Source organism: Lysinibacillus sp. CD3-6 (assembly GCF_006351725.2).
Taxonomy (GTDB): domain Bacteria; phylum Bacillota; class Bacilli; order Bacillales_A; family Planococcaceae; genus Lysinibacillus.
This window is the reverse complement of the sequence record NZ_CP085880.1, coordinates 4,209,526-4,324,868: the sequence shown is the minus strand read 5'-3', so window position 1 is coordinate 4,324,868 and position 115,343 is coordinate 4,209,526. Positions and strand designations below refer to the sequence as shown.

The window sequence follows — 115,343 nt, the reverse complement described above, 5'->3', positions numbered from 1 at the left end:
TAAACGAACTAAATCACCTGTTCGATACATTAATCTTCCAGGTTCATTTGATAATATATGTGGGACAAATGCTTCAGCAGTTTTTTCAGGTTGATTTAAATAGCCAGCAGCAAGACCAGCACCTGCTATGTAAAGTTCTCCTGCTTCATTGACAGGACAAAGCTGACCATCGTTATTGATAATATACATTTCGTAATTGGCAATAGGCTTACCAATTGGAATGCTTGATTGATTATCAATTACAGTATCTTTCACTTTATGGTAAGAGGACAGTACTGTACATTCTGTCGGTCCATATACATTAATAATTTCAGTCGTTGTGCCGAATTTTTCTTGCCACTTTTGTATAACGGCAGGCATAAGTGCTTCGCCACCAACAGATAAATATTTAAGAGTCGATAATTTATCTCGGTGATCACTTGAAAGGTGCGTAGCTAGCTGCGTAAAGAATGCATTTGGAATTGTGGCGGTTGTCACTTTTTCACGCTCAATCATCTCCGCAAATGCTTCTATTGAAACACGTTCAATACTTGTGAGCATATGTAATCGTGCGCCAGAGAAAAAAGCAGTAAATGTTTCAGTGACAGATGGATCAAAACTATAGGAGATAAATTGTGAAAAGACATCATATTTAGTTGCTTGGTAGATTCTTTGATTATCAGTAATTAAGTTGATTACAGATTCATGCTTAAGCATTACGCCTTTTGGCTTGCCTGTCGAGCCTGATGTATAAATAATATAGGCTAAATCAGCAGGGCTGAGCTCGGTATGGATATTGTCTTTTGAAAATGTGATTTCCATTTGATTAAGTGTAAACACTTTACGAGATTGGGAATCGTTATGTAGTAAATCATTGAGTAATTGAGTATGTTCTTCTTTTATTAATATGAATGGTGCACCTGTATCGTTTAATAGGTAATGACAACGTTCTTTTGGATAGCTAGGATCAATCGGTACATATATACCGCCTGCTTTTAGAACACCAAGTAAACTGATAACAGTTTCCGGACTACGTTCCATGACGATTGCTACTTTGGCACCTTTTTGTAAACCATTGTTTTGCAACATATGAGCGATTTGATTAGATCGTTCATTAAGCTGACGATAGTTCATGGAACCACCATTAAATGATAATGCAATTCTATCAGCAAACTGTTCTACAGCTTGATAAAATACGTTAGGTATTGTTTGATCTTTCGCATAGAAGGCTTTTGTTTGATTTAAAGCTTGATATACTGCTTTATCTTCTGCTGTTAACAATTGCGTACAATGGGCTGGTAGCGGTTGTTGCTCATTATAGTTCGTTTGATAATCTGCTGTAAGTAAATTAAGTTCTCTATTCAATCATCACAACTCCTATTTTTGAAAGTAGAGGGACTGTGCCCAATTAGTGCAACTAGAAGTAAATATTATCGTGAGGAAACAATATGAATAAATACATCGCCGATGCCGTAGCATCGACGATAGGTAACGCTATAAGATTTTTCGTACATTATTTCACAATAAAGGTATTTACAACAGTTAATAATTCATCTGATAAATCTGTTAATACTTGTGCCTCTTCTGAAACTCTTTGTACTGTGTTGAGCTGTGTAGCAGATGTTTCGGCTACTGTACTTGTATTGTTTCGAGAATTTACAGAGAATTGTTCCATATCTTGAACAGCGGATGTAACTTCTTCCATCCCAGCTGCCATCTCTTCAATAGTTGCTGATAATTCTTGAATCTGACCCGTAACATGATGGATTGAAGTTAAAATTTGGCCAAATGATTTTTCGGAATCATTAATCATAATTAAGCCATTATCCACTTCTTCTACCGCATGTATCATGACATTTACTGATTCATTTGTATCATGTTGAATACGCGAGATTAACGTAGAAATTTCTCTTGCGGATGCCTCTGATTGTTCTGCTAGCTTGCGCACTTCGTCAGCGACTACAGCAAATCCACTACCAGCTTCACCTGCACGAGCAGCTTCTATTGCGGCATTTAATGCTAGTAGATTTGTTTGAGACGCAATACCTGTAATAATACCAACGATTTCTTGGATTTTATTTGAGTGTTCACCTAGCATTTTGACAGATGATGCCGATTGATTTACAGCTTTACTAATGGCATTCATTTGAGCGACAGATTTGTTTGTAGAATCATTACCCTTTTCAGCTTCCTCAGAAGCAAGAATAGAAGATTCAGATATTTGATTTGATGTCATGGCAATACGTTGAATGCCAATACTCATTTCCTCAATCGTAACTGAACTTTCTTTCGCCTTTTGCACTTGTAAATCTGCAACACTTGCTATTTCTTGCATTGATGAAGCTACACTATTGTAAGAATCCGTTGCTTCCTGCATATTGCTTGATAAAATTTGTGCAGTATTGGAAACACGTGAAGAAACATTCGTTGCGCTTTGAATAACTGTTCGTAAACTACCAATCATTACATTGAAATTATTTGTAAGCACGCCAATTTCATCATTTGATTGAACAGGTAAAGCTTCTAGCTCCAAATTACCTTCAGCAACTTTTTTAGATTGCAAAGATAGCTGTTGAATAGGAGTTAGTTTCTTTTTTAATAGAGAGTAAACGACGATAGAAGACCCGATAAGGAATAATACAGTAATTAACAACACCCACATTGCTTCTGAAAGTGCTTTAGCCGTTACCATGGATACATCATAGTCGATGGCATAGGCAGCTAACATTGAACCGTCATCATCTAATATTGGCGTAAGCCCTGTTTTATAGCTTCCAAACTCATCTTTATAGATTTCTGTAGCTGTTGCCTCTTTTGTTTCAAAAACTTCCTTTATGCGTGCAAGAAAATCTGGTGAAAGACCCATGGCAATCATATCTTGGTTATATTCTGCACCAACTTCAAGAACACTTGAAGATAAAACAGGCGCATTAATATTTTCACCATCTACTGTAATAAGAAAGAGATTTGTAATAATATCTGATTTATCATTGATGGCATCCATTTCTTCAGTTAAACGAAGGACATCGTTATTATTAGCATTTGGTTGTTTCAATGCCGATTTCAATGCTTCTTGATCTATTGTTTTTGATAAAATCATGCCTTTATCATAGAGGGATTCATCCATATCTTTTAAGTTACTGTTTTTCACTATATAATAAGAAAATCCCATAGTAACTAGTCCAAATAGCAATAAAATACTAACCATGGTGAAAGTTAATTTTTTGCTTATGGACATTTGCTGCTTCTTACTTTTCTTCATACTCTTCCTCCTAAAATTGTAAAAAACATATTTCAAGTGAAAAAGGGACGGCCGATAATGTGAAAGCCAAATGTAATAGGAATAGTACAATGTTACAATTGACCGTCATGATAAAGTCATATATAGAAGTTCATTCCTATACTATTTATCATTATTTCATTGTTAGTAAAATAATCCATTCATCCCCTAACCATAAACAACTATACTGCCAAAAAATATGATTCACAACCCAAAAATCCTACTATTTCAACTGTGAAATTTAGGAGTGAGAATTAAAAATATAGTGTTTTTATATCACTAAAAAACGGAGTACAGGCATATTATTAATAGAAAAAACACTAATAATAGTACAATTTGTTTCTGGAGACCAACTTTTAAAATTCTTAATTGTTATTTTAGACAAATATTATGACAAATGTTTGCAAAAAGTTGTGTACACTTTATGTAAAATAATAAAAAGGCTTTCCAGCAGTTCAGTTATGAACAAGTGGAAAGCCTTTTTTTATTATCTCGGATTACCAAAGATGCCAGGTAAAATATTGGGCATACCTGGTAATAATGGAGGGAGTCCAGGGAGTCCAGGTAATTGACCGCCTGGATATTGTCCACCAGGGTATGGCATAGGCGGGTACGGTTGCGGGTATGGACGTGGTGGATATGGCTGTGGTGGATACGGTTGTGGCGGATAAGGTTGCGGATATGGTGGTGGATAAGGGGGCGGATATGAGCCACCGCCAGGAGGGAAACCTGTCCCTGCTGCTGTAATTTGGTTCACATCAACCGTTATTACTTGACCAGAATCTAACTGAATTTCGGCAGTTCTTCCGTCTTTACCAAATGTTCGAATCAATGTACCTGAATATGTGCCTGTAGGGAGAGTAACCCATATTTTCATTCCAGGACGGAACTGTTGATTAAAATCTTCTGGCGCTAATCTAGGATTAACCAATGAAACACACCTTTCTTCATTTTTCTTCTCTAACATATGTCCCGTATTATATTAATCATAGGCAAATGGCTCAGTATATAAATAAGGAAGCAATAATATTAAATTTCAAATTGTTATAAAAAATATCAATTTTAATTATAATAAAAAGAAAAGACTTAAAAGGGTGTTTTGATGGCTATTATAAAAATAAAAAAAATAAAGGTACAAAACTTAAGGAATGTAAAAAATGGCGAGCTAACATTAGCAGTGGATTTCACTTCGCTTATGAAGGCGAATGTTGTTGGCGTGTACGGTCAAAACGGGTCTGGGAAAACGACTATCGTTGACGCATTTAGTTTATTAAAGACAATTATTTCTGGTTGGTTAGCTGAAGTGAAATTACCGTCACAAGACAAGCGTTTAATCATGGCAGGGGAAGATACAGCTAAGATAGATTTTGAATTTTTAGTGGAAAATCAATTCGGTACATTTTTTGTGAACTATCATGCTACTTTATGTGAAGATGAAAAACGGTTATTTATTATTGCGGAGCGACTAACTTATAGAGAAAATGAAAAAGGAAAGCGATCAAAAGTTTTAGTAAATGTTACAGATGAGGACGTTCAAATACGAAAAAGCTCCTTACGTGATCTGAGTGAAAAAATGCGTATAAAAACGCTCGTCATTCAACAACTAGCACGAAAACAATATCTATCATTTATTTTCCATAAAGATTTAAAGCCATTACTACAAGAAAAGCTTACAGAATTAGAAATACAGCTACTGCATAATTTAGCAATTGATTTTAATCGTGATTTGCATGTAATCAGTAATCAAAATATCGCGCCTTTATTTGAAGAACGTATTATGCCCTTTAGTATCCATCTGGAAAAAAAGCGGGGTTCAATTCCTTATGATTTGAAAGGACCAGCATTACTGCCAAAAAATGCTTTCAATGTATTATGTGAAGTGATCGAGCAAAGTAATCAAGTGTTATCGACTATTATACCTGGGCTAACTATTAAAATTCATGTCATTACAGAACAATTATTAGATAATGGTGAAAAGGGTATACGATTTGAATTTTTATCACAACGGGGTGATCGAGAACTACCGTTGCGAACGGAATCGGAAGGGATTTTGAAAATCATTTCTGTGCTTAGTGTACTGATCGCTGTTTATAACAATCCAACTGCGTGTGTTGTGATTGATGAATTAGATTCGGGTGTTTTTGAATATTTGTTAGGCGAGTTGTTAACAGTGATTGATGAGGGCGGAAAAGGACAGCTTATTTTTACGTCTCACAATTTACGTGTGTTAGAGGTGCTTGCGATTAAAAACTTATGGTTTACTACAACGAATGAGAATTACCGATATATGCAGCTAAAAGGTATTAAAGAGGTTAATAATGCACGAGACGTTTATTTGCGTGCCATCCAACTAGGTGGACAGGATGAAGAGGTTTATAAAGAAACGAAAACATTCAAAATTAAACGTGCTTTTAGAAAAGCTGGTGTACAACATGACTAAAAAAGTACTTTTAGTAATTGTAGAAGGACAAACAGAGCAAATAATTTTAGAGGATTTTTTAGATGAGCATTTTGCTGATTCGACTATCCGTTTTGATGTGCAACGTGAGGACATTTTAACGAAATGGGATGCGAAAAAGCGAATCCCCAATATTAAAAATAGTGTCAGTCGAGTCATTCATAACTATCTACAAAAGTATAAGTTTTTAGCGAAAGATTTATCAGCAGTTATTCATATTACAGATGCTGATGGTTGTTTTATTGCTCCAGAGTTTGTCAAAATCGATGCAGATATGGAACAAAATCTATATTATACGGAGGAAGCCATTTTTGTAAAAACAGAGAGGCGAAAAGAGCAAATCGAACAACGAAATGAAATGAAGGCTAATAATGTGAAGATTTTGCTAGCAAATGACCATTTTAGTATTGAGCGATTAAAAGTTCCTTACCAGTTGTTTTATTTTGCTACGAATTTAGAGCATGTATTATGGAATGAGCGCAATGAAGTTGCCACAGAAAAAGTGCTAAAAGCAGATGAATTTATGGAAAATTTATCGGGCTCTATTAAAGAGTACCTTTTGGAATTTTTACATGTAGATACAGCACAATCTTACCGAGAAAAAATGAAAGAAAGCTGGGCTTATTTAACAAAGGGATGTAATTCTTTGCAACGCGGAACGAATGTGCCATTATTATTTGAAATGATTACATCCAATACGCAGAAATAAACAATACACAAACCTCTCATGTAAATGGAGAGGTTTTTTCACCTTTTTTCATCTAACTGCTGTAGATTTCCGCTACGGGCGGACGCTTTCTGCGGGCAAAAGTAAGCCACAACCCTCGCTAACGCGCGGTTTATTGCGTCTTACGTGATGTGCTGTTCCCTCAGGAGTCTACGTGGATTTTTTCTTTGGCAAGTCATATCTTAGAAATTGTTTGAGTGCCTGACACTTATCATCTCCTAAATCGTAAAAATCCTCTACGCTTTCCGCGGGCACGAAGTAAGCCGCAACCCTCGCTAACGCGTGGTTTATTGCGTCTTATGTTGCGTGCGTCTGAGCAGGAGTTTAAGTGAATTTTTACTTTGTTAATTATAAAATACAATACCTTACATATTAAATTGTTTGAGTGCCTGACACTTTTATTGGCACTTTTATTGTGATTGCTACTAGGTGACATGTTTTCTTATTTTATATCATAAGCTTTATGGCTATGGTTTCATTACGTAAAAAGGAGGCAAATCGCATTCAAATACATGTTGTACGAGCAGGAGAGTCCTTATATGGAATTGCAAATGCGTATGGCACGACGGTTCAAAGTATTGTAGATGCCAATCAAATTCCAGAGCCTAATCGATTAGTAGTTGGTCAAGCTCTCGTCATTCCAATCGTCGGCAGTTTTTATTATGTACAGCCTGGGGATAGCTTATGGTCGATAGGGCAACGCTTTGGTATTAATTATTTAACACTTGCACAGGTCAATGGCATTCAGCCAAACCAGACTTTATCAGTTGGTTTGCGACTTTATATCCCACCACCACCGAAAACAAGAGCAGAAACAATGGCTTATTTAGAGCCAAGAGGGACAGCGGTTAGTGAAGCATTATTAAATCAAGCGCGAGAAGCATCACCTTACTTAACTTATCTTGCATTATTTAGCTATGAAGTACGGAGAGATGGGACGTTGAAGCAACCTCCTAGAAATGGTGTGTCTGAAATAGCGGAAGACTCAGGAGCAGCTGTTGCAATGGTAGTATCGAATTTGGAGAACTTTCAATTTAGTGGCGATTTAGCAAGGGATATTTTCCAAAGTACAGCAGTGCAAGATTTACTTTTTGACAATATTCTTATAGAAGCAAAGCGTTTAAAAAGCATTAAAGATATCCATTTTGATTTTGAAAATTTACCTGGCGATCAGCGAGAAGCGTACAACAATTTTTTAAGAAGAGCTGTGGAGCGGTTCCATGCAGAAGGGTATACGGTTTCAACAGCCCTTGCTCCAAAAACAAGTGCCAATCAGAGAGGTCCATGGATTGAAGCACATGATTATAAAGCGCATGGAGAGATTGTGGACTTTGTATTGCTGATGACCTATGAATGGGGTTATTCCGCTGGGCCCCCTATGGCTGTTTCACCAATTCGGGAAGTTGAGGCAGTTGTTAAATATGCCGTGACCGAAATACCAGCAAATAAGATTTTACTCGGGCAAAACTTATATGGCTATGATTGGACATTGCCTTTTGTACAAGGAGGTCCATATGCAGAGGCGGTAAGCCCGCAAAGAGCTATTGAGATTGCGAAAAAATATAATGCGGCTATCCAATACGATTGGAATGCACAAGCACCTTTCTTTGAATATTATGACGAGCAAGGAAGAGCGCATATAGTTTGGTTTGAAGATGCACGTTCGATTCAAGCGAAGTTCAATTTAATTAAGCAGTACAAGCTCAGAGGTATAGGTTATTGGAAGCTTGGGCTACCGTTCCCGCAAAATTGGCTATTGATCGGCTCAAACTTTAATGTGGTGAAGAAATGACTTTGATAGGGATAATGATATACCCAATCTATTTTCTTCTTATTGGAAATAATCTGTAAATACTATTTCCTATTTTGGGAATATAATATATAATTAGGTAAATTGTATTTTAGGAGGGATATTTTGGGTAAATTTAAAAAATTGGGGATTATTCTAACGTCTACTGCATTTTCTGTAGGAGTACTTTCTCCAATGGCGCAAGCTTCTGCTAATGTAAAGGATTCTTCAGAGAGAATAGAGATTCAAGTAGCCTCAACAGAAACAAAGGTAACAAAAAGTACACTTATAAAAAAATTACGTGAGCTTTTCCCAGAGAAGTTCAATTTTTTAACAGATAATGATTTCTATACGGGGCGTGGACATTACTATAACGACGATAAAACAATCCGTTATGATTTGAGTTTCCAAAAAACAGTAAATGGTAAAGATGTGTATGGTAGTATTACCTTTATGGGTGATGATTTAGAGCTTGAAAGCTTCTATTACCAGCCAGCTAATGTGGCAGATGCGCTATATCCTGCTAAATATTCAAAGGATGATGCACAAAAAATTGCACAGGATTTCTTAAAGAAATTCCCAAATACAGCAAACTATAAATTACAAGAAAATGATTTTGATTATGGATTTAATTACACACGACCATTATCAGAGCCAATTACTTATTCATTCTCATATGCACCGACACATAACGGTGTAACGCTTAGCAACCACACAATTTCTATTGGTGTGCTTGCTAATGGAGAAGTTGTACAAGTATATCGCAATTCAAATGTATCTAAAAAGGCAACGTTCGATGGCGTAGAACAGAAAAAGAGCGAGGCAGATGTTCTAGCACAAGTTCGTGATAACTTTGCTGTAGAGTTACGTTATTATTTAGACTATAACTATCCATCTGATAAGCGTGAAGTGAAGCTAGTGTATATGCCAACATCAAGCTTCTATGGTGTACATGCATTAACAGGACAATGGCAAACAGCAAATGGCTTCGTGGCACAAGCACCAAATGTAAAAGGTGTTGAAAAGCTATCTTCAGAACAACTTGATCCGAGAAAGCCTGGTATGACGGTTGAAGAGGTAGAGGAATTTGCTAAAACCTTCTTAAAGGTAGATCCTGACAAGGCAAAGCTACAAATTGATATGGTTGATGAAAGAGAAAATGAAAATGGTGAAACACTTTACTCTGTAAGTTACATGTATATGTATGAGAATGGTGGTTCAGGTGCTTCATTTGAAATTAATAAAGCAACTGGTGAAATTACGCAATATTACGATGTAAGTAGAGATTTCGTGCAGTCAGATAGTAAAGCAGAAAAGATTACGAAAGATGCTGCGTTGGCGAAGGCTATTGACTACTTAAAAGAGTGGGCACCGTCTTATATCCATAACTATGCAAAACCGTTAGAAGATTATGGATATGATAATTATGGCAACCAATATGGCTTCTCATTCCCGCGTGTTGTAAACGGAATTCCTGTTGTTGGTGATGAAATTTATGTGAGCGTCGGTACTGACGGTTCATTACGTGGATTAAACATTAATCAACAAAAAATTGATAACTGGCCATCTGTAAGTAAGGCAGTCTCAGCTGATAAGGCAAAGGAAACATTTAGCGATGCGTTAAAGCTGAAGTTACAATACACTAAACAGGATAAAGAAGATAGCAATCATTATGATTTAGTGTATGCACCGTCATATGAGGGCAGCATATATAATCAAATTGATGCACTAACAGGCAAATGGGTAAGTAGTGCCGATGATTCAAATAATAAACCGCAAATTTCTCACCCAACAGCTGCAGAGGAATTAAACTACTTGTTAGCACAAAATGTGTTGGAAGTGAAAGATCCAGCAAGCTTTAATGCTGATACTGCTATAACGAAGGGTGAAGCGTTAAAAATTATTCTTAAATCATTGACATATGGCTACTATGGATATGGAAATGAAGAAGAAACATATCAATCGTTTAATAATATTGATCCTAAACATCCGTTATATGGAATAGTTGAACAAGCAGTAAGAATGGGCGTTTTACAACCAGCAGATGAATTTGCTGTTGATGCGACATTGACTCGTCAAGAGCTTGCAGAATGGTTTATTCGTGTACTGCGTTTAGAAAGTGCTGCAAAGCATAACGACATTTACAAGTTGAACTTCGCTGATGCAGGTTCTATTGATCCGGCTTATGCAGGTTACGTAACATTAGCAAGTGCAATGGGCTTAATCGATGCACAACAAAATAACTTTAATGCAACTGAAAAAGTAAGTTATGCAGATTTAGCTGTTTCAACACTTCGCTTGGCTCGTGCCATTCATGAAAATAATACTGGTCGCAATTACTTCTATTAATACGAATTGATTGACGGTCTTCCATCTAACTAGATGAGAAAAAGGGTATCTCCTAATTTAAGGAGATATCTTTTTTCGTTTATTTCATGTTTTTTTAGGGAAGAATACTAACAGAAAAGGAGTGGAACATGATGCGTAATTATAAAATGTTATTAGTATTCTCAGTAGCAGCTGGATTACTTTATGGCTGTAATAAGGATGAGGTAAAGGATGTACCTACGAATGCTCCAACAGAGCAAAACACAAATCAACAGGCTGGTGAAAATGTAACGGATCAAGTACCCTTTAACTTTATAGAATTTTCATTGGACGTCGACTATTCAGCAACAGAATCTTATGAGGTTGAATATGAGAATAAGAAGAACGGTATAGAGTCTAAAATAGAAGATGACCGCAATAATGAAAAAATTCAAGGTGATGAGGCTTATACAAAGTTAGAACCACTATTTAAGCAACTAACTTTTGATTCCACAACATCAAATGATGAAGTAATTGATCAAGTGATTAAAGTGTTCAATATTACAGATGACTACCAATCGATTGAGGTAGAGGTAGAGTTTGCAGATGGAACAGAAAAAGAATTTAAACGACTGAAATAATAGAAACTCCCTATACATTTAGTTGTATAGGGGTTTTTAGCTTTGAAAAAGGTTTTCTAATGAAATAAATTAGATAAAATGATTGATGTGAGGGAATATATATGATATTATTATCTTGAATTAAAGATATTTTATTTCGAGGTAAATAGAAAGAGGGCATCTTATGAAGGAAGAAAATCGTTATTTAAAAGCTTTTACGATTATGTTCCGTGCTTATCAATCGATTCAGGATGCGACCAAAAAAGATTTGCTTCAATATGATTTAAACCAGACTGAATTTGGGGTATTAGAATTTTTGTACCACCATGGCGAGCAGCCTATTCAAGTAATTGGTAAAAAAATTTTAATTGCAAGTAGTAGTATTACGTATGTTATTGATAAGCTGGAGCAAAAAAATATCGTATGTCGACGTGCTTGTCCTAAAGATCGACGTGTTACGTATGCGTTGTTAACAGATGAGGGACAGGTCTTAATGGATAGAATTTTTCCACTCCATGAACAAAAGATCAATGAAATTTTTGAAGTATTAGACCAACAGGAGTTGGAGACAATGAATGTAGCTTTAAAAAAGGTCGGTCTTAATGCCATTAATAAATAAAATTTTTTTAAACATATATCTCGAATTCGAGATAATAGGAGGAACTTAAAATGAATCATTTAAAAGGTATTCACCATGTAACAGCTATTACAAGTAGCGCAGAAGAAAATTATAAATTTTTTACGTATGTATTAGGTATGCGTTTAGTGAAAAAAACAGTAAATCAGGACGATATACAAACATATCACTTATTTTTTGCAGATGACAAGGGCAGTGCTGGGACAGATATGACATTCTTTGACTTCCCTAACATACCAAAAGGTGTACATGGAACAAATGAAATTTCGAAAACATCATTCCGCGTACCGACAGATGCAGCATTAGCTTACTGGGTAAAACGATTTGACCGTTTAAATATTAAACATACAGGCATAAAAGAACAATTCGGTAAGCAAACATTAGCTTTTGTTGATTTTGATGATCAGCAGTACCAACTAATTTCTGATGAACACAACGAAGGTGTTGCTTCTGGTACTCCTTGGCAAGATGGTCCGATTCCACACGAATATGCTATTACAGGATTAGGTCCTATATTTGTGCGTGTTGCAAATTTTGATTATTTCAAAGAAATGCTAGAAAAAGTAATGCTCTTTACAGAAATTGCAGCTGAAGGTGACTTCCATTTATTTGAGGTCGGAGAGGGAGGCAATGGTGCGCAAATTATTGTGGAATATAACACAATCTTACCAGCAGCTCGTCAAGGTTTTGGTACTGTGCATCACTCAGCATTTCGCGTAGCAGATCGTGCTGTTTTAAACGAATGGACAGAACGATTAGAAGGCTTTGGTTTCAATACATCTGGCTATGTGAACCGTCACTTCTTTGAATCACTGTACGCTCGAGTAGCACCACAAATCTTATTTGAATGGGCAACAGACGGCCCTGGTTTTATGGGTGATGAGCCATATGAAACATTAGGGGAAAAATTATCGTTACCGCCTTTCTTAGAGCCTAAACGTGCACAAATCGAGGGGCTTGTTCGTCCAATTGATACAGTAAGAAGTACGGTTTCATTTGAAAAAGAATATGAGTAAGGTGATATGTAGTATTGCGCAACACAATTTTACTAAAGCATAATGGATGATTGGAGTACGTCAACATGGAATTTACAAAGTTAATTGATAAACGTCGATCGGCAAATAATTTTATAGACGGTGTTGTAATGACAGAGGAGGATATCCGACCGATTTTAGAGGACGTCAAGCTTGCACCTTCAGCATTCAACTTGCAACATACAGAATACATTGTTGTGTTAGATAATGAATTAAAAGAGAAAGTTCGCGAGGCTGCATATGGGCAATATAAAGTACATTCAGCTTCAGGAGTTATTTTAGTATTAGGTGATAAAGAGGCTTACAAGCAAACGGCTCACATTAGTCAAGGTATGGTCGATTTAGGCATTATTACAAGCTGTGAGCTTGATAGTCTCATCGATGATAATACGAAGTTTTACGAAGAACGTGGGGAGGCGTTTATGAAGGAAGATGCGATTCGCAATGCATCACTTTCAGCTATGCTCTTTATGTTAGCAGCAAAAAATCGAGGCTGGGATACATGTCCGATGATTGGCTTTGATCAGCAACAAATGCGCACATTATTCAATGTGCCAGCAACACATGAGATTGTCTTAATGATGACAATTGGCAAGGAAAAGGAAAGTAGTCAACGTTTACGTGGGTATCGTAAACCAGTTGAAGAATTTGCAACCTATTATTAGGGCGGTATAAAATAAAATAGCTTAACAAATATTAATGGCAGTAACCATTTAGGAGGAAACAACATGAAAGTAGTAGCAATCGTAGGTAGTATCCGTAAAGAATCTTATAATATGCAATTAGCAAAATTTATACAAAAGCGTTATGCAGAAAAGTTTGAACTAGAAGTATTAAGCTTACGTGATTTACCAATGTATGATCAAGATATTGAAAATGAAGCACCACAAACAGTTTTAGACTTTAAAGCAAAAGTAAAAGCAGCTGATGCGGTACTTTGGGTAACACCAGAATATAACGGAACTGTGCCAGGAGTTATGGTGAACGCTATTGACTGGCTATCTCGTGTAGATAAAGTAATGGTCGGTAAACCATCTTTCATGATGGGAGCATCAATGGGGAATTTAGGTACTGTGAAAGCACAATTACATTTACGTGATATTTTATTCTCACCTGGAATTAATTCTCCATTACTTAGTGGTAATGACGTCTATATCGGTGCCGTACACACAAAATTCGATGCTGAAGGCAATTTAACTGATGAAGGTACTGTGAAATTCCTTGATGTAGTTATTGACAACTTCTTAGACTGGGTTAAAAAATATATTTAATAATTATGAAAGCCAATAAGTATTTGACATACTTATTGGCTTTTTTTTATAAAAATCTAAGCATCAGTGGCTCCTTAATCGTAAAAATCCACTACGCTTTCCGCGGGCACGATATAAGCCACAACCGTCGCTGTCGCGCCGCCAGTTGTGTCTTACGATGCGTGCGTTCCCGCAGGAGTCTACGTGGATTTTTACTTAGTATAAACATCTTGCAGTTTTCAGAATTGTATGGGTGCCTGGCACGTCTCGAAGAATCCTAGCATAATACCCGCTCCTTAATCGTAAAAATCCACTACGCTTTCCGCGGGCACGATGTAAGCCACAACCGTCGCTATCGCGCCGCCAGTTGTGGCTTACGATGCGTGCGTTCCCGCAGGAGTCTACGTGGATTTTTACTTAGTATAAACATCTTGCAGTTTTCAGAATTGTATGGGTGCCTGACACCTCTCTCACCACACCTCTCTCCCCGTTCAGAATTGTGTGAGTGCCTGACACGTCTTCCCGACATGATGAAAAATTCATGAGCGAGAAGTTTTTATTTTATAATATTGATAAAAGTATCTTTCTTCTGCATAAAATCTTCACACTTGGACGTTATCATTTTGAAATATAGGTGGTTAAGGCATGAAAAAACTTTCATTAAAGCTTGGGATTATTTTTTTTATTACATTGTTTTGCATAGAAACATTTATGATGTTTTTTTTACATGTATCATTAACTAATTCGCGTGTGGAAGAGGAATTAACAAACTTACAGACAACTGGAAATTCACATCGAACGATATTAGAGCAAAATTTCGATGAAGAAACGCTATCACATATTTTAATAATGGAATCAAGAGAAAATACAGACGTTGTGATAACAGACAACGCTGGAACAATTTTAGCTGCTTCTTCTGCACACCCCGAAGTACAAGTTTATTTAAAGAAGCTCGAGGGTAGTGTGCCTTATAATGGGCGTGTATTGGAGAACAATTGGCAAGATGAAAAATATATTGCCACAATTAGTCCTATCCTAAAACAGCAAAAAACGATTGGTTATGTCTTTATGTTTCAAAATACAGATTCCATTCATGCGTTAATGGAACGATTAAACAAACATTTTCTAATTGTCGGCCTCGTTTCAGGATTGGTGACCATTGCCGTTATTATTGTGCTATCGCGAAAATTAGCCCAACCTTTGATGGCTATGAAGGAAGCGACATTGAAAATGAATAAAGGGGATTTTACTGTCGCCCTTTCAACTAATGGCAAAGATGAACTTAGTGATCTTGCCAATGCTATTCAACAGTTATCCGATGATTTAAATCATTTAAGAGAAGAAAGAAAGGAATTTTTAGCTAGTATTGCTCATGAGCTAAGAACACCCATTACCTTTATAAAGGGCTATACAGATATTCTTTACAAACGAGATTTAACGGAGCAGGATCGTCAAAAATATTTAGGCATTATTATTGAAGAAACGAATCGGCTCTCAAGGTTAATTAAAGACTTATTTGATTTAGCAAAAATGGATGAAAATGCGTTTGTCATTAACAAAGAATGTCTTCATTTGGATGACCTAGTGGCAAGTATAGAGGTGAAGCTACGGCCTGCATTTCAGGAAAAACGAATCCACTTTTTTGTTCAATGTGATGAGGGATTAACATTAATGGCGGATGCAGTAAGACTAGAACAAATTGTTTTGAATTTGTTAAATAATGCTTTAGCTTATTGCTCTTCAGGAGATTCAACGTTCTTTATAGTAAAAAGAGACAATAACTTATTAAAAATAATTGTGAAAGATACTGGAAAGGGGATACCGAAGAAGGAATTACCTTATATTTTTGAACGCTTTTATAGAGTTGAAAAATCTCGTGCGCGTGCATACGGCGGTTTGGGATTAGGTCTTGCTATTGTGAAAGAGCTTGTCCATGCACACGGAGGCGAAGTGACCGTTGTTAGTGAAGAAAACAAAGGGACTACTTTTGAATTATTATTTAAGGGGTAGGAACGAGTGAAAACATTATTATTAATTGACGATGAACCAAGAATGTTAGAGTTACTAACGCTTTATTTAGAACCTTCTTTTTATTGCATTGCCATGTCCACGGTGAAAGATGCTTTAGACTATTTAGAAGAGCATCATGTAGATTTAGTACTGTTAGATATTATGATGCCTGATATAGACGGTTGGCAAGCATGTCAGGAAATAAGGAAGTTTTGGGATGTGCCGATCATTATGCTAACAGCAAAAGCGGAACAGGTTGATATTATAAGAGGCTTAAATATGGGGGCAGACGACTACATGTTAAAGCCTTTCGATGAGGAGGAGTTATTAGCACGTATACATGCAGTTTTAAGAAGAACAAAAACAGAAGAAACAGTAGTTGTTTTTGAAGGGCTACGATTAAATAAAGAATCCGTTGAATTGTCTTTTCACCAAGAGGATATTCTTTTAACGCCAAAAGAATTTGCCATGATAGCGTTATTTCTTGAATATCAAAATAAAGTTTTTTCAAGAGAACATTTAATTAATACTGTCTGGGGATATAATGTAACAATTGAAGATCGAACAATTGATTCACATGTGCGTAATTTACGGGATAAACTACGGAAAAGTGGCTTTCCTGTAGATGATTATTTACTGACAGTATGGGGAATCGGCTATAAATGGCATAAGCTAGCTGACAAAAAATATTAGACAAATAATTAGCAACAACCTCTGAAGGAATAACCGTCAGAGGTTGATTTTTTATTTGGACGCTAGTTCGTCTTCTGTAACCCATTTATGATTTTTCATTTCTTCCCCTGTAGTTGTTGAAGGGTAATCAATCATATAAACGGTTGTTTGGACTGCTTCATCAATGTGAACAGTGGCATTTTCCATGCCTTTCATATGCGATGCAGTTGTTTTAACTTCTGTGCCTGGAGCCAACGGGGCATCACCAGGATCTATTAATTCCTCATGTATAACCCATTTATGATTTTCTATTTTCTTTCCTCCAGTAGTCGGTTCATAGGAAACAATATAGGCTGTTGTATCATATGCCCCAACAATCGTTGCCTCTGCTCCTTCCATCCCAGACATATGTCCTTCCGTAATAACAGCAGTAGTGCCTACTGGAAATTTAGGATTTTCAGCAGTTTTTAAAGTAGAAGGAACATCACCAGAGCTTGAATGATCCATCTCTTCGCCATGATCCATTACTTCACTATTAGCAGGTTGTGACTCGACTGTATCCTCAGAGCAAGCCGAAAGTATTAGTAAAGTGATTGCCGCCATGAAACCGAGAAATAAATTTCTTTTGAATATCATATGAATTTCCTCCTTACTATTTATTGTTTTTAATGTAACAAGTAAATGTGCAGAAATTATGGATAAGGTTTTCTACGAAAATTTATATGTATGAAGTTGAAAAGAGGAAAGATTGATTCCTAGATGAAAGAAGCTATAGACTAGCATAATTATGTATGATAGAATCGTCATAATTTTAAAATTTCAGATACTATTGGTGTGACACTTGTTAATGAGTGCCACTTAAAAGGGAAGTCGGTGTAAGTCCGACGCTGTCCCGCAACTGTAACGAGGAGTTCTATGATGTAGTAGCCACTGTGCTTTAAGGAATGGGAAGGCAATCATAGTTACGTAGAATCGAAGCCAGGAGACCTGCCAATTAGTTTTACCTGTAATGCCCACGAGGATGCAAGCAATTACGGACAATTGATGGATACTTCTCCAACTTTGTTTAACCTAGGGTATTTCTATGCATTATTGCGTAGAATACCCTTTTTTATTGCTTCGTATTTATCATGATTGATAAGGAGTTAATAAACAAATGAACAAAAAATTTATGTACTTTTCATTGATCCTTCTTTTAGTGCTGATAGCTTCTATGACAGCTGCTATTATGATTGGATCTGTGTCAATTACACCGCTACATGTCTGGAAGGTTATTTTCTCGAAAATTCCAATTTTCCCAAATACGATAGAGCCTGATTGGAGTCGCTCACAGGAGATTATTATATGGCAAATACGTGTCCCACGTGTCATACTTGCCGCCATTGTTGGAGCAGGCTTAGCTATTGCTGGCGCGGCTGTGCAAGCACTTGTCCGTAATTCAATTGCGGATCCTTATATTTTAGGTATTTCTTCAGGAGCGACAGTCGGAGCTACGGCTGTCATTATTTTAGGTGCTTTTTCATTTTTAGGTATCTACGCACTTTCAGTAGCAGCCTTTTTAGGTTCCTTTATAGCGATTGTGTTGGTATTTTTCTTATCACGTGTAGGGGGACGTATTTCTATTTTCCGTTTGCTGTTAGCGGGGATGGCGGTATCATTTATATTGTCTGCAACTTCCAATTTTATGTTAATGATGTCCAAGGAAGAGGGCGGTATAAAAGCCGTTATGTATTGGATGCTAGGAAGTCTTGCAGGCGCAAAATGGAGTAATGTATTCATTCCGGCCATTATATTTTTCATCGTCTTTAGTTTGCTCTGGCTACATTATCGAAATTTAAATTTATTATTACTTGGAGAAGAAGCGGCAGTCACGTTAGGTGTTAATCTTCAACAATTTCGAATTCAACTGATACTACTTGTATCATTACTAACAGGTGTGCTTGTTGCAGTAAGTGGTTCCATTGGGTTTGTTGGCTTAATCATTCCACATATTGTGCGCTTAATTGTAGGATCTAATTATAAATACGTGATCCCTATTAGTGCATTATTAGGAGGGATTTTCTTAGTGTGGGCGGATGCGATTGCGCGAGTATTAATCGCACCAGAGGAAATGCCTATTGGAATCATTACTGCCTTTTGTGGCGGACCGTTTTTCATTTGGCTACTACGCCGTAACAATTATTCATTTGGTGAAGGAGATTAAAGGCTATGACATTAGAGGCGAAGCATGTATCATTCTCCATTCATGATCAGCGCATATTAGATGAAGTAAGCATTCAAATAAAAGAAAAGCAATTTGTCGGTTTAATTGGTCCTAATGGTAGTGGAAAGTCCACACTATTAAAAAATATGTATCGTTTATTAAAGCCTGAAAGTGGAACAGTTTTATTAAATGAGGAAGATATTTTTAAGCAATCAAGTAGAGTGATTGCAAAAAGATTAGCCGTTGTGAGTCAAGAAACACCTGTGTTATTTGATTTTAAAGTGAGAGATTTGGTGAGCATGGGAAGAACGCCACATAAGAAGCTTTTTGAGATGGACGACAAGGAAGACTATAAAATTGTCAAAGAGGCATTGGCGCAAACAGGTATTACCCATTTAGAGACGCGCAGCTTTAGCTCCCTTTCTGGAGGGGAAAAAAAGAGAGTAATGGTCGCTCGTGCATTAGCACAACAGGCGCAAGTGCTTATATTAGACGAGCCAACAAATCACTTAGATATTCAGCATCAATTACAATTAATGGACTTAATTCAAACACTTCATTTAACTGTTGTCGCTGCTTTACATGATTTAAATATGGCAGCTATGTATTGTGATCAGATTTATGTTTTACAACAAGGAAGTATTGTTCATTACGGCACACCAGAGGAAGTATTAACGCCTAAACTATTGCGTGATGTTTTTGGCGTTTACGCCGATATTCAAACACACCCACTGACAGGCAAACCTTATTTAACTTATGTATCAGATCAATTCACGAAAACTACATAAGTGCCAGTCACCGAAACAATTCAGAGGATTTTTGCAATTTAATTTTTGTATAGTTGTGAGATATTCGGGGAACGTTACTTTTGAAAGGATGCGTGACGAATATGGATGAGATTAAATTTGCACAATTAGATGACACACAGCTAGAAAAAATTAATGAGCTAGAAAAGAAAATTGGCGTTACTTTAATTGCTTATGATGCAGCGACGACGCCAAACCAAGGTTCAGGTTCATACGAGACGGATAATGGCACACATCAAAACCATCCATCTTAAATCATGAAAATGCCTTGCAGCAATGTAAGGTTTTTTTTATTTTATAATGAAACAAAAAAGGAGCTGTATACATGTTTCACGACTATTATACGGATTTACATATTCACATTGGTCGAACGATGAGTGGGCGGGCAGTAAAGATTACAGGAAGTAAAACTTTAACATTATCGCGCATTTTAGAGATGGCAAGTGCAAAAAAAGGGCTCGATATAATTGGTATTATAGACTGTCATTCGCCAGAGGTGCTTGCTGAGATGACGATGATGATACAACGAGGTGAACTAGAAGAGCTAACAGAAGGGGGACTTCGTTTTCAAGAAACGACGCTTATTCCAGGCTCGGAAATTGAAATTTATGATAGTAACTGTCAGGGCCCGATTCATGTGTTAGCTTATTTTCCAACTATCGAAGTGATGGCGGATTTTTCGAATTGGATGAAAGGCTTCATGAAAAATATTCATTTAAGTTCACAACGTATTTATTGTGATGGACGCGTACTACAACAAAAAGTTCGGGAATTGGGAGGTCTCTTTATTCCTGCGCATGTTTTTACCCCATTTAAAAGTTTATTTGGAAGAGGCGTTCACAACAGTTTAACGGAAGTATTCGATCCACAGCTTATAGATGCAATAGAACTTGGTTTAAGCTCTGATACCAGCATGGTAAAAAACATTCGAGAAATTCAGCAGTATACATTTGTAACTAATTCTGATGCCCATTCACTTGTTAAAATTGCCCGTGAATATCAAAAATTACGACTAAAAGCAGCTAATTTTAACGAATTAAAGATGGCACTCCATGAACAAGAAGGGCGTGCCGTAGTAGCGAATTATGGGTTAAACCCTTTGCTTGGCAAATATTATCAAACAGTATGCGCTAAATGTGGTGAACAGTTAAACGATGAAGATACCATTTGTAAGTCATGTGGAAGTTCGCAAATTGTAAAAGGTGTTGCAAGTCGAATTATCGAACTATCTGATCCAGATAGTGCTAAACGTGAGAGACCACCGTATATTCATCAAGTACCGCTTGATTTTATACCAGGTTTAGGTCCGAAAATGATGGATAGATTAATTCGTGCATTCGGAACAGAAATGGCAATTCTACATCGTATTACTACCGAGCAGCTTGCAGAAATTGTACCGCTTAAAATTGCTAAAATGATTGATTTAGCAAGAACAGGACAATTAAATATTGCAGTTGGTGGAGGTGGCGTCTACGGAAAGGTTCAGCCTGAATAGGGTAGATCACTAGGAGTATAGAGGGCAATTTCAGGAATTTACTATTATTGTTCCCATTTTTATCCTCAATCTAGTAAACTAGAAATTATTAGATGTGCAGGAGGAGTGGGGATATGCAATTTACAAAGAAATTTCGTTTTTTAGCTGCTAGTGTACTAGCTTTACAGGTAATAGTCCCTGTAGGAGCAAATGCAGAAAATAAGCAAGATGACATTGCGCCAAGCTGGGTCGTACAAGCAGATTATGTAGCACTAGGTGATTCATTGGCACACGGTATGAATGAGGTTGGAGGCATTGGCCTTGGGTATACAGATTTTGTTGCACAAGCATTGCAACAAGAGGGTTTGTTAACTTCGTATAATAAAGGTTTTGCCTATTCAGGCTATACAACGAAAAATGTCTTGGCGGACTTACAAGGTGATGTAGAAAAACCTGTGAACGGGTTTGGTTATACAAATGATCATGCAAAGCTTAGAGCATCGATTCAAGAAGCCGAGCTAGTTACGTTAACGGCTGGTGCAAATGATTTATTACCAATTATAAAGGAAGCAGCTACAACTGGTATAAATACGGCAGCCATTTTAAAGGCATCACAAGAAGCTATACAAAATATAGCCGCCATTTTAGCGGAAATTAAAAAGCTGAATCCGCAAGTACAAATTTACGTGATGGGATACTATAATTCTTTCCCTTATTATAATGAAGAGTTACAGACACAATTTAAAATGCTATTAGGTGTTATGAATGCGTCTATTAAAACAACCGCAGAAAAAGCAGGTGCAATATTTGTGCCGACTTTAGACGTTGTAGCAAAAGATGTACCGACTTATTTGCCAAATCCAGAAAACATTCATTTAAGTGAAGCAGGCTATCTAGCTGTAGCAAATCAAGCATTTTTACCAATTATAAAAGCAAGTCCACTATGGGATGCCTCTTCCGCTATTCAAGTCAATGTTGAAAGTAGTACGGCGGCAAAGGTAAAATGGCAAGCAGCAACAGATAATGAAGGTGTTACGCAATACAATATTTATGTAAATAATAAGCTCTATTCTACAGTCGATGCTGAGCAATTGATGATTACGCTTGATCGTTTAACAGAAAATACGGCCTATTCAGTTGCTATAAAAGCGCTAGACGCGGCTGGTAACGAAAGTGTTCAAAGTCCAACTGCTACATTTACAACAGGTAGTAAAGTCCAATTTCTAGATATAAAAAATCATTGGGCAACGGAGTTTATACAAAAAGCAGCTGAAACAGGCATTTTAAAGGGCTATGCCGATGGAACATTTAGACCTGAACAAAATATAACACGTGCCCAAGCAGCAGCAATGCTCGTTAGAAGCTTAGGTTTAACAACGGAAGACAAAGCTCCATTCATAGATATTGCAAGCTACGATGCAGAAACACAAGCAGAAATTGCAGCAGCTTACGCACATGGGCTTGTGAAAGGGTCTGATGGCAAGTTTAATCCGAGTCAGCCAATTACACGTGCACAATTAGCACTAATGATTAACCGCGCATATGATAAGCAGTTCAATCAAACATATGTTGCGAAGGGGAATATACCATTTAACGATATAGATAGCTATAATGAGGAGACGAAAAAGGCAATAACAATGCTATATGAGCTTGGTATTGTCGTAGGCAATGAAGGGAGATTTTCTCCAGAAGCGCCAACAAAGCGTAGCCATGCGGCTAAAATCTTTGTTACCTTTAGTGAGCTACTAACGAACAAACAATAGAACGATAAGTATGACTTAAAAGAGTTTGTGAGGGCACTGTCATGCCGCTCATATCGTTGAGCATTGCGGCAATAAATTTTACAAAAAAAGCCGTTCAATAAATCGACTAAATGATTTATTGAACGGCTATTCTTTATGTTATAAATTATGATAATTTGGCAATAATGCCTTCTTCATCATCCAATAGTAGCTCAATACCTGTTGAGAAAGGGTCTCCGTGTAGCACATCTTTTATCCATACACGTAAAGCACCAATCATAGCAGCGGTATTTAAAACCTCTATTTGACCATTTGTTTCAACTTCTGCACCGAAGCCTGTTTCATCATCATAAGTTAACTCAACAAGTACATCTTCTGGGCGAAGATTTTTATGATATGCCTGTGATAGGCAGATTGCATTGATAATATCTTGTTCGTTAATTATTTGTGCCATTGTGTAGCTTCCTGTTCTTTACGTTTTTTATCTTTAAACATATTGATAATTTTAACGACAAGCATCACAATAACAACAATTGCAGCAACGTTGATTAATAAGCCTAAAATATTACCTAGCATACCTAGTCCACTAAATAGACTACCGAATAATAGACCAGCTAAACCACCTAGCATTAAGCCTTTCATTAGGCCACCAGAGAAAAAGCCACCTTTTTTCGCAGTAGTATCTGTTTTGTTTGTAGACGTTGTATTATTTTTATTTGTTGTTGCATTATTTTGATCTTTAGAATTATCCTGAGATTTTTGGATATTTGAACTATTGTTATTGTTTGAGAAGCCTTTTTTACCTGACTTATAAGATTTTGCTTCAGCAGTCGGTGTGTCCGATATTAATAATGTTGCACCAACTGACGCAAACATAAGTGTCGCTGCAAAAAGAGCAGCAATAATTTTTTTCATTACTTACATTCCTCCAATATAATTTTATATTTTGTCATAAACTAGTTCTTAATAGTAATTTTACATGAACTATAGTGAAAAATAAAATATTCACTACCTTTAATTTAGGAATTTTGCAATATATGAACAAGTAGTGTCAGCATATTGATGAATGGGGAATAGAAAGGAAGGAAAGGAGTAAATGCAATGCTTCCAACAATGACATTATTGATTTCAGTATTTTTAATGCTATATATTACGGAAAAAAGACGATTCTTTAATGCAGTAGTTTTAGGATTAATTGGTTTAGCTGTATTTGTAGGAATAACAACAAAGTATGAGCTATTTATTAACGAGCAAGGGTTTGTATCCAAGATGGGTATAATGACGTTGTTTGGTATTATCCCAAGTATAATGTTGTTGTTATCCATCGCGATGTTTTTCAATAGCAAAATCCTACTTGAAAAAGAAGGGCGAAGGATACGAAATTTATTATTAGCTGTTTTCGGATTGGCTTTTTTATTAATGATGATCGGATATGTCTTCGTGTTTTTTACCAATATCGAAAATGGATTTTGGCATATTCTTTTCTTCTATGCGTTTTTGATTTTTGCCTATACAGTATTTTTATATACAAGTGTGATGGTCTACGCTATTATTTATCATTTTACGCCAATAACGTATGAGCCTCGTTACATTATTGTGCTCGGATCAGGCCTTATCGGTGACAAAGTACCCCCTCTATTAGCAAGCCGTTTAGACGAAGCTGTTAAGCAATATAAAAAATATGGGGAACGTCCCTTTATTATCGTCTCGGGTGGGCGTGGAAATGATGAAAAAGTTTCAGAAGCATTAGCGATGGAAACATATATAATAGATAAATACCAAATACCGCATCGGAAAATATTAATAGAAGATCAGTCAACAAATACAGAACAGAATTTGGTTTATTCTAAAGCAGTCATGAATGCGCATGCGCAAGGAAGACACTATCGCTCCCTTTTTGTGACGAATAACTTCCATGTATTTCGCGCAAGTATTTATGCAAGAAAGGCAAAGTTAGATGCACAAGGTGTAGGTTCTAAAACAGCGTTATATTATATACCAAATGCTTTTACTCGTGAATTTATCGGGTTATTAGAAATGTACAAATGGGTACATGTAACGGTCTTTTTTGTTATTACTTTATTTATAGGCCTTATGTTAAGAGCATATGTGTAACCATTCTTGAACTGCCTTCCATATAATAGTAGCAAGGCAGTTTTTTTACATAGTGTGCAAGGGGGGAAAACAAATGTATGGGCAATTTTTAGCAAAGCAAAATAAGGAACGAACGGAGTCCTTACAACAGCTAACACAAATACAGAATACGTGGTTTGCACAAAATTTATCTTTACTCATTTTGGATGAAGTACAACTGACGACCTTGCAAAAAATGCTGTATCAAGTTATTCAAGGATTGTTAAGAAAAAAACAACAACGCCATTTGCAAATTGTACATCCAGAGCAAACACAAACAGTACAAGATAATGTTTTAACACTGTTGGCAGAATACGATGATTTATTGCGTGAAGCGATACCACTCCCAATTTATATTTTAATTTGGCAAATTACTTCGTTAGAGAAGTTAGCTTATACAACTGAAGTTGTGGATGATGTGCTTGATATATTGGAATGGTACGTAATCCATCAGGACGAAGAGGTCGAGTTATTAGATGAGGAAGATTTAGATCATGAAGAAATCATTGATTTATACAAAGCAGCAATTGAAGAACAAGATGCAGATGCCCAGTTTGAGCTAGGAGAATATTATAGTACAAACGATGATACACCTTTCCAACCCGAAAAATCGATAAAGTGGTTTGAAATAGCAGCAAAACAAGGTAATGCAAATGCTCAATATGCACTTGGTAACTATTATTTTGAAGGTATTGGTGTAGAGGAAAATTATGATCGAGCTTTCCAACTGTATGAAGCTGCTGCGAAACAGGGGCATGCCGATGCAGCCAATAACTTAGCTGATATGTATTTTAATGGTGAAAGTGTAGCAGAAAATATGGCGCTTGCTAAGAAATGGTTTGATGTCGCTGCATCACAAGGTGTCGCTGAGGCAATGTTTACACTAGGTATTATGCATGAGCAAGGACTAGGAATGGCTATAGATGAGCAGCAGGCATTTAACTTCTATAAAAAAGCGGCTGAGGCAGGCTATGTTGAAGCGGAATACAGACTTGGTGGAATCTATTTAGAAGGCCATTTAGGGCAAATACGCGATGTAAATCGTGGTTTATATTGGTTTGAAAGAGCTGCTGAGCAATACCATGTAGATGCATTTTATGATTTAGGCTTTATTTGGAGCAAAGGGTTAACAGGTATCCGTAATATTGAAAAAGGTATTCATTGGTTTAAGCAAGCGGCACTTCAAGGAGATCCAGAAGCAAAACTACAACTTGGCCATATTTATAATAAAGGCGAAGGCATACCGCGAAATGTTAAAGAGGCAAAGAAATGGTATGGACTTGCTGCAGAAGCAGGCATAGAAGAAGCTTCCAAATTACTTGAGGAGTTAGATGATTTGTAAATCCCATTTGCAGTTATACTAAAATTACCCGTAACGGTTAGCGATAAACTAACCGTTGCGGGATTTTTTTGTTGCAAAGAAAATAATGCTTGTACGATAAATACTGTGCGAAATGGACTGAAAATTAATAAAGAAGGTCAATGATTGTTGTAGGTATTTTAAACTAATGAAAAATAATTTCAATTATAGTTATTTAGAATTGTTTTTAGACTATTTGTTAGGTTAAATGACCTTTGTGAAATGAATAAATGAAAGATGGTGAAAATGCTGATACTTAATTATACTCGTCGTAAATCAAACAATATTCGTAATTTAGTAAAAAGACGATAGAAATAGCTAGCGAAAAATGTTGAAGTAGACTTTTTATCACATTATCATGATGGATAACTTTTTTGTATAGTATTAAATAATATAGTGTTAAATGGTAAAAATAGGTTATAATAAATTGACAATTTTATTTAAAATGTATAATGTAAATGAGTAATTTTAAAATGTAAAATTAATGAATTATTGATTATAATGATGTTATTTTGTTATATTATTTTCTTGTTAAATTATAAGCGGTCGTGGTATTTTTTCGTATATTTATAAATATATTTGGGTAAACGGAAATAGATTATGCTCAGCTCTTCAAAAGAACATGTAAATGAAAGAGGGAAAAGTGTGATTTTTCAAAAACAGAAAAAGGCAATGGCATTAGATTTACAACAATACTCAGTGACAATGGAAGTTCCGAACTCACGAACATTGGTAAAGCAGATTGAAATGTTAAATTTGACCAAAATAGATTTACAATATTTAAAAGCTTTTAAACCATTTGTGGAGGACAACATCAATCAAATCGTCGACCGATTTTATGGAATGATTGGAACTGAGCAAAGTTTAGTAGATATTATTAATAGACATAGTTCTGTAGATAAGTTGAAAGTCACCTTGCGTCGACACATTATTGAAATGTTTAACGGTACAATAGACGAAGAGTTTTATAAAAGACGAGTAAGTATCGCAAAAGTGCATGTACATATCGGGCTTAGAACACAATGGTATATTTGTGCATTCCAGGATTTAGCCATTTCATTTATAGACTTAGTAGAAAAACATGTAGAGCATCCGATGGATCAATTTAACACGATTCGCGCCATCTCTAAAATTTCTAATTTTGAGCAACAGCTTGTATTAGAAGCTTTTGAAAGTACAGTCGAACGTTTAAAGGAAAATGTCGAACGAGAAAAAGAGGCAGTTGAGAAAAAAATTGTGGAATCTTCAGAGGGGCTTGCTGCTATTTCTCAAGAAACAAATGCTTCATTCCATCAATTAAATAATCAATCGCATGAGATTAAGGAATTGGCGAAAAAGTCACTTCAGGTTAGTACGCTCGCCGAAAGTCAGGCGGTTGAAGGTCGAGAACGTTTACAACATCAATCCAAAAATATGTGTAATATTATTCAATCGGTAGATGATATTACCGATAATATTAAGCAATTGACAGATATGTCGAAAGAAATGGAATCGATTATGGATGTTGTAACAAACATTGCAAACCAAACAAATTTATTAGCTTTAAATGCAGCTATCGAAGCAGCTCGTGCTGGAGAGGCGGGGAAAGGCTTTAGTGTTGTAGCAGATGAGGTTCGTAAATTATCAAGTCAAACGAAGGAATCTGTTACATCTGTTGCTAAATTATTGGAAAAAACGACGGAGCGAACGGATAAGCTTGCCCTCACCCTTAGCCATATTCAGGAAGAAGTTGCGTCAGGTGAGGAAAACATGGCCCAAACCGAGGGGCAATTTAATAAAATTTTAGATGCCATGACACAAGCGAAGTGTCAAAATGATCGTATGGAAAAAGAAGTGCAAGCTGTGGCACTCATTCTGAATGAGCTTGGGCTTGCATTTAATGAAGTCACAAATTCTGCAGATAAATTAGCGAGTGTTGCCCAAAACTTAAACTAATTGAAATTATTATTAATGGGAGGACCTTATTAAAATACTTTCAATTAAAATTTAATTTAAAATCCGCTTTGCTTTCCACAGGTAGGATAAGAGCCTTATGAATATTGTGCTCTTGCTTACTTTTACAGAAAGTGAAGCGGATTTTTTTTTTTTTGAGGTGCCTGTCTGTGGAGTGCCAGGCACACAAACAATTCCCCGTATTTGAGGTGTCAGGCACGCAAACAATTCCCGTCTCTGAGGTGTTATCTGAGGTGTCAGGCACGCAAACAATTCGCCGTATCTGAGGTGTCAGGCACGCAAACAATTCCCCGTACTTTATTTTTGCTAAATTTGTAATGGGTTGAACGTAAATGTTTGCGAAAAAAGTTTATACTAATAGGAGATAAATAAAGAAATTAGGGGCGATTCTTCATGGAAACAATAGTTGTATTAGGTGGCGGAATTACTGGTTTATGTACGATGCATTATTTACAACGTCAAGTATTGGAGAAAAAAATAGATGTAAAACTAGTACTAGTTGAAAAAAATGCTTATTTAGGTGGAAAGCTTCACTCTGCGTATGACCAAGGTTTTATAATGGAAACGGGTGCTGATTCAATTGTTGCTCGGCATAAAGGGGTCATGGAGCTAGTGCAGGAGCTTAATTTTGAACAGGAGCTCGTGTACAACGAAACAGGGGTATCTTATATCTATACAAATGATGAATTACATGCAATACCAGCAGATTCAACATTCGGTATCCCTATGAGCTTATCTTCTCTTGAAGCGAGTACACTTGTATCAGACGCTGGTAAGCAAATTGCATTACAGGACTTAACGATGCCAAATAAAGGATTTACTAAAGAAAGCTCAATAGGTGAGTTTTTAACGTATTACTTAGGAGAAGAGCTTGTACAAAATCAAATAGCACCAGTATTAGCAGGCGTATATTCTGGAGACCTACATCAACTTTCAATTGCTTCTACACTGCCGTACTTAATTGATTATAAAAATGATTACGGAAGCATCATTAAGGGGTTTGATGCAAATCGCGAACAATTTATGAAAGCTTCCAATAAAAAATTTATTTCGTTTAAAGAAGGCTTATCATCACTGATTGATCGCCTTGAAGAAACATTAACGGAAGTAGAAATTATTAAAGGTGTAGCAACAACAAGTGTAAAGAAACATGAAGGGCAATATACAATTACTTTGGCTAATAATAGAAAGCTTGAGGCTAATCACGTTGTATTAGCGCTACCGAATGATGCGGTGCAAAGCTTATTACAGGACCCATCATTGGATCGTTACTTTAAAGAATTTACGACAGCTTCTGCCATAACAATTTACTTAGGCTTTGATGTACCAGATGCAGTGTTACCAGCAGATGGAACGGGCTTTATTGTATCGCATAATTCAAATGTGCAATGCAATGCGGCAACGTGGACAAGCCGAAAATGGAAGCATACATCTACTAATAGTAAATTACTTGTACGACTGTTTTATAAGAGCATTAATCCTGCGTACGAAAAATTACGAAAGATGACAGATGAAGAACTAGCAGCTGTCGCATTAGAAGATGTGAAGAAAAGTTTAGGTATTGATGAAAAGCCAACTGTTGTTAATGTTGCAAAGTGGATCGACCAAATGCCGAAATACGATTTAGCACATCATGAAGCATTGAAGGGCTTAACAGCTGAACTTGCAGAAAAGTATCCCAATTTATCGATAGCAGGTTGCTCTTATTTTGGAGTAGGTATTGGTGCTTGTATTCAAAATGGTAAAAAAATAGGCGAAGAGCTTGCAGAAAAACTAGTATAGTAGTGAAATAAATACGAAAATAGGTATTTTTCTGGAGAAATCTCCTTTGTTAAGTGAAATAGTCTTGACTCTATCGCCTGTAAACGATATGATTCTTTTAATTATTTGAAAAATTCATACTACATTCTTATCGAGAGAAGCCGAGGGACTGGCCCAATGAAGCTTCAGCAACCAACTCATGTCAGGTGCTAAATCCAGAAGACCTTATTGGTCGAAGATGAGAAGGAAAAACAATTACGATTCGTTAAAGCCTTCTTTTTTGTAAAAGAAGGCTTTTTATATTTTGGGAAAAAGGAAAGTGAGGCTTACGTTTATGGGATTGCTAGAAAAGTTAAAAACACATGTGTTAACTGCAGATGGTGCTATTGGTACTGTTTTATATGGCTACGGCTTGGAGTACTGCCATGAAGAAATGAATGTACAGAAACCAGAATTAATTGAAAAAATTCATAGAGAATATATTGCTGCTGGTGCAGATGTAATTCAAACAAATACTTATGGGGCTAATGCTATTAAATTAGCACGCTACGGCTTAGAATCGCGAGTGCAGCAGTTTAATGAAGCAGCGATCACGATTGCTAAACGTGCTGCAGCAGATGGTGGACAATTTGTGTTAGGCACAATTGGGGGCATCCGCGGTATTCGTAAAAGTGATGCTACGTTAGAGGAAATTTTAACGACAGTTGAAGAGCAAGCTAATGTGTTACTTGCAGGCAATCCAGACGGCCTTTTACTTGAAACGTATTATGATTTCGAAGAGTTAAGCGCAACGTTGAAAATGTTACGTGCCAAAACAAAGCTACCAATTATTGCGCAGGTGTCAATGCATGAACCTGGCGTGTTACAAAATGGAATGGCATTAAATTATGCATTGCACGAGCTTGAGATGCTTGGTGCAGATGTAGTTGGCGTAAATTGCCGTTTAGGTCCGCATCATACCATTCAAGCATTCGAAGGTGTTGAACTTCCTGAAAAAGCATTTATGTCTGCCTATCCAAATGCATCATTGCTAGATTTAGAGGATGGGCGTGTCGTATATGAATCAGAAGCAGATTATTTTGGTCGAGCAGCGGTTGCACTAGTTGACCAAGGTGTTCGTTTAATAGGTGGCTGCTGTGGCACAACACCAAAGCACATTGCGGCAGCGAAAAAATATTTAGAAGAGTTAACACCTATTGAAGAAAAGTTAGCTAAGCCAGAAAAAGTGGAGATTGTACGAGAAGCAGAGCCTGCAACATATGAGCCGTTACATGAAAAGGTGAAACGTGAGCGCTCAGTTATCGTGGAGTTAGATACACCAAGGCATTTAGAGATTGATGGCTTTATTCAAGGGGCGAAAAAATTATATGAAGCAGGCGCTGATGTAGTGATGATGGCAGATAACTCACTTGCATCGCCACGCATTAGTAATGTGGCAATGGGTGCGTTATTAAAGGAAACACATGGTGTTCGACCATTAACGCATATAACGTGTCGTGACCGTAATTTAATTGGATTACAGTCGCATTTGATGGGCTTAAATGCACTTGGTATTCATGATATTTTAGCTGTTACTGGAGATCCGACTAAGGTAGGCGACTTCCCTGGTGCAACAAGTGTTTATGATGTATCTTCTATGGAGCTAATCCAACTGATTAAACAGTTGAATGAAGGTATTTCATTTTCTGGAAAGCCACTTCGTAAAAAAGCAAACTTTTCTGTAGCGGCAGCATTTAATCCGAATGTCCGTGTGTTAGATCGAGCGGTAGCCCGTCTAGAGAAAAAAATTGAACATGGCGCCGATTACTTTATTTCTCAACCTGTTTATACGAAAGAGAAAATTATTGAAATTTATGAGGCGACAAAGCATTTGGATGCACCAATTTATATTGGGATTATGCCAGTAACAAGCTATAAGAGCGCTGAATTTTTACACCATGAAGTACCAGGTATTAAACTATCGGACGATGCACTGTCACGTATGAAGGCATGTGGTGAAGATAAAGAACGTTCAACATTAGAAGGGATTGCAATTGCTAAAGAGTTAGTGGAAGTAGCTGCAGAGTATTTCAATGGTATTTACTTAATTACACCGTTTTTACGCTATGATATGACGCTAGAGTTAATGAAATTTATAGAGCAATTGGATGAACAGAAAAAAGGGGTAAGTATAGATGGCTAAGCACTTGATTGAAGAGCAACTAGAGAAACGAATATTAATTCTTGATGGCGCAATGGGTACAATGCTTCAAAATGAAAACTTATCAGCAGAAGATTTTGGTGGCGAGGAGCTTGATGGATGTAACGAGAACCTTGTTTTAACGAGACCTGATGTGCTTGAAAAGGTTCACCGAAAATATTTAGAGGCTGGTGCGGATATTATTTGTACAAATACGTTTGGAGGTACGCCTCTTGTATTAAATGAATATAATCTTGGCTCTAAGGCGGAAGAAATTAATAAACGTGCGGTGGAAATTGCGCGCAAAGTAGTAGATGAGTTTTCTACTCCAGAATGGCCTCGCTTTGTAGCGGGGGCGATGGGGCCAACGACGAAAACATTATCAGTAACTGGCGGTATTACCTTTGATGAACTGGAAGAAAACTTTTATGTACAGGCAAAGGCGTTAATCGAAGCGGGCTCGGACGTACTGCTTCTTGAAACGAGTCAAGATATGCTCAATGTAAAAGCGGGGACGCTCGGGGTATCACGTGCATTTGAAGACACTGGGAAAGAACTACCTGTTATGATTTCTGGCACGATTGAGCCTATGGGCACAACGCTAGCGGGGCAAACGATTGATGCCTTTTACATATCAATTGAGCATATTAAGCCGTTATCTGTCGGCTTAAACTGTGCGACTGGTCCAGAATTTATGACAGATCATATTCGTTCGTTAGCAGAGCTTTCTACAGGCTATATTAGCTGTTATCCAAATGCTGGTTTGCCAGACGAGGAAGGATGCTATCATGAATCGCCAGAATCATTATCTCAAAAATTAAAAGGTTTTGCTGAAAAAGGCTGGCTAAATATTGTCGGCGGTTGTTGCGGAACAACGCCAGCGCATATTGCAGCCCTTCGAGAAGTGTTAAAGGATGAAAAGCCTCGTCAATTACCAGAAAGCACACATGGTCATGTGGTATCTGGTATTGAACCTTTAGTATATGATGATTCGATGCGACCACTATTTATTGGTGAGCGGACGAATGTAATTGGCTCTCGAAAATTTAAAAATTTAATCATTGACGAGAAATATGAGGAAGCTGCAGAAATCGCACGTGCACAAGTGAAAAACGGGGCACATGTTATTGATATTTGCTTAGCGAACCCAGACCGTGATGAATTAGCTGATATGCGTGGTTTTATGCAGGAAGTTGTAAAAAAAGTAAAAGTACCACTTGTAATTGACTCTACAGATGAGAAAGTAATTGAGGAAGCGCTGAAATTCTCACAAGGGAAAGCGATTATTAACTCTATTAATTTGGAGGATGGAGAAGAACGTTTTGACGCAGTTATGCCATTAGTGAAAAAATATGGTGGCTCTTTAGTTGTCGGTACAATTGATGAACAAGGGATGGCAGTAGATCGCCATCGTAAACTAGAAATTGCCGAGCGTTCTTATCAATTATTAACAGAGAAATGGGGCTTAGCACCAGAGGATATTATTTTTGATCCGCTTATGTTCCCAGTTGGTACAGGTGATGAACAATATATAGGTTCAGCACTCGAAACAATCGAGGGTATTCGTCTTATTAAAGAAAAAATGCCTCGCACGTTAACGGTTCTCGGTGTAAGTAATATTTCCTTCGGCTTACCACCAGTTGGGCGTGAAGTATTGAATGCCGTCTATTTATATCACTGTACACAGGCGGGCTTAGATTATGCGATTGTTAACACGGAGAAGTTAGAGCGTTATGCATCGATTCCTGAAGAGGAAATTAAGCTTGCAAATGACCTATTATTCAATACAAATGATGAAACATTAGCGGTATTCACTGATTTTTATCGTGATAAAAAGAAAGAGAAAACTGAAGCAGATATTCCGAAAACAGTGGAAGGACGCTTAGCTTATTATATTTTAGAAGGTACTAAAGAAGGACTTATTGAGGATCTTGATGCTGCCCGTGAAATTTTTGACGCACCGCTTGATATTATTAATGGACCATTGATGGAAGGGATGGCTGAGGTTGGCCGCTTATTCAATGATAATCAGCTTATCGTAGCGGAAGTATTACAATCTGCAGGGGTCATGAAGGCAGCTGTAGCGCATCTTGAGCAATTTATGGAGAAAAATGAGGACAGCTCAGGTAAAGGTAAAATGGTGCTTGCCACTGTAAAAGGTGATGTGCATGATATTGGTAAAAACCTCGTAGATATTATTTTAAGTAATAACGGATATAAAGTCGTTGATTTAGGCATTAAAGTAACGCCATCTCAGTTAATTGAGGCTATTCGTAAAGAAAAGCCTGACTTTATCGGTTTATCGGGTTTGCTTGTTAAATCTGCTCAGCAAATGGTTATCACTGCGCAAGACTTTAAAGCAGCAGGAATTAATGTGCCTATATTAGTAGGAGGCGCAGCATTATCTCGTCGCTTTACTGAAACGAAAATTGCAAACGAATATGAAGGACCTGTTATTTACTCAAAAGATGCGATGCAAGGTCTAGAGCAAGTGAATCTTTTAATGGGTACAGAGACTAGAGAGAACTTTTTAGCGGAAATCGCTGACTCGCGTCAAAAACGATTAGAGGCAGACGAGAAACGAGCAGCACGTCCAGCGAAAGAAATCACTGTGAAGCCTGTACGGACAGTAAAAGATGCGCCAGTCTTTCTGCCTGCAGATGTTCGTCGTCATGTTAAAAAGGATTATTCGGTGTCACATTTATATCCATACGTGAATATGCGAACATTGATTGGTCACCACCTAGGATTAAAAGGGCAGGTGCAGCAATTACTTGATGCGGGAGACGCACGTGCAACAGAACTAAAACAATTAGTTGACGAATATTTACAAAGTGATTTATTGAAACCTTCAGGCTTGTATCAGTTTTTCCCAGCGCAAGCAGATGGAGATGATGTAGTCGTATATGATCCAGCAGATAGTAAAACGGAAATTGAGCGTTTTACATTCCCTCGTCAGCAAGTGGAACCGTTTATGTGTTTAGCGGACTTCTTGAAAACAGTAGATAGCGGAGAGATGGATTATATTGCACTGATGGTTGTAACTGCTGGACAAGGTGTGATGGCGACAGCTCGTCAGTTAAAAGAGGAGGGGAAATTCCTTGAAAGTCATGCCCTTCAATCAACAGCTCTTGAGCTTGCCGAAGGCTTTGCGGAGCGTATGCATCAAGAAATTCGTGATCAATGGGGCTTCCCTGATAACACAGATTTCACAATGCGCGACAGATTTGCAGCCAAATACCAAGGGCAACGTTTCTCATTTGGCTATCCTGCCTGCCCGAACTTAGAAGATCAAGAGAAATTATTTGGCTTATTAAAACCTGAAGATATTGGTGTGCATTTAACAGAAGGCTTTATGATGGAACCAGAAGCGTCCGTATCTGCAATTGTTTTTGCACATCCAGATGCAAGATATTTTAATGTGTAATTTTAATTACATGTCAACGTCTACGAAGGGTTTGTCACGGCTTTTGAAATATGTAGTCAAAGTCGGATATACCCTAAGTGGCTTGGTGAAACGAATAGTTGCATTATGTATGAGCCCTGCCGTTGTCGGTAGGGTCTATTTCTTTAATAGAAGGACGTGAACAAGAATGATTCGATTTATGGAAGAAAAAGATTTATCGGAAGTTTTAGTTATTTACAACGACATTATATTAACGAGTAAAGCAGTATATAGATATGAAATACAATCATTAGAGGAAAAGAAACAATGGTTTGTAGAGCAAAAGGCAGCTGGAAATCCGTTGTTAGTTTTTGTGGAAAATGGCGTAATTGCAGGTTTTGCAAATTACAGTCAGTTCCGTCCTTATCCAGGTTATAAGTATACAATGGAACACTCAGTATATGTGCACAAGGATCATTATAAAAAGGGCATTGCAACGAAGTTAATGGATCGATTGATTGAGATTGCACAGGAGCAAGGGATTAAAACATTAGTTGCGGGTATTGATGGTGAAAATATTGGAAGTATTAAAGCACATGAAAAGCTAGGATTTGAATATGCAGGAACAATAAAAAATGCAGGCTATAAATTTGATGAGTGGCTTGATTTAGTATTCTACCAACTGCAATTACGTGGACCTGAAAAGTAATGTGAATTAGCTGAATGGAGTAAAGCGTATTACCTGATTGGAGTTAAAAAAATTACTCGGCTTTCGTTAATGCGTATGACAAATGTCATGCGCTTTTTATGATGTTTGCGTCTGTTGTTAGTTATACTCTTGTTTTATGATGAGGTCATAAGCAAAAGGAAACGAGGGAAAAGGGAATGGCAACAGATAAAGAAAAAACGAAGAAATTGCGCCAAGATGTAGCACCATTTGCGAAATCCGATACAGGTAAAAGTATTTTTCAAATGGTCAATACGATTGTTCCGTTAATTGTCCTATGGATTGCTGGTTATATGTTAGTGGATGTTTCACCATGGTTAACTGCAGGTTTAAGTATTATTTCTGCTGGATTTGTCGTTAGAACATTTATCATTTTCCATGATTGTACCCACGGTTCATTTTTCAAAAGTAAAAAAGCTAACGACTGGGTTGGCTTAGTAACTGGGGTAATTACATCTTTCCCGTATGAAAAATGGAAGCGTGAGCATACAATCCACCACGCAACAAGCTCGAACTTAGATAAGCGTGGTATTGGTGATATTGATATGATGACAGTGGAGGAATATTTACAATGTTCTAAAGGCCAACGTTTATGGTACCGTTTTTACCGTAATCCACTTGTAATGTTCGGCTTAGGACCGTTGTACATGGTGTTAATCTTGAATCGTTTTAACCGAAAAGATGCGAAACAAAAAGAACGCACGAACACTTACGTAACGAATATTATTATTTTAGGTATCTGTGCAGGTCTTATTTACGCTATGGGCTGGCAAGCATTTTTATTAGTTCAAGGTATTACTTTATTTGTCGCTGGTTCCCTTGGAATTTGGTTATTTTACATTCAACATACGTACGAGGATTCTTACTTCGAGCACGATACAGAGTGGGATTATGTAAAAGCTGCTGTTGAAGGTAGCTCGTACTATAAACTACCGAAGCTATTACAATGGGCAACAGGCAATATCGGCTTCCACCACGTGCACCATTTAGCACCGCGTGTACCGAATTATAATCTTGAAAAAGCACATAATGAAACGCCACCATTGCACTCAGCTACTACAATTACATTGCGTACAAGCTTAGAATCTTTACGCTATAAATTATACGATGAAGAACTTGGCAAATTTGTAACGTTTAAAGATGTAAATGAAATTATAAAACGAAAAACGAAAGGCAGTATTGCTGCTTAGTAGTAAACAGCCATCTCTATTTGGGATGGCTGTTTTATATAAAATAGCATATGTCTGTTTACAAACTACAAAAAGCAAGTGAAGGCGCAATTATTCTTTTCTTGTTATAATGTAGGGAAAAGTAGGAAAGAGCGTGAGATTATGATGAAGAAATGGCATAGTATCATTCCGAATAGTCCTATGCTCAGTATTTATTTATGGGTTATTTTTTGTTTTCTACCGTTTTTCTTTATTTTTAGAAAATCATCGTCCATTGAAATATCAATAGGAATTACTTTTTTAATGCTCTATTTTATTTTTTATCGATTTTCTGTGAACTCTAAAAACGGACTAGTGTATATGTGGATTAGCTTTGAGATGGTCATTAATATTATTTTAACTATATTGTATGGTTATGTGTATTTATCCATTTTTACAGCCTTTTTTATAGGTAATATCCGAAGACCTGTTGGCTTTTACATAATGTATGGGCTCCATATCGGTTTTACAGTGATCTCTACAGGAGCTGGTTTCTTTGTCGAGCTACATTTGTTTTTATCACAGCTACCTTTTGTCGTATTAACAATATTGGCTGTAGTGCTTTTACCTTTAACGATTTATTCGAAAAATAAGCGTGAAAATTTAGAAGGTCAATTAGAAACCGCAAATGAACGAATTGCTGAATTAATTGTCTTTGAGGAACGACAACGTATTGCGCGTGATTTACATGATACGCTTGGTCAAAAGTTGTCAATGATAGGTTTAAAAAGCGACTTAGCTTCAAGACTTATTGCACGAGATCCAGAGCAAGCTTTAATTGAAATTAAGGATATCCGCCAAACAGCTAGTATTGCTTTGAAAGAAGTTCGAGAATTAGTGTCCGATATGCGGACAACGAAATTTGAAGACGAGCTTATGCGCATTTCTCAAATTTTGAAAGCGGCAGAAATGGAATTTGTTTTTGAGGGGGATAAGGACGCCTTGCATGTTCCACCTCTCGTAGAGAATGTTTTATCGATGTGTTTAAAGGAAGCGGTCACGAATATTGTAAAGCATAGCGGAGCAACTAAATGTGAAATTGCCTTCCATCAAAATTTTAAAGAATTACACCTAGTTGTTCGAGATAATGGACAGGGTATTGCAAAAAAACAAGCATTAAAGTCAGGTAATGGCTTAAAAGGGATGCATGAACGCTTAGAGTTTATAAATGGTTCATTTAAAATAGAAAGTGAAAACGGCACAACTTTAACGGTATCTATACCGGTGACAATTACACATCAAAAAGTTAAAGAAAATTTGAAGCACTTATAGAAAGAGGGGTATAGCATGATACGAATTGTAATTGCTGAAGATCAGGGGATGCTGTTAGGCGCACTTCGTTCCTTACTAAGTATGGAAGAAGATATGGAGGTCGTCGGTTTGGCAAAAAATGGTGAGGAAGCATTGGCGCTTGTAGAAGAGCATCAGCCTGATATTTGTATTATGGATATTGAAATGCCAGTGAAAACTGGACTTGATGCGGCAGAAGAATTGCAGAACTCAGACTGTAAAGTAATTATATTAACAACATTTGCTAGACCTGGTTACTTCGAACGTGCAAGAAAAGCAGGGGTAAGAGGTTACTTATTAAAGGATAGCCCTATCGAGGAATTGGTGAGTGCTATTCGGACAATCGTCGATGGTAAACGAATTTATGCACCAGAACTTGTAGATTTTGTTTATGAGGATGATAGTGAAAATCCACTAACTGATCGTGAGAGCCAAGTGTTAACACTTGTGGCGGAGGGGAAAACGACAAAAGAAATTGCGGCAGAGTTATTTTTATCGGCAGGGACAGTGCGAAATTATATTTCAACAATATTAGAGAAGCTTCATGTCGGGAACCGTATTGAGGCGATTGCACGCTTTAAGGAAAAAGGATGGAATAAGTAAGTCTTCTGAATGTACTTTTGATGGGTGAATAGGTATGCTAAAAAACATAGATTTTATCTATCACTATTCATAAGGGAGTAAGATATATGCAAACTATTTCTGGTAAAACGGCTTTAATTACGGGAGCAGGTCGCGGTATTGGCCGTGCAACAGCTATCGCCTTTGCAAAAGAGGGCATTAACGTTGGGCTAGTAGGACGTACATTAGAAAATTTACAACAAGTTGCAAATCAACTAAAGGCATATGATGTGAAAGTCGCGATAGCTACAGCAGATGTAGCAAATTTGCAATCCATCACAACGGCAGTAGAAAGTGTTCGAGCGGAGTTAGGTCCAATCGATATTTTAGTAAATAATGCGGGCATTTCAAAATTCGGTAAGTTTTTAGAACTTTCACCTGAAGATTGGACGAATATTGTAGATGTAAATGTTAAAGGTGTCTATTACACAACACGTGCTGTCCTACCAGAAATGATTGAACGTGAGTCTGGGGATATTATTAATATTTCATCTACAGCAGGTCAAAAAGGTGCGCCAATTACGAGTGCTTATAGTGCTTCGAAAGCGGCAGTGATTGGCATGAGTGAATCATTAATGTTAGAAGTTCGAAAACATAATATCCGTGTTGCGACGTTAACACCAAGTACGGTTGCGACAGATATGGCAGTTGAATTACAACTAACTGATGGCAATCCAGAGAAAGTCATGCAGGCTGAAGATTTAGCAGACTTAATGGTTGCCCAATTAAAATTACATCCGCGTGTTGTTTTAAAACATGCAGGTCTATGGTCAACGAATCCTTAAAAAGTAGTTGTCCAACAGAAAATGAGAAAAAGTGTTAGATTGATGGCAGTCAATCTAACACTTTTTTGCTATGCCATTGATGTTCGCTACGGCGGATGCGTTCCGCGGGCATACATGTAAGCCACAATCCTCGCTAGCGCGCGGTTTGTTGTGTCTTACGTTGCGTGCGTTCCCACAGGAGTCACCGCCTTCGCTAACATCAACTCCAATAATTTAAGAACTTCTTTGTGATATTTCTGAAATTTTAATAGTTATGTTCCAACTTCTTTTTATTACTTTTTACGCTTTGTTAAGCGGCCAAGAACGAATGCCCCAGCTGCTACAGCAAGAACAGTATTCGTTTTCTTTGTGAATACTTGTTTTGTTACAAGGTTAAGATTTTGAGGACGCTCTGCTAAGCGACGCATAAAGTAACCGTACCAATCTTCGCCAAATGGAACGTAGACGCAGAAGTTATAACCTTCCTTCGCAAGTTCCTTTTGCATATCTGTACGGAAGCCGTATAACATTTGGAATTCAAATTTATCGAATGGAATATTGTTATCAGCAACAAAGCGTTTTACGTGTGCAATGACGTTATGGTCATGTGTAGCAATCGATGTAAATTTGCCGTGTAATAAATGATATTCAATCAGTTCGATAAAGTTTAAATCAATATCAAGCTTATCTTGGAAAGCTACTTCCACAGGCTCTTTGTATGCACCTTTTACGATACGTAAACGGTAGTTTTTAAATTTCTCAAGATCGTCTTTTGCACGATAAAAGTACGATTGAATAACAGTGCCGACATTATTAAATGTTTTTGAAAGCTCTTCTACCATATCAAATGATGTTTGTAGACGGCCGTAATTTTCCATATCAAAGTTTACAAAAATATCATAGGCTGCTGCTTTTTCTACAATCTCATATAAATTGTCGTAACAAAAATCAACATCAATGTCTAAGCCTAATTGAGAAGGCTTTAACGAAATATGTGCATCCACACTGTTTTCATGAATCGCTTCAATGACAGCGAGGATTTGATCCTTAGCTTTAGTAGCTTCTTCTTCATTCGCAACAAATTCCCCTAGATTATCCACTGTGCAAGAGATATTATGTGCGTTTAGTTCTTTGATGCTTGCAATCGTTTCTTCTATATTTGTACCAGCTACCACACTTTGGGCACCTAATTTTAAGCCGTATTTTTTAGCAGCACTATTTAATAGTTGGTTTTCAGATAATTGGATGAAAAAATCGCGTAATAACATATGGGTCATTCTCCTCACTGCATTTTTCTTACTAGTATAACATATTTATAGAGAATGTCATGATATCACGAAAACAATTATTTCATTTCTAGCATCTGTAACCTATCATTAAAAAGCACTGGATAGCTTAAAAAGCCTATCATTATGCTCGATAATGTCGCAGTTGTTAATAGAGCGAAAATTATTAAAAGTTGAAATTGAACTGCCTGTATCGGGTCTGCACCACCGATAATTTGACCGCTCATCATCCCAGGTAATTGTACAAGTCCGATAGTTTTTTGGCTTTCAATGGTAGGAATCATACTTGCTTTAATGGCATTGATTAGCTGGCGATGAATTGCCTGTTTAGGTGTGCCTCCGAGAGATAAAATGAGTTCGATTTCATTATGGTGACTTGTTATTTCTGCAGTGAAACGATTTAAAAATAATATAGATAATACCATTGTGTTGCCAATTAACATACCACTAATAGGGATAATATACTGGGCAGTACTAGGGACAATACCGCAACCAAGTAAAACACCTTGTGTGACAACCTCCACTGCAATAAGTGTCACTATTATTTTCCAAGTAATTCCCTTAATTCCTTTCCCTTTTTTACGGGCATTGAACGCGGCAACTAAAATCATTAATGCAACCATTAGAAAGATATAAATAAAACTTTCAGCTTCAAAAACGAATTTTAAAATATAGCCGACTGCAAGTAATTGGATAATGGAGCGAATTGTTGCAATTATTGTGTCTTTTTCAAGCCCTAGCTTGAACGTTTTTGAAAGTATTAGCGGGATTAAAACAAAAATTAATGTTAATGAAAGCGATGTATAGCTCATACGTTTACCCCCTGTACAAATTCAGCGACTCTTGGATTAGTAGGGGCTTTTAATAATGAGCTTTCTCCTGTTTCAATCAGCTCACCATCCATCATGACCCAAGTATAATGCCCAATCGTTAAGGCTTGCTGTAAATTATGTGTAATCCATATTATCGTGACATCATATTTTTTGTTTAATGTAACAATGAGTGCTTCGATATCTTGTGAGGATTGACGATCTAATGCAGAAGTAATTTCATCTAACAATAATATCGAAGATTGATTGATTAAGGTGCGTGCAATTGAAACCTTTTGGCGTTGCCCACCAGATAATTCATTGCTATCACGAGATAAAAAGCTTGCATCAAGCCCGACGTCCAGTAAATATTGAATGGCGTCGTGCTGTGAGAGCTTTTTTCCTTGTAATACAAGGGGGAGTGCTAAATTGTCAAAAACGGTTCCTTTTATCATAGGTGCTGCTTGAAGGGCAATACCTACATGTTTTCTTAAAGTAGTAGGCTCATAGGTTGTGATTGACTGATCGTCAATTAATATACTGCCTTCTGTTGGTGATAGTAGACCGTTGCACATTTTTAGTAAGGTTGTTTTGCCAGCACCAGATGGTCCAACAAGTGTTGTAATTTTCCCTTTTGGGAATGAGCCAGTAATTGATTTTAAAATGGTTTTATCGTTCACTGAAAAACGCACTTGTTGAAAGTGAATAGCGGGCTCAAATAACATAGTCATGTAGTTGAAACTCCTTTAGGGTTATAGGTAAAATAACTGTAGCATGAATTGATTCGACACTATAGTTATTTTACATTTTTATGTAGTGAACTTCTAATCGAGTTAGGGGAATGGAGTAATGGATATTTTATATGTAGATACACTAACATACGCACAAGGTGAGATGTATATAATTGCTTCGGATGAAGGGCTTGTGTATATAGGAACACCTAATGCAGCATTTGAAGAAGTTGAAACATGGGCTCAAAGGGCGTTTAAGGGTTACAGCTTAGAAGAAAATAAAGAAAAATTAATGCCTTATGTTGAGCAATTAACAGCTTACTTTAATGGAGAGCTAACTGAATTTAATTTACCTATACATGTGAAAGGAACAGCATTTCAGCTAGCTGTATGGGAAGCGTTGCAAGAGCTGCCGTTTGGAACGACGACAACGTATTCTGCCATTGCAGAGCGAATTGGTAAACCTAAGGCAGTTAGAGCTGTAGGTAGTGCAATAGGTGCCAACCCTATACTGGCAATTATTCCATGTCATCGTGTCATTGGGAAAAACGGTAAGCTAACGGGCTTTCGAAGTGGGTTAACTATGAAAGAATTTTTACTTGAATTAGAAAGAGCTAAATAAATAGGTAATGTGATACTGAAACAAAAGAATCTGCTGGGTTCCCGCAATTTCACCAGGGATATCCAGCAGATTCTTGTACTTGCTTTATATGTGGAACGAATTGATTTTAGACATGTTCCTCAGTTACACTCGTTTGGGTTTTACCAAAATGAGTTAAACGGTGTGCAAATGTTTCACCATTTATAGCAGAGCTTTTAAAAACTTCTTGATATTCATAAGCAGGTGTACCATGTTCGATAACATCTAGTCCTGTAATTTCTTCTTCTGCTGAAACTCGTAAAGGGACAAATGCTTTAATAATAAATAGACCTGCTGTGACAGAAACACCAACCCAAGCGATTGTCGCAATTACACCTATTGCTTGGATGCCTAACAAACTTAAGCCCCCACCATAGAATAGGCCTTGACCAGTAATATCGAAGAACCCGACCGCAAGTGTGCCCCAGATTCCACAAATACCATGAACTGCAATTGCGCCAACAGGATCATCCACTTTTAATTTCCATTCAATAAAGCGAACACCTTCTACTAATAATGGCGCTGCGATCAAACCAATAATGAGTGAACCGATAATGCTGACGTTTGCTGCACCAGCTGTAATACCTACTAGCCCTGCTAACGCACCGTTGAGAGTAAGTGAGCCATCGATGTGACCATAGCGGAATTTTGTATAAAATGCAGTAGCAACTACACCAGCAGATGCTGCGAAAAATGTATTCGCAATTACTTTTGGAACGAGAGTAGGGTCAGCAGCTAATGTGGAGGCACCGTTAAAACCGAACCAGCCGAACCATAGAAGAAACACGCCTAATGCGCCAAGTGGGATACTATGACCAGTAATAACGTTAACACGACCATTTTCGTATTTACCTAGACGAGGTCCAATCATGATTGCTGCTACAAAGGCTGCTACAGCACCAGTTAAATGGACGACTGTGGAACCAGCAAAATCGATAAAGCCTAAATCAGTTAACCAGCCTTGACCGCTCCAAATCCAATGCCCAACTACAGGATAAACAAGTAATGTCATAAGTATAATTACACCAATATAAGCAAAAATATTTGTACGTTCTGCTACAGCGCCAGATAAGATAGTTGCACCTGTTGCAGCAAACATTGTTTGGAAAATAAAGAATGAAAGGTCATCTACACCGTTTAAAGCAAATCCACTTGTACCGAAGATGCCTCCAGCAGTGTCACCAAACATTATTGCATAGCCACATAGAAAATAAACAATGCCTCCAAGTGATATCGTTAAGAAGTTTTTCATAATAATGTTTACGGCATTTTTAGAACGTGTAAAACCAGCTTCTACCATTGCAAAACCAGCATGCATAAAGAAAACTAAAATTGTACCAAGCATAATCCAAACTAAATTTACAGATAAAATAACGTCATCCATAGTTATCTCCCCCTTAATCTACAGCAATTGATCCGACTTCTTTAGTACGGATACGAATTGCCTGTTCTACTGGATAAATAAATATTTTTCCGTCTCCAACCTTACCAGTTGCAGCATCACGTAATAAAACCTCCACAATCGAATCTACTTTTTCGTCGTCGATAATCATTTCTAGCTTTAATTTAGGTAAAAATTCAATTTCGTAGGCATTCCCACGAAACAAACCTGTATGACCTAATTGACGACCACAGCCAGCGATTTCAGAAATACTTAAACCTGCAATACCAACCTTTGCAAGTCCGTCTCGTACAACCCCAAATACCTCTGGACGAATAATTGCCTCGATTTTTTTCACTCACACCAGCTCCTTGCGTAAATTTAATTTACATACTATAGCGAGTGTTTAAACGGCGCAATTGTTTTTTTAATTTACATGTAAGGTATTATTACATGGTATATTTCGATTTTCGTAATAGTTTACTAAAAAGCTAATTATTAAGGGAATGAAAGCGGTACTAAAATTTGTGTCTAAATTATGAACAGTTCGTAATTTTCTGAATATTCATGTTAGATAACCTAACATGAGATAGAAAACGTGTAAAACGCAAGATTTTGGGTATATAGTGTATACTAAGACTAACTATGATAGTGGAAGAAGGGATTTCCTATGAGATCAAACTATGCTGATGATAGCTTAGCGCTACACACAGACTTATACCAAATCAATATGGCAGAGTCTTATTGGGCTGATGGTATACATAATAGAAAAGCGGTTTTTGAATTATATTTTAGAAAATTACCATTTGGCAATGGCTATGCCATTTTTGCTGGATTGGAACGTATGCTTGAGTATTTACGAGACTTTCGTTTTAGTCAGTCTGATATTGAGTATTTGCGTAAAGAAGTTGGCTATAAAGAGGATTTCATCGACTATTTAAAAAACATTCGCTTTACAGGTAATATGTATTCAATGGTGGAAGGGGAACTCGTTTTTGCAAACGAACCAATTGTTCGCATTGAGGCACCGTTAGTGGAAGCTCAATTAATTGAGACAGCTCTTTTAAATATTGTGAATTATCAAACGCTTATTGCTACGAAAGCAAGTCGCATTAAGCAAATCGTAAAAGACGAAATGGCGATGGAATTTGGTACACGCCGTGCCCATGAAATGGATGCGGCTATTTGGGGAACTCGTGCAGCCTTTATAGGTGGATTTGCTTCAACTAGTAACGTTCGTGCGGGTAAACTATTTAACATACCAGTAGCTGGTACACATGCACATGCACTTGTGCAAGCCTATAAAAATGATTATGATGCCTTTCATGCCTATGCTAAACGTCATCGTAATTGTGTGTTTTTAGTGGATACCTATAACACGTTGAAATCAGGTGTGCCGACAGCGATTAAAGTGGCGAAAGAATTAGGGGATAAAATTAATTTTATTGGTATTCGTCTGGATAGTGGTGATATAGCTTTCTTATCAAAAGAAGCGCGTCGCATGCTAGATGAAGCTGGCTTCCCTAATGCGAAAATTGTTGTTTCAAATGATTTAGATGAATACACGATTTTGAACTTAAAGGCACAAGGTGCCCGCGTTGATATGTGGGGAATTGGCACAAAGGTCATTACAGCCTATGATCAGCCTGCGTTAGGTGCCGTCTATAAAATGGTAGCCATTGAAAATGCTGAAGGTCAGTTAGAGGATACAATTAAAATTTCTGCAAATGCTGAAAAGGTATCGACACCAGGTTTAAAAAATGTTTATCGTATTATCGACCAGAAAAATGGTAAAGCAGAGGGTGATTACATTACAATGCACGATGAAAACCCTCAATCAGAAGAACGTATTAAAATGTTCCACCCTGTGCATACATTTGTGTCAAAATTCGTGACGAATTTCGAGGCGAAAAACCTACATCAGCATGTGATTAATAATGGTGAAATAATTTATCAAAATCCTACGCTTGTAGATATGCAGAAATATGCAGCTGAAAATTTAGAGTTGTTATGGGATGAGTACAAACGTGCAATGAATCCAGAAGAATACCCAGTCGATTTAAGTCAAAAATGCTGGGATAATAAAATGCGCAATATAGAAGAAGTACGAGAAATGGTCAACCGAATAGTTAAAGGGTAAGGAGTGAAGAATGTGATGGCATTGCAACAACAAATAATTAATGAATTAAAAGTACTGCCAACAATTGATGCGCAGGAAGAAATTCGTAAATCCATTGATTTTTTAAAGGCGTATGCACGTCGATATAGCTTTGTTAAAGGGTTTGTACTTGGTATATCTGGCGGACAAGATTCTACTTTAACTGGGAAATTAGCACAACTAGCTATTGGTGAGCTAAATGCGGAAGACGGCGAGGAGAAGTATTCATTTTGGGCAGTGCGTTTGCCATATGGTGTGCAATTCGATGAACAGGACTGTCAAGATGCCATTGATTTTATTAAGCCTACGCATACTTACACAGTAAATATTAAGGAAGCGGTCGATGCTAGTGTTCGTGCTTTAGAAAATGCGGGTGTTATGCTTAGTGATTTTGTAAAAGGGAACGAAAAAGCACGTGAGCGCATGAAAGTGCAATTTTCTATAGCTGCCATGAATGGCGCTGTTGTTTTAGGTACCGACCATGCAGCAGAGGCAATTACAGGTTTCTATACGAAATTTGGTGATGGAGGGGCAGATTTAATGCCTATTTTTCGTCTCAATAAGCGTCAGGGGAAACAGTTGCTAGCTGCTCTTGATTGCCCTCAGCATTTATATTTGAAAGTGCCAACTGCCGACTTGGAAGAAGATCGTCCATCACTACCAGATGAAGTGGCACTTGGATTAACATATGAGCAAATTGATGATTATTTAGAAGGGAAAGAAATTCCTGAAGCTGCTCGTAATACACTAGAGCAACACTATTTACATTCACAACATAAACGCCATATGCCTATCACGATATTTGATGATTTCTGGAAATAGCCTTGAAGAATAGAGTTGTACAAAAAGTGATAGATACTTTTTAAACAATTCTATTCTTTTTATATATTTTGGTTCTGTTTGGTTAATCTCGAGCATATAATGTCGATATAAATACCTACAAAGTGAGTAAAATGAAAAGGAGGGTAACTAATTATGAGGACTTCTAGCGTAGGTGCGACGACAAGTAGTACTTTTCGTAATGAACAACAATATTTACATGCTGGCGATCTTAGTCATAACTTTAGCCATAACGCGCAGCAACGATTTAAAAAAAGTATGCAAAAAATGAAAGATAAAAAGCTATTAAGTAAGAAGAGACAAATTCAACAGCAAAGTCCCAATAAAATAGAGGCTGCTTTTGTTGATAGTGAAGACAACGTTCAAATCCATAATGAACTACATGAAACAGCTGGAAAGCTTAGCCGTCTTAGCAAGCAAATGAAGCGTCACAATAGTTACCGAACTTCTATATAAATTTAAAAAACACCCTATACCACACAGGTATAGGGTGTTTTTGCAAGTGGAGAAGATTCGTCATGTCTCTATCCTTTTAGCTTAACATGGAAGAGTTTTGGTTTCTTGATAATTATGGGTAATCAAATAAAAATTGTAACTTTATTGGAAGCGAAACGTTATACTACTAAATAGGGTTGTTTTATAAGGTAGTGCAAACGAGTTGATATTTGAGGAATATAAGGGAAATACTATCGGAGATTTAAAATGATGTATGTAACGGCTAATGGCACATTAATTGTGTTACAGTGCAGTTTTCGATATGCTTAAACTGAAATTATCGTGCAATTCAAATAATTGGTTAGCGGAAATGGGAGGGATTTTGTTTATGAATTTACAAATACAAATGGTATTAGAAAATATAGAAAAAGTAATGATTGGAAAGAGGGAGGTTGCCGAACTTAGCATTGTCGCTTTGCTTGCGAATGGTCATGTATTACTTGAAGATGTGCCTGGAGTTGGTAAGACAATGATGGTACGTGCACTTGCTAAGTCGTTCGATGCCCAGTTTAAACGTATCCAGTTTACACCAGATTTATTGCCCTCAGATGTTGTAGGTGTTTCGATTTATAACCCTAAAACAATGGAATTTGAATTTCGTCCAGGACCGATTATGGGTGATGTAGTATTAGCGGATGAAATTAATAGAACTTCACCTAAAACACAATCGGCATTACTTGAGGCGATGGAGGAAGCATCTATTACAATAGACGGCAATACGCTTAAAATTACCCAACCATTTTTCGTTATGGCTACACAAAACCCGATTGAACATGAAGGAACGTATCCACTGCCTGAGGCACAGTTAGACCGTTTTTTACTGAAAATAAAAATGGGTTATCCAACTAGAGGGCAGGAAGTAGAAATATTGCGACGAGCAGAAAACGGTAAGTCCATTGAAAAAATTGATGCTGTCCTTACGCTTGCCCAATTAATTGAATTACAGGAACTTGTGCAGGGGGTATATGTCGAAGACTCCGTAAAAAACTATATGGTTGAGCTGGCTTCTCAAACGAGAGAGAACAACTATGTTTATTTAGGCGTTAGCCCTCGTGCGACGATTGCTTTAATGAAGGCTTCGCAGGCGTATGCGTTTATGAAAGGTCGTAGTTATGTAATACCAGATGATGTGCAGCATTTAGCGCCATTTGTTTTTAGTCACCGATTAGTGCTTAAGCCAGATGCGCGTTACGATGATGTAACCGCAGAGGAAATTATTGAGCGTATTTTGGCGAAAACGCCTGTGCCAACGAAGAGGTTTGCAGAGCAATGAAGAAATGGCGTGCTCTTTTTGAGAAAAGTAAACATTTCCTATTAGTGAGCTCTCTAATGCTTATAACATTTTGCTACGCAATGTTTCAAGGTGGTTTTGTAAGCTGGTTTGTATTTTTTACAGTAAGTCCATTTTTGTTATACGCCTTTATTTTTCAACTTGTAAGAGAGGACATCTACAGTATCGAACGGAAAATTGAACCTTCGCGTGTAGAAAGCGGACAATCTGTTAACGTGACAATTAGCATTGAAAGAAAAACACGTTTTCCATTTGCATATATCCTAGTGGAAGAGCTTGTTGGTAGCCCGATGCTAGTTCAGTCTAAAATACAAGAGAAGGACGCTATCAAATTTGTAGGTTTTAAAAAGGCTTTTAATTGGAGTTATACACTTGATAGCTTGCCACGTGGTGAACATCGTTATTTAGGTGCAAATATACTCTTCTATGATTTTTTTGGATGGGCAAAGAAACGCATTCAGATAGAAAAAGAACAAATAATTCTCGTTTATCCAAGAGTGCATGAAATGAAATATGCTACATTACAAGCGAAATTAGATGTTGGGTCTATGATGGCTCCTTATTCCATTGTAAAAGATACATCAATGGCCATTGGTTTGCGAGAATATGTACCAGGAGACCGCTTTTCGTGGATTCATTGGAAATCTTTTGCGAAAACGCAAACGTTGCAATCGAAGGAATTTGAGGATCGGCAATCTCAGGAGTTGCTGTTAATGCTTGATGAAGGTGCTTCTCCCTTATTCGAAGAGAAAATTGAGCTGGCAGCTTCGATGCTTAAAGCAATCGTACAAGGTCGTGGAGATGTTTCTTTTGTGTCAACAGGCACAAAGACGAAAGTGTTTACTTCCATTCAGGGGGAAAAACAGCTAGATCGAGTAATGCATCATTTAGCTGGTGTAAATCCAATTGAAAATGCAGAAGTCCGATTGCGCGATCAACAAGTTTTTCAGCGTGTTGCAACACTTTTATATGTAACGAGTGATATATCAGATGAACTATTACATACTTTAGGTAATTCGGTGAAAAGCTGTATTTGTTTTGTATTGGCACAACAGACACAAGCGCAGTCTGATGTAATAAAGCGTTATAAACATATTCAAGTCGTACATGTAGATCCAACAGATTATTACCACTTGTTCACGGAGGTGATGAAGCCGTGAAAAAATCACTAGAAAGTTTTGTTGAGCTGACGATAGCCTATATCATTATTTTCTTTATGCTGCGTGAGTGGCTAATGCCTGTCATGCAATTAACCAATACAGGCGTAAGTCATTTGTTTTTAATTTTCATTGGCTTAGCGCTAGTATTATGCCTATTTAAAGTTAAGCCATTATTATCAGGGCTTGTAAAGTTAGGCTATATTACATGGTTTGTTATATATGTATATAGCGAGAATCCTTTTTTCTCAGGTCACACTATTCCATTTTTAGTGAATGAAGTGACGTTGAATATGGTGAACATTTTTTCGGGGAATTTTGGACAAGTATCAGATGCATTTAGAACAGTTCTGTTTTTGGCATTGATCTGGATGCTAATCTATTTAATTCACCATTGGATTACAGTGCATCATAATATTTTCTACTTTTTCATACTAACAGTATTTTTCATCGCTACACTTGATACGTTTAGCGAATATAATGGTAAACCAGCTATTATTAAAGTAGTAATACTTGGTCTTGTTATGACAGGTGTGCTTTTCTTAAAACGCTTAAGAATTCAAGTAGATGCACCGAGTGAGATAGTGAGAAAGTGGAAAATTGTAATACCGATGTTAATTTCAGTTGTACTCGTTAGTATGGTGGCATTCTTTTTACCGAAAGCAGGGCCTACGTGGGCTGATCCAGTGCCATTTATTAAAGGTGTTACAGGACAAGGTGGCGTTGGGGATGGTCAAAAAACAGTCGGCTATAGTGATGACGATAGTAGATTAGGTGGACCATATAAAGGTGATAATACTTTAATTTTCACTGCATCTTCCCGCGATCGTCATTATTGGCGTATAGATACAAAAGATACATACACATCAAAAGGGTGGGTATTGTCTGGTGAATATATAGGAGAAGCGGTTTTTGAAAACGACACTCCAATCATTACTTCTCTGCCTGTTGGTCCAAAAAAGAATGAACGTCAAATTCAGATGGAAATGGCTGTACCTATGCCATTTTTAATTCAAACGTATGGTATGCTGTCTGTTTCCGCAGATGATCCAACTTTGTATGTACAGGATGGACAAACTGAAAAAATAGTTATGAAGCAACCAAGTGGCGAATTAATAACCATGAATAATGGTAGTAATAAATTACTGTCGAGTTACACGATATTTTACAGTGAACCAAACTATAGTTTGCAACAACTTCAAATGTCAGAGCCTGCTATGTTAGAAACATTAGATAGTTCGTATAATCGTTTTTTACAATTACCAGATACACTTCCACAGCGTGTGCAAGATTTAGCAATTGATATTACGCGCGATAAAACATCGATCTATGAAAAAATAAAAGCGATAGAAGGGTATTTTTCAAAAGGGGACTATAGTTACGATAAAACAGCTGCCGCCTATCCTTCTGAAAATCAAGATTATGTAGATCAATTCCTTTTCGATACGAAAGTAGGGTACTGCGATAATTTCTCTACATCCATGGTCGTTATGCTTCGGACTATAGGTATTCCTGCTCGATGGGTGAAGGGTTTTGCACCAGGGAATGCGGGTGGAGTATCTGATGGTTATCGGGAATATAAGGTAACGAATGATAATGCGCATTCATGGGTAGAGGCGTATGTCCCTGGTACAGGGTGGATAGAATTTGAACCTACAATTGGTTTTTCTGGAAATGCGAACATTAATTATGATTTGCAAAGAGATACTCCACAGCAAGAACAGACACTAGAGCCAGAAGAAAAACCAGAGCAACAACAAAAGAAAGAACAAACAACGAAGAAAACAACTTCGCAATCAGCATTTAGCTTTGATAGCGTATGGACATGGGTGAAAACATTAAAATATGTTTGGTTGACACTAATTGCCTTGCTCTTAATTGCTGGTGTGACATTATTTGTACAACGTAAAACATGGATTCCTAAAATGCATGTGCGTGCTTATCGAAAAAAAGAAGCGGATTGGACGAATTTTGATTCTTCCTATCAGGCATTAACGAAACAATTAGTACGCATTGGTTTAAGTCGAAAACATGGTGAGACATTACGAGCGTTTGCTGAACGGGTGGATGCTGCGCTAGAAACAGAAGAAATGAGAAAGTTAACAGCGGTATATGAGCAGCGTATTTATAGCAAGAATACGCTTGATGTTGACTATGTTAAACTGAGAGAAAGTTGGGAATATTTAATCAATCGCACAATCAGTTGATTTTAATGGGCACAAAGAGTAAAATGAGAAAAAATTATATATGATTAGGATGGCTTTCATATAAGTTCGAAAATAGGGTTCGGATGTTTCTACGAAATCACCGTAAATGATTTCTCTATGAAGGTGAATGTTTTGGTTAGGTGAGGAGTTTTATAAATCACTTTTCTTTGTTACGCATTCCCCTTTATATATCATGAACTTATGGACGCGTAGGAAGTTTTTTTACTTTCATACGCGTTTTTCTTTGAACATATGAAAACGTCCTTTAAAAATACAAGAAGAGGTGGAAATATTGTCAGCAAGCCCTTTATTAAAAGAGCAAGAAAAAATCGTCGTTCTAGACTTCGGTAGCCAATTTAACCAATTAATTACGCGTCGTATCCGTGAGTTCGGTGTCTTCAGTGAATTACATCCACATACGATTACAGCAGAAGAAATTAAAGAAATGAACGCAACAGGTATCATCTTTTCTGGTGGTCCTAACTCAGTTTATGATGAAAATGCTTTCCATGTAGATCAAGCTATTTTTGAATTAGGTTTACCAATCCTAGGTATTTGCTATGGTATGCAATTAATGGCTTATACTCAAGGTGGTAAAGTTGAAGGCGCAGATACACGTGAATACGGTAAAGCGGAAATTCAAGTAACTGCTGCAAATAAATTATTCGGTGAATTACCAACAGAACAAATCGTCTGGATGAGTCATGGTGACCACGTAACAGAAGTACCTGCTGGCTTTGAAATCATCGCAACAAGTGCATCTTGTCCAATCGCTGCTATGGCAAACGTAGAACGTAAATTATATGCAGTACAATTCCACCCAGAAGTTCGTCACTCTGTATATGGTAACGATTTACTTCGTCAATTTGTATTCGATATTTGTGGCGCTAAAGGTGATTGGTCAATGGCGAACTTTATTGAAATCGAAATCGCAAAAATTCGCGAAATTGTTGGCGATAAAAAAGTATTATGTGCCCTTTCAGGCGGAGTAGACTCTTCTGTTGTTGCAGTACTGATTCATAAAGCAATTGGTGATCAACTTACATGTATGTTCGTAGACCACAACTTAAACCGTAAAGGTGAAGTTGAACAGGTTATGAAAACTTTCACAGAAGATTTCGATATGAACTTAATTAAGATTGATGCACGTCAACGCTTCATGGACAAACTTGCGGGTGTGTCTGATCCAGAGAAAAAACGTAAAATTATCGGTAACGAATTTATTTACGTGTTCGATGAAGAAGCTTCAAAACTAGAAGGTATGGATTTCCTTGCACAAGGAACTTTATATACAGATATTATTGAATCTGGTACATCTACTGCTCAAACAATTAAATCTCACCATAACGTAGGTGGTCTTCCAGAAGACATGCAGTTCCAATTGATTGAACCATTAAAAACATTATTCAAAGACGAAGTTCGTGCACTTGGCTTAGAGCTTGGTCTTGATGAAAAAATCGTTTGGCGTCAACCATTCCCAGGTCCTGGTTTAGGTATTCGTGTACTTGGTGAAATAACAGAAGAAAAACTTGAAATTGTTCGTGAATCTGACTTCATCTTACGTGAAGAAATTGCAAAAGCTGGACTTGATCGCGATGTATGGCAATACTTCACGGTATTACCTGATATTCGTTCAGTCGGCGTAATGGGCGATGCTCGTACGTATGACTACGCAATCGGTATCCGTGCTGTAACGTCTATCGACGGTATGACTTCTGACTGGGCACGTATCCCTTGGGACGTACTAGAAAAAATCTCTGTACGCTTAGTAAACGAAGTAAAACACGTAAACCGCGTGCTGTATGATATTACGTCTAAGCCACCAGCAACTATTGAGTGGGAATAATAGCTAATAGCAGAGTCCTAAAAGCCCTAGTAACACAGGGTTTTTAGGGCTTTTTTTAGTTATCTGATGTGTCCCAAGTGACGTAACAATAGAACTTTTCTAGTCATTTTCAATTGGAAAGATTTAAATGATATAAACTAACGTAGAGAGGGCAAAATTGCTGGCAAAGCGTTGGATATAGTAAACTAAATTTATGTAAAATGATTACGCTGTTGTTTAATTTAGGGGGATTGAAATGGAGAAAAGTATAGCGACGATTTATACACTTGCTGTTGGTATGCCGAAAGAATTGGACTATAGTAAAGGGCGATCAATGATTACAGGGATTGCAAAACGGAAAGTGCACGAAGTTTATTTAGCTACTCGTGGTTTTGAGGGGGATGATGTGGCAGATAAAAAGCATCATGGTGGACCTGATCGCGCTGTTTGTCTATATCCTGCGGAGCATTACGAACAATGGGAACAGGAACTTGGTAAGGCATTGCCAGCAGCAGCATTCGGTGAGAACTTAACGGTAACAAATATGCTTGAAGCGGATGTTTGTATTGGAGATATTTATAAAATTGGTGATGCAGTCATTCAAATTACGCAAGGACGTATTCCGTGTAGTACGATTGATAAATATACAAAGGCTGACACATTACTTAAACGATTAATTGAAACAGGTTATACAGGCTTCCTAGCGCGTGTACTAAGAGAGGGAACAATATGTGCAGACTCGAAAATTGAAATAGTTGAAAGACACCCTGCTCGTATATCGGTTTTACATTGCAATGAAGTATATTTTGAAAACAAAAACGCACTTGCGATGAAACGTATTCAAGCAGTAGATGCATTAGCGATGGATTGGAAACAAAAATTAGAAAAAAGAATTCAATTATTAGAGAGTCGAGTAGAGAAGTAAGGATAATGGTGGAAATGAGGATGGGAGCTCTTACGTAATGGATTTCGATGGTTTTGTATTTATTGCCTGAGTACTTCTTATTGTGTAGGAGTTGGGTGAGTAATTAGATATAAAAGCCTTTGATATATTTACATACATTTGAAAAACTCCCTTTTTCAAAATAAATGCAAAATGGTCGACTATAGCCTTTAATCGTAAATAAAAAACAGGAAAAGCAACTTGTATAAGTTAGTATTTTTCCTGTTTTTTTACGCTGTTTTTACAAAATCAGAACATTAATACCGTATTTTACACGAACTTTCGTATTTTTTTTATAAGAAATGTTCGGAAATGGGGTTGAAATCTAAAAAACGAAATGATATATTACGATTGTAAAGTAAATAAGTCGTCGTATAATGTCGGGAATATGGCCCGTGAGTTTCTACCAAGTTACCGTAAATAACTTGACTACGATATAGTTTTTATACGAATGTATAATAACTAATTTATTTCACACATTATTAGTGGTGAAATGTATCGTAGACATGCGACTAGTAGAATAGTCGGCGTGTCTTTTTTGTTTTCGATATTGAAGACGACAATACGGAGGATATTTTCAAAATGAAAAAATATTTCATGTTCGATGAATTAGGTACTAATTATCGCCGCGAAATAATTGGTGGTATTACAACATTCCTTGCTATGGCATACATTTTAGCTGTTAACCCAGGGATTCTGGAAAGTGCGGGAATGGATAAAGGTGCTGTTTTCGTAGCAACAGCATTAGCAGCGGCAGTCGGATCTTTGATTATGGGTATTTTCGCTAAATTCCCAATCTCATTGGCACCAGGTATGGGCTTAAATGCATTCTTTGCTTTCACGGTAGTAGGGACGTATGGCATTCCTTGGCAAACTGGTTTGACAGGTGTATTCTTCTCGGGGATTATATTTATTATCCTTTCATTAACAGGTATTCGTGAAACAGTTATTAATGCAATTCCAGCACAACTTAAATATGCTGTATCAGCTGGTATTGGTTTATTTATTACATTTGTAGGGTTACAAGGAGCTGGTATTGTAGTTGATAGTCCAGCAACTTTAGTAACATTAGGAGCATTTACAGGTTCAACTCTTTTAGCAGTATTCGGTATTATTATTTCAATCATCCTAATCCTTAAATTCCGTAGTGTCGGCATTTTCTTAGGAATGGTTATTACAGCAATCGTTGGTATGATTACAGGTGTGATTGCACCACCAGAAGCTGTTGTATCATCAATCCCAAGTGTAGATTCTACATTTATGGTTGCACTTAACCCAATTATTCATGACTTCGGTTCATTACTAAACGTTAAATTTTTAGTTGTTGTATTAACATTTTTATTTGTTGACTTTTTCGATACAGCAGGTACATTAATGGCTGTGGCAACACAAGCTGGCTTAGTAAAAGACGATAAATTACCACGTGCAAGCCGTGCACTTATGGCAGATGCCCTAGCAACAACAATTGGTTCTTTATTTGGTACTTCAACAACTACTGCTTATGTAGAATCAACTTCTGGTGTAGCAGCAGGTGCTCGTTCAGGTTTTGCTGCAGTTGTTACTGCTGTATTATTTATAGTAGCACTATTCTTCTCACCATTGCTTGCGGTTGTGACTTCAGCAGTAACAGCACCAGCACTTGTTATCGTAGGTGTGTTAATGGTTTCGTCACTACGATTAATTGAATGGGATAAATTCGAAATTGCCGTTCCAGCATTCTTTACTGTTTTAATGATGCCTCTTGGCTATTCCATCGCAACAGGGATCGCCATTGGTTTCGTATTCTACCCAGTAACAATGCTTTTAGCAGGACGTAAAAAAGAAATTCACCCAATGATGTATGGATTATTCTTCGTCTTCCTTGCATACTTTATCTGGGTTCGATAATAGAAAGCCGAAAAGGGTTCTGCTTAGTGAAAACTAGGTGGAGCCTTTTTTTATGGAAAATTATTTGAGTGCCTGACACCAATGTAAGCTGTGGGAGACTACAGACAGAATTCAAAATTGTTTCAGTGCCTGGCACTTTTATATAGAAGAAACTACTATCATATATTGACTGAATAGTTTTATTTCTATTAAACACTTGCAAACTATAATGTGAGATGATATATTTAAACACGTTGTTACGAAACATGCGAACAACAAACCGAAAGAAAATAATAGAAAAAATAGTTGACATCATATTGAATGTATGTTAAATTATAAAAAGTTACTTAGTGAGTAACTAACAAATGAACCTTGAAAACTGAACAAGCAAAACGTAATCAATATAGTTTTTAGTAGCTAACCTCGTTAGCGAACGAAACAAAATTTTGGACATCAAAATTGATGCCAGCAAAACAATTTGAGCTAATCAAATTTCTTTTATGGAGAGTTTGATCCTGGCTCAGGACGAACGCTGGCGGCGTGCCTAATACATGCAAGTCGAGCGGACAGATAAGGAGCTTGCTCCTTTGACGTTAGCGGCGGACGGGTGAGTAACACGTGGGCAACCTACCCTATAGTTTGGGATAACTCCGGGAAACCGGGGCTAATACCGAATAATCTTTTGTCTCTCATGAGACAATTCTGAAAGACGGTTTCGGCTGTCGCTATAGGATGGGCCCGCGGCGCATTAGCTAGTTGGTGAGGTAACGGCTCACCAAGGCAACGATGCGTAGCCGACCTGAGAGGGTGATCGGCCACACTGGGACTGAGACACGGCCCAGACTCCTACGGGAGGCAGCAGTAGGGAATCTTCCACAATGGGCGAAAGCCTGATGGAGCAACGCCGCGTGAGTGAAGAAGGATTTCGGTTCGTAAAACTCTGTTGTAAGGGAAGAACAAGTACAGTAGTAACTGGCTGTACCTTGACGGTACCTTATTAGAAAGCCACGGCTAACTACGTGCCAGCAGCCGCGGTAATACGTAGGTGGCAAGCGTTGTCCGGAATTATTGGGCGTAAAGCGCGCGCAGGTGGTTTCTTAAGTCTGATGTGAAAGCCCACGGCTCAACCGTGGAGGGTCATTGGAAACTGGGAGACTTGAGTGCAGAAGAGGATAGTGGAATTCCAAGTGTAGCGGTGAAATGCGTAGAGATTTGGAGGAACACCAGTGGCGAAGGCGACTATCTGGTCTGTAACTGACACTGAGGCGCGAAAGCGTGGGGAGCAAACAGGATTAGATACCCTGGTAGTCCACGCCGTAAACGATGAGTGCTAAGTGTTAGGGGGTTTCCGCCCCTTAGTGCTGCAGCTAACGCATTAAGCACTCCGCCTGGGGAGTACGGTCGCAAGACTGAAACTCAAAGGAATTGACGGGGGCCCGCACAAGCGGTGGAGCATGTGGTTTAATTCGAAGCAACGCGAAGAACCTTACCAGGTCTTGACATCCCGTTGACCACTGTAGAGATATAGTTTTCCCTTCGGGGACAACGGTGACAGGTGGTGCATGGTTGTCGTCAGCTCGTGTCGTGAGATGTTGGGTTAAGTCCCGCAACGAGCGCAACCCTTGATCTTAGTTGCCATCATTTAGTTGGGCACTCTAAGGTGACTGCCGGTGACAAACCGGAGGAAGGTGGGGATGACGTCAAATCATCATGCCCCTTATGACCTGGGCTACACACGTGCTACAATGGACGATACAAACGGTTGCCAACTCGCGAGAGGGAGCTAATCCGATAAAGTCGTTCTCAGTTCGGATTGTAGGCTGCAACTCGCCTACATGAAGCCGGAATCGCTAGTAATCGCGGATCAGCATGCCGCGGTGAATACGTTCCCGGGCCTTGTACACACCGCCCGTCACACCACGAGAGTTTGTAACACCCGAAGTCGGTGAGGTAACCTTTTGGAGCCAGCCGCCGAAGGTGGGATAGATGATTGGGGTGAAGTCGTAACAAGGTAGCCGTATCGGAAGGTGCGGCTGGATCACCTCCTTTCTAAGGATATTTTCGGAATACAAACCTTGGGTTTGTAAGATTACGTTTTGCGTTCAGTTTTGAAGGTTCATCATTAGATGAAACACTTCAATATACTTGCTCCTGTCGCTACGCTTTCGTCGCAAAGCTGCGAAGAAGTAGAAACAGGTAGTAGCTTTGTTCTTTGAAAACTGGATAAAACGACATTGAAATTGTAACAAACACATTTATTTTTTAAGTTTTTTTATAGGCTTAATAACATTAAAAGGTTTCGAGATACGAGTAAGACAAGGAAGCGATTGAGTGAGTGAAGGAGCGTACTTTCGTACGTGACTGATTGAACGAATGAAGCTGACGCTGTATTACGATGTATATCGGAAGCTGTAGGTTAAGTTATTAAGGGCGCACGGCGAATGCCTTGGCACTAGGAGCCGAAGAAGGACGGCACTAACACCGATATGCTTCGGGGAGCTGTAAGTGAGCTTTGATCCGGAGATTTCCGAATGGGGGAACCCACTACGTTTAATCGCGTAGTATCTTGACGTGAATACATAGCGTCTTGAAGGCAGACCCAGGGAACTGAAACATCTAAGTACCTGGAGGAAGAGAAAGAAAAATCGATTCCCTGAGTAGCGGCGAGCGAAACGGGAAGAGCCCAAACCAAGAGGCTTGCCTCTTGGGGTTGTAGGACACTCTATACGGAGTTACAAAGGAATGAGTTAGATGAAGCGACTTGGAAAGGTCCGCCAGAGCAGGTAAAAGCCCTGTAGTCGAAAGTTTATTCCCTCCAGAGTGGATCCTGAGTACGGCGGAACACGTGAAATTCCGTCGGAATCCGGGAGGACCATCTCCCAAGGCTAAATACTACCTAGTGACCGATAGTGAACCAGTACCGTGAGGGAAAGGTGAAAAGCACCCCGGAAGGGGAGTGAAAGAGATCCTGAAACCGTGTGCCTACAAGTAGTTAGAGCCCGTTAATGGGTGATAGCGTGCCTTTTGTAGAATGAACCGGCGAGTTACGATTACGTGCGAGGTTAAGCTTTAGAAGGCGGAGCCGCAGCGAAAGCGAGTCTGAATAGGGCGAATTAGTACGTGGTCGTAGACCCGAAACCAGGTGATCTACCCATGTCCAGGGTGAAGGTGAGGTAACACTTACTGGAGGCCCGAACCCACGCACGTTGAAAAGTGCGGGGATGAGGTGTGGGTAGCGGAGAAATTCCAATCGAACTTGGAGATAGCTGGTTCTCTCCGAAATAGCTTTAGGGCTAGCCTCGTGATGAGAATACTGGAGGTAGAGCACTGTTTGGACTAGGGGGCCATCCCGGTTTACCGAATTCAGACAAACTCCGAATGCCAGATATTTATACACGGGAGTCAGACTGCGAGTGATAAGATCCGTAGTCAAAAGGGAAACAGCCCAGACCACCAGCTAAGGTCCCAAAGTAATCGTTAAGTGGAAAAGGATGTGGCGTTGCACAGACAACCAGGATGTTGGCTTAGAAGCAGCCATCATTTAAAGAGTGCGTAATAGCTCACTGGTCGAGTGACGCTGCGCCGAAAATGTATCGGGGCTAAACGATTCACCGAAGCTGTGGATTGACATCTACGATGTCAGTGGTAGGAGAGCGTTCTAAGTGCGTTGAAGTCAGACCGGAAGGACTGGTGGAGCGCTTAGAAGTGAGAATGCCGGTATGAGTAGCGAAAGACGGGTGAGAATCCCGTCCACCGTATGACTAAGGTTTCCTGAGGAAGGCTCGTCCGCTCAGGGTTAGTCGGGACCTAAGCCGAGGCCGATAGGCGTAGGCGATGGACAACAGGTTGATATTCCTGTACCACCTCCTCACCGTTTGAGAAATGGGGGGACGCAGTAGGATAGGGTAAGCGCGCCGTTGGTTGTGCGCGTCCAAGCAGTAAGGCGTGTGTGTAGGCAAATCCGCACACTGTAACGTTGAGCTGTGATGGCGAGTCCGTATGGACGAAGTTCCTGATTTCACACTGCCAAGAAAAGCCTCTATCGAGGTGAGAGGTGCCCGTACCGCAAACCGACACAGGTAGTCGAGGAGAGAATCCTAAGGTGTGCGAGAGAACTCTCGTTAAGGAACTCGGCAAAATGACCCCGTAACTTCGGGAGAAGGGGTGCTCTTGAGCGTGCAAGCGCACGAGAGCCGCAGTGAATAGGCCCAGGCGACTGTTTAGCAAAAACACAGGTCTCTGCAAAACCGTAAGGTGACGTATAGGGGCTGACGCCTGCCCGGTGCTGGAAGGTTAAGAGGAGTGGTTAGCGCAAGCGAAGCTGCGAATTGAAGCCCCAGTAAACGGCGGCCGTAACTATAACGGTCCTAAGGTAGCGAAATTCCTTGTCGGGTAAGTTCCGACCCGCACGAAAGGCGTAACGATCTGGGCACTGTCTCAACGAGAGACTCGGTGAAATTATAGTACCTGTGAAGATGCAGGTTACCCGCGACAGGACGGAAAGACCCCGTGGAGCTTTACTGTAGCCTGATATTGAATTTTGGTACAACTTGTACAGGATAGGTAGGAGCCAGAGATCTCGGAGCGCCAGCTTCGAAGGAGGCGTCGGTGGGATACTACCCTGGTTGTATTGAAATTCTAACCCATGCCCCTTAGCGGGGCAGGAGACAGTGTCAGGCGGACAGTTTGACTGGGGCGGTCGCCTCCTAAAAGGTAACGGAGGCGCCCAAAGGTTCCCTCAGAATGGTTGGAAATCATTCGTAGAGTGTAAAGGCACAAGGGAGCTTGACTGCGAGACCTACAAGTCGAGCAGGGTCGAAAGACGGGCTTAGTGATCCGGTGGTTCCGCATGGAAGGGCCATCGCTCAACGGATAAAAGCTACCCCGGGGATAACAGGCTTATCTCCCCCAAGAGTCCACATCGACGGGGAGGTTTGGCACCTCGATGTCGGCTCATCGCATCCTGGGGCTGTAGTCGGTCCCAAGGGTTGGGCTGTTCGCCCATTAAAGCGGTACGCGAGCTGGGTTCAGAACGTCGTGAGACAGTTCGGTCCCTATCCGTCGTGGGCGTAGGAAATTTGAGAGGAGCTGTCCTTAGTACGAGAGGACCGGGATGGACACACCGCTGGTGTACCAGTTGTCTTGCCAAAGGCATCGCTGGGTAGCTATGTGTGGACGGGATAAGTGCTGAAAGCATCTAAGCATGAAGCCCCCCTCAAGATGAGATTTCCCATTACGCAAGTAAGTAAGATCCCTCAAAGACGATGAGGTAGATAGGTTCGAGGTGGAAGTGTGGTGACACATGGAGCTGACGAATACTAATCGATCGAGGACTTAACCAAAAAAGTTTGAAACATTCAATGAACCGTTTATCCAGTTTTGAAAGAACAACACTTTCAATTAAGAGGGTTTCAAGATACGATGTATATTGAAAGCCGAACATAGTCTAGTGATGATGGCAAAGAGGTCACACCCGTTCCCATACCGAACACGGAAGTTAAGCTCTTTAGCGCCGATGGTAGTTGGGGGCTTCCCCCTGTGAGAGTAGGACGTCGCTAGGCAATAGAAAAAGTCAAGGATATATTCCTTGGCTTTTTTGTTTTTCATTTTTTGTACTTTCGTAGATGTTTACCTATCTTTCGTTTTATTACGGCAGTATTAATTGTTACAATTTCGTGCATTCTTGCAGTGTTATATCGGGTATAATGAAGTACAAGTAAGGCAGACTAAAAAACATGAGCAAGTGGAAGGAAGAACAGTTTGGGAAAAAAGCAAATTTGGTATGAAGTAGAGGAAAATGAAACAATTGATCAATGTTTAGAAAGAATGCGTCAGGATGGGTATATGGCGATGGGACGGAAAGAGGAACCGATCTTTCATCTGGTGAATGGTGAACCTACGTATTTACGTCAAAAAATACAATTTAAAGCGATGTTGTGTCAAGATTCTGAATAAACACGACTTAAAACCGAACGATTTTTAATGCCAAAAATAAATTGTTCGCATTTTAGCATTGACGCCAGTGTGTGCAATTGTTAAAATGTGATAAGGAAAACAATTAAATCCCCATATATGCTAGAGAATTGGCTCTAGTGTCTCTACCCGGCACCGTAAATGCTGGACTATGCGGGAAAGCAACTTTTGGCATGTTACGGGAAGGTGTGTGTACAGATGTCTAAATCTGCATATTCTTTTCATAATAAGTCCTCAAGTAAGCTGCTTTCACGTGTAGTGTGGAGAGTAGCTTATTTGAGGATTTTCTTTGTTCAAAAAGTAAAGAAATGCAGTGACTATTGAATAATAGAGGCTTGCACAATAATCGATCATTTTTCTATCGTTTAAAAGGAGCGACAATTCATGAATCCGAAAATCGGTGTCATTATGGGTAGTTCAAGTGACTGGGAAACTATGAAACATGCGTGTGATATTTTAGATGAATTACAAGTACCGTACGAGAAAAAAGTAGTATCTGCACATCGTACTCCTGATTTAATGTTTGAGTACGCAGAGGCAGCACGTGAGCGAGGTATTCATGTGATTATTGCAGGTGCTGGTGGTGCGGCGCATTTACCAGGTATGGTAGCAGCTAAAACGACATTACCTGTCATTGGAGTGCCTGTACAATCTCGTGCACTTAATGGACTTGATTCACTTTTATCAATTGTACAAATGCCAGGTGGAGTACCTGTAGCAACCGTGGCAATTGGAAAAGCTGGTGCGACAAATGCAGGCTTACTTGCAGCGCAAATTTTGTCGACAACAGACGTAGAGCTTGCTAATAAACTAGATGCTAGACGCGAGGCGACGAAGCAACAAGTATTGGAAAGCACAGGTGACTTAGTGTGACGAAAATTATTTATCCTGGACAAACGATAGGAATTATCGGAGGAGGACAGCTTGGCCGTATGATGGCTCTCGCAGCTAAGGAGGCAGGCTTTAAAATAGCTGTTCTTGAACCGACAATGGATTCACCATGTGGACAGGTTGCAGATGTTCGTATTGTGGCACCTTATGATGATGAGGCCGCACTCGAGGAACTTGCCGAAGTCAGTGACGTTATTACGTATGAGTTTGAAAATATCGATTACGAAGGCTTAAAACGTTTAACTCAAATGGCTTATGTACCACAAGGAGCAGAATTAGTACGCATTACACAAGACCGTGTGACTGAGAAGGCAGCAATTGTGAAAGCTGGCTGTCCAGTAGCTCCTTATATTGTAGCAAATACATATGAGGAGTTAGTAGCTAGTATTGATCAAATCAACTACCCATGTATCGTAAAAACTGCAAGAGGTGGCTATGATGGCAAAGGGCAGCAACTTCTAAATTCAGCAGCAGATTTACCATTGGCAAAAGAGCTTTTTACTCATTCTCAATGTATTGCTGAAGGTTTTGTACCTTTTGTTAAAGAAGTATCAGTTATTGTACAACGCAACGGTGATGGCGAATTATATTGTCAGCCAGTTGGTGAAAACATTCATGTTCATCATATTTTACATGAAACAATTGTACCCGCTCGTATCCAAGAGGTGACAGCACAGGCTGCTGAACAAGAGGCTATTAAAATAGCTGATTACTTAAATCTAGTAGGGACGCTTGCAGTGGAAATGTTTGTTTTAGAAAATGGCGACATTATTATTAATGAACTAGCACCGAGACCTCATAATTCTGGTCACTATTCGATAGAGGCATGTAATATATCACAATTCCATCAGCATATCCGTGCTATTTGTGGTTGGCCACTGCGTAAACCACAACTTTGGGATTCATCTATAATGGTGAATGTATTAGGGCAGCATGTTATGCCACTTAGTAACTCAATTGCAAAATATCCTGAATGGTCATTACATCTTTATGGGAAAGCTGAAGCTAAGGTGAACCGTAAAATGGGCCACGTAACGATTATGACAAAAGACTTAGAAGCAACACTACAACAAATCGAGAGTTCTGGCATTTGGTCAGAATAGAAGGAGATAAGCGATGATTGAACGTTACACAAGACCTGAGATGGGTGCAATTTGGACAGAACAAAATAAATACCAAGCTTGGCTAGAGGTTGAAATTTTAGCATGTGAGGCTTGGGCAGAGATTGGCGATATTCCAAAAGATGATGTGGCTAAAATTCGCGAAAATGCTTCATTTGATGTAAATCGTATTTTAGAAATTGAGAAAGAGACACGTCACGATGTAGTTGCCTTTACACGTGCTGTATCTGAAACACTAGGCGAGGAACGTAAATGGGTACACTACGGTTTAACTTCAACAGACGTTGTGGACACAGCCCTTTCTTATATAATTAAACAAGCAAATACTATTTTAAGAAAAGATATTGTGAATTTTATTGATATTATTGCCGCAAAAGCAAAAGAGCATAAGCATACCGTTATGATGGGCCGTACACATGGCGTGCACGCTGAACCAACAACATTCGGTTTAAAATTAGGTTTATGGTACGAAGAGATGAAGCGTAACCTAGAACGCTTTGATGCTGCTGCAGCTGTAATTGAAACAGGTAAGATGTCTGGCGCTGTTGGCACATATGCAAATATTGATCCACGTGTTGAACAATATGTTTGTGACAAATTAGGGCTTGCTGCATCGCCAATTTCTACGCAAACATTACAGCGTGATCGACATGCACAGTATTTAGGTGCTCTTGCATTAATTGCAACATCTATCGAAAAGTTCGCAACGGAAATTCGTGGTTTGCAAAAATCTGAAACGAGAGAAGTAGAAGAAGCTTTTGCAAAAGGCCAAAAGGGTTCATCTGCTATGCCGCATAAACGTAATCCAATCGGCTCTGAGAATATGGTTGGTATGTCACGTTTAATGCGTGGTTACATGGTGACAGCTTATGAAAACGTAGCATTATGGCATGAGCGTGATATTTCACATTCATCTGCTGAGCGCGTGATTTTACCAGATGCAACAATTACATTGAACTATATGTTAAATCGCTTCGGTAACATCGTGAAAAATTTAACAGTATTCCCTGAAAACATGAAACGTAATATGGGTCGTACATTTGGACTGATTTACTCTCAACGTATCTTATTAGCACTAATCGATAAAGGATTAGTACGTGAGGAAGCGTATGATACAGTACAGCCATTAGCGATGCAGGCGTGGGACGAGCAAGTGCAATTCCGTACGTTAGTCGATGCAAGTGAGAAAATCACTTCATACTTATCGAAGGAAGAGCTTGATGAGTGCTTTGATTACAACTACCACTTACAACATGTAGACATGATTTTTGAACGTCTTGGACTTAACTAACCGTATTGAATTGATAGACAGTTAGTGCCACGACGGATGTTACGGATTTTGAATCATATTGTAGATTCAAAATCCATAACATCAATACGTCGAGGCGTATTTCATAATAATCTGGGGGAATGACGACATGACGAATGACCAACTTTTGTATGAAGGTAAAGCCAAAAAACTATATGCAACAGAAGAGCCTACTATCCTTTTAGTAGAATACAAGGATAGTGCAACTGCCTTTAATGGTGAGAAAAAAGAAGAAATTGAAGGCAAAGGCGTGTTAAATAACCGCATTACTTCGTTAATTTTCGAAAAATTAAAAGCAAACGGAATTGCGTCACATTTCGTAAAACAATTATCTGCTACAGAACAACTAGTGAAAAAGGTTGATATTATTCCAATTGAGGTTGTTGTACGTAATATTGCGGCGGGGAGCTTAGCAAAACGTCTTGGCCTAGAAGAAGGCACACTATTAAAACGTCCGATCGTTGAATTTTATTATAAGGATGATGCGTTAGGCGATCCATTTATTACGACAGAGCATATTGATGTACTTAACCTGGCAACACCAGAAGAAGTGACGGCAATGTATAACGGAGCATTAGCTGTTAACAAAGTATTGCAACCAATTTTCGCTGATGTCGATGTTACACTAATAGACTTCAAGCTAGAATTTGGACGTGATACAAATGGAGATGTTTTACTGGCAGATGAAATCTCACCAGATACGTGCAGACTTTGGGATACAAAAACAAAGCAAAAGTTGGACAAAGATGTCTTTCGTCGAGACCTTGGTAATTTAACTGAAGTATATACTATTATTCTTTCTAGACTCGGAGGCAAATAACAATGAAAAAAGTTAAAATTTACGTAACATTACGTGAGAGTATTCTAGATCCACAAGGTTCAGCAGTACAAGGTTCTTTAGCAAAAATGGGCTATGGTGAAGTAGAAGATTTACGTATCGGTAAATATCTTGAACTAACTGTCGGAGATTCAGCGCGTGATATAGATACTCTAGTTAAAGAAATGTGTGAAAAAGTTTTAACGAATGTAGTAATTGAGGACTACCGTTACGAAGTCGAGGAGGCTAACTAATCATGAAATTCGCAGTACTCGTATTCCCTGGGTCAAACTGTGACATCGATATGTATCATGCGATTAAAGACGAACTAGGTGAAGAAGTAGAATATGTATGGCACACAGAATCAGATTTAAGTGGCTTTGACGGTATTTTAGTACCTGGAGGTTTCTCTTACGGCGACTACTTACGTTGTGGCGCTATGGCAAACCAATCAAACATTATGGCGGAAGTTAAAAAAGCAGCAGATGCTGGTAAGCCCGTATTAGGCGTTTGTAACGGCTTCCAAATTCTTACTGAGGCAGGATTATTGCCAGGTGCTTTACTTCGCAATAAAAATCTGAAATTCATGTGTCGTACTATACAGCTTAAAGTTGAAAACAACAATACATTATTCACAAATCAATATGAGCAAGGTCAAGTAATTAATATTCCAATCGCACATGGTGAAGGCAACTACTACTGTGATGAGGAAACATTACAAAAACTAAAAGATAACAATCAAATCGTGTTCACATACTCAGGAGAAAATCCAAACGGTTCTTTAGAAGATATCGCAGGGATTATTAACGAGCGCGGCAATGTATTAGGAATGATGCCTCACCCAGAAAGAGCTGTCGATACACTAGTGGGCGGAGCAGACGGTCTAGCAGTATTTAAATCAATTGTGAAGCAGTGGAGGGAAAATCATGTCAACAACTAAGTTTGAGCCAACAGCACAGCAAATTAAAGATGAAAAGCTATACGCTGGAATGGGGATGTCAGACGAAGAATTTGCAATGGTAGAAGGTATTTTAGGCCGTTTACCAAACTGGACAGAGACTGGTCTTTTCTCAGTAATGTGGTCTGAACACTGCTCATACAAAAATTCAAAACCAGTTTTACGTAAATTCCCTACAAAAGGACCTCAAGTATTACAAGGTCCTGGTGAAGGAGCAGGTATTGTCGATATTGGTGATGAGCAAGCAGTTGTATTTAAAATGGAGTCACATAACCACCCTTCAGCAATTGAGCCTTATCAAGGTGCAGCAACAGGTGTAGGCGGCATTATTCGTGACGTTTTCTCAATGGGTGCACGACCAATTGCAATGCTGAATTCACTACGCTTTGGTGAGTTGAAATCAGCACGTGGTAAGTACTTATTTGAAGAAGTTGTTGCTGGTATTGCTGGATATGGTAACTGTATCGGGATTCCAACTGTTGGGGGCGAAATTCAATTCGACCCATGCTACGAAGGAAACCCACTAGTGAACGCAATGTGTGTTGGTTTAATAGACCACAAAGATATTCAACGCGGTATTGCTGCAGGTGTAGGAAATACAGTGATGTACGTAGGTGCAAAAACTGGTCGTGATGGAATTCATGGTGCGACATTTGCATCTGAAGAATTAACTGAGGAATCAGAAAACCAACGTCCAGCTGTGCAAGTAGGGGACCCATTTATGGAAAAACTACTACTTGAAGCTTGCTTAGAAGTTGTTAAGTCTGATGCTCTAGTTGGTATTCAAGATATGGGTGCTGCGGGTCTTACTTCTTCGTCAGCAGAGATGGCTTCAAAAGCTGGCTCTGGTGTAGAAATGAACCTAGATTTAGTACCGCAACGTGAAACAGGGATGACTGCTTACGAGATGATGCTATCTGAGTCTCAAGAACGTATGTTATTAGTTGTGAAAAAAGGTCGCGAAGATGAAATTAAAGCGATTTTCGATAAATATGATTTAGATGCAGTAGCAATTGGTGTCGTGACAGACGATAAAATGCTTCGATTACTTCACAACGGTGAAGTTGTAGCAAATGTACCAGCAGATGCACTAGCAGAAGATGCGCCAGTTTACCATAAGCCATCTGCAGAGCCTGCATACTACGCACAGTTCCAAGCAATGGACAACGCTGAACCAGCTGTAACAGATTATAAAGCAACGTTAAACGCTCTTTTAAAAGCACCGACAATTGCTTCAAAAGAATGGGTTTATGATCAATATGATTATCAAGTACGTACATCAACAGTTGTAGCACCTGGATCAGATGCTGCAGTTATCCGTGTGCGTGGTACAAACAAAGGCCTTGCAATGACTACAGACTGTAACTCTCGCTACATTTATCTTGATCCTGAAGTGGGCGGTGCCATTGCAGTAGCTGAAGCGGCTCGTAACATTGTAGCAACGGGTGGTACCCCACTTGCCATTACGGACTGCTTAAACTTCGGTAATCCAGAAAAGCCAGAGATTTTCTGGCAAATCGAAAAATCTGCTGATGGTATTTCTGCTGCTTGTACAGCATTAAATGCACCAGTAATCGGTGGGAACGTATCTCTTTATAACGAACGTTCAGGAGAAGCGGTTTACCCAACACCAACAATTGGTATGGTAGGTCTAATTGAAGATTTAGCACATGTAACAACACAAGATGTAAAAGTGGCAGGCGATGTCGTATTCGTTATTGGTGAAACAAAAACGGAATTCGGTGGCTCTGAGCTTCAAAAGCTAGTAAATAACGGTGTGATTTCAGGAAAAGCGCCATCTATCGACTTAGCGGTGGAGGCAGCCCGCCAACAAGCATTGCTGAAAGCGATTAAAGCGGGACTTGTACAATCTGCGCATGACGTAGCGGAGGGTGGACTTGCCGTAGCACTTGCAGAAACTACGTTTGGAGCGCAAGGTCTTGGTATTGATGTAACGTTAACAGGTTCTGCAACAACGGCTCTATTCAGTGAAACACAGTCCCGTTTTGTTGTAACAGTCAAAGAAGAACATGCTGCTGCATTTGTAGAAACAGTAGAAAGTGCACTAAAAATCGGTGTCGTAACGAACGATGCGCTTGTTAAAATCAACGGGGACAACGGTGTGCTTGTAGAAGGTACAGTGGAGGAATTCCGTTCTAATTGGAAAGGAGCAATCCCATGCTTGCTGAACTCAGAGGCTTAAACGAAGAATGTGGGGTGTTTGGTATTTGGGGCAACCCAAGTCCAGCACACCTTAGTTATTACGGGCTTCATGCTCTTCAACACCGTGGACAAGAAGGTGCTGGTATCGTCGTTTCTGACGGTCTTCACCTTCGCGCGGTGAAAGGCGAAGGATTAGTAAATGATGTTTTCAATGAAGAGAAATTAAAAGCAGTGGACGGCAAAGCCGCCATTGCGCATGTTCGTTATACGACTGCTGGTGGTGGCGGTATTGAAAATGTACAGCCATTACTATTTCATTCATCAACAGGTAGCCTTTCCATTGCTCATAACGGTAACTTAGTCAATGCGACACACTTAAAGCAGTATTTAGAGCGACAAGGAAGTATTTTTCACTCAAGCTCAGATACAGAAGTGTTAGCGCATCTTATTAAGAAAAGCTCGCATTCACCTTTCAGAGCAAAGGTGAAAAATGCCCTTTCATTACTAAAGGGTGCGTATTCGTTCTTAATTATGACAAAAGATGAAATGCTTGTTGCGCGTGATCCACATGGTTTACGTCCATTATCTCTTGGTAAACTAGGAGATGGATGGGTTGTTGCTTCTGAAACTTGTGCGTTTGATTTAATAGGGGCAGAGTTTGTTCGTTCTGTGGAACCAGGGGAATTATTAATCATAAACGATGAAGGTGTAAAATCAGACCGTTTTGCTAATATGGAAAATCGCGCAATGTGTGCGATGGAATATGTATACTTAGCACGTCCTGATTCTGATATTGATGGCATTAATGTGCATATGGCACGTAAACGTATGGGGAAACAACTTGCACGTGAATGTGCACATATTGAAGCGGATGTCGTAACAGGTGTACCTGATTCAAGTATTTCTGCGGCTATTGGCTTTGCTGAAGAAAGTGGTATTCCGTATGAGTTAGGGTTAATTAAAAACCGTTATGTTGGCCGTACGTTTATTCAACCGACGCAAGAATTACGTGAACGCGGAGTGAAAATGAAGCTTTCGCCTGTTGTTCAAGTTGTGAAAGGAAAACGTGTGGTGATGGTGGATGACTCGATTGTTCGTGGTACAACATCACGTCGTATTGTCAAAATGCTAAAAGATGCAGGTGCAGCTGAGGTACATGTAGTAATTTCTTCTCCGCCAATGACTGACCCTTGTTATTACGGTATTGATACTTCGACACATGAAGAGTTAATTGCTTCAAGCCATAATGTGGATGAAATACGAGATGCGATTGGTGCTGATTCACTAACATTCCTTTCAGTTGAAGGTATGGTGGAAACAATCGCACGTCCATTTGAGGATGAAAATAAAGGTCTTTGCCTAGCATGCTTTACAAGCAAATACCCGACTGAAATTTTCCCAGATACAATCTTACCGCACGAAAAAGAACTTTTACGCTAAGTGTATGTTCATCAATGAAATTTTGTCGGACTGCCCATAGTTATTCGGTGGGTATCCGCTAAGAATGGAATGACATGGAGGAAGGATTGCTATTCCTTGCTGGATGTTGAACAGGCACATATCCTCTACTATTAAAAGTAATGGATTGTTGCGTATATAATTTAAAGGAGGATCTCTGCATGTCAAAGGCATATGAACAAGCAGGTGTAAATATTGAAGCAGGCTACGAAGCTGTAAAACGAATGAAGTCTCACGTTGAACGGACGAATCGACTAGGTGTGATGGGTACGTTTGGTGGCTTTGGTGGTATGTTTGACTTGTCAGAACTAAATCTTAAAGAACCTGTTCTTATTTCAGGTACAGATGGTGTTGGCACAAAATTAAAATTAGCATTTATGGTAGACAAGCACGATACAATTGGCGTGGACTGTGTTGCTATGTGTGTAAATGATATCGTAGCACAAGGTGCAGAACCACTTTACTTTTTAGATTATGTGGCACTTGGTAAAGCAGAGCCAGCAAAAATCGAACAAATCGTAAAAGGTGTTGCAGATGGCTGTGTGCAATCTGGTGCTGCCTTAATCGGTGGTGAGACAGCTGAAATGCCTGGTCTTTATGAAGAAGATGAATACGATTTAGCAGGATTCGCTGTAGGCGCTTGTGAAAAATCAGCAATTGTCACTGGTGACAATATTGTCGAAGGTGACGTGCTTATTGGTTTAGCGTCAAGTGGTGTCCATTCAAACGGCTATTCATTAGTACGTAAAATCGTTTTTGCCGACAACGGCTATGCAGTAGACGCAGTTGTTGATGGCTTTGAAGATTTAGGTCCAATCGGTGAAGCACTTCTAGTACCAACTAAGCTATATGCAAAACCAGTGCTTGCAGCATTAAAAGCAGCTGACGTTCATGGTTGCGCACATGTAACAGGTGGCGGCTTCTATGAAAACCTACCACGTATGATGCCAGAAGGATTAGCAACAGAAATTGACTTAGGCTCTTGGCCAGTTCTTCGCATTTTCGAATTTTTAAAGGAAAAAGGTCAGCTTGAAGACAAGGATTTATACAATGTCTTCAATATGGGTATTGGTTTCGTGTTAGCTGTACCAGCAGCAGAAGCAGATAAAGTAATTGCTACAGCTGAAGCAAATGGTGAAAAAGCATACAAAATCGGTCGCGTTGTGAAAGGCGAGGGCGTTGTATTTAACGGCTCACATGATGGGAGCTTAGTGTAATGACTGCACCAGTTAAAATTGCCGTATTTGCATCAGGGAGCGGCAGTAATTTTCAAGCTATACAAGAAGCGATTGAACGTGGAGAACTACATGCAAAAGTTGAGCTCGTTGTAACAGATAAGCCCGCTGCATTTGTTGTGACACGTGCTCAACAATTTGGTATCCCAGTACTCGCTTTAAGTCCGAAACAATTTGCATCGAAAGTAGAGTACGAGACTGCTATTATTGAAGCTTTACGTGAATGTGGAGTGCAGTGGATTGTACTTGCAGGGTATATGCGTTTAATTAGTGAAGTGTTGTTGGCGGCATATCCAAAGCATATTGTTAATATTCATCCTTCGCTTTTACCATCCTTCCCAGGAAAAGATGCGATTGGTCAAGCAATCGAGCATGGTGTTAAGGTGACGGGTGTTACGGTGCATTTTGTGGATGAAGGCATGGATACAGGGCCAATTATTGCGCAAGCTGCTGTTGCTGTGATCGAAGGCAATCGCGAGGCAACAGAAACGGCTATTCATAAAGAAGAGCATGTACTATATACAAAGGCATTACAGCAATTATTAAAGTAGATTGGCAGGTAGTTAGGTCTGGCTTATTGAACGGGAACGCGAATGACTCCCGTAAGATTCGTTCCAATCATGATGAACTCCGCTCAAGTAGAATGAGTCATTCAATTTGCACCTAACTCCGCTAAATCAAGTTGGCTAGATATTTTCGTGGCTAAACACGAGACAAATTAGGAGGATTTCGTTGTGACAAAACGTGCATTAATCAGTGTTTCCAATAAAGATGGTATTTTAGAATTTGCAAAAGAATTAGTGGCATTAGGTTATGAAATTTTATCAACTGGTGGTACAAAAAAAATGTTACAGGACAATGATGTCGCAGTAACAGCAGTGGATGAAGTAACAAAATTCCCAGAAATTTTAGATGGTCGTGTGAAAACGTTAAATCCAATGATTCACGGTGGACTATTAGGGAAATTTGATGATGCTTCACATCAAGCACAAATGAACGAGCACGGCATTGAACCAATTGAAATTGTGTGTGTTAATCTTTATCCGTTCGTTGAAACAATTTCAAAGCCTAATGTAACATGGGATGATGCCATCGAAAATATTGATATTGGTGGACCGACTATGCTACGTTCTGCTGCTAAAAACCATCAATACGTAACAGTTATTGTAGATAGCAATGACTATGCAACTGTATTAGAAGAATTGAAAGCAACTGGCGCGACAACGATTGAAACACGTCGTAAGCTAGCTGCAAAAGTTTTCCGTCACACGGCAGCTTATGATTCGTATATTTCGAATCATTTAACTGAAGAAGCATTCCCTGAAAGCTTAACGCTTACTTACGAGTTAAAACAAAATTTACGTTATGGCGAAAATCCTCATCAAAAAGCAGCATTTTATCAAAAACGTCTCGGTTCTGATTTCTCTTTAGCGTACGCAACGCAATTACATGGGAAAGAATTATCATATAATAACATCCAAGATGGGAACGCAGCACTTCAAATCGTAAAAGAGTTCGAAATGCCTGCAGCTGTTGCGGTGAAACATATGAATCCTTGTGGTGTTGGTACAGGCGTAACACTAGAAGAAGCTTTTGACAAAGCATATGCAGCAGATTCTACGTCTATCTTTGGTGGCATTATTGCATTAAATATGGAAGTAGATGCGGCAACAGCAGAAAAGCTAAGTCATATTTTCTTAGAAATTATTATTGCACCTGCTTTCTCTCAAGAAGCATTAGCCATTTTAACACAGAAGAAAAACATTCGTTTATTAACAATTCCATTTGAGCAAGCTAAAAAAGACCAATTTAACGTTGTCTCTGTTGAAGGTGGTTTACTAGTACAAGAGCCAGACAGCTACGGCTTTGCAGACGCTGACATTAAAGTAGTGACAGACAGAGAACCGACTGAGGAAGAATGGGAAGCATTACAGCTTGGATGGTCTGTAGTGAAACATGTGAAATCCAATGCAATTGTTGTAACGGATTCGCACATGACATTAGGTGTTGGTGCTGGCCAAATGAACCGCGTAGGTGCGGCGAAAATCGCCTTTGAGCAAGCGGGTGATAAGGCGAAAGGTGCATCTCTAGCATCGGATGCATTCTTCCCTATGAGTGATACTGTAGAAGCTGCACACGCGGCAGGTATTACTGCAATAATTCAACCAGGTGGCTCTATTAAAGACCAAGATTCGATCGATAAAGCAAATGAATACGGAATTGCAATGGTATTTACAGGCGTACGTCACTTCAAGCATTAATATTGAATTTGCAATTATAAACAAATCAAAAGAAAAAAGGTCTGTCCTAATAGGGAAAATAGTATACTGGACGTGTTTCTAGTATGCTATTTTTCATATCCACGTAAATGTCGATTAAACTAGCTATTGGCAAGTGCTATGCAGTGGAAAGCGAAGTGGGCTTTGCTAGAAAGATGATAGAGCGACATAGAAGACAGCCTTTACTCTTAAAGAGGAGGATTCACTAATTATGAACGTATTAGTTATAGGAAGTGGCGGTCGTGAGCATGCAATTGCCAAACAATTTAGCATTTCTCCGTCCGTCGAGAAAGTATTCGTTGCACCAGGCAATGACGGTATGCGACAAGATGTAGAGGTTGTAGCAATTGATACAATGGACTTTGCAGGTCTTGTACAATTTGCAAAAGAAAATGCAATAGATTTAACATTTGTTGGTCCAGAGCAACCACTGGCAGAAGGCATCGTAGATTTCTTTACTCAACGTGGTCTACGAGCATTTGGTCCGACAAAGGCAGCAGCGCAAATTGAAAGTAGCAAATCATATGCAAAAGATATTATGAATAAATATAATATCCCAACAGCAGCACATGCAACGTTCACAGAAGCGGAAGAAGCAATTCACTATATTCAAGCACAGGGAGCACCAATCGTTGTAAAAGCAGATGGCTTAGCAGCTGGTAAAGGTGTTGTTGTAGCGATGACAGAAGCAGAAGCGATTGAAGCAGTGCAAGATATGATTGGTAATCAACGTTTCGGTGAGTCTTCATCTCGTGTTGTCATTGAAGAATTCCTTGATGGTGAAGAGTTCTCCTTTATGTCCTTTGTCCATAAGGGTCAAATTTATCCAATGGTTATTGCCCAAGATCATAAACGTGCATATGACGGCGATAAAGGACCAAATACAGGGGGAATGGGTGCATATTCACCTGTACCACAAATTTCACAGGATGTAGTTGATGTAGCATATCAAACAGTCGTTGAACCTACTATTAAAGGGATGGAAGCAGATGGGGTATCATTTACGGGTATTTTATATGCAGGTCTTATTTTAACGAAGAGCGGACCTAAAGTAATTGAGTTCAATGCTCGTTTTGGTGACCCAGAAACACAGGTCGTATTACCACGTATGCAATCTGACTTTGGTGCATTTATGAGCGCATTAATGGATGAAAAACCATTTGATTTGCAATGGTCAAACGACGCTATGTTAGGTGTTGTTATTGCTGCTGAAGGCTATCCTGGTGATGTAGTAAAAGGAAATGCTTTACCGAACTTAGAAGCATTATCTGCTTCACATGCAGTCTACCATGCAGGTACGAAGCTAGTAGATGAAAAGTTTGTAGGGAATGGCGGACGAGTTTTACTAGTCGCTGCCAAAGCATCGACATTACAAGAAGCACAAGAAAAGGTTTATGCTGGTATCGCAACAGCTGAATGGGATAACTTCTTCTACCGTAAAGATATCGGCTGGCGTACATTTAAATAACAATTTTACCTGAAGAAATTATTTTTCATAGACATATCGTTTCTCTAAAAAAGTAAGGAGCCGTCTCATGTGGATTGAGACGGCTTCTTTGACTAAGAAGGATTTTGTGCTTTATTTGTAGAATTTTTACTGTCCGAGGAATTTTGTGTTGATGTGCTGGTGTCAGAAGCATTAAAACTTGCTGTCATATCTGACGCATTTCCAGTAATAGCAGAGGAGAAATCCTTCATTAGCTTATTGATTTGTTCAGAAGACATAGGATTTTGCTCAGAAGACATAGAATTCTGTCCTGAAGACATAGAATTTTGTCCACTGAACATACTTTGCATAGAGGTATTCATGGCACTTTCCACATTTGTGCTCAACATTGCCTTTGAAGGACAATACTTAAAAATACCTTCAGCCATTTTCATGGCTCCTAATGCAATCATAAGTCGTCCTTTCATACAGCTAGGATTTCTAGATACCTTAGCGATACCGAATGCCGTCATACTTGTCCCAAGGGCAAAGCGGCAAAAGGCATTTTTATCACTTAGATTAGCTTGTTGCATCATATAATTTCCTCCTTTAGTCATAGTGGAAAAAATAAAGCGGGGTGCACTTTGCTTTATGAAAGTGCTGTGTTACGATTGAAACAAGATGATTGCATAAAGCAGCATTATTTTATCCTCTTTTAGTAGATAAAATAAAAGAGGATATAAGGCACGGATTTTGAAAGGCGTCAATTAACGAGTCCTATTCAAAATGCGAATCATCATGCAAAAGACGCAATGAAATCAAATAAGCGTTTATGCAATAGTAGTATGTGAATTCAAGTAGGATTTACACAATGAAATTTTACGCAAATTAGGAAGGAGCGATATACATGGATCCGACATGGAGAATTTCGCAATTGCGTCAACATATAGCTGTTATAGATGGCAAAAAATCGCCTAGTATTGTCTTAAAAAATGCGCGTTATTTACATAGCATGTTAAAGCAATGGGTGATAGGTAATATATGGATTTTGGGAGACCGTATTGTTTATGCGGGGGAAAGAATGCCTCCTTTAACCGAAGGCACAGAAATTATTGATTGTACACATAAAACGATTGTTCCAGGTTATATTGAACCTCATGTTCATCCGTTCCAGTTGTACCATCCACAGTCCTTTGCTGATTTTTGTGGGCAACTAGGTACGACCACTTTTATCTCTGATAATTTAAGTTTTGTATTATCTTTAGAGAACAAGAAAGCGTTTTCAATATTAGATGAGCTAAAGAAATTACCGTTCTCTTTTTATTGGTGGACGCGTTTTGACTCACAGACTGAAATGGAACAGGAAGAAGAGATTTTTTCAAATACGTCTATTTTAGAATGGTTACAACGTGATGATGTACTGTTAGGTGGCGAGCTAACTGGTTGGCCTAAATTGTTGCATGGTGATGATTTAATGCTATATCGCATGCAAATGGCTAAGGCACATGGCAAAAAAATTGAAGGCCATTTCCCTGGTGCTTCAGAACGCACTTTAGCGCGTATGAAATTACTTGGTGCAGATGGCGACCATGAAGCGATGACAGTGGAAGAAGTAGAAAGACGGATTATGCAAGGATTTGCAGTAACGCTTCGTCATTCTTCGATTCGTCCTGATTTACCGAATCTATTAAAAGGAATCGTAGAAAAACAACTACCTATTTTCGACCATTTAATGATGACAACGGATGGCTCAACACCTTCATTCCATCAAGATGGCGTAATGGATAAATGTATTCAAGTCGCTTTAGATGCAGGCGTAGCACCAATCGATGCCTACCAAATGGCATCATATAATGTAGCGCGTTATTACAATATGTCAAACTTACATGGCTTTATTGCGACTGGTCGCTTTGCCTCTCTAAATATTTTACAAGATGAATGGCATCCAGTTCCAGAAAGTGTACTGTCAAAAGGCGTATGGTTAAAACGTGATGGCGAACGAGTGCATCGCTTTAATGCAATTGATTATAAAGCAATTCCATCATTTAATTTGGATTTTTCACTAACTTCCCACGACTTCCAATTTTCAATGCCTTTTGGAATTGAATTAGTAAACGATGTTATTACCAAGCCTTATAATTCGTTAATCACTAGAGAAGGGCAGCTTGCAAGCCATGATGAAAGTTATTTAATGCTCATTAACCGAAGTGGTAACTGGCATGTTAATACGATGATTAAAGGATTTGCAACAAATGTTCAAGGCTTTGCATCGTCCTATTCAAACACAGGAGATATTTTGCTCATCGGGAAAAATAAAGACGATATGCTTAAAGCGTTTGAAGAGATGAAGGCATTGGGTGGAGGTATTGTCCTTGTAGAAAAAGGAGAAGTAGTAGCATCCATTCCACTTACAATTGGTGGTCTTCTATATCAAGGAGATATGGAGGAGCTTACAGTAAAAGAGCTTGCCTTAAAGCAAGCATTAGCAGAACGAGGCTATCGTTTAGGCGACGCCATTTATACTTTACTGTTTTTACAATCTACGCATTTACCATATATTCGAATTACACCGAAAGGAATTTTCGATGTAATGAAGAATAAATTATTATTACCTGCAGTTATGCGTTAGGTTTAGTAGCATATTTTTTATTAGCGCCAGAGCAACAGCATACACTTTTACATCAAGGCGGTATTGACTAAAGGAGAGTAATGCAAGTGTTGAAATCAAAGAAACTATTAGTTGGCTTAGCATTTAGCGCCTTGTTTATCGGCGGATGTTCTAAAGATGCCTCTGAACCAGAAGAAGATATATCCAAAATAGAGGATGAACCAGCTATTGAGGAGCCTGTGAAGGAAGAGACAATTTTGGCACCATTAACGGGAGAGGCTGTTACAGAAGAAGTGACACAGCGACCAATTATTGTGACTGTTAACAATCATCCTGCAGCTCGACCTCAATCAGGATTGGCAGCGGCAGATATGATTTACGAAATGTTAGCGGAAGGAAATGTTACTCGTTTACTAGCAGTCTATCAAAGCGAATTACCAGAAAATATTGGGCCAGTACGAAGTGCACGTTCTTACTTTATTGATATGGCAAAAGGCTTTGATGCATTTTATGTAGCACACGGCTACAGTCCAGAGGCTAAAACGATGCTAAGCAATAATGTCGTTGATAATATTAATGGTATGAACTATGATGGCACACTATTTAAACGTTCTAATGATCGAGTAGCGCCACATAACTCCTATATAACTTCTGAAAATATATTAAATGGTGCTGAAAAAGTAGGCGCTTCAATGAATTACAGTGAAAAAGTACATCAGGCTTTTTATGAACCCGATGAACGTGGTAAAATAGGCGTTGAAACAAGTCAAGTTGACATTTACTATGGGAATAGTAATTCTTTCCACAACACGTATGTATATGATCATCAAACAAATCGTTATGGACGACAATCGGCAGGCGTAGAAACAAAGGATATGTTGACAGGTGAAGCATTAACAGTTGCAAATGTTTTATTTTTTGAAATGAAGCACCAAACAATTGATGATGTTGGCCGCCAAGATATTGATTTAACCTCTGGTGGAAATGCGTATGTATTTCAAAATGGTTATTTAAGAGAAGTGAAATGGGCTAATATCGATGGATTACCAATGGCTGTCGAAGAGACTGGCGAGCTTGTGAAGCTAGTTCCAGGAAAGTCATGGGTTCATTTCGTACCAGCTTCACCAGGGTTACAAGCAATGGTGAAAACGCAGCCTTAAGAGGGAGGAAAACCGCATGCAAATCGAAAAAATTCGAGGGCATCAAACAGATCAGTTATTTAAAGCAGTATTAGAACTGAAAGACATTGAAGAATGCTATAAATTTTTTGATGATTTATGTACGATTAGTGAGATACAATCGCTAGCACAACGATTTGAGGTAGCACATTTATTACGTTTAAAGAAAACCTATGAATCCATTAAAAAGGAGACAGGGGCAAGTACGGCAACGATTTCTCGTGTACGTCGATGCTTTGATTATGGAAATGATACATATGATGAAATGTTAGGTCGTTTGTATCCAGATGAAAAGCCATTTCAAGCGCCAAAAGAATAGTAAGTATGAGGCTGGGTAGAGTTTCTGCTCAGTCTTTTTCATTCTTTTGTAGAGAGTCATAAGCTATACTTGTAAACGGATAGATAGAAAAAGATAGGTGGTAAAATAGATGGATTATTTACAGTGGAGACATGTGTTCAAATTAGATCCAGCAAAGGAAATATCAGATGAAGCATTAGAAAAAATTTGTGAATCTGGAACAGATGTAATTTTAGTAGGCGGAACAGATGGGGTAACATTAGATGGCGTATTAGATTTACTTGTCCGCGTACGCCGTTTTGAAGTGCCGATAGCGCTGGAAATCTCTACGATTGATGCCGTAACGCCAGGCTATGACTATTATTTCATTCCAACAGTATTAAATAGTGATGACCCGAAATGGATTAAAAATTTACACCATGAGGCAATCAAAGAATATGGCGATATTATGGTGTGGGATGAGTTAGTCGCTGAAGGGTATTGCATTTTAAATCCAAATTGTAAAGTTGCAGAAGTAACACAAGCAAAGACAGATTTATCAGTAGATGATGTGGTTGCCTATGCACGCATGGCTGAAAACTTCTTTAAGTTACCTGTATTTTATTTAGAATATAGTGGTCAATATGGTGATATTGAAATGGTACGTGCTGTAAAAAATGAATTGCAAAAAACGAAACTATTTTATGGTGGCGGTATTACTTCTACTAAGCAAGCCTTGGAAATGGCACAGTATGCCGATACTGTCGTTGTAGGGAATATTATTTATGAAGATTTAAAAGCTGCGCTTGCGACTGTTAAGGCAGTTAAAAATGCGATATAATTAAGAACAAACGTTTGTAAGGTGGTGCAAAATGGAGCATTTAACAAAAAATTTATTAGTAGGAATGAACCCTGAACAAGAAAAAGCAGTGAAAACAACAGAAGGGCCATTACTTATTATGGCAGGTGCTGGTTCGGGAAAAACAAGAGTATTAACGCATCGTATTGCGTATTTAATCATAGAAAAAGAAGTATACCCATCGAAAATTTTAGCCATTACGTTCACGAATAAAGCAGCTCGTGAAATGCGCGAGCGTATAGATGGTATTCTCGGAAATGGAACAGGCGACAGCATGTGGGTATCAACATTTCACTCGATGTGTGTACGCATTTTACGACGCAATATTGAGCAGCTGGGTATCTCGCGCAACTTCTCGATTTTAGATTCTACTGACCAACTTTCTGTCATAAAGAATGTCTTGAAGGATGAAAATATTGACCCTAAGCGTTTTGAACCACGTGCAATCTTAAATGCTATTAGTTCAGCAAAAAATGAATGTATAACTGCAGATGAATATGCAGGGCAAATAAATGAAAATAATCCATATGAAAAAACGGTAGCGCGTGTTTATAAAGGATATGAAAAAAGATTACGACGCAATCAATCACTTGATTTTGATGATTTGATAATGACGACGATTACTTTATTTAAGCGAGTACCAGAAGTACTTGAATTTTATCAAAATAAATTTCAATATATCCATGTTGATGAATACCAAGATACAAATAAATCCCAATACTTACTTGTGCAATTACTTGCGAAGAAATTCAAAAATATTTGCGTAGTAGGGGATTCAGACCAATCCATTTATCGTTGGCGCGGAGCGGATATTGGGAATATCCTGTCCTTTGAAAAGGATTATCCAAATGCAAAGGTTATTATGCTAGAGCAAAATTACCGCTCAACAAAACGCATCCTTCAAGCTGCGAATGACGTCATTCAACATAACACAAGCCGTTACCCAAAAGAGCTGCGCACAGAAAACGCACATGGTGAAAAAATTGCTTTGTACAAGGCTTATAATGAGCAGGAAGAAGCTCAGTTTGTCGTACAAACAATCCAACAGCTGATGGAAAAAGATAATCGTTCATTCGATGACTTTGCCATTTTGTATCGTACGAATGCACAGTCTCGTGTAATGGAGGAAGTGTTAGTTAAGTCCAATATGGCTTATCAAATTGTCGGTGGTACAAAGTTCTATGACCGCAAAGAAATTAAAGATTTATTAGCTTATTTACGTCTCATTGCGAACAATGATGATGATTTATCACTTGCGCGTATTATTAATGAACCGAAGCGAAGTATTGGTGCTACCTCATTTGAAAAAATGGCGCGCTATGCAATCGATCAGGATCGCTCTATTTTTGATGCGATGAATGATCTCGTGTTTATGGGATTAACAGGGAAAGCTGCTGCTTCAGCAGAACATTTTTATGCAATGATTAAAGGCTTTACTGAAATGCAAAATTACTTGTCCGTTACGGAAATCGTAGAGCAAGTAATAGAGAAATCAGGCTATCGAGCAATGTTACAAAACGAAAAGAGCATTGAAGCGGAAAGTCGTTTAGAAAATATTGAAGAATTTTTATCTGTGACAAAATCATTTGAAGAACGTAGTGAAGATAAGAGCTTAATTGCCTTCTTAACTGATTTAGCACTAATTGCAGATATTGATGCGCTTGATAAGGAAGATGCATCTAAAGGCAATATCATTTTAATGACGATGCATGCCGCTAAAGGATTAGAGTTCCCTGTTGTATTCATTATTGGTATGGAAGAAAATATTTTCCCGCATTCTCGTTCTTTAGATGATAATGATGAAATGGAAGAGGAAAGGCGCCTTGCTTATGTCGGCATAACGCGAGCAGAGGAACGGTTGTATTTAACATGTGCACAATCTCGAACGATTTTTGGTCGTTCAAGCTTTAACAATGCTTCCCGTTTCTTACGTGAAATTTCAGAGGACATTTTAGAGTCCATCTCCAAAGGTGGTACGAGACCTGAAGTACCGTTTGCATCAAGTAATCGTTCGGCAAGTGGTTATCAAAAACGTACACTTGGCGCGCAACAGCATACACAACCAGCAACAGCACGCCTGCAAGCAACTGGAGGTGACCAGTTTGGTTGGAAAGCTGGAGATAAAGCGGTTCATAAAAAATGGGGAACAGGTATGGTTGTAAGCGTAAAAGGTGAGGGTGATAGTACAGAACTTGATATCGCTTTTCCACAACCAATTGGTATTAAGCGATTATTAGCTCAATTTGCACCTATTGAAAAAGCGTAAGCGGAGGAACTTAAATGAACGAAATTGAACAGCGCATAGCGGAGTTAAATAAATTATTGCATGAATATGGGCATGCGTATTACGTGTTAGATAATCCTCTTGTGGCAGATAGTGTATATGATCAACTATTACATGAGCTCATTGCATTAGAAGAGGCCAATCCTTCACTGATTTATCCTGATTCACCGACACAGCGTGTTGGCGGTGCTGTCATTGAGGGATTTAAAAAAGTGACGCATGATTATCCGATGCTAAGTCTGTCCAACGCATTTGATGAAGCGGGCTTACGTGAGTTTGACCGAAAAATTCGTCAAGCAATCGGTGATCACTTTTCGTATGTATGTGAACTGAAAATTGATGGTCTTGCCATTTCCCTAAAATATGAGAATGGTGTTTTTGTCCAAGGCGCAACACGTGGTGATGGCGTAGTTGGTGAGGATATAACAGCGAATTTAAAAACAATTCGTGCTGTACCACTTCGATTAAAAGAGCCAATTACGATTGAAGTGCGTGGCGAAGCATATATGCCTAAAAAGTCATTTGAAAAATTGAATACACAGCGTGCTGAAAACGGTGAAGAACTATTTGCGAATCCTCGAAATGCCGCTGCTGGCTCATTACGTCAATTAGATCCGAAAATTGCCGCAAGTCGTCAACTATCAACCTTCATTTATGCAATTGGAGGAGATGGTGAGGCGTACGGTATTGATGGGCATGGCGAGATGCTAGATTATTTAGAAGGACTTGGCTTCCCATCAAATAAAGAACGTCAACGCTGTGCGTCAATCGAGGAAGTATTAACTTTTATCGAAACATGGACAGAAAATCGTCCGAATTTAGCCTATGAAATAGATGGTATCGTAATTAAGGTCGATCGTTTTGCGCAGCAAGATGAACTCGGCTATACAGCAAAAAGTCCACGCTGGGCAATTGCCTACAAATTCCCCGCAGAGGAAGTTGTAACGACATTGCTTAATATCGATTTAACAGTAGGTCGAACTGGCGTCGTGACACCAACGGCAATTTTAGCACCTGTACAAGTAGCGGGTACAACTGTGCAACGAGCATCTTTACACAATGAAGATTTAATTCGTGATAAAGATATTCGAATTGGGGATACGGTCATTATCCGAAAAGCAGGCGACATTATCCCACAAGTAGTCGGTGTATTACTAGAACAACGCCCAGAGGACTCAATTCCTTTTGAAATGCCAGCAAATTGCCCTGTTTGCGATAGTGAGCTTATTCGAATTGAGGGAGAAGTAGCCTTGCGCTGTGTAAATCCAGCATGTTTTGCACAAATTGCCGAGAGCATTAAATACTTTGTCTCCCGTAACGCCATGAACATTGATGGACTTGGTGAAAAGGTTGTTGAGCAGCTATTGCTTGCAGATTTAATTCATGATGTATCTGATTTATATCAGTTAACAGTGGAGCAATTAGTTGAGCTAGAGCGTATGGGCGAAAAATCAGCTACAAACTTAGTGAATGCTATTCAAGCATCGAAGGATAATTCGATGGAACGTCTACTTATTGGTTTAGGTATACGACATGTTGGCGAGAAGGCGGCGAAGATTGTCTCAGAAGAATTTGAGACGATGGAAGGCGTAATGGCTGCAACTGAGGAGCAGCTCGTAGCCATTCATGAAATTGGCGATAAAATGGCATCTTCACTCGTTGAATATTTTGCCAATGAAGATGCACGTGCCGTTATTAAGCGTCTTGCTGAAGCGGGTGTCAATATGACATATAAAGGCAAAAAAGTAGAGGTCGTCGTAGGTGACAATCCGTTTGCAGGGAAGACAATCGTACTAACTGGTAAACTTGAGCAATTGACACGGAACGATGCAAAGGCGAAAATAGAAGAGTTAGGTGGAATTGTCACAGGAAGTGTCAGTAAAAAAACGGATCTTGTTATAGCTGGTTCGGATGCAGGATCTAAACTGACAAAGGCACAACAATTAGGCATTGAAGTTTGGAACGAGGACGACCTAATTGAGCAACTAACTTAAACAATAAGTAAAAGATAAGCACTGTCAGATATTTGCGCTACGTAAGCGTAATAGAACAGTCGCCAAAGACGAATCTGATAATGAGTAAAGGGGTACTAAAATAATGAAGTCATTTCGACTCATTCCAGCAATTGTAGCTGCTGCAATGCTAGTCGGCTGTGTGCCTTCGAACAAGAAGGAGACAGAGCTTACACAGGAAACGCAACAGGAAAAAGCGGAAACAACAATTATTCCAAGTCTACAGATTGATGAATCTTTCTATAAAACACTAATACCATATAAAGAAAGTGCAAGCCGTGGGTTAGTCGTTTCGAATATTTACACGAAATATGATATGAAGGAAGTAGAAACAGGATTAATGCGCCTTTCTCAAAATGAGTTTGACACAGAAAACTACTATTTCCAAGAAGGACAATATTTAGCTGAAAGCACAGTAAGTTCTTGGTTAGCACGTAGCTCGCAAACAGAGGATGGTTTAAACCCACCAACTACTGATGCGATGACAGCAGAAGAGCGAGCAACGAAAGCGCCTATTTATTTATCTCATATTGTGGAGCAAAATTATTTAAAGAAAACAGATGATAATAAGGTGAAATTAGCTGGTATATCAATAGGGCTCGCTTTGAATTCTATCTATTATTATCAAAAAGAAAAATATGGTGAGTATTACGAGGAGCCTATTCCTGAGTCTGCGCTTGTAGAGCAAGGCAAAAAAATGGCGGCCGAAATTGTTTCCCGTATGCGTACACGTGATGAATTAAAAGATGTACCGATTGTCGTTGGTTTGTTTAAACAGCAAGCACGCAACGAAATAATTCCAGGTACGTATTTTACTTACGGTGTGGCAAAAGAGGGCCAAAATGATATTGGCGATTGGCAACCTCTTGATGAAGAATATGTGATGTTCCCAACAGATGACACACATGATACTTATCGAGATGTTAGTAATAACTTCAAAAACTTCAAGCAAGATGTCGATAAATATTTTTCTAACTATACAAGTGTTATTGGCACAGGCTTCTATCAAAATAAAAAAATACAAAAGCTAACGATTGAAATTCCAATCCAATTTTTCGGTACTGCTGAAATTATAGGCTTTACACAATATTTGACGGGCGCCCTTATCAATCAGTTTGATAATATAAATGTCGAAGTGAGCATTACTTCTATTAATGGGCCAGAGGCTTTAATTATGAAAGAAGCGAATGATAAAGACCCGTATGTACACGTTTATGAATAAAAAATAGTCAGCCTTGTGCTGGCTATTTTTATGCAAATTCGCGCTTCAATCCAATAGTTTTTGTTTAATAGAAGTGGACAATGTCCATCATACGTAAGTAGTTGTTAGGAAAGCCTCCATGAAATGGAGACAAGCTAACGAGGATAGTCTTTGTTCAACAAAAGAAGACATGTCAGGACAACACTTTGTTATAGTAGTGAAAGTTTCTGTATTTTTGGTGAAAGTTGTGATTTTTAATAGGAAAAATGTTATGATTATTGGCATGGTTAACTTTATTCAACCCTATTGTTATCAACAAAAACAATGAATTGGATCGTATTCGGAGGTGTAAAAAATGGCAAAATTAACAAAAGAAGAAGTTAAGCACGTTGCGAACTTAGCACGTCTTGCAATTACAGAAGAAGAAGCCGAAAAATTTGCTGAGCAACTTGGGAAAATTACTGACTTTGCAGAGCAGCTAAACGAGTTAGATACTACAAATGTTGAACCAACAACACACGTATTACCATTAGTAAACGTAATGCGTGAAGACGTGGCAACAAAAGGTCTAGACCGTGATGTAATGATGTTAAACGTAAAAGAACAAGAAGATGGTCAAGTAAAAGTACCAGCTATCATGTAATACTAAAAAATAGGAGGATTCCTCATGACGTTATTTGAACGTTCAGCAAAGGAGCTACAAGCTGAAATTAAAGCTGGTAACCTAACAATCGCTGACTTAACAAAAGAAGCATATGAACGCGTAACAAAGCTTGACGGCGATGTACAAGCATTCCTTGCTTCAAACGAAGAAAAAGCAACTGCACAAGCAGCTGAAATGGACAAAGTGCCATTTGAAGAACGTGGACCACTTTTTGGTCTTCCTATTGGTGTAAAAGACAATATCGTAACAGAAGGCTTAGAAACAACTTGTGCTTCTAAAATCCTTGAAGGATTTATGCCTATTTACGATGCGACAGTCGTTAATAAGCTACGCGAAGCTGGCATGATTACAATCGGTAAATTGAACATGGACGAGTTTGCAATGGGTTCATCAAATGAAAACTCATACTATAAAACAACAAAAAATCCATGGAACTTAAATCACGTACCAGGTGGTTCTTCAGGTGCGTCTGCGGCAGCAGTTGCAGCAGGAGAAGTACCATTCTCACTTGGTTCAGATACAGGTGGTTCAATCCGTCAACCAGCAGCATATTGCGGTGTCGTAGGGATGAAACCTACATACGGTCGTGTATCTCGCTTTGGACTAGTAGCATTTGCTTCTTCATTAGATCAAATCGGACCAATTACACGTAATGTTGAAGACAATGCGCTATTACTAGAAGCTATTTCAGGATTAGATACTAATGATTCAACTTCAGCAAATGTAGAAGTACCAAACTTCGCAGCAGCATTGACTGGCGATGTAAAAGGTTTACGTATTGCTGTACCAAAAGAATTTTTAGGTGATGGTGTTGGCGAAGCGGCACGTCAATCAGTACTTGATGCACTAGAAGTACTAAAAGGCTTAGGTGCGACAGTAGAAGAAGTATCACTTCCACATTCTAAATATGCACTTGCGGCGTACTATATCCTTTCTTCTTCTGAAGCGTCATCAAACCTTTCTCGTTTTGATGGTATCCGTTATGGTTTCCGCGCAGAGAACGTTAATAACTTAATGGACCTTTACAAAGAAACACGCGCACAAGGCTTTGGTGATGAAGTAAAACGCCGTATCATGCTAGGAACTTATTCACTTAGCGCTGGTACTTATGATGCTTATTACAAAAAAGCACAGCAAGCACGTACACTAATTAAAGCTGACTACGACAAAGTATTTGAAGACTTTGATGTAATCATTGGTCCTACAGCACCAACGCCAGCATTTAAAATTGGTGAAAATGTTGATGATCCTATGACGATGTATGCTAACGATATTTTAACAATTCCAATGAACTTAGCGGGTGTGCCAGCGATTTCAATTCCATGTGGCTTTGAAAACGGTCTACCATTAGGCTTACAAATCATTGGTAAATACTTCGATGAAGCAACAATTTACCGTGTAGCGCATGCATTCGAGCAAGCTACGGAATTCCATAAAGAAGTTCCTCAAATTTGGGAGGGAAAATAACATGAACTTTGAAACAGTCATTGGTTTAGAAGTACACGTTGAGTTAAAAACAAACTCAAAAATCTTCTCGCCAGCGCCAGCTCACTTCGGTGCTGAACCAAATACAAATACAACAGTAATCGACCTAGGCTATCCTGGTGTCCTTCCTGTCTTAAATAAAAATGTTGTAGATTTCGCAATGCGTGCAGCACTTGCACTAAACATGGAAATCGAGCAAGAAACAAAATTTGACCGTAAAAACTACTTCTATCCAGATAATCCGAAAGCATATCAAATTTCACAATTCGATAAGCCAATTGGGAAAAACGGTTGGATTGATATTGAAGTAGATGGTTATACAAAACGTATCGGTATTACGCGCCTTCATATGGAAGAAGATGCTGGTAAACTATCTCATGCTGGCGACCATTCTTTAGTGGACTTTAACCGTCAAGGTACACCGCTTGTAGAAATCGTTTCTGAGCCAGATCTTCGCACAGCAAATGAAGCGTATGCTTATCTTGAAAAATTAAAATCGATTATCCAATATACAGATGTTTCAGATTGTAAAATGGAAGAAGGTTCACTGCGTTGTGATGCCAACATTTCAATTCGCCCATATGGCCAAGAAGAATTCGGTACAAAAACAGAGCTTAAAAACCTTAACTCATTTAACTACGTACGTCGCGGTATTGAGCATGAAGAGTTACGCCAAGCGGACGTATTACTTTCAGGTGGCGTGATTGATCAAGAAACGCGTCGCTTTGATGAAAAAACAGGTAAAACGATTTTAATGCGTGTGAAAGAAGGAACGGATGATTATCGTTACTTCCCAGAGCCAGATTTAGTGCGTCTGTCAATCGACGATGAGTGGTTAGAGCGCGTAAAATCAGAAATCCCTGAACTTCCAGATGCTCGTAAAAAACGTTATGTTGAAGATTTAGGATTAACTTCATATGATGCTGGCGTGCTTGTTATTTCTAAAGAAATTTCTGATTTCTTTGAAGCAATGGTAGCTGAAGGCGCGGATGCAAAACTTTCTGCAAACTGGTTGATGGGTGATGTTTCTGCCTATTTAAATGCTGAACAAAAAGATCTTAAAGATACTGCATTAACTCCAGAAAACCTAGCAGGCATGGTGAAATTAATTACGGACGGTACAATTTCTTCTAAAATCGGTAAAAAAGTATTTACGGAGTTAGTCGAAAATGGTGGTTCAGCTAATGACATCGTGAAGGCAAAAGGATTAGTACAAATTTCTGATGAGGGTGCATTATTAGCAATTGTCACAGAAGTATTAGATAACAATGCACAATCAATTGAGGACTTTAAAAACGGTAAGGATCGTGCAATTGGCTTCTTAGTTGGACAAATTATGAAAGCTACAAAAGGCCAAGCGAACCCACCAATGGTTAACAAATTATTACAACAAGAAATTGCTAAACGCTAATTCTTTGTTTTTACAATGAGTCAAGAGAGTGAATTCACTTTCTTGGCTTTTTAAATGCAAAAATTGTACATACTAACAAATCGTATAACACTAAATAGTTGTCTAAAAAGAGTATTCATAGCAAAATATAGAATAGAACAATCACTTCACTAAAAAAGGGGATAAGTATATGAAAACTGAACAACAATATTTTGAAGAAGCCATTTCAATTCAACAATATATGGACAATATGACAACACTTAAAGAAGACAGCTTCCGTATTTATGATGGCTTTGAAGTGCCAATGAATGATGGTTTTGTAGCTTTATTGAAGGACAAGCAACCGAAAATTTTAACAATTACTGAAGATTGGTGCGGTGATGCGATGTTAAATAATCCGATTATACGCCGTGTTGCAGAGGCAGCTGGATTAGATATGCGCACAGTATTACGTGATGCAGATACAGATTTAATTGACCGTTATTTAACAAACGGTGGCCGTGCAATTCCAATGTATATTTTATTAAATGAAGCAGGTCAGGTTATAGGGAAATGGGGACCACGTGCGCCTGAATTACAGGATATTGTTGTGAAGAAAAGAGCGACATTACCAGACAAAGAAGATCCAACGTTTGAGGACGCACAAAAAGCACTTTACAGTGAAATTCGCGAAGATAATATTACGAACAAACAAAATTGGACATATGTATACGAGGATTTCAAGAAACATGTCACAGCAGCATTGCAATAATCTGGCATTGCTTAATCAAAGCTGTAACGTACAATACGTGTTTATTTTGGCGTATTAAAAGCATTTGGTGTAATTTGAGTTGCAAGGCGTAGTACTTTGCAGGAAATCATCAGTGCAACATTTCAATGGTTTATTCGTTGAAAGTATTAGAATCTTATGAAGCAGGAAGGTATGTTATGAAACGAGCAAGAATCATTTATAATCCTACATCTGGGCGAGAAGCGTTTAAAAAGCATCTACCAGAAGTATTGGAGAAACTAGAGGTAGCAGGCTATGAGACATCTTGTCACGCAACAACTTGTGAAGGCGATGCTATAGAAGCAGCAAAAAACGCAGTAGAACGTGGATTTGATATTATCATAGCAGTTGGTGGAGATGGTACGTTAAATGAGGTTGTTTCTGGTGTAGCCCAATTCGAAAAGCGTCCGAAGATTGGCCTTATTCCAATGGGGACAACGAATGATTTTGCACGTGCTGTCCATATTCCACGAAATATTGATGAAGCCGTTGATATTATTATTAAAGGCGATACCTTACCAGTTGATGTTGGATTGTTAAATGGAGAACGCTATTTCATCAATATCGCTGCTGGGGGACGTATTACTGAGCTAACATACGAAGTGCCAAGCAAGATGAAAACAATGCTAGGGCAGTTAGCATATTATTTAAAAGCAGTTGAAATGATTCCTTCCATTAAGGCATCACATATGCGTATTGAATATGATGGTGAAGTATTTGATGGAGATGCAATGATGTTTTTATGTGGCTTAACGAATTCTGTAGGAGGCTTTGAAAAGCTTGCACCAGATGCAAGCATAAATGATGGCTACTTCACTTTATTAGTATTAAAAAAAGTAAGCCTTCCAGAATTTATTCAACTTGCGGCAATGGCGTTACGAGGCGAACATTTAAAGGATGATCGTGTTATTTATAAAAAGGCAAGTGTTGTAAAAGTTACGACGGAAAACGAAGTGCATTTAAATCTAGATGGCGAGTATGGTGGAGATGCGCCTGCAACATTTGAAAACTTGAAACGCCATATTGAACTTTTTGTACCAATTGAAGACATTCGTGAGGAAGATCGTATTTAAATTTCATCATATGGAACAATTGGAAGATAGGTGTAAATAATTTTAGCGATTTTACACTTATTTGTTAATAATCTCCTTAGAAATTGGGATTGTGAACGAATTAAGAAAAATGTTTGGCGAATATACGTATATTAAATGAACAATATTTGAAACCTTTATATTAGGCCGAAGTTTCGGTCCATTATAAAGGTTTTTTGCGTTGGAATAGTAGAAAATATGGGTAGAGGTAAGGGAAAGGAAGTGGTGCAATGTGTATAAGTCACAGGAAAGAAAGCTTATCTGGTTAAGCTTTGGTGTTGCGATTATCATGCTACTTTCCATACTTGGAAGAATATTTGGTAGTTAGGAGGGCAATGAGATGATTAATGAATCAGCAGTCTTTTGGAGTCGTGCATTAACAGAGCTTACGTTATCATTCCACATCATTTATGCAACGATTGGTGTTGGCGTGCCGTTAATGATTATGATTGCGCAATGGACTGGTTATAAAAAGAATGATGAGCATTATATATTAATGGCACGACGTTGGGCACGAGGTTTCGTCATTACCGTTGCTGTAGGGGTCGTTACAGGTACAGCAATCGGTTTACAATTATCGTTACTATGGCCGAATTTTATGCAACTTGCAGGGCAAACTATAGCATTACCACTCTTTATGGAAACCTTTGCATTCTTCTTTGAAGCCATTTTCTTAGGTATCTACTTATATACTTGGGATCGTTTCGATAGTCAGAAAAAACATATGCTCCTTCTAATACCTGTTGCTGTAGGTGCATCGATGTCTGCAGTTTTTATAACAATCGTCAACGCCTTTATGAACGCACCACAAGGCTTTGACATAGTGGATGGTCAGCTCATTAATATTCAACCATTTCTAGCAATGTTTAACCCAGCAATGCCCACTAAAGTCGCGCACGTGCTTGTAACCGCATACATGACATCCGCATTTGTGTTGGCAGCAATCGCAGGTTATCGTATGCTTAGAGGTTCAGATCATATTTATCATAAAAAATCATTATTTTTACTAATGAAAATTGGCTTAGTTTCGTCCATTGCAGCAGCCATTATAGGAGATTTCTCAGGTAAATACTTAGCGGAATACCAACCAGAAAAATTAGCTGCAGCAGAATGGCATTTTGAAACAACAGATAAAGCATCGCTTATTTTACTAGGTGTATTGGATGGCGAAGAGGTGAAGTATGCTATAAAGGTACCATATGCATTAAGTATACTTGCACGTAATAATCCAAATGCAGAAGTAATCGGTTTAGATCAATTTGCGGAGGAAGACCGACCACCGCTCTATATCCACTATCTGTTTAACATCATGGTCTTTATCGGCATGTTCATGGTTTTAGTATCATTACTTTACGTAGTAGGTAAACCAAGAGGTTGGCAGTTTATTCATTCTCGGTGGTTTAGATGGGTTATCGTTGCGGGTGCACCACTGTCCATAATTGCCATTGAAGCAGGCTGGTGGCTTGCAGAGGTTGGACGTCAACCATGGATATTATACGGTATTATGCGAACACCAGAGGGAGCTACAACGAGCGATCACGTCGATTTAATGATGCTGTTATTCTCAGGTGTGTACGCCGTACTTGGAGTTGGTAGTATTGTCGTATTAATTCGAATGTTTAAAAAGAACCCGATTGAGCGAGAAATTGAAGATCGCAATACGGAAAAGGGCGGTGACATCATATGACATTAGAAGTATTAGGGATTTCAGTATTGTGGATTTTCCTTTTTGGTTATGTGATGATCGCATCCATTGATTTTGGTGCAGGTTTTTTCAATGCGTACAGTCTCCTTATTGGGAAAAACCATATCATAACGAATATTATTAAACGATATTTATCGCCTGTATGGGAAGTAACGAATGTCTTTTTAGTATTTTTCTTTGTAGGAATTGTAGGATTTTTCCCTCAAACAGCATTTTACTATGGCACGATTTTGCTTGTGCCAGTAAGTATTTCATTAGTGCTACTGGCGATTCGCGGCTCGTACTATGCCTTTGAATCGTATGGTGCACGAGGACATATCGGTTATTCTCTCACATATGGCGTAACAGGCTTACTTATTCCAGCCTCACTTTCTGTAGTATTCGCTATTGCAGGTGGTGGCTATGTGGATATGGTGGAAGGGCAACCAGTATTAAATTATTGGACACTGTATACGAGTACATTTGCATGGAGTATTGTCGTACTAAGCATAGCGGCTGTCCTTTATATATCCGCAGTATTTTTAACGTGGTATGCACATAAAGCAAATGACGCAGAGGCAACAAAGTTAATGCGAAAATATGCATTAATTTGGGCCGCGCCATTAATGATTAGTGCACTGGGCATTATGTATGAAATGAAATCCATTAACCCAGAAAGCTATCAACATATGGTCAACTTATGGTGGATGTTTGCCATTTCAGCAGTATTATTTATTATCACGGTCATATTGCTATGGATGCGAAAAAATTATGGGCTTGCTGTAGGATTATTAATCGCCCAATTCGCGGTAGCATTTTTTGCTTATGGTATTGCGCAATACCCATATTTACTGTATCCATATTTAACAATCTACGACAGCTTTACAAATACACAAATGGCCATTGCATTAGTCATCGTATTCGTTTTAGGATTATGCCTGCTTCTGCCTTCACTCTATTTATTGTTGAAACTATTCTTATTTAACAAAAATTATGTGACAGGGAAAGAAGACCATCATGCATAGGAGGTTACATCGATGGAAAAAATTGAAATTTTTTATGCACCATTTATAGTAGTGATTATTAGTATTATCATTATGTTTTGGTGGGCACCAAAAGATGATTATGTAAGGAACAATAAGAGAAAGGGTCGCGAATAGCGGCTCTTTTTTACACTGTATAGGCTAAAACTATTGATCAATTGAAGATACGCTAAGGAAAACGAGGAGTTCATTCACATTGCGAGTCATGGTGTTTCAGGCAGAATAGCATGATAATTTCATGCCTTGTTCTTTTTTCCTCCGCTATCACATGCTACAATAAGAAGATTGAAATGGAGGATGTACGAATGTCAGCACCCGTAAAAAAGAATGACCAACTTACAGTTTATATAGAAGATTTAACACATGATGGCAATGGTGTCGCAAAAGTCGATGGCTATCCATTATTTATTCAAGGTGCATTACCGAATGAAACTGCAGAAGTACACGTTTTAAAAACGTTAAAAAATTATGGCTTTGCAAAAGTGAAAGAAATTATTAAAGCGTCACCAGATCGAGTAGATGCAGCTTGCGATTATTTTAAGCAATGCGGTGGCTGTCAGTTACAGCATCTATCCTATGAGGGGCAGTTAAAGTGGAAGGAAAATATGGTGCGAAATGTTATGCAACGTTTAGGCAAAATCGACGCACCTGTTTTACCAGTGAAGGGCATGGAGGAGCCATGGCAATATCGCAATAAAGCTCAAATACCATTTTCCACAAATGACGCAGGACAAGTCATTGCTGGCTTCTACAAAACAAAATCACATACAATTGTTGATATGGACCGTTGTCTAATCCAAACAGGCGAAGCGGACGCGATTCTTTCTGGATTAAAAAAAGAATTAACGGCAATTGGTGTTCAACCTTATAATGAAGCATCACATGATGGGATGCTGCGTCACGTCGTTATCCGAACTGCACGTGCAACTGGAGAGGTGATGGTTGTACTCGTTACGAAAAAGAAAAAATTCCCGCAAAAAGAAGCGGCTGTAGCGAGCATTTTAAAGCTAGTGCCAAACGTGACATCTATTATGCAAAACATCAATAGCGATAAAACAAACGTTATATTTGGGGATGAAACGATCAACCTTTGGGGCAAAGATGTAATCATTGATTCTATCGGTGATGTGCGCTTTGAAATTTCGGCACGCTCTTTCTACCAAGTAAATCCTCAGCAAACAGAAGTACTATACAAGCAAGCGTTAGACTACGCTGATTTACAAGGGCATGAACGCGTCATTGATGCCTACTGCGGTATCGGTACCATTTCTTTATTCCTTGCACAAAAAGCGAAGGCCGTAATGGGTGTCGAAATCGTTCCACAAGCTATTGAAGATGCAAAACGCAACGCAGAGCTAAACGGCTTTACCAATACGTACTTCGAGGCAGGACCAGCAGAAGAAGTGATTCCACGCTGGTACAAGGAAGGCAAGGAAGCAGACGTCCTTGTTGTAGATCCACCACGTAAAGGATGCGATGAAGCACTTTTACAAACAATTTTAGAGCAACGCCCAAAACGAGTTGTTTACGTATCCTGTAACCCAGCAACACTCGCACGTGACCTTCGCATATTGGAAGATGGCGGATACAAAACACAAGAAATTCAACCAGTTGATATGTTCCCACATTCTACACATTGTGAGGCGGTTGCTTGGTTGGAATTAGCTTAATGTAAAAAGAACGAATTTTCGAGGAGAGAATTCGTTCTTTTTTCTTGAACTGACGAGTTGTTTTTTACATGGGAGCAACTGCTTAAAATTTATTTATATAAGCTTAAAGCCATACTAGAAAAGGTTTCAAGCTGTTTTTACCAAAATTTTCTTGTATGAAAATATAAATAATTTTGCTAAGATATCTTTTGAAATAATTTACCTTTAATACGGTCCAGAGAGGCTGAAAAGGGCTATATGATACTTTAAGTTATTATGCTAGTAATATCTTTGTTTATTCATGCCCTTTTGTCCAATCTGACGAAAGGGCATTTATTTTGCATTTTAGCTGTGAGTACACAACTAACGTACCTCTTTTAAAGGAAGTCCCGTGAGGCTTAAAAGGAGAATGGAAACGTTATATTTATATAGATACATCCATTCATTCGTAAATAAAAGAGATTTATTTCATCTAGAACATACTGGAGGAGAGTAGAATGGATTATCGAAAAAAAACCGTGGTCGCATCGGTAGCAGGTTTAACATTAGAAGGCATGGACATCATGTTTATCTCATTTGCGATGACAATGATTATTGCGGAATTTAACATTGATTTAGCAACGGGAGGACTTATTTCTTCTATAACGAATGTAGGGATGCTATTAGGAGGAATTGTTTTCGGCGTTTTAGCAGATAAGTATGGCAGGGTAAAGGTCTTTACGTATACCGTCATCTTGTTTGCAATTGGTACAGCGTTAACAGGATTAGCGACTAGCATTGAACAAGTGTATCTATTTAGATTTATTGCAGGAATAGGTGCTGGGGGAGAATACGGTATTGGTATGGCGCTTGTTGCAGAAGCTTGGCCGAAAAATAAACAAGGGCGTGCATCTTCCTATGTCAGTGTAGGTGCGCAGTATGGCGTTATTTTAGCAGCATTACTAAGTGCAATCATTCTTCCTACTTTAGGATGGAGAGCATTATTCTTTGTTGGAGTAGTACCTGTTATTTTTGCCTTTATCGTAAGAAAAAATTTAGACGAATCTCCTGAGTGGCTTGCCGCTCAGAAAAATAAAAAGGATAGTAAGAAAGCTGAAAAGGGTAAGTTGGTACAATTGTTTGAAACGCCACGAACAGCGATTACAACAATTTCACTAATTATAATGGCAACAGTTCAAATTGCTGGTTATAACGGATTAATGATTTGGTTACCATCAATGCTGCAACAGTCGCAAGGCTTATCTGTTTCAAGCTCTGCGATATGGACAATTAGTACAGCTGTAGGCATGATTGTTGGTATGTTAACCTTTGGACTATTTTTAGACCGATTTGGCGCAAAGCGTGCCTTTGGTGTCTTCCTTATTGCCTCAGCATGCGCTGTATTCTTATACTCTTATGCTACTGGTAGTGTGAGTGTTCTAATCGGTGGCGCAATTGTTGGATTCTTCTCAAATGGCATGTTCGCTGGATATGGAGCGTTGATTGGTAGTCTATATCCCGTTCAAATTCGAAGTACGGCAACAAACACAATCTTTAACTTTGGTCGAGCGATAGGCGGTTTTTCACCTATCCTTGTCGGCTATATTTTACAAAGTTATGATATGAAAGTTGCGATGCTTTACTTAGCAGGCTTATATTGTATGTCCTTTATTGTTATGTTAATGCTCAAAAAAGAGAATATAGCGAATGTAAGCGAAACTATATAACATTGATTTAACCATCAATTAAAATGCCTTTGCGTTTTAATTGATGGTTTTTTATAAAATAGGAGTTGCTTTGAAGCTTTATCCATCCAGCTGAAATAGCAGGCACTCGGAAGAATAAATTGTTCGATTATTGTTATATTTATTTCAATTAATTATTGTATGAAAGCGTTTTATTTGTCATTTTTTTATAATAAGGCGCAGTAAATCTTATGAAACATAGTAAATTTATCGTTGACATAGAAAAAATGCAATAATATAATTATTTCAAACAATTAAATAAACCTCACTTTTCCGATAGTGAGGTAGAGGCGCGACAGTTAACAGTACCTAATGGAGTCCGAGAAGACGAAGAGATTAGGTAGAAGGAAATGTCGCCGAAGTGTATGGTGAGTTCTCGCCATCATATGCTGGGTCTGTAGCGAATAGCTGCAGGACTGTCTTCATAAACATAGCTGTTTATGAAGTTGTGCTATCTCTGTTTAGACAAACAGTGGGAATTTTAAATGGTCGATTCATTTTTAGTTTCTAAATGAGTAGATCATTTTTGTGTTAGACAGATTCTTTTGCACAAAGAATCTGTCTTTTTATTTATCTATAACATATCGGAAATAGAGGGAATTTGGAGGAATTATTATGGAAAATACATCAACATTATATTATGAATTTTTACCGACTGACGGTCAAAAAATAAACGTGAACCCAGATAAAACAGCATTACTAATCGTAGATATGCAACATCAGTTTATTAGCCGAGATGGATTAGATGCACAAGTTGCAAGAGAAAAGGGCATGTTTGAACAATGGGAATACTTCTTTAATCGTATCGACACTTTAACAATTCCGAACAATAAAAAACTTTTAGAGTTTTTCCGTACAAATAAATTAGAAGTAACATTTGGTCGTATTGCATGCCATCATAAAGATGGACGAGATCGTTCTCCAGTACAACGACGTCCAGGTTGGAACAATATTTTATTGCCTATCGGTGACCCAGGAGCGGAGATGGTGGAGGAGCTAAAGCCACTTGATGATGAAATTGTAGTCAATAAAACGACAGATAGCGTATTAAGTGGAACGAATTATGAATTTTTACTGCGCAATATGGGCATTGAAACAGTAGTTTGTACAGGTGTTGTAACTGACCAATGTGTTGCTTCAACCGTTCGCAGCTTAGCTGACGCAGGCTTTGAAGTTATTTTAGTTGAAGATGCATGTGCAGCAGCAACGCAACAGCTTCATGATGCAGAAATTATGATTATGAATCAAATTTATTGCCAAGTGATGAGCACTGATGAAGTAATTGATTTAGTAACGGAAGAACTAGCAAAAAGCAACCCAGTGAATGTGTGAGAGGAAATAGACTATGAGTCAAACAGCCAATAATCATACACCACAGTTAAAGCGTGTTTTAACATTAAAAGATTTAGTCATATATGGTATTGCTTTTATGACACCGATTGCGCCAGCTTATATTTATGGCTTTGCAGCAGAGTCTACAGGCGGCATGTTGCCATTAGCCTACTTGATTGCGATGGTTGCCATGATGTTTTCTGCCTATAGTTACGGTCGAATGGCTGCTGTTTTTCCAAATGGAGGGTCCACTTATACATATACGCAACGTGCAATTAATCCGCATTTAGGTTTTTTTGCAGGGTGGGCAATGTTTATGGACTATGTTTTAGTGCCCCTCATTGTATTTATGGTAGGTGCTTCATATGCGAATGCCTTAATACCATCTGTTCCGTATTGGGTATGGGTCTTATTAATTGCAGGTATTATTACGACTGTAAATATTCTAGGGATTGGTATCGCTGCAAAAACAAATCAAATCCTCGTTATATTTATGGGAATTGTAGTCGTTATTTTCGTGATTTTTTGTGTGAAGACAATTGTTGGTGGGGAAAGTAGTACGTCGCTCTTTTCTGTTGTACCATTCTTCAACGATGAAAAATTCGTTATGTCTGCCATTATTTCTGGTGCAGCAATGGCCTGCTTTTCATTTTTAGGGTTTGATTCGATTACAACGCTTTCAGAAGAGGCAGTTAATCCAAAAGATGATATTTGGAAGGCAGCTATTTTAGCTTGTTTAATTGGAGGACTTATTTTTATTGGACAAGCTTATGTAGCACAGCTCGTATGGCCTGATGTGACAAACTTTAGCTCAGCTGATACGGCTCTATTTGATATAGCGGAAAAAGCAGGTGGTGCCGTTCTTGCAACGCTTTATACTGTTGCGATTATTGTATCGACAATAACAGCTGGTTTAACAGGTCAAGCAAGTGCATCTCGTTTAATGTTCAGTATGGGGCGTGATGAGGTACTTTCCAAAAAGTTTTTCACACATTTACATCCAAAATATCAAACACCAATATACAATATTTTATTAATGTGTGTCATTAGTGTTTTAGGAGCGCTGTTTTTATCAGCGAATTTCGTGGCAGAATTAATGAACTTTGGTGGCCTGACAGGATTTATGTTTGTTAACTTATCAGTAATCGTATATTACTTCTTCCGAAAAAAAGAAAAGAAAATAATTCGATACTTATTAATTCCAGGGTTAGGATTCGGTATTTGTTTCTACTTATTTATTAATTTATCACCGATGACATTGAAGATAGGCTTTTTGTGGCTAGCAATCGGTTTTATTTATGCTTTCATTACGACAAAAGGCTTCAAGAAGAAACCACTCACTTTTTCGGATTTATAAAATACCTTTGCAAGCAGACAACAACGTCGCAGAAAAAAGTGTTAGATTGATGTAAGCAATCTAACACTTTTTCTCTTTTGTCCCAAATTAATTTTGTTTAAGGAAGTCTTTATCCAAATACGCTGGATTCGGATATTTATAAAAACCTTCCCCTGAAGAAGCACCCATTTTCCCTAAATCAATATACTCTGCTTTAATTTTTTCCGCAATGATTTTTGCCATTGGATCTATTTCCGCTTTCATCATATTTAAGTTATATGGTGTCTCCATGCCAACTATATCTAAAAAGCCGAAAGGACCTAATGGTGAGCCTGTTGAAATCATCCAGTTTTTATCAATTGTATGTGGGTCTGCAATATCATTTGCCCAAAGCCCCATCCCAGCACTTAAAAAGGGAACAGATAATGTATTTAAAATATAGCCTGGTTGTTCTTTCTTTAAATGGAATGGAATCATGCCAATTGTACGTGCAAATTCAACGACTTGTTCAGTGTACTGTGGATCAGTACCAGCATGACCCATTATTTCGGCTGTATTGTTTTTCCAAATTGTATTTGCAAAATGTAATGCTAAAAACTTCTCAGGTCGTCCTGTAAATTGAGCAAACTGACTAGGTAGCAGTGTTGAAGAATTGGATGCGAAAACCGTTTTTGCTGGTGCTACTTTTGCTAATTGCGTATAAAATGATTGTTTAATTTCAATACGTTCTGGTACAGCTTCAATTACTAAATCTACATCAGATACTGCCTGTGCTAAATCTGTGTAAAACGAAAAGCTTGTTAACGCTTTAGCTGCACGTGCCGTATCGTTAAAATATTCTCCGTATGTGTTCGATAACGAATCCATACGCTGTTGCGCTGATGCAATAGCATCATCGTTAATGTCATATACATGCACTTCATATCCAGAAAATGCAGTTTGAAAGGCAATTTGACTTCCTAATACACCGCTACCTGCAACTAATATTTTTTTAAATTCCATATTTAATACCTCATTTCTTGATTCGAATACCCTTATATAAATAGTTGAACGAAATAACAAAATAAAGTTGTTACTTATAGAGTGTAAATGATAGAGTAAACGCAAAGATACCTGTAACTGAGGGTATATAATTTTTAATTAAACATGTAAATGTAGGTGTGCTATGACTAAAATAAACTTTCAATATGTATTGTTTCATAAAATTCATCATCAAGATATTGCCTATGCGTGGAATAAGCATTTGCAGTCTAGAAAAGAGTTAAGTGAGCAAGAAATTATTCAAATTGGTTATTGGTATCGTTCTTGGCTGACGTTTTTAAATGGTCAGTTAAAAAATAAAACGATCCAGCGGGAGGAGCTAATTAACTGGGCGACAATGCATAGTCGACTTTTACCAGAAAAATTGCTTACAACATTTCCTTCATTGTCTTATTCCGCTACTAAAGATGTACTTGTCCAAATTAAGCATCCATATACAGATGAAATGTTAATGTATCATGAAAAAGTCCTTGATGTATTACGTCTTATAAACAGCAAAGTAGTACAGTCTCCGATAAAGGCTGATATGAATATAGAGAGTTTGCTTAAGCTACAGCACTTTAGTAAATTGCTTATTCAATTAGATGGAGTAGATCATATGCCAACGATTTTAACGAAAGCACAGGAGAACTTCGGCTATCAACGAGTTACTTTTCATAGCTATAATCCTTGGCTCAATGAATTTTCAGGTGTATATGGCTCTGAGCTACACAAAGTACAAATGCTAAAAGGCAAGCTGGAAGATGAGCCCGTTTTTGCTATTAAGAAGCCACTCTTTTTAGAGCAACCAGCACCATATATAAATGCTATTGCAATTGAATTATTGAATATATCTACGATTATTTTTATTCCAATACAGCAAAATGGACAATTATTTGGTTGGTTAACGTTTGACCAATGTGGAATGCCCTTTTCCTATAGTGAAGAAGAAATGCAACTACTAGAGGAAGCAGGGAACTTATTAGGTTGTTATTTTTCACGGACACGCAGTACACAGCGTCTATTGCATGACTTAAAGCTAACGGATAAAGACTTGGCAGTGCTATTTTTATTAGCAGAAGGATTTAGTAATAAAGAAATGGCAGAGCTTCTCGTTGTTAGTGAGTACACAATTCGTGATTATATACAAAAGCTACAAACGGTATTTAATGCAAAAAACCGTACACAAATCATTGCGACGGCTTTTCGAATGGCAGTTTTAGAATAAATGAAAGCTTTAAAGGAAAGAACGGACGAATCCTAAGAGAGGATTCGTTCAGACTATAGACAACCTCGAAGATTTTCGAGTTTGTCTATAGTCCTTTTTTTATTTAAAATTAATATAGAAGGGATGTCTCCTGCCGTTGATTTCCGCTACGAACGGGCGCTTTCCGCGGGCACACCGTAAGCCGCAACCCTCGCTAGCGCGCGTCTGTTGCGTCTTACGTTTTGTGCTGTTCCCGCAGGAGTCGCCCGCCCTCCGCTCCAATCAACTGGTGTCAATACGCTCTTTCGAATGAAAAAGTTAAAATACAGTACAATTATTGCACTTATTAATATATCTGCTAGTCGTCTGCTATAGTCATTAATTAAACTTAGAGGTCTCCTGCCGTTGATTTCCGCTACGAACGGGCGCTTTCCGCGGGCACACCGTAAGCCGCAACCCTCGCTAGCGCGCGGTCTGTTGCGTCTTACGTTTTGTGCTGTTCCCGCAGGAGTCGCCCGCCCTCCGCTCCAATCAACTGGTGTCAACACGCTCTTTCGAATGAAAAAGTTAAAATACAGTACAATTATTGCACTTATTAATATATCTGCTAGTCGTCTGCTATAGTCATTAATTAAACTTAGAGGTCTCCTGCCGTTGATTTCTGCTACGAACGGGCGCTTTCCGCGGGCACACCGTAAGCCGCAACCCTCGCTAGCGCGCGGTCTGTTGCGTCTTACGTACTGTGTGTTCCCGCAGGAGTCGCCCGCCCTCCGCTCCAATCAACGTGTAGGGCGCTTTATTTGATTCGTTTTCAAATATGATTAAAAAGTGACTCTGTCAATTCTCTTCTTATTTGTTTAATATGCATTTCCATAAGTTGTTTCGCTTGATTAGCATCGCCCGCTGCGATTGCTAAGTAAATTTCTTTATGTTCATCAATCGTTTCTTGTGTACGTTCCTGATCTTTCAAGCGTTGTGTTCGGGTAACTCTGATGGTATCTTGCATATGTTCGCTAAGGGTTTGGAATAATTGCGAGAATATCGAGTTATGTGAGGCGAGTACAATATTTATATGGAAACTTAAATCCGCTTGAATGCCTAATTCCACATCATTTTTTACTTGATTCATCATTTCCAATGCCTGTCCAATTCGTTCTAAATCTTCGGAAGTGGCACGTTGTGAAGCTAAAAAGGCACATTCGACTTCAAGTGTTTGGCGGAGTTCTAACATTTCATATACTAATTTTTTTTCAGTTTTTAAAATGGTAGAGGAGAGCTCTTTGCCTATTGAAAGGCTTTCCTTTGTTTTAATAAAGCTGCCACTGCCTTGTTTAATTTCAATAATTCCTTTGATTTCAAGCTTGCGAAGTGCCTCTCTTACCGAAGTTCGACTGACATTAAAACGGCTTGCTAATTCTCTTTCTGTCGGCAGTTTTTCTCCAGGCTGTAAATCTCCATTTAAAAAATATTCATTTATTTGATCAACAATTACTTGATAGGCTTTTTTCTTAGGTTGCAGCATTCTCTATGTCCTTCCCCTCAATTACCTAGTATTATAAACGCTTTAATCATACAGAAATACTTCATCGTTATCAATTAATGAAAATTAATAATAATTGATATTTTCAGAATATTAAGTATAATAATAATGGTTGGACCAATATAATAGTTTAATAAATTGGTATGACATGTTTGTTTTAAACAACGAAAAACATGAAGGAATGAGAGTAAAAAGGGGAGAAATAAATGATTGCAACAAATGAAGAATTAGTAAATGCTCTACGATGTGCTCTTTCAGAAAGCCAAGTAACGATCAATCAAACAATTTTAGAACAACATAGTAGTGATGAATCTTATCATAGTGTCAGTCTTCCAGATATCGTTGTGTTTCCAACAACGACGGATGAAGTGAGCAAAACAATAAACATAGCAAACCACTACAAAGTACCGATAGTACCATTCGGAAGGGGAACAAGCTTAGAAGGGCATGTAATCCCTTATGATCACGGGATAACGATTGATTTCTCTAATATGAACAAAATATTAGAAGTGAGGGAGAAGGATTTTCTCGTAAAAGTTCAACCAGGGGTAACGCGTTCTCAGTTGAATAAAGAGTTAAAAAAATACGGTTTGTTTTTCTCTGTCGATCCTGGAGCTGATGCAACGCTTGGGGGGATGGCAGCAACAAATGCCAGTGGAACAACATCAGTTAAATATGGAGTGATGCGCGATCAAGTTCGAGATTTAGAGGTCGTTCTATCAGATGGTGAGGTCATTCATACTGGGAATTTAGCAGAAAAATCATCTTCTGGCTATCATTTAAACGGTCTATTTGTCGGGTCAGAGGGAACGCTTGGTTGCTTCACCGAATTGACGCTAAAAGTCTATGGGCTGCCTGAATATGAAATGGCCGCACGAGCTTCCTTCAAAACTGTCAATGATGCGGTCGAAGCAGTCGTAAGTATTTTGCAAGCGGGAATTCCAATTGCACGAGTGGAGCTAGTAGATGAACATTCGATAAAACAAGTGAACTTGCATAGTCATACAGCTTATGAGGAGCAACCAACATTATTTTTAGAGTTCCATGGAAATGAAGCTGGATTAAAGCAAGACGTTGAATTTATGAAAGAAATTGTAGCAGAGCACAATTGTGAAAATATTGAATTCGAGTCCGATAATGCAGCGCGCAATCAGTTGTGGGAAGCGCGTCATAATTTAGCCTACGCCTATGTTCATGGACACCCAGGAAAAAAACTTATGGTGACGGATGTTTGTTTACCGATTTCAGAGTTAGCAGGGGCTATTAAACATGCAAGAAATGCACTGAATTTGTTAGCCCTTACAGGTGGAATTGTGGGCCATGTTGGTGATGGCAATTTCCATGTTCTTTTAATGATTGATATGAATGATTTAGATGAAATAAAAAAAGCTGATGAATTCAATGAATTGATAGTAATGTATGCGCTTGAACGTGGAGGAACATGTACGGGAGAGCATGGTGTCGGTATTGGTAAACAAAAATACCAGGAGAAAGAACATGGCAAAGCATTGCTTGTGATGGAAAAGATTAAGCTAGCGCTCGATCCTGATGGACTTTTCAATCCAAATAAAATATTAAAAATAAAGAAATAGGGAGTGGAAATATGAAAATTTTAGAAGCCATTAGTACAATAGCGGGAAAATACTTTGCTGTATGGGTCATTTGTATAGCTGTTATTGCCTTTATAATTCCTGATCCATTTTTAATATTTGGAGGATATATAACGATTTTGCTAGGCATCGTTATGTTTGGTATGGGGCTGACGTTAAAGGCGGTTGATTTCAAACTGATTTTAACGAATCCTGTACCAGTTATCATTGGTGTATGTGCACAATATATAATTATGCCACTGACAGCCTTTTTAATAGCTTATATTATGAACTTACCTGCGGAATTAGCTGCGGGGCTAGTCCTTCTCGGTTCTGTCCCAGGAGGCACTGCTTCTAACGTTATGGTGTATTTAGCGAAAGGCAATGTACCGCTATCAATTACAATGACATCTTTTTCAACGTTATTAGCCCCAATTGCAACACCATTAATATTACTATTACTTGCAGGTAAATGGATGCCTGTAGATCCAATGGCAATGTTTACATCAATTATTCAAGTAATTATTTTGCCTATTATTTTAGGTATTGTTATAAGAAGAGTTGCTCCACAAGCTGTAGAAAAAAGCATCAACGTCATTCCTCTTATTTCAGTAGTTGCTATTATCATTATTGTTTCTGCAGTTGTTGCTGGCAATGTTGAGAGCATTGCTTCGGCTGGATTCATTATTTTTACGGCAGTAATGCTCCATAATGCATTCGGATTGCTGTTGGGCTATTTAACAGCACTTATGTTAGGACTGAATGAAAGTAATCGTCGAGCTATTTCTATAGAAGTAGGTATGCAAAACTCAGGTCTAGGGGTGGCGTTAGCGACTGCCCATTTTGGTCCATTAGCTGCCTTGCCTAGCGTCCTTGGTGCTGTATGGCATAATATTTCTGGTCCGATTTTAGCCACTTATTGGTCGAAAAAATCGGAAAACGTAGAGAATCAGCTTAGTAAAAACATACAAGAAAGTAACGTCGGAACACATATTTAACGTGGTTGCTTACAAATAATAATAACGGCGAAGAGAGCTAGCTTCATAAATAAAAGAACGAATTTCCGATGAAGGAATTCGTTCTTTTTTGTTTGTTAAGTGTCGATTTCTTTTATGACAAATCCTCTTGCAAAGGTGTTAAAAATTCGATTGAGACGCTCTGTCATTTCACCAGGTGTCGCATCAAAATCTTGGGCAATCCAGTCCAAAATCAAGCCAGCTGTCCCGTAAGCCATATAGCGCTTTTGGGAATAATCATCAACAACAGATACGCCGTAATGAATATCAAATTTTTCCTTGAGCAAATTAAAAATCGCTTCAGGTAGTTGCTGGTGTATGCGAGGCAACGTATCTTCTAACAGTAGCAATGTGAAGTAATCACGGTGATCGTAAATGTAATATAACAATTCAAAGGAGTTCGTTGTCAACTCCTGTACTTTCACACGACTATTACTTTCATACTTAGACATACTGTTATATTGAATAGCTTCAAACATTTCTTCCATTAACTCTTCAACAAGATCATCTATATTTTGATAGTACACGTAAAAGGTAGTTCGATTATATTGAGCATACTCAACAATGTCTTTCACAGTAACAGCACTAAATCCCTTTTTATGTACCAGATCAATAAATGCCTTTTTCAAAAAATGTTTTGTACGTAAAGCTTGATTGGAATTAGATTTCATCAAATTTATCTCCTACATTAGACAGATTGATAAAAAGTGTTGGTTTCTTCGACATTATAGCAAATATTAAGGATGGCTTACAGAAAGTCAAACCGATTAAACTATATATGTAACAACAATGTTTAGGGGAGGTACAAAAGATGAGATTTGAAAATAAAGTTGTCATTATTACAGGTGCTGCAGGAGGTATCGGTAAAGAGATTGCTCGCAAACTTGCAGGCGAAGGGGCTAAGTTAACATTAGTGGATTTAAATGAAGCTGCTGTGAAAGCGGTTGCAGAGGAACTTAACTTAGGTGAAGATCGTGTACTGACTTTAAAGGCAGATGTTTCAAAAGAAGCAGAAGTAAAAAATTATGTAGACCAAACGGTATTAAAATTTGGTCGCATTGATGGCTTTGCAAATAATGCAGGTGTTGAAGGGCCAGCAAAAATTTTAGAAGAAATAACTGAACAAGATTTCGATTTCGTATATAGCATTAACGTAAAAGGTGCTTTCTACGGATTAAAATATGTACTGCCAATTATGAAACAGCAAAAAGCAGGTTCAATTGTCAATACAGCCTCTGTCGCTGGATTAATCGGTTCGCCAAATATGATGTTATATAATTCGTCGAAGCATGCTCTAATGGGCATTAATAAAGTAGCTGCATTAGAAGCTGCTCCATATAATGTACGCGTAAATACAGTAAACCCTGGTGTTATTAATACACAAATGATGCGCCAGATTGAAGCAAAAGTTGCACCAGGTGCAGCAGAAGCAGCACAATCCGCATATCAAGAGGCAGTGCCAATGAAGCGCTATGGTGAACCAAATGAAGTAGCAAATGTCATTGCATTTTTATTATCAGATGAAGCTTCTTATGTAAGTTCTTCATCTTACACAGTAGATGGGTCACTATATAATATTTAATAACGGAGGAAAATAATATGAAACGTTTTGAAGAGAAAGTAGTCATCGTAACAGGTGCAGGATCTGGTCTTGGACAAGCAGCGACACTTCAATTAGCAGAAGAAGGTGCTAAACTAGTATTAGTCGACTTGAATGAAGCAGGTTTAAAAGAAACTGAAGAAAAAGTGTTAGCCGTTTCACCACAGGCTGAACTGTTATTAATTGCAGCAAACGTAGCAGATGAAAATGCTGTCAAAGATTTTGTTGATGCGACTGTTGAGAAGTTCGGCAAAATTGACGGTTTCTTTAACAATGCAGGTATCGAAGGAAAACAAAATTTAACAGAAGACTTTGGGATTGATGAGTTCCAAAAAGTTGTGTCAATTAACTTAAATGGTGTTTTCTACGGTATGAAATACGTTTTAAAAGTAATGAAAGAACAAGGATCAGGGTCAATTGTCAATACAGCATCTGTAGGCGGTATTCGCGGTGTTGGAAATCAATCAGGCTACGCAGCGTCTAAACATGGTGTTGTCGGATTAACACGTAACTCGGCAATCGAATATGGACAATTTGGCGTTTCAATTAAAGCAATCGCACCAGGTGCCATAATGACACCAATGGTTGAGGGCTCTTTACGTCAAATTGGTGGAGATAATTGGGAAGAGGTAGGGAAAGAATTCGTTAAACCAAACCCAATGCGCCGCTTCGGTAAACCAGAAGAAGTTGGTTACTTAGTTGCCTTCCTTCTTTCAAACCAAGCAAACTTCATTAATGGTGTTGTAGTGCCAATCGATGGTGGACAATCTTATAAATACTAATTATGGTGGAGAGCTACGATAGCAATCTCCAATAGTAAGAAAGGTGAAATTGACTACGTTCAATTTCACCTTTCTCTTTTTTAAATTGTTTTAGCGAGGCATCGAAATACTGAAATAAATGCTAACTAACAATAAATACAGATAGTCAGATATTCGCCGTATGTACGGAGACGGAGCTATTTTGGGCTATCGGTAAGATGAGTAAGGAGCGCCTTTCATTACCAATTTGAGGACTTTGGGTCAAATGTAATGAGTAAAACAGATTATATAAAGAAAAAAATTTAAAACGATAAGGTCCTTTTTGTAGATGGGGAATTTTAAAAATAGGGACAAAGCATAATATGAGTAAGCTGTAATTAGAAAGAAAAACCTACAAAAATTTTTTTATTTTATAAATTTTTCTAAATATTTGTCGATATTTGTATTACACACGTCGATTAAACTTGGAGGTTATAAAATGGATATTAAAAATTTAGGAAATCAATTTATAGGTGGGGAATGGAGAGAAGGACAAAGTAATAGCCTTTTACATGACATAAATCCCTATTCAGATGAAGTCATAACAGAATTTAAATTAGCAAACGTTTCTGATATTGATTATGCATATCAAGCCGCGCAACAAGCGAAGCAAGAATGGGATAAAGTAAACCCATATAAAAAGCGTGATATTCTTGAAAATGCAGTGAAATATATTGAAGAAAACGAAGAGGCCATTACATCGATTATTATGGATGAATTAGGTGGGACAAGATTAAAGGCTGCTTTTGAAATTGGTCTTGTTAAGAATATTATTAAAGAGGCTGCAACTTTCCCAATTCGCATGGAAGGTAAGATTTTACCTTCAACAATCGATGATGTAGAAAACAGACTTTATCGCATTCCAGCAGGCGTTGTTGGCGTCATTAGTCCATTTAACTTCCCATTCTTTTTATCGATGAAATCTGTAGCACCTGCATTAGGTGCTGGGAACGCTGTTGTATTAAAACCTCATGAAGATACACCTATTACAGGTGGAACATTAATTGGAAAGATTTTTGAAGAAGCTGGTGTCCCAAAAGGATTAATGAATGTTGTTGTAACGGATATTAATGAAATCGGGGATGCATTTGTTGAGCATCCAATTCCAAGAATTATTTCCTTCACAGGCTCAACAAAGGTAGGAAGTTACATTGGTCAAGTAGCGATTAAAAATTTCAAAAAGCCATTATTAGAGTTAGGTGGCAATAGTGCATTTATCGTATTAGAAGATGCAGATATGGATTACGCAGTTGGTGCTGCGACATTTAGTCGATTCACACACCAAGGGCAAATTTGTATGTCAGCAAACCGCATTTTAGTGCAGAAATCGATCTACAATGAGTTCCTTGACAAGTATGTAGCGAAAGTTTCTTCACTGAAAGTTGGTGATCCAAGAGATCCTGAAACAATCATTGGCCCAGTCATTAATGATCGCCAAGCAGCTAACCTAGAAGCAATGATTGAAAAAGGCATTGCTGAAGGTGCGAAAGCCGTTATTAAAGGTAATATTAAAGGTAGAATGGTAGAGCCAACGATTTTAGCAGATGTAACAACAGACATGAGTGTGGCACAAGAAGAGCTATTTGGCCCAGTTGTTTGTGTTATTCCATTCGAAACGGAAGAAGAAGCTATTCAAATCGCAAATGATACTCGTTTTGGGTTAAGCGGTGCAATTCATACGGCTAACCTTGAACGTGGTGTAGAAATGGCTAAGAAAGTACATACAGGTATGATTCATGTAAATGATTTAACAATCAATGATGAACCAAATGTTGCATTTGGTGGCGAAAAACAATCAGGTATCGGTCGCTTAAACGGAGAATGGAGCCTTGAGGAGTTTACAACTTTAAAATGGATTTCTGTAAACTATAGCAAAAGAATTTTACCTTATTAAGGACAAAGGGGTCGGAAAATATGCAAGAAGCAGATGTAATTAGTGCGTTTATTAAAGTAGCTCCTTTGTTAAACGGGCTTATTCAAGACGATATTACGGTAGGCATTTACGATACTGAGAAACTAATCATTAATATTCCAGCGAAGACATTCGCTTTAAATGTTACGCCAGGGGATCCACTTGTTGAAGGTGATGTCATCACAAATGCGATTAAAGCGAATAAATCTTTATCAGCAGTTATACCGAAAGAATTATTCGGCTTCCCACTTGTTGCAAGAGCTATCCCGCTTCACGATAGTACTGGGAAAGTAATTGGTGGGGTAGGCATTGGAACAAGTTTGGAAAAAGCTCATAAACTATTTGAAATGGCTGAAAGTTTCTCTGCGATTGTAGAGCAAACGGCCGCTTCTATTGAAGAAATTAGTGGCTCAGTAGGCAATTTATCCGACCGCGTGAAAGATATGACCTCTTCAATGAAAGATGTGAGTTCAAGTGCGGAGGAAATTGGTCAGATTTCTTCTGTAGTCAAAGGAATTTCAGATCAGAGTAATTTATTAGGTTTAAATGCGGCAATTGAGGCTGCACGTGCAGGCGAACAGGGTAAAGGATTTGCAGTAGTGGCCGATGAAATACGTAAGCTTGCTACAAATTCGAAGCAAAATGCAGATCAAATTAATCATATTACAAAAAATATTCAACAGCTTCTAAAAGTGTTAAATCAATCATTTGCAGAAGTCAACACATTAACAGATACGCAATCGGGTTCAATCTACGAGTTTTCTTCAACGATTCAAGAAATAAGCTTGAAAGCTCAACAATTAGCACAATTTGCTGAAGAGATTTTATACGATAAGGAAAAAAAATAGAGAGAAATTTTAAAGATTAAAGATGTGCTCAAGGAAGAGCGTGTCTTTAATCTTTTTTCATTATCCCATATGCTGCTGTTTAATATATGAATTGTGAAAAACGTAATTACCCGTAGAAAAATTATTTGATGATAAAAAAAGCTCAGTTTTACTATAGCAGGAATTTGACCAACTGAAACTACCAACACATAGTATGAGGCTGTGGAGTGGTTGAATTTAAGCGAGATGAAAAGGGAAATTTACCCCCGCAAATGTTAGTAAAAACTAACGTTTGCGGGGTGTTTTTATGGCAGGCTTTCCAGTAATAGTGAGGGACGAAACTTATTCACTTGCAATATCGTCTACAACTTGACAGAAGTATGAAAACGGGAGTATTATACATTAGCCGCCGAAAAAAAGCTATAGTGAAGTAATAATTTTCCGAAATTTATACTTATAATCTAATCTGGATTAATTTTAAATAAGTAATAGGTAGGTGCAAAAATGAAAAATCTAGTAAGTAAAAACTTATTAAACAAATTTTTAGGGATTTATATATTAGCTGTTTTAATGTTATGGGTTAAAACATACATCGCTCAAACAGCACAATTTGATTTAGGTGTAGAAGGAGCACTTCAACATTTCCTTTTACTATTAAATCCGCTAGGTTCAGCAATGCTATTCCTAGGGTTCTCATTTTTATTTAAAGGAAAGAAAAAATATACTTCACTCGTTGTAATTTACACGCTTATGTCTATTCTTTTATATGCAAATGTTGTTTATTACAGATTCTTTAGTGATTTCATTACATTACCGACAATCTTCCAAACACAGAACTTTGGCGATTTAGGTGGTAGTATTCTTTCTTTATTAAAACCTTATGATATTTTGTTCTTTGTCGATGTATTGGTCATGATATTCCTACGTTTCTCAAGAAAAGTAGAAAAAGAAACAACTCGTGTTGAATACAAAAAAGCATTCGCAATTATTGCTTTTGCGTTAGTTGTATCAGTTGTAAATTTAGGATTAGCGGAATCTAGTCGTCCGCAACTGTTATCTCGTGGTTTTGATAGAAACTATATTGTGAAATATCTAGGAATGTATAACTACACTATTTATGACACAGTAGAAACGATGAAAGCATCTTCAGAGAGAGCATTGGCAGATAGTAGTGATATTACAGAAGTAATTAACTATACAAAGTCTAACTATGCCAACCCTAATCCAAAATATTTTGGTGCGGCAAAAGGAATGAACGTTATCTATTTACATTTAGAATCATTCCAAAACTTCCTAATCGACTATAAATTAAATGGTCAAGAAGTTACACCATTTTTAAATTCATTAGCAAAAGATCAAAATACATTGTACTTTGATAATTTCTTTCATCAAACAGGACAAGGTAAAACGTCTGATGCGGAATTTATGTTAGAAAACTCTTTATTCGGATTACCACAAGGTTCTGCTTATATTACGAAAGCACAAAATACGTACCAAGCAGCACCAAGTATTTTAAAAAATTATGGTTATACTTCAGCTGTCTTCCACGGCAACAACGGAAGCTTCTGGAACCGAAATGTCATTTATAAATCATTTGGATTCGATAAATTTTATGATG

General features: G+C 38.4%; 93 protein-coding genes, 3 rRNA genes and 6 riboswitches (2 of these 102 only partly in view). Of the genes, 81 read left to right on the top strand and 15 right to left on the bottom strand.

The window, feature by feature from the left end; translation table 11 throughout:
- The 3 genes from FH508_RS21410 to FH508_RS21400 form a co-directional block, all read right to left on the bottom strand.
- On the bottom strand, positions 1-1,344 hold the 5' portion of the coding sequence (locus FH508_RS21410; protein WP_173478881.1) for a non-ribosomal peptide synthetase family protein. Its footprint begins 1,824 nt before the window's first position; 1,344 of the gene's 3,168 nt are visible here — the first part of the coding sequence; its start codon is at positions 1,342-1,344; its stop codon lies off the left edge, out of view.
- Positions 1,345-1,492: 148 nt separating this feature from the next.
- Positions 1,493-3,241 carry a methyl-accepting chemotaxis protein gene (locus FH508_RS21405; RefSeq protein ID WP_173478880.1) on the bottom strand — a complete coding sequence of 583 codons (1,749 nt, stop codon included), beginning with the start codon at positions 3,239-3,241 and terminating at the stop codon, positions 1,493-1,495.
- A 505-nt stretch (positions 3,242-3,746) separates the two neighbouring features.
- Positions 3,747-4,190: a hypothetical protein gene (locus FH508_RS21400; protein WP_173478879.1), complete on the bottom strand. Its 444-nt coding sequence runs from the start codon at positions 4,188-4,190 to the stop codon at positions 3,747-3,749.
- Between the two features lie 171 nt (positions 4,191-4,361).
- Between FH508_RS21400 and FH508_RS21395 the strand changes: the two genes are divergently transcribed.
- From FH508_RS21395 to FH508_RS21345, 11 genes are all read left to right on the top strand, one after another.
- Entirely contained in the window at positions 4,362-5,699 is a 1,338-nt protein-coding gene (locus tag FH508_RS21395; RefSeq protein ID WP_173478878.1) for an AAA family ATPase, read from the top strand.
- Positions 5,692-6,426, top strand: coding sequence for a hypothetical protein (locus FH508_RS21390; RefSeq protein ID WP_173478877.1), 735 nt, complete (start codon positions 5,692-5,694; stop codon positions 6,424-6,426). Before FH508_RS21395 ends, FH508_RS21390 begins: the two co-directional genes overlap by 8 nt.
- A 487-nt stretch (positions 6,427-6,913) precedes the next feature.
- On the top strand, positions 6,914-8,236 hold the full coding sequence (locus FH508_RS21385) for a glycoside hydrolase family 18 protein (protein ID WP_173479110.1): 1,323 nt from the start codon (positions 6,914-6,916) through the stop codon (positions 8,234-8,236).
- A gap of 123 nt (positions 8,237-8,359) precedes the next feature.
- A complete protein-coding gene (locus FH508_RS21380) occupies positions 8,360-10,582 on the top strand; it encodes a YcdB/YcdC domain-containing protein (RefSeq protein WP_173478876.1) in 2,223 nt (740 codons plus the stop codon).
- A gap of 128 nt (positions 10,583-10,710) precedes the next feature.
- On the top strand, positions 10,711-11,181 hold the full coding sequence (locus FH508_RS21375; protein ID WP_228134170.1) for a YusW family protein: 471 nt from the start codon (positions 10,711-10,713) through the stop codon (positions 11,179-11,181).
- A gap of 163 nt (positions 11,182-11,344) precedes the next feature.
- On the top strand, positions 11,345-11,779 hold the full coding sequence (locus tag FH508_RS21370; RefSeq protein WP_173478874.1) for a MarR family winged helix-turn-helix transcriptional regulator: 435 nt from the start codon (positions 11,345-11,347) through the stop codon (positions 11,777-11,779).
- Positions 11,780-11,829: 50 nt separating this feature from the next.
- Positions 11,830-12,813: a ring-cleaving dioxygenase gene (locus FH508_RS21365; RefSeq protein ID WP_173478873.1), complete on the top strand. Its 984-nt coding sequence runs from the start codon at positions 11,830-11,832 to the stop codon at positions 12,811-12,813.
- 65 nt (positions 12,814-12,878) lie between these two features.
- Entirely contained in the window at positions 12,879-13,496 is a 618-nt protein-coding gene (locus FH508_RS21360; RefSeq protein ID WP_173478872.1) for a nitroreductase family protein, read from the top strand.
- Positions 13,497-13,559: 63 nt separating this feature from the next.
- Complete coding sequence (locus tag FH508_RS21355) at positions 13,560-14,102, top strand: NADPH-dependent FMN reductase (protein WP_173478871.1); 543 nt, start codon at positions 13,560-13,562, stop codon at positions 14,100-14,102.
- Positions 14,103-14,726: 624 nt separating this feature from the next.
- The gene (locus FH508_RS21350; protein ID WP_173478870.1) at positions 14,727-16,091 is read left to right on the top strand and encodes a HAMP domain-containing sensor histidine kinase; all 1,365 of its coding nucleotides are present in this window, start codon (positions 14,727-14,729) and stop codon (positions 16,089-16,091) included.
- 6 nt (positions 16,092-16,097) lie between these two features.
- Positions 16,098-16,784: a response regulator transcription factor gene (locus FH508_RS21345; protein ID WP_139860115.1), complete on the top strand. Its 687-nt coding sequence runs from the start codon at positions 16,098-16,100 to the stop codon at positions 16,782-16,784.
- Positions 16,785-16,835: 51 nt separating this feature from the next.
- Here the strand turns inward: FH508_RS21345 and FH508_RS21340 are convergent, their stop codons facing one another.
- Positions 16,836-17,399: a YdhK family protein gene (locus FH508_RS21340; protein WP_139860117.1), complete on the bottom strand. Its 564-nt coding sequence runs from the start codon at positions 17,397-17,399 to the stop codon at positions 16,836-16,838.
- 177 nt (positions 17,400-17,576) lie between these two features.
- Positions 17,577-17,773, top strand: a riboswitch (cobalamin riboswitch).
- A gap of 146 nt (positions 17,774-17,919) precedes the next feature.
- Here FH508_RS21340 and FH508_RS21335 point away from each other — a divergent pair.
- From FH508_RS21335 to FH508_RS21315, 5 genes are all read left to right on the top strand, one after another.
- Positions 17,920-18,966, top strand: a complete 1,047-nt coding sequence (locus tag FH508_RS21335; RefSeq protein ID WP_139860119.1) for a FecCD family ABC transporter permease — start codon at positions 17,920-17,922, stop codon at positions 18,964-18,966.
- Between the two features lie 5 nt (positions 18,967-18,971).
- Positions 18,972-19,754 (top strand): heme ABC transporter ATP-binding protein, encoded by a 783-nt coding sequence (locus tag FH508_RS21330; RefSeq protein ID WP_173478869.1) that lies wholly within the window; start codon positions 18,972-18,974, stop codon positions 19,752-19,754.
- Positions 19,755-19,855: 101 nt separating this feature from the next.
- Positions 19,856-20,026 (top strand): hypothetical protein, encoded by a 171-nt coding sequence (locus FH508_RS21325; RefSeq protein WP_173478868.1) that lies wholly within the window; start codon positions 19,856-19,858, stop codon positions 20,024-20,026.
- A 71-nt stretch (positions 20,027-20,097) separates the two neighbouring features.
- Positions 20,098-21,267: an endonuclease Q family protein gene (locus FH508_RS21320; RefSeq protein ID WP_173478867.1), complete on the top strand. Its 1,170-nt coding sequence runs from the start codon at positions 20,098-20,100 to the stop codon at positions 21,265-21,267.
- A gap of 113 nt (positions 21,268-21,380) precedes the next feature.
- Positions 21,381-23,009, top strand: a complete 1,629-nt coding sequence (locus FH508_RS21315) for an S-layer homology domain-containing protein (RefSeq protein WP_173478866.1) — start codon at positions 21,381-21,383, stop codon at positions 23,007-23,009.
- Positions 23,010-23,154: 145 nt separating this feature from the next.
- On the opposite strand, the gene FH508_RS21310 is transcribed toward FH508_RS21315, so the two are convergent.
- Complete coding sequence (locus FH508_RS21310; RefSeq protein ID WP_173478865.1) at positions 23,155-23,442, bottom strand: DUF2653 family protein; 288 nt, start codon at positions 23,440-23,442, stop codon at positions 23,155-23,157.
- The gene (locus tag FH508_RS21305) at positions 23,430-23,903 is read right to left on the bottom strand and encodes a hypothetical protein (protein WP_173478864.1); all 474 of its coding nucleotides are present in this window, start codon (positions 23,901-23,903) and stop codon (positions 23,430-23,432) included. The genes FH508_RS21310 and FH508_RS21305 overlap by 13 nt, the downstream gene beginning before the upstream one ends.
- A gap of 186 nt (positions 23,904-24,089) precedes the next feature.
- Here FH508_RS21305 and FH508_RS21300 point away from each other — a divergent pair, with 186 nt between their 5' ends.
- The 11 genes from FH508_RS21300 (at position 24,090) to FH508_RS21250 (ending at position 40,390) form a co-directional block, all read left to right on the top strand.
- Positions 24,090-25,103, top strand: a complete 1,014-nt coding sequence (locus FH508_RS21300; RefSeq protein WP_173478863.1) for a YdcF family protein — start codon at positions 24,090-24,092, stop codon at positions 25,101-25,103.
- A gap of 73 nt (positions 25,104-25,176) precedes the next feature.
- Positions 25,177-26,463, top strand: a complete 1,287-nt coding sequence (locus tag FH508_RS21295) for an SEL1-like repeat protein (RefSeq protein WP_173478862.1) — start codon at positions 25,177-25,179, stop codon at positions 26,461-26,463.
- Positions 26,464-27,126: 663 nt separating this feature from the next.
- Positions 27,127-28,416, top strand: coding sequence for a globin-coupled sensor protein (locus tag FH508_RS21290; protein ID WP_173478861.1), 1,290 nt, complete (start codon positions 27,127-27,129; stop codon positions 28,414-28,416).
- Between the two features lie 411 nt (positions 28,417-28,827).
- Positions 28,828-30,216, top strand: a complete 1,389-nt coding sequence (locus FH508_RS21285) for a protoporphyrinogen oxidase (protein WP_139859589.1) — start codon at positions 28,828-28,830, stop codon at positions 30,214-30,216.
- Positions 30,217-30,340: 124 nt separating this feature from the next.
- Positions 30,341-30,440, top strand: a riboswitch (SAM riboswitch).
- 89 nt (positions 30,441-30,529) lie between these two features.
- Complete coding sequence (locus FH508_RS21280; RefSeq protein ID WP_139859586.1) at positions 30,530-32,377, top strand: bifunctional homocysteine S-methyltransferase/methylenetetrahydrofolate reductase; 1,848 nt, start codon at positions 30,530-30,532, stop codon at positions 32,375-32,377.
- Complete coding sequence (gene metH / locus FH508_RS21275; RefSeq protein ID WP_173478860.1) at positions 32,370-35,801, top strand: methionine synthase; 3,432 nt, start codon at positions 32,370-32,372, stop codon at positions 35,799-35,801. The genes FH508_RS21280 and metH overlap by 8 nt, the downstream gene beginning before the upstream one ends.
- A 166-nt stretch (positions 35,802-35,967) precedes the next feature.
- Positions 35,968-36,468 (top strand): GNAT family N-acetyltransferase, encoded by a 501-nt coding sequence (locus FH508_RS21270; protein ID WP_173478859.1) that lies wholly within the window; start codon positions 35,968-35,970, stop codon positions 36,466-36,468.
- A gap of 176 nt (positions 36,469-36,644) precedes the next feature.
- The gene (locus FH508_RS21265; RefSeq protein WP_173478858.1) at positions 36,645-37,676 is read left to right on the top strand and encodes a Delta(5) desaturase DesA; all 1,032 of its coding nucleotides are present in this window, start codon (positions 36,645-36,647) and stop codon (positions 37,674-37,676) included.
- A 282-nt stretch (positions 37,677-37,958) separates the two neighbouring features.
- On the top strand, positions 37,959-38,966 hold the full coding sequence (locus tag FH508_RS21260) for a sensor histidine kinase (RefSeq protein ID WP_173479109.1): 1,008 nt from the start codon (positions 37,959-37,961) through the stop codon (positions 38,964-38,966).
- A 15-nt stretch (positions 38,967-38,981) separates the two neighbouring features.
- Positions 38,982-39,587: a response regulator transcription factor gene (locus FH508_RS21255; protein WP_139860798.1), complete on the top strand. Its 606-nt coding sequence runs from the start codon at positions 38,982-38,984 to the stop codon at positions 39,585-39,587.
- A gap of 86 nt (positions 39,588-39,673) precedes the next feature.
- Positions 39,674-40,390 (top strand): 3-ketoacyl-ACP reductase, encoded by a 717-nt coding sequence (locus FH508_RS21250; RefSeq protein ID WP_139860800.1) that lies wholly within the window; start codon positions 39,674-39,676, stop codon positions 40,388-40,390.
- 272 nt (positions 40,391-40,662) lie between these two features.
- Here the strand turns inward: FH508_RS21250 and FH508_RS21245 are convergent, their stop codons facing one another.
- The 3 genes from FH508_RS21245 to FH508_RS21235 form a co-directional block, all read right to left on the bottom strand.
- Positions 40,663-41,637 carry a proline dehydrogenase family protein gene (locus FH508_RS21245; RefSeq protein ID WP_173478857.1) on the bottom strand — a complete coding sequence of 325 codons (975 nt, stop codon included), beginning with the start codon at positions 41,635-41,637 and terminating at the stop codon, positions 40,663-40,665.
- A gap of 77 nt (positions 41,638-41,714) precedes the next feature.
- Positions 41,715-42,467, bottom strand: a complete 753-nt coding sequence (gene fetB / locus FH508_RS21240) for an ABC transporter permease (RefSeq protein ID WP_173478856.1) — start codon at positions 42,465-42,467, stop codon at positions 41,715-41,717.
- The gene (locus tag FH508_RS21235; RefSeq protein ID WP_173478855.1) at positions 42,464-43,195 is read right to left on the bottom strand and encodes an ABC transporter ATP-binding protein; all 732 of its coding nucleotides are present in this window, start codon (positions 43,193-43,195) and stop codon (positions 42,464-42,466) included. Before FH508_RS21235 ends, fetB begins: the two co-directional genes overlap by 4 nt.
- 118 nt (positions 43,196-43,313) lie before the next feature.
- On the opposite strand from FH508_RS21235, the gene FH508_RS21230 reads away from it, so the two are divergent.
- Entirely contained in the window at positions 43,314-43,817 is a 504-nt protein-coding gene (locus FH508_RS21230; protein WP_173478854.1) for a methylated-DNA--[protein]-cysteine S-methyltransferase, read from the top strand.
- A 106-nt stretch (positions 43,818-43,923) separates the two neighbouring features.
- On the opposite strand, the gene FH508_RS21225 is transcribed toward FH508_RS21230, so the two are convergent.
- The gene (locus tag FH508_RS21225) at positions 43,924-45,219 is read right to left on the bottom strand and encodes an ammonium transporter (RefSeq protein ID WP_173478853.1); all 1,296 of its coding nucleotides are present in this window, start codon (positions 45,217-45,219) and stop codon (positions 43,924-43,926) included.
- Between the two features lie 13 nt (positions 45,220-45,232).
- On the bottom strand, positions 45,233-45,574 hold the full coding sequence (locus FH508_RS21220; RefSeq protein WP_173478852.1) for a P-II family nitrogen regulator: 342 nt from the start codon (positions 45,572-45,574) through the stop codon (positions 45,233-45,235).
- 312 nt (positions 45,575-45,886) lie between these two features.
- Here FH508_RS21220 and FH508_RS21215 point away from each other — a divergent pair, with 312 nt between their 5' ends.
- The 25 genes from FH508_RS21215 to purD all read left to right on the top strand — a co-directional run bounded on the left by FH508_RS21215 (position 45,887) and on the right by purD (position 77,670).
- Positions 45,887-47,356 (top strand): nicotinate phosphoribosyltransferase, encoded by a 1,470-nt coding sequence (locus tag FH508_RS21215; RefSeq protein ID WP_173478851.1) that lies wholly within the window; start codon positions 45,887-45,889, stop codon positions 47,354-47,356.
- Between the two features lie 15 nt (positions 47,357-47,371).
- Entirely contained in the window at positions 47,372-48,196 is an 825-nt protein-coding gene (gene nadE, locus FH508_RS21210; RefSeq protein WP_139860306.1) for an NAD(+) synthase, read from the top strand.
- Positions 48,197-48,349: 153 nt separating this feature from the next.
- Positions 48,350-48,670 carry an NAD synthetase gene (locus FH508_RS21205; RefSeq protein WP_139860304.1) on the top strand — a complete coding sequence of 107 codons (321 nt, stop codon included), beginning with the start codon at positions 48,350-48,352 and terminating at the stop codon, positions 48,668-48,670.
- A gap of 367 nt (positions 48,671-49,037) precedes the next feature.
- A complete protein-coding gene (locus tag FH508_RS21200) occupies positions 49,038-49,982 on the top strand; it encodes an AAA family ATPase (RefSeq protein ID WP_139860302.1) in 945 nt (314 codons plus the stop codon).
- Positions 49,979-51,160, top strand: a complete 1,182-nt coding sequence (locus tag FH508_RS21195) for a DUF58 domain-containing protein (protein ID WP_173478850.1) — start codon at positions 49,979-49,981, stop codon at positions 51,158-51,160. The genes FH508_RS21200 and FH508_RS21195 overlap by 4 nt, the downstream gene beginning before the upstream one ends.
- Entirely contained in the window at positions 51,157-53,364 is a 2,208-nt protein-coding gene (locus tag FH508_RS21190) for a transglutaminase TgpA family protein (protein ID WP_173478849.1), read from the top strand. The genes FH508_RS21195 and FH508_RS21190 overlap by 4 nt, the downstream gene beginning before the upstream one ends.
- 36 nt (positions 53,365-53,400) lie before the next feature.
- Positions 53,401-53,502: riboswitch (purine riboswitch) on the top strand.
- A 154-nt stretch (positions 53,503-53,656) separates the two neighbouring features.
- Entirely contained in the window at positions 53,657-55,210 is a 1,554-nt protein-coding gene (guaA, locus tag FH508_RS21185) for a glutamine-hydrolyzing GMP synthase (RefSeq protein ID WP_173478848.1), read from the top strand.
- 235 nt (positions 55,211-55,445) lie between these two features.
- Positions 55,446-56,114: an MOSC domain-containing protein gene (locus FH508_RS21180; protein ID WP_173478847.1), complete on the top strand. Its 669-nt coding sequence runs from the start codon at positions 55,446-55,448 to the stop codon at positions 56,112-56,114.
- A gap of 368 nt (positions 56,115-56,482) precedes the next feature.
- Positions 56,483-56,584: riboswitch (purine riboswitch) on the top strand.
- Positions 56,585-56,714: 130 nt separating this feature from the next.
- Entirely contained in the window at positions 56,715-58,019 is a 1,305-nt protein-coding gene (locus tag FH508_RS21175; protein WP_173478846.1) for an NCS2 family permease, read from the top strand.
- 476 nt (positions 58,020-58,495) lie between these two features.
- Positions 58,496-60,047 (top strand): 16S ribosomal RNA (locus tag FH508_RS21170).
- 365 nt (positions 60,048-60,412) lie between these two features.
- Positions 60,413-63,340: ribosomal RNA gene (locus FH508_RS21165) — 23S ribosomal RNA — on the top strand.
- Between the two features lie 103 nt (positions 63,341-63,443).
- A 5S ribosomal RNA gene (gene rrf, locus FH508_RS21160) occupies positions 63,444-63,559 on the top strand.
- The 16S, 23S and 5S rRNA genes sit together here, the layout of an rRNA operon.
- Before the next feature lie 199 nt (positions 63,560-63,758).
- A complete protein-coding gene (locus FH508_RS21155) occupies positions 63,759-63,953 on the top strand; it encodes an NETI motif-containing protein (RefSeq protein WP_173479661.1) in 195 nt (64 codons plus the stop codon).
- Positions 63,954-64,044: 91 nt separating this feature from the next.
- Positions 64,045-64,143, top strand: a riboswitch (purine riboswitch).
- Between the two features lie 212 nt (positions 64,144-64,355).
- Complete coding sequence (gene purE, locus FH508_RS21150) at positions 64,356-64,844, top strand: 5-(carboxyamino)imidazole ribonucleotide mutase (RefSeq protein ID WP_173479660.1); 489 nt, start codon at positions 64,356-64,358, stop codon at positions 64,842-64,844.
- Positions 64,841-65,965, top strand: coding sequence for a 5-(carboxyamino)imidazole ribonucleotide synthase (gene purK / locus FH508_RS21145; protein WP_173479659.1), 1,125 nt, complete (start codon positions 64,841-64,843; stop codon positions 65,963-65,965). The genes purE and purK overlap by 4 nt, the downstream gene beginning before the upstream one ends.
- A 13-nt stretch (positions 65,966-65,978) precedes the next feature.
- Complete coding sequence (purB, locus tag FH508_RS21140) at positions 65,979-67,274, top strand: adenylosuccinate lyase (RefSeq protein ID WP_173479658.1); 1,296 nt, start codon at positions 65,979-65,981, stop codon at positions 67,272-67,274.
- Positions 67,275-67,401: 127 nt separating this feature from the next.
- The gene (gene purC, locus FH508_RS21135) at positions 67,402-68,112 is read left to right on the top strand and encodes a phosphoribosylaminoimidazolesuccinocarboxamide synthase (protein ID WP_173479657.1); all 711 of its coding nucleotides are present in this window, start codon (positions 67,402-67,404) and stop codon (positions 68,110-68,112) included.
- Between the two features lie 2 nt (positions 68,113-68,114).
- On the top strand, positions 68,115-68,363 hold the full coding sequence (gene purS / locus FH508_RS21130) for a phosphoribosylformylglycinamidine synthase subunit PurS (RefSeq protein ID WP_024364458.1): 249 nt from the start codon (positions 68,115-68,117) through the stop codon (positions 68,361-68,363).
- 2 nt (positions 68,364-68,365) lie between these two features.
- Positions 68,366-69,049: a phosphoribosylformylglycinamidine synthase subunit PurQ gene (gene purQ, locus FH508_RS21125; RefSeq protein WP_173479656.1), complete on the top strand. Its 684-nt coding sequence runs from the start codon at positions 68,366-68,368 to the stop codon at positions 69,047-69,049.
- Positions 69,036-71,270, top strand: coding sequence for a phosphoribosylformylglycinamidine synthase subunit PurL (gene purL / locus FH508_RS21120; RefSeq protein ID WP_173479655.1), 2,235 nt, complete (start codon positions 69,036-69,038; stop codon positions 71,268-71,270). Before purQ ends, purL begins: the two co-directional genes overlap by 14 nt.
- Positions 71,246-72,670, top strand: a complete 1,425-nt coding sequence (gene purF / locus FH508_RS21115) for an amidophosphoribosyltransferase (protein WP_173479654.1) — start codon at positions 71,246-71,248, stop codon at positions 72,668-72,670. The genes purL and purF overlap by 25 nt, the downstream gene beginning before the upstream one ends.
- Positions 72,671-72,849: 179 nt before the next feature.
- Positions 72,850-73,905, top strand: coding sequence for a phosphoribosylformylglycinamidine cyclo-ligase (purM, locus tag FH508_RS21110; RefSeq protein WP_173479653.1), 1,056 nt, complete (start codon positions 72,850-72,852; stop codon positions 73,903-73,905).
- Positions 73,905-74,474 (top strand): phosphoribosylglycinamide formyltransferase, encoded by a 570-nt coding sequence (gene purN / locus FH508_RS21105; protein ID WP_173479652.1) that lies wholly within the window; start codon positions 73,905-73,907, stop codon positions 74,472-74,474. The genes purM and purN overlap by 1 nt, the downstream gene beginning before the upstream one ends.
- 183 nt (positions 74,475-74,657) lie before the next feature.
- The gene (gene purH, locus FH508_RS21100; RefSeq protein ID WP_173479651.1) at positions 74,658-76,184 is read left to right on the top strand and encodes a bifunctional phosphoribosylaminoimidazolecarboxamide formyltransferase/IMP cyclohydrolase; all 1,527 of its coding nucleotides are present in this window, start codon (positions 74,658-74,660) and stop codon (positions 76,182-76,184) included.
- 229 nt (positions 76,185-76,413) lie between these two features.
- Positions 76,414-77,670 carry a phosphoribosylamine--glycine ligase gene (purD, locus tag FH508_RS21095; RefSeq protein WP_173479650.1) on the top strand — a complete coding sequence of 419 codons (1,257 nt, stop codon included), beginning with the start codon at positions 76,414-76,416 and terminating at the stop codon, positions 77,668-77,670.
- A gap of 92 nt (positions 77,671-77,762) precedes the next feature.
- Here the strand turns inward: purD and FH508_RS21090 are convergent, their stop codons facing one another.
- Positions 77,763-78,224 (bottom strand): YgaP-like transmembrane domain, encoded by a 462-nt coding sequence (locus tag FH508_RS21090; RefSeq protein WP_173479649.1) that lies wholly within the window; start codon positions 78,222-78,224, stop codon positions 77,763-77,765.
- Between the two features lie 311 nt (positions 78,225-78,535).
- On the opposite strand from FH508_RS21090, the gene FH508_RS21085 reads away from it, so the two are divergent.
- The 20 genes from FH508_RS21085 (at position 78,536) to FH508_RS20995 (ending at position 102,235) form a co-directional block, all read left to right on the top strand.
- A complete protein-coding gene (locus FH508_RS21085; RefSeq protein WP_173479648.1) occupies positions 78,536-80,257 on the top strand; it encodes an adenine deaminase C-terminal domain-containing protein in 1,722 nt (573 codons plus the stop codon).
- Positions 80,258-80,343: 86 nt separating this feature from the next.
- Positions 80,344-81,396, top strand: a complete 1,053-nt coding sequence (locus FH508_RS21080) for a DUF3048 domain-containing protein (protein WP_173479647.1) — start codon at positions 80,344-80,346, stop codon at positions 81,394-81,396.
- A 16-nt stretch (positions 81,397-81,412) separates the two neighbouring features.
- On the top strand, positions 81,413-81,733 hold the full coding sequence (locus FH508_RS21075) for a YerC/YecD family TrpR-related protein (protein WP_004225717.1): 321 nt from the start codon (positions 81,413-81,415) through the stop codon (positions 81,731-81,733).
- Between the two features lie 109 nt (positions 81,734-81,842).
- Positions 81,843-82,532, top strand: coding sequence for a heptaprenylglyceryl phosphate synthase (locus tag FH508_RS21070; RefSeq protein WP_173479646.1), 690 nt, complete (start codon positions 81,843-81,845; stop codon positions 82,530-82,532).
- A gap of 31 nt (positions 82,533-82,563) precedes the next feature.
- Positions 82,564-84,816, top strand: a complete 2,253-nt coding sequence (gene pcrA / locus FH508_RS21065; protein ID WP_173479645.1) for a DNA helicase PcrA — start codon at positions 82,564-82,566, stop codon at positions 84,814-84,816.
- A gap of 14 nt (positions 84,817-84,830) precedes the next feature.
- A complete protein-coding gene (gene ligA / locus FH508_RS21060; RefSeq protein ID WP_173479644.1) occupies positions 84,831-86,828 on the top strand; it encodes an NAD-dependent DNA ligase LigA in 1,998 nt (665 codons plus the stop codon).
- Between the two features lie 103 nt (positions 86,829-86,931).
- On the top strand, positions 86,932-88,068 hold the full coding sequence (locus tag FH508_RS21055) for a CamS family sex pheromone protein (protein WP_173479643.1): 1,137 nt from the start codon (positions 86,932-86,934) through the stop codon (positions 88,066-88,068).
- 118 nt (positions 88,069-88,186) lie between these two features.
- Positions 88,187-88,375, top strand: coding sequence for a hypothetical protein (locus FH508_RS21050; protein WP_173479642.1), 189 nt, complete (start codon positions 88,187-88,189; stop codon positions 88,373-88,375).
- A 27-nt stretch (positions 88,376-88,402) separates the two neighbouring features.
- On the top strand, positions 88,403-88,690 hold the full coding sequence (gene gatC, locus FH508_RS21045; protein WP_024364473.1) for an Asp-tRNA(Asn)/Glu-tRNA(Gln) amidotransferase subunit GatC: 288 nt from the start codon (positions 88,403-88,405) through the stop codon (positions 88,688-88,690).
- Positions 88,691-88,714: 24 nt separating this feature from the next.
- Positions 88,715-90,178 (top strand): Asp-tRNA(Asn)/Glu-tRNA(Gln) amidotransferase subunit GatA, encoded by a 1,464-nt coding sequence (gatA, locus tag FH508_RS21040; protein WP_173479641.1) that lies wholly within the window; start codon positions 88,715-88,717, stop codon positions 90,176-90,178.
- Position 90,179: 1 nt separating this feature from the next.
- Positions 90,180-91,607 carry an Asp-tRNA(Asn)/Glu-tRNA(Gln) amidotransferase subunit GatB gene (gene gatB / locus FH508_RS21035; RefSeq protein WP_173479640.1) on the top strand — a complete coding sequence of 476 codons (1,428 nt, stop codon included), beginning with the start codon at positions 90,180-90,182 and terminating at the stop codon, positions 91,605-91,607.
- 169 nt (positions 91,608-91,776) lie between these two features.
- Positions 91,777-92,337: a thioredoxin family protein gene (locus FH508_RS21030; protein ID WP_173479639.1), complete on the top strand. Its 561-nt coding sequence runs from the start codon at positions 91,777-91,779 to the stop codon at positions 92,335-92,337.
- A 176-nt stretch (positions 92,338-92,513) separates the two neighbouring features.
- Positions 92,514-93,428, top strand: coding sequence for a diacylglycerol kinase (locus FH508_RS21025; RefSeq protein WP_173479638.1), 915 nt, complete (start codon positions 92,514-92,516; stop codon positions 93,426-93,428).
- A 358-nt stretch (positions 93,429-93,786) separates the two neighbouring features.
- On the top strand, positions 93,787-95,133 hold the full coding sequence (locus FH508_RS21020) for a cytochrome ubiquinol oxidase subunit I (protein WP_173479637.1): 1,347 nt from the start codon (positions 93,787-93,789) through the stop codon (positions 95,131-95,133).
- Complete coding sequence (locus tag FH508_RS21015) at positions 95,130-96,155, top strand: cytochrome d ubiquinol oxidase subunit II (protein ID WP_173479636.1); 1,026 nt, start codon at positions 95,130-95,132, stop codon at positions 96,153-96,155. The genes FH508_RS21020 and FH508_RS21015 overlap by 4 nt, the downstream gene beginning before the upstream one ends.
- A gap of 12 nt (positions 96,156-96,167) precedes the next feature.
- Positions 96,168-96,290, top strand: a complete 123-nt coding sequence (locus FH508_RS24000; protein ID WP_255639591.1) for a cytochrome bd oxidase small subunit CydS family protein — start codon at positions 96,168-96,170, stop codon at positions 96,288-96,290.
- Positions 96,291-96,478: 188 nt separating this feature from the next.
- Positions 96,479-97,843: a 23S rRNA (uracil(1939)-C(5))-methyltransferase RlmD gene (gene rlmD, locus FH508_RS21010; RefSeq protein WP_173479635.1), complete on the top strand. Its 1,365-nt coding sequence runs from the start codon at positions 96,479-96,481 to the stop codon at positions 97,841-97,843.
- Between the two features lie 476 nt (positions 97,844-98,319).
- Entirely contained in the window at positions 98,320-99,528 is a 1,209-nt protein-coding gene (locus FH508_RS21005; RefSeq protein WP_139860205.1) for an MFS transporter, read from the top strand.
- Positions 99,529-99,823: 295 nt separating this feature from the next.
- A riboswitch (Lysine riboswitch) is annotated at positions 99,824-100,008 on the top strand.
- Positions 100,009-100,161: 153 nt separating this feature from the next.
- Positions 100,162-100,878 (top strand): cysteine hydrolase family protein, encoded by a 717-nt coding sequence (locus tag FH508_RS21000; RefSeq protein WP_173479634.1) that lies wholly within the window; start codon positions 100,162-100,164, stop codon positions 100,876-100,878.
- Between the two features lie 13 nt (positions 100,879-100,891).
- Positions 100,892-102,235, top strand: coding sequence for an APC family permease (locus FH508_RS20995; RefSeq protein WP_173479633.1), 1,344 nt, complete (start codon positions 100,892-100,894; stop codon positions 102,233-102,235).
- A gap of 87 nt (positions 102,236-102,322) precedes the next feature.
- On the opposite strand, the gene FH508_RS20990 is transcribed toward FH508_RS20995, so the two are convergent.
- Positions 102,323-103,216: a 3-hydroxyacyl-CoA dehydrogenase gene (locus tag FH508_RS20990; protein WP_139860702.1), complete on the bottom strand. Its 894-nt coding sequence runs from the start codon at positions 103,214-103,216 to the stop codon at positions 102,323-102,325.
- A 163-nt stretch (positions 103,217-103,379) separates the two neighbouring features.
- Between FH508_RS20990 and FH508_RS20985 the strand changes: the two genes are divergently transcribed.
- On the top strand, positions 103,380-104,462 hold the full coding sequence (locus tag FH508_RS20985) for a LuxR C-terminal-related transcriptional regulator (RefSeq protein ID WP_139860700.1): 1,083 nt from the start codon (positions 103,380-103,382) through the stop codon (positions 104,460-104,462).
- A gap of 790 nt (positions 104,463-105,252) precedes the next feature.
- Here the strand turns inward: FH508_RS20985 and FH508_RS20980 are convergent.
- Complete coding sequence (locus FH508_RS20980; protein WP_173479632.1) at positions 105,253-105,963, bottom strand: FadR/GntR family transcriptional regulator; 711 nt, start codon at positions 105,961-105,963, stop codon at positions 105,253-105,255.
- Positions 105,964-106,187: 224 nt separating this feature from the next.
- Here FH508_RS20980 and FH508_RS20975 point away from each other — a divergent pair, with 224 nt between their 5' ends.
- Positions 106,188-107,573 carry an FAD-binding oxidoreductase gene (locus tag FH508_RS20975; RefSeq protein ID WP_173479631.1) on the top strand — a complete coding sequence of 462 codons (1,386 nt, stop codon included), beginning with the start codon at positions 106,188-106,190 and terminating at the stop codon, positions 107,571-107,573.
- A gap of 11 nt (positions 107,574-107,584) precedes the next feature.
- Positions 107,585-108,568 carry a bile acid:sodium symporter family protein gene (locus FH508_RS20970; RefSeq protein ID WP_173479630.1) on the top strand — a complete coding sequence of 328 codons (984 nt, stop codon included), beginning with the start codon at positions 107,585-107,587 and terminating at the stop codon, positions 108,566-108,568.
- Positions 108,569-108,663: 95 nt separating this feature from the next.
- On the opposite strand, the gene FH508_RS20965 is transcribed toward FH508_RS20970, so the two are convergent.
- Entirely contained in the window at positions 108,664-109,257 is a 594-nt protein-coding gene (locus tag FH508_RS20965) for a TetR/AcrR family transcriptional regulator (RefSeq protein ID WP_173479629.1), read from the bottom strand.
- A 140-nt stretch (positions 109,258-109,397) separates the two neighbouring features.
- On the opposite strand from FH508_RS20965, the gene FH508_RS20960 reads away from it, so the two are divergent.
- The 5 genes from FH508_RS20960 to FH508_RS20940 all read left to right on the top strand — a co-directional run.
- Complete coding sequence (locus FH508_RS20960) at positions 109,398-110,168, top strand: SDR family NAD(P)-dependent oxidoreductase (RefSeq protein ID WP_173479628.1); 771 nt, start codon at positions 109,398-109,400, stop codon at positions 110,166-110,168.
- A gap of 17 nt (positions 110,169-110,185) precedes the next feature.
- Positions 110,186-110,968: a glucose 1-dehydrogenase gene (locus tag FH508_RS20955; RefSeq protein ID WP_173479627.1), complete on the top strand. Its 783-nt coding sequence runs from the start codon at positions 110,186-110,188 to the stop codon at positions 110,966-110,968.
- Between the two features lie 457 nt (positions 110,969-111,425).
- Entirely contained in the window at positions 111,426-112,880 is a 1,455-nt protein-coding gene (locus FH508_RS20950; RefSeq protein ID WP_173479626.1) for a benzaldehyde dehydrogenase, read from the top strand.
- Positions 112,881-112,900: 20 nt separating this feature from the next.
- Positions 112,901-113,746, top strand: coding sequence for a methyl-accepting chemotaxis protein (locus FH508_RS24065; protein WP_173479625.1), 846 nt, complete (start codon positions 112,901-112,903; stop codon positions 113,744-113,746).
- A gap of 483 nt (positions 113,747-114,229) precedes the next feature.
- A protein-coding gene (locus tag FH508_RS20940; RefSeq protein ID WP_173479624.1) for a lipoteichoic acid synthase crosses the window boundary here: on the top strand, positions 114,230-115,343 show its 5' portion. 833 nt of this gene lie beyond the right edge of the window; only the first 1,114 of its 1,947 coding nucleotides appear in the window; the start codon lies at positions 114,230-114,232; its stop codon lies beyond the right edge, outside the window.

What these genes read in the sequence shown, in the direction of transcription:
- FH508_RS21405 (WP_173478880.1), bottom strand. Translation starts at nt 3,241, where the DNA reads ATGAAGAAAAGTAAGAAGCAGCAAATGTCCATAAGCAAAAAATTAACT.
- FH508_RS21395 (WP_173478878.1), top strand. Translation starts at nt 4,362, where the DNA reads ATGGCTATTATAAAAATAAAAAAAATAAAGGTACAAAACTTAAGGAAT.
- FH508_RS21390 (WP_173478877.1), top strand. Translation starts at nt 5,692, where the DNA reads ATGACTAAAAAAGTACTTTTAGTAATTGTAGAAGGACAAACAGAGCAA.
- FH508_RS21385 (WP_173479110.1), top strand. Translation starts at nt 6,914, where the DNA reads ATGGTTTCATTACGTAAAAAGGAGGCAAATCGCATTCAAATACATGTT.
- FH508_RS21375 (WP_228134170.1), top strand. Translation starts at nt 10,711, where the DNA reads ATGATGCGTAATTATAAAATGTTATTAGTATTCTCAGTAGCAGCTGGA.
- FH508_RS21370 (WP_173478874.1), top strand. Translation starts at nt 11,345, where the DNA reads ATGAAGGAAGAAAATCGTTATTTAAAAGCTTTTACGATTATGTTCCGT.
- FH508_RS21365 (WP_173478873.1), top strand. Translation starts at nt 11,830, where the DNA reads ATGAATCATTTAAAAGGTATTCACCATGTAACAGCTATTACAAGTAGC.
- FH508_RS21360 (WP_173478872.1), top strand. Translation starts at nt 12,879, where the DNA reads ATGGAATTTACAAAGTTAATTGATAAACGTCGATCGGCAAATAATTTT.
- FH508_RS21355 (WP_173478871.1), top strand. Translation starts at nt 13,560, where the DNA reads ATGAAAGTAGTAGCAATCGTAGGTAGTATCCGTAAAGAATCTTATAAT.
- FH508_RS21350 (WP_173478870.1), top strand. Translation starts at nt 14,727, where the DNA reads ATGAAAAAACTTTCATTAAAGCTTGGGATTATTTTTTTTATTACATTG.
- FH508_RS21340 (WP_139860117.1), bottom strand. Translation starts at nt 17,399, where the DNA reads ATGATATTCAAAAGAAATTTATTTCTCGGTTTCATGGCGGCAATCACT.
- FH508_RS21335 (WP_139860119.1), top strand. Translation starts at nt 17,920, where the DNA reads ATGAACAAAAAATTTATGTACTTTTCATTGATCCTTCTTTTAGTGCTG.
- FH508_RS21330 (WP_173478869.1), top strand. Translation starts at nt 18,972, where the DNA reads ATGACATTAGAGGCGAAGCATGTATCATTCTCCATTCATGATCAGCGC.
- FH508_RS21325 (WP_173478868.1), top strand. Translation starts at nt 19,856, where the DNA reads ATGGATGAGATTAAATTTGCACAATTAGATGACACACAGCTAGAAAAA.
- FH508_RS21320 (WP_173478867.1), top strand. Translation starts at nt 20,098, where the DNA reads ATGTTTCACGACTATTATACGGATTTACATATTCACATTGGTCGAACG.
- FH508_RS21315 (WP_173478866.1), top strand. Translation starts at nt 21,381, where the DNA reads ATGCAATTTACAAAGAAATTTCGTTTTTTAGCTGCTAGTGTACTAGCT.
- FH508_RS21310 (WP_173478865.1), bottom strand. Translation starts at nt 23,442, where the DNA reads ATGGCACAAATAATTAACGAACAAGATATTATCAATGCAATCTGCCTA.
- FH508_RS21305 (WP_173478864.1), bottom strand. Translation starts at nt 23,903, where the DNA reads ATGAAAAAAATTATTGCTGCTCTTTTTGCAGCGACACTTATGTTTGCG.
- FH508_RS21300 (WP_173478863.1), top strand. Translation starts at nt 24,090, where the DNA reads ATGCTTCCAACAATGACATTATTGATTTCAGTATTTTTAATGCTATAT.
- FH508_RS21295 (WP_173478862.1), top strand. Translation starts at nt 25,177, where the DNA reads ATGTATGGGCAATTTTTAGCAAAGCAAAATAAGGAACGAACGGAGTCC.
- FH508_RS21285 (WP_139859589.1), top strand. Translation starts at nt 28,828, where the DNA reads ATGGAAACAATAGTTGTATTAGGTGGCGGAATTACTGGTTTATGTACG.
- FH508_RS21280 (WP_139859586.1), top strand. Translation starts at nt 30,530, where the DNA reads ATGGGATTGCTAGAAAAGTTAAAAACACATGTGTTAACTGCAGATGGT.
- metH (WP_173478860.1), top strand. Translation starts at nt 32,370, where the DNA reads ATGGCTAAGCACTTGATTGAAGAGCAACTAGAGAAACGAATATTAATT.
- FH508_RS21270 (WP_173478859.1), top strand. Translation starts at nt 35,968, where the DNA reads ATGATTCGATTTATGGAAGAAAAAGATTTATCGGAAGTTTTAGTTATT.
- FH508_RS21265 (WP_173478858.1), top strand. Translation starts at nt 36,645, where the DNA reads ATGGCAACAGATAAAGAAAAAACGAAGAAATTGCGCCAAGATGTAGCA.
- FH508_RS21260 (WP_173479109.1), top strand. Translation starts at nt 37,959, where the DNA reads ATGCTCTATTTTATTTTTTATCGATTTTCTGTGAACTCTAAAAACGGA.
- FH508_RS21255 (WP_139860798.1), top strand. Translation starts at nt 38,982, where the DNA reads ATGATACGAATTGTAATTGCTGAAGATCAGGGGATGCTGTTAGGCGCA.
- FH508_RS21250 (WP_139860800.1), top strand. Translation starts at nt 39,674, where the DNA reads ATGCAAACTATTTCTGGTAAAACGGCTTTAATTACGGGAGCAGGTCGC.
- FH508_RS21245 (WP_173478857.1), bottom strand. Translation starts at nt 41,637, where the DNA reads ATGTTATTACGCGATTTTTTCATCCAATTATCTGAAAACCAACTATTA.
- fetB (WP_173478856.1), bottom strand. Translation starts at nt 42,467, where the DNA reads ATGAGCTATACATCGCTTTCATTAACATTAATTTTTGTTTTAATCCCG.
- FH508_RS21235 (WP_173478855.1), bottom strand. Translation starts at nt 43,195, where the DNA reads ATGACTATGTTATTTGAGCCCGCTATTCACTTTCAACAAGTGCGTTTT.
- FH508_RS21230 (WP_173478854.1), top strand. Translation starts at nt 43,314, where the DNA reads ATGGATATTTTATATGTAGATACACTAACATACGCACAAGGTGAGATG.
- FH508_RS21225 (WP_173478853.1), bottom strand. Translation starts at nt 45,219, where the DNA reads ATGGATGACGTTATTTTATCTGTAAATTTAGTTTGGATTATGCTTGGT.
- FH508_RS21215 (WP_173478851.1), top strand. Translation starts at nt 45,887, where the DNA reads ATGAGATCAAACTATGCTGATGATAGCTTAGCGCTACACACAGACTTA.
- nadE (WP_139860306.1), top strand. Translation starts at nt 47,372, where the DNA reads ATGGCATTGCAACAACAAATAATTAATGAATTAAAAGTACTGCCAACA.
- FH508_RS21205 (WP_139860304.1), top strand. Translation starts at nt 48,350, where the DNA reads ATGAGGACTTCTAGCGTAGGTGCGACGACAAGTAGTACTTTTCGTAAT.
- FH508_RS21200 (WP_139860302.1), top strand. Translation starts at nt 49,038, where the DNA reads ATGAATTTACAAATACAAATGGTATTAGAAAATATAGAAAAAGTAATG.
- FH508_RS21195 (WP_173478850.1), top strand. Translation starts at nt 49,979, where the DNA reads ATGAAGAAATGGCGTGCTCTTTTTGAGAAAAGTAAACATTTCCTATTA.
- FH508_RS21180 (WP_173478847.1), top strand. Translation starts at nt 55,446, where the DNA reads ATGGAGAAAAGTATAGCGACGATTTATACACTTGCTGTTGGTATGCCG.
- FH508_RS21175 (WP_173478846.1), top strand. Translation starts at nt 56,715, where the DNA reads ATGAAAAAATATTTCATGTTCGATGAATTAGGTACTAATTATCGCCGC.
- purE (WP_173479660.1), top strand. Translation starts at nt 64,356, where the DNA reads ATGAATCCGAAAATCGGTGTCATTATGGGTAGTTCAAGTGACTGGGAA.
- purB (WP_173479658.1), top strand. Translation starts at nt 65,979, where the DNA reads ATGATTGAACGTTACACAAGACCTGAGATGGGTGCAATTTGGACAGAA.
- purC (WP_173479657.1), top strand. Translation starts at nt 67,402, where the DNA reads ATGACGAATGACCAACTTTTGTATGAAGGTAAAGCCAAAAAACTATAT.
- purS (WP_024364458.1), top strand. Translation starts at nt 68,115, where the DNA reads ATGAAAAAAGTTAAAATTTACGTAACATTACGTGAGAGTATTCTAGAT.
- purQ (WP_173479656.1), top strand. Translation starts at nt 68,366, where the DNA reads ATGAAATTCGCAGTACTCGTATTCCCTGGGTCAAACTGTGACATCGAT.
- purL (WP_173479655.1), top strand. Translation starts at nt 69,036, where the DNA reads ATGTCAACAACTAAGTTTGAGCCAACAGCACAGCAAATTAAAGATGAA.
- purF (WP_173479654.1), top strand. Translation starts at nt 71,246, where the DNA reads ATGCTTGCTGAACTCAGAGGCTTAAACGAAGAATGTGGGGTGTTTGGT.
- purM (WP_173479653.1), top strand. Translation starts at nt 72,850, where the DNA reads ATGTCAAAGGCATATGAACAAGCAGGTGTAAATATTGAAGCAGGCTAC.
- purN (WP_173479652.1), top strand. Translation starts at nt 73,905, where the DNA reads ATGACTGCACCAGTTAAAATTGCCGTATTTGCATCAGGGAGCGGCAGT.
- purD (WP_173479650.1), top strand. Translation starts at nt 76,414, where the DNA reads ATGAACGTATTAGTTATAGGAAGTGGCGGTCGTGAGCATGCAATTGCC.
- FH508_RS21090 (WP_173479649.1), bottom strand. Translation starts at nt 78,224, where the DNA reads ATGATGCAACAAGCTAATCTAAGTGATAAAAATGCCTTTTGCCGCTTT.
- FH508_RS21085 (WP_173479648.1), top strand. Translation starts at nt 78,536, where the DNA reads ATGGATCCGACATGGAGAATTTCGCAATTGCGTCAACATATAGCTGTT.
- FH508_RS21075 (WP_004225717.1), top strand. Translation starts at nt 81,413, where the DNA reads ATGCAAATCGAAAAAATTCGAGGGCATCAAACAGATCAGTTATTTAAA.
- FH508_RS21070 (WP_173479646.1), top strand. Translation starts at nt 81,843, where the DNA reads ATGGATTATTTACAGTGGAGACATGTGTTCAAATTAGATCCAGCAAAG.
- pcrA (WP_173479645.1), top strand. Translation starts at nt 82,564, where the DNA reads ATGGAGCATTTAACAAAAAATTTATTAGTAGGAATGAACCCTGAACAA.
- ligA (WP_173479644.1), top strand. Translation starts at nt 84,831, where the DNA reads ATGAACGAAATTGAACAGCGCATAGCGGAGTTAAATAAATTATTGCAT.
- FH508_RS21055 (WP_173479643.1), top strand. Translation starts at nt 86,932, where the DNA reads ATGAAGTCATTTCGACTCATTCCAGCAATTGTAGCTGCTGCAATGCTA.
- FH508_RS21050 (WP_173479642.1), top strand. Translation starts at nt 88,187, where the DNA reads ATGAAATGGAGACAAGCTAACGAGGATAGTCTTTGTTCAACAAAAGAA.
- gatC (WP_024364473.1), top strand. Translation starts at nt 88,403, where the DNA reads ATGGCAAAATTAACAAAAGAAGAAGTTAAGCACGTTGCGAACTTAGCA.
- gatA (WP_173479641.1), top strand. Translation starts at nt 88,715, where the DNA reads ATGACGTTATTTGAACGTTCAGCAAAGGAGCTACAAGCTGAAATTAAA.
- gatB (WP_173479640.1), top strand. Translation starts at nt 90,180, where the DNA reads ATGAACTTTGAAACAGTCATTGGTTTAGAAGTACACGTTGAGTTAAAA.
- FH508_RS21030 (WP_173479639.1), top strand. Translation starts at nt 91,777, where the DNA reads ATGAAAACTGAACAACAATATTTTGAAGAAGCCATTTCAATTCAACAA.
- FH508_RS21025 (WP_173479638.1), top strand. Translation starts at nt 92,514, where the DNA reads ATGAAACGAGCAAGAATCATTTATAATCCTACATCTGGGCGAGAAGCG.
- FH508_RS21020 (WP_173479637.1), top strand. Translation starts at nt 93,787, where the DNA reads ATGATTAATGAATCAGCAGTCTTTTGGAGTCGTGCATTAACAGAGCTT.
- FH508_RS21015 (WP_173479636.1), top strand. Translation starts at nt 95,130, where the DNA reads ATGACATTAGAAGTATTAGGGATTTCAGTATTGTGGATTTTCCTTTTT.
- FH508_RS24000 (WP_255639591.1), top strand. Translation starts at nt 96,168, where the DNA reads ATGGAAAAAATTGAAATTTTTTATGCACCATTTATAGTAGTGATTATT.
- rlmD (WP_173479635.1), top strand. Translation starts at nt 96,479, where the DNA reads ATGTCAGCACCCGTAAAAAAGAATGACCAACTTACAGTTTATATAGAA.
- FH508_RS21005 (WP_139860205.1), top strand. Translation starts at nt 98,320, where the DNA reads ATGGATTATCGAAAAAAAACCGTGGTCGCATCGGTAGCAGGTTTAACA.
- FH508_RS21000 (WP_173479634.1), top strand. Translation starts at nt 100,162, where the DNA reads ATGGAAAATACATCAACATTATATTATGAATTTTTACCGACTGACGGT.
- FH508_RS20995 (WP_173479633.1), top strand. Translation starts at nt 100,892, where the DNA reads ATGAGTCAAACAGCCAATAATCATACACCACAGTTAAAGCGTGTTTTA.
- FH508_RS20990 (WP_139860702.1), bottom strand. Translation starts at nt 103,216, where the DNA reads ATGGAATTTAAAAAAATATTAGTTGCAGGTAGCGGTGTATTAGGAAGT.
- FH508_RS20985 (WP_139860700.1), top strand. Translation starts at nt 103,380, where the DNA reads ATGACTAAAATAAACTTTCAATATGTATTGTTTCATAAAATTCATCAT.
- FH508_RS20980 (WP_173479632.1), bottom strand. Translation starts at nt 105,963, where the DNA reads ATGCTGCAACCTAAGAAAAAAGCCTATCAAGTAATTGTTGATCAAATA.
- FH508_RS20975 (WP_173479631.1), top strand. Translation starts at nt 106,188, where the DNA reads ATGATTGCAACAAATGAAGAATTAGTAAATGCTCTACGATGTGCTCTT.
- FH508_RS20970 (WP_173479630.1), top strand. Translation starts at nt 107,585, where the DNA reads ATGAAAATTTTAGAAGCCATTAGTACAATAGCGGGAAAATACTTTGCT.
- FH508_RS20965 (WP_173479629.1), bottom strand. Translation starts at nt 109,257, where the DNA reads ATGAAATCTAATTCCAATCAAGCTTTACGTACAAAACATTTTTTGAAA.
- FH508_RS20960 (WP_173479628.1), top strand. Translation starts at nt 109,398, where the DNA reads ATGAGATTTGAAAATAAAGTTGTCATTATTACAGGTGCTGCAGGAGGT.
- FH508_RS20955 (WP_173479627.1), top strand. Translation starts at nt 110,186, where the DNA reads ATGAAACGTTTTGAAGAGAAAGTAGTCATCGTAACAGGTGCAGGATCT.
- FH508_RS20950 (WP_173479626.1), top strand. Translation starts at nt 111,426, where the DNA reads ATGGATATTAAAAATTTAGGAAATCAATTTATAGGTGGGGAATGGAGA.
- FH508_RS24065 (WP_173479625.1), top strand. Translation starts at nt 112,901, where the DNA reads ATGCAAGAAGCAGATGTAATTAGTGCGTTTATTAAAGTAGCTCCTTTG.